This window comes from Paenibacillus montanisoli (assembly GCF_003268025.1).
In the GTDB taxonomy this organism is placed as follows: Bacteria; Bacillota; Bacilli; order Paenibacillales; family Paenibacillaceae; genus Paenibacillus_Z; species Paenibacillus_Z montanisoli.
The window spans coordinates 690,627-805,969 of sequence record NZ_QLUW01000001.1; the positions used below are offsets into that span (position 1 = coordinate 690,627).

92 protein-coding genes (2 of these 92 cut by a window edge) are annotated in these 115,343 nt (G+C 50.9%); 74 read left to right on the forward strand and 18 right to left on the reverse strand.

The annotated features are described in order from the left end of the window. The 18 genes from DL346_RS03070 to DL346_RS03155 form a co-directional block, all read left to right on the forward strand. Positions 1-184 carry the final stretch of a polysaccharide biosynthesis protein gene (locus DL346_RS03070; RefSeq protein WP_112880599.1) on the forward strand. It extends 1,697 nt beyond the left edge of the window, so the window shows 184 of its 1,881 coding nt (coding positions 1,698-1,881); the start codon falls outside the window, past its left edge; it ends in the stop codon at positions 182-184. Between the two features lie 51 nt (positions 185-235). After that, the gene (locus tag DL346_RS03075) at positions 236-1,267 is read left to right on the forward strand and encodes an NAD-dependent epimerase (protein WP_112880600.1); all 1,032 of its coding nucleotides are present in this window, start codon (positions 236-238) and stop codon (positions 1,265-1,267) included. After that, a complete protein-coding gene (locus DL346_RS03080; RefSeq protein ID WP_112880601.1) occupies positions 1,264-2,433 on the forward strand; it encodes a glycosyltransferase family 4 protein in 1,170 nt (389 codons plus the stop codon). Before DL346_RS03075 ends, DL346_RS03080 begins: the two co-directional genes overlap by 4 nt. Before the next feature lie 105 nt (positions 2,434-2,538). Next, on the forward strand, positions 2,539-3,825 hold the full coding sequence (locus tag DL346_RS03085) for an S-layer homology domain-containing protein (protein WP_112880602.1): 1,287 nt from the start codon (positions 2,539-2,541) through the stop codon (positions 3,823-3,825). Between the two features lie 27 nt (positions 3,826-3,852). Beyond that, positions 3,853-8,700, forward strand: a complete 4,848-nt coding sequence (locus tag DL346_RS03090) for an OmpL47-type beta-barrel domain-containing protein (protein ID WP_165822350.1) — start codon at positions 3,853-3,855, stop codon at positions 8,698-8,700. Positions 8,701-8,785: 85 nt separating this feature from the next. Beyond that, positions 8,786-10,414 (forward strand): hypothetical protein, encoded by a 1,629-nt coding sequence (locus DL346_RS03095; protein WP_112880604.1) that lies wholly within the window; start codon positions 8,786-8,788, stop codon positions 10,412-10,414. Between the two features lie 170 nt (positions 10,415-10,584). Next, entirely contained in the window at positions 10,585-11,334 is a 750-nt protein-coding gene (locus tag DL346_RS03100; RefSeq protein ID WP_112880605.1) for a YveK family protein, read from the forward strand. Next, entirely contained in the window at positions 11,318-11,989 is a 672-nt protein-coding gene (locus tag DL346_RS03105; protein WP_165822351.1) for a CpsD/CapB family tyrosine-protein kinase, read from the forward strand. The genes DL346_RS03100 and DL346_RS03105 overlap by 17 nt, the downstream gene beginning before the upstream one ends. 40 nt (positions 11,990-12,029) lie before the next feature. Then, complete coding sequence (gene galU, locus DL346_RS03110) at positions 12,030-12,926, forward strand: UTP--glucose-1-phosphate uridylyltransferase GalU (protein ID WP_112880607.1); 897 nt, start codon at positions 12,030-12,032, stop codon at positions 12,924-12,926. Positions 12,927-12,932: 6 nt separating this feature from the next. Continuing rightward, a complete protein-coding gene (gene tuaD / locus DL346_RS03115) occupies positions 12,933-14,273 on the forward strand; it encodes a UDP-glucose 6-dehydrogenase TuaD (protein WP_112880608.1) in 1,341 nt (446 codons plus the stop codon). A 95-nt stretch (positions 14,274-14,368) separates the two neighbouring features. Beyond that, positions 14,369-15,526 carry an O-antigen ligase family protein gene (locus DL346_RS03120; protein ID WP_112880609.1) on the forward strand — a complete coding sequence of 386 codons (1,158 nt, stop codon included), beginning with the start codon at positions 14,369-14,371 and terminating at the stop codon, positions 15,524-15,526. 9 nt (positions 15,527-15,535) lie between these two features. Beyond that, positions 15,536-17,038: a nucleoside/nucleotide kinase family protein gene (locus tag DL346_RS03125; protein WP_112880610.1), complete on the forward strand. Its 1,503-nt coding sequence runs from the start codon at positions 15,536-15,538 to the stop codon at positions 17,036-17,038. Beyond that, a complete protein-coding gene (locus DL346_RS03130; RefSeq protein WP_112880611.1) occupies positions 17,023-17,811 on the forward strand; it encodes a hypothetical protein in 789 nt (262 codons plus the stop codon). Before DL346_RS03125 ends, DL346_RS03130 begins: the two co-directional genes overlap by 16 nt. Beyond that, entirely contained in the window at positions 17,798-19,324 is a 1,527-nt protein-coding gene (locus DL346_RS03135) for a lipopolysaccharide biosynthesis protein (protein ID WP_112880612.1), read from the forward strand. The genes DL346_RS03130 and DL346_RS03135 overlap by 14 nt, the downstream gene beginning before the upstream one ends. A 56-nt stretch (positions 19,325-19,380) precedes the next feature. Beyond that, positions 19,381-20,595 carry a DegT/DnrJ/EryC1/StrS family aminotransferase gene (locus DL346_RS03140; RefSeq protein ID WP_112880613.1) on the forward strand — a complete coding sequence of 405 codons (1,215 nt, stop codon included), beginning with the start codon at positions 19,381-19,383 and terminating at the stop codon, positions 20,593-20,595. Then, the gene (locus DL346_RS03145; RefSeq protein ID WP_206098465.1) at positions 20,588-21,265 is read left to right on the forward strand and encodes a sugar transferase; all 678 of its coding nucleotides are present in this window, start codon (positions 20,588-20,590) and stop codon (positions 21,263-21,265) included. Before DL346_RS03140 ends, DL346_RS03145 begins: the two co-directional genes overlap by 8 nt. A 43-nt stretch (positions 21,266-21,308) precedes the next feature. Then, the gene (locus DL346_RS03150) at positions 21,309-21,845 is read left to right on the forward strand and encodes a VanZ family protein (RefSeq protein WP_112880614.1); all 537 of its coding nucleotides are present in this window, start codon (positions 21,309-21,311) and stop codon (positions 21,843-21,845) included. A gap of 460 nt (positions 21,846-22,305) precedes the next feature. Further along, a complete protein-coding gene (locus DL346_RS03155) occupies positions 22,306-22,890 on the forward strand; it encodes a fibronectin type III domain-containing protein (RefSeq protein ID WP_112880615.1) in 585 nt (194 codons plus the stop codon). Between the two features lie 120 nt (positions 22,891-23,010). Here the strand turns inward: DL346_RS03155 and DL346_RS03160 are convergent, their stop codons facing one another. From DL346_RS03160 to DL346_RS03170, 3 genes are all read right to left on the reverse strand, one after another. After that, the gene (locus DL346_RS03160; RefSeq protein WP_112880616.1) at positions 23,011-23,847 is read right to left on the reverse strand and encodes an ABC transporter permease; all 837 of its coding nucleotides are present in this window, start codon (positions 23,845-23,847) and stop codon (positions 23,011-23,013) included. A gap of 9 nt (positions 23,848-23,856) precedes the next feature. After that, a complete protein-coding gene (locus DL346_RS03165; RefSeq protein WP_112880617.1) occupies positions 23,857-24,633 on the reverse strand; it encodes an ABC transporter ATP-binding protein in 777 nt (258 codons plus the stop codon). A gap of 68 nt (positions 24,634-24,701) precedes the next feature. Beyond that, positions 24,702-25,706: an ABC transporter substrate-binding protein gene (locus DL346_RS03170; RefSeq protein ID WP_240633010.1), complete on the reverse strand. Its 1,005-nt coding sequence runs from the start codon at positions 25,704-25,706 to the stop codon at positions 24,702-24,704. A gap of 246 nt (positions 25,707-25,952) precedes the next feature. Here DL346_RS03170 and DL346_RS03175 point away from each other — a divergent pair, with 246 nt between their 5' ends. Both DL346_RS03175 and DL346_RS03180 read left to right on the forward strand, forming a co-directional pair. Continuing rightward, positions 25,953-26,588: a hypothetical protein gene (locus DL346_RS03175; RefSeq protein WP_133257476.1), complete on the forward strand. Its 636-nt coding sequence runs from the start codon at positions 25,953-25,955 to the stop codon at positions 26,586-26,588. A 40-nt stretch (positions 26,589-26,628) separates the two neighbouring features. Continuing rightward, entirely contained in the window at positions 26,629-26,991 is a 363-nt protein-coding gene (locus tag DL346_RS03180) for a hypothetical protein (RefSeq protein WP_133257477.1), read from the forward strand. An 88-nt stretch (positions 26,992-27,079) separates the two neighbouring features. Here DL346_RS03180 and DL346_RS03185 read toward each other — a convergent pair whose 3' ends face one another. Next, positions 27,080-27,433: a VOC family protein gene (locus tag DL346_RS03185; RefSeq protein WP_112880621.1), complete on the reverse strand. Its 354-nt coding sequence runs from the start codon at positions 27,431-27,433 to the stop codon at positions 27,080-27,082. Between the two features lie 138 nt (positions 27,434-27,571). On the opposite strand from DL346_RS03185, the gene DL346_RS03190 reads away from it, so the two are divergent. The 11 genes from DL346_RS03190 to DL346_RS03240 all read left to right on the forward strand — a co-directional run bounded on the left by DL346_RS03190 (position 27,572) and on the right by DL346_RS03240 (position 42,360). After that, positions 27,572-28,027 (forward strand): NUDIX domain-containing protein, encoded by a 456-nt coding sequence (locus tag DL346_RS03190; protein WP_112880622.1) that lies wholly within the window; start codon positions 27,572-27,574, stop codon positions 28,025-28,027. A gap of 291 nt (positions 28,028-28,318) precedes the next feature. Further along, positions 28,319-30,100 carry an MBL fold metallo-hydrolase gene (locus DL346_RS03195; RefSeq protein WP_112880623.1) on the forward strand — a complete coding sequence of 594 codons (1,782 nt, stop codon included), beginning with the start codon at positions 28,319-28,321 and terminating at the stop codon, positions 30,098-30,100. A gap of 149 nt (positions 30,101-30,249) precedes the next feature. Continuing rightward, on the forward strand, positions 30,250-31,209 hold the full coding sequence (locus tag DL346_RS03200; RefSeq protein WP_112880624.1) for an ABC transporter permease: 960 nt from the start codon (positions 30,250-30,252) through the stop codon (positions 31,207-31,209). Between the two features lie 22 nt (positions 31,210-31,231). Continuing rightward, entirely contained in the window at positions 31,232-32,119 is an 888-nt protein-coding gene (locus tag DL346_RS03205) for a carbohydrate ABC transporter permease (protein ID WP_112880625.1), read from the forward strand. A gap of 66 nt (positions 32,120-32,185) precedes the next feature. After that, on the forward strand, positions 32,186-33,784 hold the full coding sequence (locus DL346_RS03210) for an extracellular solute-binding protein (protein ID WP_112880626.1): 1,599 nt from the start codon (positions 32,186-32,188) through the stop codon (positions 33,782-33,784). A gap of 91 nt (positions 33,785-33,875) precedes the next feature. Beyond that, positions 33,876-36,797 carry a beta-galactosidase gene (locus tag DL346_RS03215; RefSeq protein WP_165822352.1) on the forward strand — a complete coding sequence of 974 codons (2,922 nt, stop codon included), beginning with the start codon at positions 33,876-33,878 and terminating at the stop codon, positions 36,795-36,797. Positions 36,798-36,819: 22 nt separating this feature from the next. Beyond that, entirely contained in the window at positions 36,820-37,791 is a 972-nt protein-coding gene (locus DL346_RS03220) for a Gfo/Idh/MocA family protein (RefSeq protein WP_112880628.1), read from the forward strand. Between the two features lie 34 nt (positions 37,792-37,825). Further along, the gene (locus tag DL346_RS03225) at positions 37,826-38,806 is read left to right on the forward strand and encodes an aldo/keto reductase (protein ID WP_112880629.1); all 981 of its coding nucleotides are present in this window, start codon (positions 37,826-37,828) and stop codon (positions 38,804-38,806) included. Positions 38,807-38,837: 31 nt separating this feature from the next. After that, the gene (locus DL346_RS03230) at positions 38,838-39,062 is read left to right on the forward strand and encodes a hypothetical protein (RefSeq protein ID WP_112880630.1); all 225 of its coding nucleotides are present in this window, start codon (positions 38,838-38,840) and stop codon (positions 39,060-39,062) included. A 125-nt stretch (positions 39,063-39,187) separates the two neighbouring features. Next, entirely contained in the window at positions 39,188-40,480 is a 1,293-nt protein-coding gene (locus DL346_RS03235) for a polysaccharide deacetylase family protein (protein WP_133257478.1), read from the forward strand. A 104-nt stretch (positions 40,481-40,584) separates the two neighbouring features. Continuing rightward, the gene (locus DL346_RS03240) at positions 40,585-42,360 is read left to right on the forward strand and encodes a sensor histidine kinase (RefSeq protein ID WP_112880632.1); all 1,776 of its coding nucleotides are present in this window, start codon (positions 40,585-40,587) and stop codon (positions 42,358-42,360) included. A gap of 107 nt (positions 42,361-42,467) precedes the next feature. On the opposite strand, the gene DL346_RS03245 is transcribed toward DL346_RS03240, so the two are convergent. Together DL346_RS03245 and DL346_RS03250 are read right to left on the reverse strand one after the other, a co-directional pair. After that, complete coding sequence (locus tag DL346_RS03245; protein ID WP_112880633.1) at positions 42,468-44,492, reverse strand: ABC transporter ATP-binding protein; 2,025 nt, start codon at positions 44,490-44,492, stop codon at positions 42,468-42,470. A gap of 61 nt (positions 44,493-44,553) precedes the next feature. Then, positions 44,554-46,305, reverse strand: coding sequence for an ABC transporter ATP-binding protein (locus tag DL346_RS03250; protein WP_112880634.1), 1,752 nt, complete (start codon positions 46,303-46,305; stop codon positions 44,554-44,556). Positions 46,306-46,892: 587 nt separating this feature from the next. Between DL346_RS03250 and DL346_RS03255 the strand changes: the two genes are divergently transcribed. Then, positions 46,893-47,243, forward strand: coding sequence for a VOC family protein (locus tag DL346_RS03255; RefSeq protein WP_112880635.1), 351 nt, complete (start codon positions 46,893-46,895; stop codon positions 47,241-47,243). Positions 47,244-47,261: 18 nt separating this feature from the next. Next, positions 47,262-48,344: a DUF4037 domain-containing protein gene (locus DL346_RS03260; protein ID WP_112880636.1), complete on the forward strand. Its 1,083-nt coding sequence runs from the start codon at positions 47,262-47,264 to the stop codon at positions 48,342-48,344. A 34-nt stretch (positions 48,345-48,378) separates the two neighbouring features. Here DL346_RS03260 and DL346_RS03265 read toward each other — a convergent pair whose 3' ends face one another. Continuing rightward, positions 48,379-51,261, reverse strand: coding sequence for a family 78 glycoside hydrolase catalytic domain (locus tag DL346_RS03265; RefSeq protein ID WP_240633011.1), 2,883 nt, complete (start codon positions 51,259-51,261; stop codon positions 48,379-48,381). A 325-nt stretch (positions 51,262-51,586) separates the two neighbouring features. On the opposite strand from DL346_RS03265, the gene DL346_RS03270 reads away from it, so the two are divergent. The 3 genes from DL346_RS03270 (at position 51,587) to DL346_RS03280 (ending at position 55,189) form a co-directional block, all read left to right on the forward strand. After that, on the forward strand, positions 51,587-52,816 hold the full coding sequence (locus DL346_RS03270; protein ID WP_112880638.1) for an MFS transporter: 1,230 nt from the start codon (positions 51,587-51,589) through the stop codon (positions 52,814-52,816). 65 nt (positions 52,817-52,881) lie between these two features. Continuing rightward, positions 52,882-54,624 (forward strand): Rieske (2Fe-2S) protein, encoded by a 1,743-nt coding sequence (locus DL346_RS03275; RefSeq protein WP_338066284.1) that lies wholly within the window; start codon positions 52,882-52,884, stop codon positions 54,622-54,624. A gap of 25 nt (positions 54,625-54,649) precedes the next feature. Next, positions 54,650-55,189 carry a cysteine hydrolase family protein gene (locus tag DL346_RS03280; RefSeq protein ID WP_240633012.1) on the forward strand — a complete coding sequence of 180 codons (540 nt, stop codon included), beginning with the start codon at positions 54,650-54,652 and terminating at the stop codon, positions 55,187-55,189. A 15-nt stretch (positions 55,190-55,204) separates the two neighbouring features. On the opposite strand, the gene DL346_RS03285 is transcribed toward DL346_RS03280, so the two are convergent. Then, positions 55,205-55,408, reverse strand: a complete 204-nt coding sequence (locus tag DL346_RS03285; protein WP_112880639.1) for a hypothetical protein — start codon at positions 55,406-55,408, stop codon at positions 55,205-55,207. A 115-nt stretch (positions 55,409-55,523) separates the two neighbouring features. Here DL346_RS03285 and DL346_RS03290 point away from each other — a divergent pair, with 115 nt between their 5' ends. Then, a complete protein-coding gene (locus DL346_RS03290; protein ID WP_112880640.1) occupies positions 55,524-57,323 on the forward strand; it encodes an ABC transporter substrate-binding protein in 1,800 nt (599 codons plus the stop codon). Positions 57,324-57,465: 142 nt separating this feature from the next. After that, complete coding sequence (locus tag DL346_RS03295; RefSeq protein ID WP_112880641.1) at positions 57,466-59,637, forward strand: transglycosylase domain-containing protein; 2,172 nt, start codon at positions 57,466-57,468, stop codon at positions 59,635-59,637. Positions 59,638-59,685: 48 nt separating this feature from the next. On the opposite strand, the gene DL346_RS03300 is transcribed toward DL346_RS03295, so the two are convergent. Next, positions 59,686-60,093 (reverse strand): cupin domain-containing protein, encoded by a 408-nt coding sequence (locus tag DL346_RS03300; RefSeq protein ID WP_112880642.1) that lies wholly within the window; start codon positions 60,091-60,093, stop codon positions 59,686-59,688. Positions 60,094-60,098: 5 nt separating this feature from the next. Next, a complete protein-coding gene (locus DL346_RS03305; protein ID WP_112880643.1) occupies positions 60,099-60,911 on the reverse strand; it encodes a class I SAM-dependent methyltransferase in 813 nt (270 codons plus the stop codon). Between the two features lie 97 nt (positions 60,912-61,008). On the opposite strand from DL346_RS03305, the gene DL346_RS03310 reads away from it, so the two are divergent. Further along, a complete protein-coding gene (locus DL346_RS03310; protein ID WP_420849533.1) occupies positions 61,009-61,542 on the forward strand; it encodes a YfiT family bacillithiol transferase in 534 nt (177 codons plus the stop codon). A gap of 23 nt (positions 61,543-61,565) precedes the next feature. Here DL346_RS03310 and yfbR read toward each other — a convergent pair whose 3' ends face one another. After that, positions 61,566-62,171: a 5'-deoxynucleotidase gene (yfbR, locus tag DL346_RS03315; protein ID WP_112880645.1), complete on the reverse strand. Its 606-nt coding sequence runs from the start codon at positions 62,169-62,171 to the stop codon at positions 61,566-61,568. 145 nt (positions 62,172-62,316) lie between these two features. Between yfbR and DL346_RS03320 the strand changes: the two genes are divergently transcribed. The 4 genes from DL346_RS03320 (at position 62,317) to DL346_RS03335 (ending at position 67,559) form a co-directional block, all read left to right on the forward strand. After that, positions 62,317-63,861, forward strand: a complete 1,545-nt coding sequence (locus tag DL346_RS03320) for a fumarate hydratase (protein ID WP_112880646.1) — start codon at positions 62,317-62,319, stop codon at positions 63,859-63,861. A 90-nt stretch (positions 63,862-63,951) separates the two neighbouring features. Continuing rightward, positions 63,952-64,869 carry a bile acid:sodium symporter family protein gene (locus tag DL346_RS03325; protein WP_112880647.1) on the forward strand — a complete coding sequence of 306 codons (918 nt, stop codon included), beginning with the start codon at positions 63,952-63,954 and terminating at the stop codon, positions 64,867-64,869. Between the two features lie 50 nt (positions 64,870-64,919). After that, a complete protein-coding gene (gene pnpS / locus DL346_RS03330) occupies positions 64,920-66,704 on the forward strand; it encodes a two-component system histidine kinase PnpS (protein WP_112880648.1) in 1,785 nt (594 codons plus the stop codon). A gap of 135 nt (positions 66,705-66,839) precedes the next feature. Continuing rightward, positions 66,840-67,559: a response regulator transcription factor gene (locus DL346_RS03335; protein WP_112880649.1), complete on the forward strand. Its 720-nt coding sequence runs from the start codon at positions 66,840-66,842 to the stop codon at positions 67,557-67,559. Positions 67,560-67,588: 29 nt separating this feature from the next. Here the strand turns inward: DL346_RS03335 and DL346_RS03340 are convergent, their stop codons facing one another. Beyond that, positions 67,589-68,815, reverse strand: a complete 1,227-nt coding sequence (locus DL346_RS03340; RefSeq protein ID WP_112881759.1) for an NAD(P)/FAD-dependent oxidoreductase — start codon at positions 68,813-68,815, stop codon at positions 67,589-67,591. A gap of 211 nt (positions 68,816-69,026) precedes the next feature. Here DL346_RS03340 and DL346_RS03345 point away from each other — a divergent pair, with 211 nt between their 5' ends. Continuing rightward, the gene (locus DL346_RS03345) at positions 69,027-69,800 is read left to right on the forward strand and encodes a sugar phosphate isomerase/epimerase family protein (RefSeq protein WP_112880650.1); all 774 of its coding nucleotides are present in this window, start codon (positions 69,027-69,029) and stop codon (positions 69,798-69,800) included. On the opposite strand, the gene DL346_RS03350 is transcribed toward DL346_RS03345, so the two are convergent. Next, positions 69,797-70,672 (reverse strand): AraC family transcriptional regulator, encoded by an 876-nt coding sequence (locus DL346_RS03350; RefSeq protein WP_112880651.1) that lies wholly within the window; start codon positions 70,670-70,672, stop codon positions 69,797-69,799. The genes DL346_RS03345 and DL346_RS03350 overlap by 4 nt on opposite strands. Before the next feature lie 174 nt (positions 70,673-70,846). On the opposite strand from DL346_RS03350, the gene DL346_RS03355 reads away from it, so the two are divergent. After that, complete coding sequence (locus DL346_RS03355) at positions 70,847-71,926, forward strand: Gfo/Idh/MocA family protein (protein WP_112880652.1); 1,080 nt, start codon at positions 70,847-70,849, stop codon at positions 71,924-71,926. A 119-nt stretch (positions 71,927-72,045) separates the two neighbouring features. Here DL346_RS03355 and DL346_RS28925 read toward each other — a convergent pair whose 3' ends face one another. Then, on the reverse strand, positions 72,046-72,198 hold the full coding sequence (locus tag DL346_RS28925; protein ID WP_165822353.1) for a DUF6254 family protein: 153 nt from the start codon (positions 72,196-72,198) through the stop codon (positions 72,046-72,048). A 412-nt stretch (positions 72,199-72,610) separates the two neighbouring features. Here DL346_RS28925 and DL346_RS03360 point away from each other — a divergent pair, with 412 nt between their 5' ends. The 21 genes from DL346_RS03360 (at position 72,611) to DL346_RS03460 (ending at position 101,718) form a co-directional block, all read left to right on the forward strand. Then, positions 72,611-74,809: an alpha-galactosidase gene (locus DL346_RS03360; protein ID WP_112880653.1), complete on the forward strand. Its 2,199-nt coding sequence runs from the start codon at positions 72,611-72,613 to the stop codon at positions 74,807-74,809. Positions 74,810-75,395: 586 nt separating this feature from the next. Then, positions 75,396-76,400 (forward strand): LacI family DNA-binding transcriptional regulator, encoded by a 1,005-nt coding sequence (locus tag DL346_RS03365; RefSeq protein ID WP_112880654.1) that lies wholly within the window; start codon positions 75,396-75,398, stop codon positions 76,398-76,400. Positions 76,401-76,493: 93 nt separating this feature from the next. Next, complete coding sequence (locus tag DL346_RS03370) at positions 76,494-78,248, forward strand: L-fucose isomerase (protein WP_112881760.1); 1,755 nt, start codon at positions 76,494-76,496, stop codon at positions 78,246-78,248. 18 nt (positions 78,249-78,266) lie between these two features. Next, on the forward strand, positions 78,267-79,931 hold the full coding sequence (locus DL346_RS03375) for a ribulokinase (RefSeq protein WP_112880655.1): 1,665 nt from the start codon (positions 78,267-78,269) through the stop codon (positions 79,929-79,931). Positions 79,932-80,011: 80 nt separating this feature from the next. Continuing rightward, positions 80,012-81,121 (forward strand): glycoside hydrolase family 172 protein, encoded by a 1,110-nt coding sequence (locus DL346_RS03380; protein ID WP_112880656.1) that lies wholly within the window; start codon positions 80,012-80,014, stop codon positions 81,119-81,121. 35 nt (positions 81,122-81,156) lie between these two features. Beyond that, positions 81,157-82,275 carry a DUF4185 domain-containing protein gene (locus tag DL346_RS03385; RefSeq protein WP_112880657.1) on the forward strand — a complete coding sequence of 373 codons (1,119 nt, stop codon included), beginning with the start codon at positions 81,157-81,159 and terminating at the stop codon, positions 82,273-82,275. Between the two features lie 92 nt (positions 82,276-82,367). Continuing rightward, on the forward strand, positions 82,368-83,804 hold the full coding sequence (locus tag DL346_RS03390) for an ABC transporter substrate-binding protein (RefSeq protein ID WP_112880658.1): 1,437 nt from the start codon (positions 82,368-82,370) through the stop codon (positions 83,802-83,804). Between the two features lie 90 nt (positions 83,805-83,894). Next, the gene (locus DL346_RS03395) at positions 83,895-84,782 is read left to right on the forward strand and encodes a carbohydrate ABC transporter permease (protein ID WP_112880659.1); all 888 of its coding nucleotides are present in this window, start codon (positions 83,895-83,897) and stop codon (positions 84,780-84,782) included. A 24-nt stretch (positions 84,783-84,806) separates the two neighbouring features. Next, complete coding sequence (locus DL346_RS03400) at positions 84,807-85,631, forward strand: carbohydrate ABC transporter permease (RefSeq protein ID WP_112880660.1); 825 nt, start codon at positions 84,807-84,809, stop codon at positions 85,629-85,631. Between the two features lie 24 nt (positions 85,632-85,655). Further along, entirely contained in the window at positions 85,656-87,896 is a 2,241-nt protein-coding gene (locus DL346_RS03405) for a DUF6259 domain-containing protein (RefSeq protein WP_112880661.1), read from the forward strand. A 240-nt stretch (positions 87,897-88,136) separates the two neighbouring features. Next, positions 88,137-89,132 carry a zinc-dependent alcohol dehydrogenase family protein gene (locus tag DL346_RS03410; protein WP_206098466.1) on the forward strand — a complete coding sequence of 332 codons (996 nt, stop codon included), beginning with the start codon at positions 88,137-88,139 and terminating at the stop codon, positions 89,130-89,132. A 103-nt stretch (positions 89,133-89,235) separates the two neighbouring features. Next, the gene (locus DL346_RS03415) at positions 89,236-90,318 is read left to right on the forward strand and encodes a glycoside hydrolase family 172 protein (protein WP_112880663.1); all 1,083 of its coding nucleotides are present in this window, start codon (positions 89,236-89,238) and stop codon (positions 90,316-90,318) included. 9 nt (positions 90,319-90,327) lie between these two features. Then, positions 90,328-91,344, forward strand: coding sequence for a LacI family DNA-binding transcriptional regulator (locus DL346_RS03420; RefSeq protein WP_112880664.1), 1,017 nt, complete (start codon positions 90,328-90,330; stop codon positions 91,342-91,344). Between the two features lie 474 nt (positions 91,345-91,818). Next, the gene (ahpC, locus tag DL346_RS03425) at positions 91,819-92,382 is read left to right on the forward strand and encodes an alkyl hydroperoxide reductase subunit C (RefSeq protein WP_112880665.1); all 564 of its coding nucleotides are present in this window, start codon (positions 91,819-91,821) and stop codon (positions 92,380-92,382) included. Positions 92,383-92,553: 171 nt separating this feature from the next. Continuing rightward, complete coding sequence (gene ahpF, locus DL346_RS03430) at positions 92,554-94,083, forward strand: alkyl hydroperoxide reductase subunit F (protein WP_112880666.1); 1,530 nt, start codon at positions 92,554-92,556, stop codon at positions 94,081-94,083. A gap of 183 nt (positions 94,084-94,266) precedes the next feature. Continuing rightward, a complete protein-coding gene (gene ahpC / locus DL346_RS03435) occupies positions 94,267-94,830 on the forward strand; it encodes an alkyl hydroperoxide reductase subunit C (protein WP_112880667.1) in 564 nt (187 codons plus the stop codon). Between the two features lie 14 nt (positions 94,831-94,844). Then, positions 94,845-96,374 carry an alkyl hydroperoxide reductase subunit F gene (gene ahpF, locus DL346_RS03440; protein ID WP_112880668.1) on the forward strand — a complete coding sequence of 510 codons (1,530 nt, stop codon included), beginning with the start codon at positions 94,845-94,847 and terminating at the stop codon, positions 96,372-96,374. A 148-nt stretch (positions 96,375-96,522) separates the two neighbouring features. Then, entirely contained in the window at positions 96,523-97,674 is a 1,152-nt protein-coding gene (locus DL346_RS03445; protein WP_112880669.1) for a type III polyketide synthase, read from the forward strand. Next, a complete protein-coding gene (locus DL346_RS03450; protein ID WP_112881761.1) occupies positions 97,667-98,401 on the forward strand; it encodes a methyltransferase domain-containing protein in 735 nt (244 codons plus the stop codon). Before DL346_RS03445 ends, DL346_RS03450 begins: the two co-directional genes overlap by 8 nt. A 5-nt stretch (positions 98,402-98,406) precedes the next feature. Further along, positions 98,407-99,546, forward strand: coding sequence for an NAD(P)/FAD-dependent oxidoreductase (locus DL346_RS03455; protein WP_112880670.1), 1,140 nt, complete (start codon positions 98,407-98,409; stop codon positions 99,544-99,546). A gap of 30 nt (positions 99,547-99,576) precedes the next feature. Beyond that, on the forward strand, positions 99,577-101,718 hold the full coding sequence (locus DL346_RS03460) for an MMPL family transporter (protein WP_112880671.1): 2,142 nt from the start codon (positions 99,577-99,579) through the stop codon (positions 101,716-101,718). A gap of 50 nt (positions 101,719-101,768) precedes the next feature. Here the strand turns inward: DL346_RS03460 and DL346_RS03465 are convergent, their stop codons facing one another. Beyond that, positions 101,769-102,161 carry a MerR family transcriptional regulator gene (locus DL346_RS03465; protein ID WP_112880672.1) on the reverse strand — a complete coding sequence of 131 codons (393 nt, stop codon included), beginning with the start codon at positions 102,159-102,161 and terminating at the stop codon, positions 101,769-101,771. Positions 102,162-102,274: 113 nt separating this feature from the next. Here DL346_RS03465 and DL346_RS03470 point away from each other — a divergent pair, with 113 nt between their 5' ends. Next, positions 102,275-103,039: an SDR family NAD(P)-dependent oxidoreductase gene (locus DL346_RS03470; protein WP_112880673.1), complete on the forward strand. Its 765-nt coding sequence runs from the start codon at positions 102,275-102,277 to the stop codon at positions 103,037-103,039. Between the two features lie 400 nt (positions 103,040-103,439). Here DL346_RS03470 and DL346_RS03480 read toward each other — a convergent pair whose 3' ends face one another. Both DL346_RS03480 and DL346_RS03485 read right to left on the reverse strand, forming a co-directional pair. After that, positions 103,440-104,075, reverse strand: a complete 636-nt coding sequence (locus DL346_RS03480) for a hypothetical protein (protein ID WP_112880675.1) — start codon at positions 104,073-104,075, stop codon at positions 103,440-103,442. A gap of 128 nt (positions 104,076-104,203) precedes the next feature. Further along, on the reverse strand, positions 104,204-104,866 hold the full coding sequence (locus tag DL346_RS03485) for a GNAT family N-acetyltransferase (RefSeq protein WP_206098467.1): 663 nt from the start codon (positions 104,864-104,866) through the stop codon (positions 104,204-104,206). A gap of 100 nt (positions 104,867-104,966) precedes the next feature. Here DL346_RS03485 and DL346_RS03490 point away from each other — a divergent pair, with 100 nt between their 5' ends. Beyond that, a complete protein-coding gene (locus DL346_RS03490) occupies positions 104,967-105,401 on the forward strand; it encodes a response regulator (RefSeq protein ID WP_165822354.1) in 435 nt (144 codons plus the stop codon). Positions 105,402-105,481: 80 nt separating this feature from the next. Here DL346_RS03490 and DL346_RS03495 read toward each other — a convergent pair whose 3' ends face one another. Beyond that, complete coding sequence (locus DL346_RS03495; protein ID WP_112880678.1) at positions 105,482-106,369, reverse strand: LysR family transcriptional regulator; 888 nt, start codon at positions 106,367-106,369, stop codon at positions 105,482-105,484. Between the two features lie 167 nt (positions 106,370-106,536). Between DL346_RS03495 and DL346_RS03500 the strand changes: the two genes are divergently transcribed. The 6 genes from DL346_RS03500 to DL346_RS03525 all read left to right on the forward strand — a co-directional run. Then, the gene (locus DL346_RS03500; protein WP_165822355.1) at positions 106,537-107,940 is read left to right on the forward strand and encodes a response regulator transcription factor; all 1,404 of its coding nucleotides are present in this window, start codon (positions 106,537-106,539) and stop codon (positions 107,938-107,940) included. Beyond that, the gene (locus DL346_RS03505; protein ID WP_112880680.1) at positions 107,937-109,721 is read left to right on the forward strand and encodes a sensor histidine kinase; all 1,785 of its coding nucleotides are present in this window, start codon (positions 107,937-107,939) and stop codon (positions 109,719-109,721) included. Before DL346_RS03500 ends, DL346_RS03505 begins: the two co-directional genes overlap by 4 nt. A gap of 142 nt (positions 109,722-109,863) precedes the next feature. Then, positions 109,864-111,585 (forward strand): extracellular solute-binding protein, encoded by a 1,722-nt coding sequence (locus DL346_RS03510; RefSeq protein WP_112880681.1) that lies wholly within the window; start codon positions 109,864-109,866, stop codon positions 111,583-111,585. 75 nt (positions 111,586-111,660) lie between these two features. Then, the gene (locus DL346_RS03515; RefSeq protein ID WP_112880682.1) at positions 111,661-112,551 is read left to right on the forward strand and encodes an ABC transporter permease; all 891 of its coding nucleotides are present in this window, start codon (positions 111,661-111,663) and stop codon (positions 112,549-112,551) included. Between the two features lie 16 nt (positions 112,552-112,567). Further along, on the forward strand, positions 112,568-113,461 hold the full coding sequence (locus DL346_RS03520; RefSeq protein ID WP_112880683.1) for a carbohydrate ABC transporter permease: 894 nt from the start codon (positions 112,568-112,570) through the stop codon (positions 113,459-113,461). Positions 113,462-113,476: 15 nt separating this feature from the next. After that, positions 113,477-115,343: the 5' portion of a DUF5054 domain-containing protein gene (locus tag DL346_RS03525; RefSeq protein ID WP_112880684.1), read on the forward strand. 227 nt of this gene lie beyond the right edge of the window; 1,867 of the gene's 2,094 nt are visible here — the first part of the coding sequence; it begins with the start codon at positions 113,477-113,479; its stop codon lies beyond the right edge, outside the window.

A 115,343-nucleotide genomic window follows, 5' to 3' on the forward strand; every position in this document is an offset into this window, starting at 1 on the left:
TTCAATGAATCGTACGGAGCTGGAGTTTGAATTGAGGCGGTTAGAGAGAGTGGTTGGAGAAGGGGATTCGGCCGTAAGAGAAATGTTGAAGCATCTGGTACCATCCTATCAGACGTCTGGAACAGTTGAAGAGCCTGCCAAGTCCGATCAAAGAAAAAGGGAATTATCGCTTGTTTCTCCTTGAGTCAGCTTGATCTATGAAGCAGCCAATACATTTATGAGGTGAAGAAGTACGATGAATATTCTAGTAACGGGATGCGCGGGGTTTATAGGATTCCATGTCGCGCAGAGGCTGTTGGAGGACGGTTATACCGTAGTCGGTGCAGACAATGTAAATGACTATTACGATATTGGATTGAAAGAAGCGAGACTCAGCAGATTAAACAGTTACGAACGATTTTACTTCCGCAGATTAGCGATTGAGAACAATTCGGATGTAATTGAGTTATTTAATGGAAATGAATTCCAATGCGTCATTCACCTTGCGGCGCAAGCGGGGGTCCGCTACAGCATTCAAAACCCGCATGCTTACATCCAATCGAACCTTGTTGCTTTTACGAATATATTGGAAGGCTGCCGTAATCATCAAATCCGGCATTTATTGTATGCCTCCTCAAGTTCGGTTTACGGAGCGAATGTCAAAATGCCGTTTTCCGCTCATGACAATGTCGATCATCCGGTTAGCTTATATGCCGCGACGAAAAAAGCAAATGAGCTGCTGGCTCATACCTATAGTCATCTATACGGTCTACCAACCACCGGCCTTCGCTTCTTCACCGTTTACGGGCCTTGGGGCAGACCGGATATGGCCTACTTCAGCTTTACCAAAAACATCATCGAGGATAAGACTATTCAGGTGTTTAATCATGGACTTATGAGAAGAGATTTCACTTATATCGACGATATCGTTGAAGGTATTGTGAGATTAATGAACTGCCCGCCGACGGAAAATCGGAGCTGGGATCGTGAATTCCCCGACCCAGCTAGCAGTTATGCGCCGTACCGCATATTTAATATCGGCAACAACCAGCCTGAGGAGTTAATGTTACTGATCAATATCATCGAGGAGCTGGTGGGCAAGAAGGCTAGGGTTGAATTTAAGCCCATGCAGCAGGGCGATGTGGTCGCGACTTATGCGGATATCCAAGACATCCAACAGCTTGTCGATTTCAAGCCGGCTACGACGCTCCGTCAAGGGTTAGAGCGATTTGTGGGCTGGTACATGAGCTATTATTCAAAACAAGGCAACGAGGTGAGAACAATATGAGCAAGGTTGCACATATATGTACCTCAAGCAGCAGCCATAAGATCTTAGTGGATAAATTAATGCTCATGAAGCAAAGAGGCTATGACATTCATCTCATCTCATCTCAAGAAGGCTATGACGAAGAGATGATGAAGCAATACACGTTAAAGTTAAAGTTTGTCCCGATGAATCGCAGCATTCGACCTTTTCAAGACCTGCGGTCTATTTATCGACTGATCAGACTGATTAAACTCGAAAGATACGATATTGTTCATACTCATACAGCTAAAGCAGGACTAATTGGCAGGATAGCCGCATGGATAACCCGAACGCCATTAATTGTCCATACGACACACGGGCTCCCCTTCTATGAGGGACAGGGAGCACTAAAGAACTGGATGTACAGGACGCTGGAAATAGTAGGATCCTTTTTTTGTGATGCGATTGCGTCTCAAAATAAAGAAGACATAGTTAAAATAAAAGATTTTGCTCCGGGCAAAAGAGTTTTCTATGAAGGAAATGGAGTCGATCTTGATCATCTGGACCGTAGGAAGGCCTCCATCACGCGCGAAGAGCTGCAAAAACTGAGATACGACTTGCAGATCGATTCTTCCAAAAAAGTACTGTTGGTCGCTGCAAGGCTTGAGCCGGTTAAGAATCACTCCTTTTTGTTGGCTGGCATCCAGCAACTGGTTCAATCCGGAAAAACGAACTTTGTATGCTTATTAGCCGGCAAAGGACCGCTCGAATCGCAAATTCGAGCTGAGATCTCGGCGTTCGGTCTAGAAGAGTATGTGAGATTAATCGGTCATCAATCAGACATATACCCCTATATTCAATTAGCGGATCTGATTTCGTTAACCTCGGAAAAGGAAGGAATCCCGCGAATCATCATGGAAGCGATGGCTTTCTCAAAGCCGGTTATTGCAAGCGATGTCCTCGGTACTCGTGAACTTGTTCAGCATATGAACACAGGCTTGCTAGTTCCATATTTGCAGGAAAAAGAGCTGGCTAATGCGTTGAAACAAGTGCTATTCAATGATGAATGGGGTAAGTTGCTGGGACAAAACGGGCGCAAGGTCATCGAGAGAGAGTTTACCGAAGAAGCCGTAACGCAGCGAATTGACCATTACTACCGTCAACTGAATGGTGGCGTTGTTGTCAAACGTCAAATTGAATTTTCATAATAAAAAGATATCCTTCAACATTCGCAGAAAAAGAGGATATGAGGCTCCTCTTTTTTTGCATGTGAGTTGTGACAAAAATTGTATTTTATACAGAGGAGGATTTGCATGAGGAAACGGTCTATGCAGAAACCGCTCAAGCTGTTCCTGGTTTTATCACTCTTTCTCTCCATAAACCTACTGAATCCACTGTTATCGTTTGCTCATGACACGTCACAAAAAGATGAAGCAACGGAAATTCAATTGTACGAGAAATGGATGGATGTGGTGGAGCATACCCTGATCGAGAACAATGTTTTGGATAGTCGGGCTCATTTCGCAAAGCACTCCCATGATCAACTAATTACAAGAATTGACTACTTGATCATGTTAATGAAAACCTTGTACTCCGATAAAGAGTTAAAAGGTCGGCTTAAAAACGTGAAATCTTGTTCTTTTTCAGATGTAAAGGATAAAGAAGCTTGCAAATATTTGGAGCTAGCTAGAACGCTGAAAATATGCAGCGGATTTCCTAACGGTTCATTCAATCCGGGAAGAAGCATTACTCGGGCCGAGATGCTGGCGTTTACCATGAAGGCGATCCCGTTTAAAGTATCGGTCGGAGGGCCGCAGCAGGAATTTCCCGACGTCGGTAAAAATCATTGGGCCTATGGCGCCGTTGCGTCGTCCGTACAGCTTAAGCTAATTGAAGGGTTCCCTGATGGGACATTCAAACCGAATCAACCGGTTAAGCAAGGCGAAGGAATGGTCGTTCTCTACGATATTCTAAAGCTAATGAAGCAAATGAAGACGCAAGATACAAGCAGTTCGAATTCCAAGCCTTCAAAGGAGCAGCCGGCAGAGGAATCTTCCGATGAATTTTTTATTGTTTGGAGTCACGAGATGGACGCCGATAGAAATGTCGTTGCGCCCGGAGATAAGGTTCCGTTGGAAATCGAGCTCGTTAATCCTACTCAGGAACCTGTTCAATTGAAATGGAGCTTCAATGGAGGCATGATTACCCAGCAAAGAGGGTTAGTATCGTTATGGACTGCGCCTATGGAAGAGGGAGAATACACGATAACGGTGAAAGCCACGCTTCCTTCGGGTGCTGTGACATCGATTACGAATCATATGGTCGTTTCCAATCTGGCTTTAGAAGAAGAATTTAAGTTTTCGGATCCCGCCAATTTCATCGGCGAAGAGCTGGATGATATTGATTCAGATGGGGATGGACTAATGGATTACGAAGAGAAATCATTGGGAACCAATCCTGAGCGTACTGATACGGACAACGATGGATTGGATGACTACTATGAGGTAATGGTATTTGGTTCAAATCCGTTAGCTGCTGACTCAAACTCAGATGGCGTGCCGGATGGGAAGGTTTGCGATTCAACTGGTTCATGCAAGTGATGTACTAACTGATATCGGGGGATGTCAATGAATCTATTTGATCAAGACTCCATAAGTGAGTCCGTTTCTGGATCGTGGTACAAAGAGAGATCTGATGTCATTCTCCGTATTGTACTGATTATCGCGTTTACGTTATTGATGATGAATGTCAATGCGACATCTGCGATGGCGGCAGGAGAGCCTACTGGACAGGTCACGATTCTCCACGATACACATATTCATGGTAGATATTATATGCCAAATACACCGGCCGAAAATATGGCAAACTTATTTGGCGTAGCCAGAAAGATCGAAAAAGACAAGCCCAATGCATTATATCTTGCAAACGGTGATGATATTGCCACCTCGGTCATATCAGACGTTTTTCAGGGTAAGCATATTATCGATGCTTTTAATGCAAGCCCAGTCGATTACGATACGTTCGGAAATCATGATTTCGATTATGGATCGAACGTTCTGAGGCAAAGAGTTTCGGAAAGCAATTTCACATGGTTAACCGCCAATATTTATGACAGAAGAACAAATGATATATTTGCCAAAGAGACGGGCAAGGTTCAAAAATACGTTATTAAAGAAGTGAACGGGATCAAGGTTGGTATAACCGGGCTGGGCATAAAAGGCTCTTTCATGGATCTCACTGAAATCGAGATTAAAGATCCAGTAACGGTGATGAAAGCTCTTATCCCTGAAATGAAACAAGCAGGTGCGGATATCATTGTAGTGACGTCTCATTTGGGCAATAAGCAAGCTAGACTTTTGGCTTCTCAGGTGGACGGTATCGCAGTACTGGTAGGCGATCATAGCGAAAGCATATTGGATACCCCCGAAGTGGTCAACAAAACGATTTTGTCATTCAGGGGATGCGAATTTGAATTTTTAGGAGAGCTGACACTGCAGGTCAGCAACGGGAAAGTAACAAGCTATCAATACGTCAGACATAGTGTTGCCGAAGAGGCGGCACAACCGGGATTCGCGCCCGATCCAGGAGTGAAGACGGTGACGGATCGTTACATCGCGCAACTGACCTCTACAATAATCGGCAGCAATTCAAACGCGTTGGAAACACGAAGCAGCATTATTCGAAAGAAAGAGACAGGTATAGGGAATTACGTGACAGATGTCATGCGTGCCTGGAGAAACAGCGATGTCGCTCTTTATTATTCAGGTGCTATCGCTACTAATAAAGTTTATAATCCGGGCAACATCAGCCAAAAGATGGTATTAGATCTTTTGCCTCAAACTCTTGAAATCGTAGAATTGCGGGTTACCGGAAAACAGCTCCTCAGCACACTGGAGAACGGCGTAAGCAAAGTAGAGAATAGCGATGTTAGATTTCCTCAGGTTAGCGGCATTAGCTTTTCCTATGATTCTGCTAAACCGTTAGGACAACGCATTGTGAAGGCAACTATTAAAGGAGTGCCAATCGATCCCACTGCAACTTATACGGTGGCGACTGCCGATTATATGGCGAGCGGGGCAATGGGATACGCAGATTTAGCTAATGCGGTGTTTGTGACTAACCCTGAAACGGGTCCATTGATCACGACGTTGGTCATGAACCAAATTGCACAAGATCATGTCATATCGCCGGAGTTGGAGGGGCGCATCATTGCCAACGATTTCGTAGCTCCGGAAACAAGGCTTAAGTTGCAAGACTCTACTCCTGCAATGCCGAACGGACTTAACGGATGGTACACCCAAGACATTGCGTTCACGCTTGTAGCCTCTGATTCGTTATCGGGTGTTGCCAAGACGGAATACCGGATAAACGGAGGGAAATGGTTCCAGGTCCTTAACGATGCTGCAGTAACGCTCTCAACAGACGGCAAGTATATCATTGATTACCGCAGCTGGGATGTTGCAGGCAACGTGGAATCGGTAAAAACGGTAAGCTATTATGTGGATAAGACGGCACCTGTGACGATTGCCACGATAAATCCGGAGTCAAACGAAGGATCATACGCTGCTGATGTAACCTTCAGCTTGACAGCCAGTGATGCGGCATCCGTAATGAAGACGGAATATCGGATCAATGACGGAGCGTGGATGGTTTACGGCGATCCATTAGTCTTTACCGAAGACGGTGCTTATACGATCGAGTATCGCAGTACGGATGAAGCCGGCAATGAGGAAATAATGCAAACAGAAAGTTTCACAATTGCCAAGGCGATTCCGGATACTGCTGCTCCCGTAACAACCGCCAATCTCAATCCGGGCTCACCGGACGTAAACAGCGGATGGTACAGGTCTGATGTGCAAATCACATTCACAGCTGCAGACGATCAGTCGGGCGTTGCGCAAACGGAATATAGAGTGAACAGTGCTAGTTGGATCCCTTACACTGGTGTATTATCGATTTCAACGAACGGACTGCATACCATCGAGTACCGCAGTAAGGATATTGTGGGAAACGTGGAAATTGTCCAATCCATAAGCCTTAAGGTGGATAAAACGGCACCGGTAACTACGATCGCATTGGATCCGGCATTAACCGGAGGAACTTATCCTACCGATGTAACGGTTAGCCTCGCGGCCAGTGACATAACATCAGGTATTGCGATGACGGAATATCGTATCAATAGCGGAGTTTGGTCCGATTATAGCGCTCCTATGCTCTTTACCGAAGATGGAGCATATACGATCGAGTATCGGAGTACCGATGCAGCCGGAAACGCGGAGTCTATAAAGACGGTTCACTTCTTTATTTCCAAATCGCAACTGGATAATACAGCCCCAAATACAACGGTTTCACTCCATCCGGTTACGCCTGATGGCGGCAGCGGATGGTATAGGTCCGATGTGAGTGTCTTATTCTCCGGTACAGATGATATGTCGGGAATAGCGGTAACGGAATACAGCATAAACGGTGGAAGCTGGTTCGCATACCATGGAGCTTTAACGATTCCATCGGACGGAACTTACATCATGGAGTACCGCAGCAAAGATATAGCAGGAAACGTGGAATCTATTCAATCCGTGAACTTCAAAGTGGATAAAACGGCGCCGGAAACGACGATCTCGATGGATCCGGTGCCGAGCGGAGGGGCTTACCTTAACGATGTTACGGTCAGCCTGGCAGCCAGCGACGCAGCATCTGGCATAGCGAAGACGGAATATCGCATTAATGAAGGAACGTGGACGGATTACAGCAATCCGCTGCTCTTCACCGAGCATGGTGCCTATACGATCGAGTATCGGAGCACCGATGCGGCCGGGAACGAGGAGTTCCTTAAAACCGTAAGCTTTTCCATTGCGAGTCCGGCTCAGGATGTTACGGCTCCAAGCACAAGTGTTGCTCTCCAGCCGGGAACGCCTGATGGTAGCAGTGGATGGTATCGGTCCGATGTGGGGATCACCCTCTCGGCAACTGACGATCAGTCGGGTGTAGCGCAAACGGAGTATCGCATCAACAACGGTAGCTGGGTTCCTTACAACGGTACGCTGACGGTCTCGACAGACGACACGTATACCATTGAGTACCGTAGCACGGACGCCGCTGGAAACGAGGAATCTGCTAAATCCGTGAACTTCAAAGTGGATAAAAGGGCGCCGGAAACGACGATTTCAATGGATCCAGTGCCGAGCGGAGGGGTTTACCTTACCAATGTAACGATCGGCTTGGCATCAAGTGACGCGGCATCTGGTATTTCGAAGATCGAGTATCGCATCGGAGACGGAGCGTGGATGGATTACAGCAATCCATTGTTTTTTACCGAAAATGCCGCGTATACCATCGAATATAGGAGCACCGATGCAGCCGGAAATGTGGAATCCGTCAAAACGGTAAGCTTCTCAATAGCCAAGCCGGTTCCGGATTATACCGCACCCGTTACAACCATTGTACTCAATCCGGTTACGCCGGGAGGCAGCAACGGATGGTACGTATCCAATGTAAGCATTACTTATTCCGCAACTGATGATCTATCGGGTGTATCACAAACGGAATATAGTATCAACGGCTTAAACTGGGTTCCTTACAGTGGCGGATTAACAATCACATCTGACGGAATGTACACGATTGAGTACCGCAGCAGGGATATTGCCGGAAACGTAGAATCATCCAAAAAAGTGAGCTTTAAGTTGGATAAAACAGCCCCTGCTACAATTATTGTGACAACCCCAAGTCAGCCAGGAGGGAAAGACGGATGGTACACAAGTAATGTTACCGTTTCCTTCTCCGCTTCAAATGATGTATCCGGAGTAGCAAGAACGGAATATCGCACGAACGGCGGGAGTTGGACCTTGGTCACTAACGGTACATTATCGATATCATCGGATGGTATAATCGAATACCGCAGCATTGATAATGCCGGAAACGTTGAAACGCCGAAGTCGATCAAAATCGATAAAACCGCCCCAAGTTCAACGTACAAATTCAACAAGCCTGTGAATGGCCTGAATGGGTGGTATACAATAAAGGTATATATTTACCTTTACCTGAAAGACAACTTGTACGGGTCAGGTGTAACACAGCTAGAGTACCGAATCAATGGCGGGAATTGGGTTGCCTATAACGCTGACGATGCAGTGCCATTGACAGCAGATGGGGTATTTAATGTAGAGTATCGCAGTATTGATGCCGCAGGAAACGTGCAACAGGTTTCAATAGGGAACGTCTATGTTGATAGAACGGCACCGATTTCTACAGCGGCTAGTCCTACAGCACCTAGCGGAGGCAAAAATCTAGTCATATCAGTAAATGAGGCAGTGTCGGGTGTTGCCAAAACTGAATATCGAGTCAATGGCGGAGCATGGATAGCGTACACTGGCGCGGTTAATTTCAACGTTCAAGGCAGCTACTTAGTTGAGTACCGCAGTACGGATAATGCGGGAAATGTGGAAGTGGCGAAAACGATAACGATCCCGATTAATTAATTGTTTTACAAGAAAGGGCGCCCGCGAAGAAGGTAAACTTCTGCAAAGGCGCCTTAATTTATGAAGGCTGGTGTCATGCGAACTGATGAAAACGATACTGAAATACCGTCATTTTATATACACATCCGTTTTACTGCTGTTCGTTATTTTAGTCGGGAAGTATCTTTTAAACGAATATAAGCCCTCAGAAATACGGGGGATATCAATCGAAGACTTCGGGGCGAAACCCATTGAAAAATCGCACGGCTTTAACAGTACGGCTGCTATTCAAAAAGCAATTCAAAGCGCGATTGAAAATCAAGTGCCGTTAGTCATTCCGAAGGGGACTTTTGAAGTTGACAGCGGAGCGCTGAAAGCGGTTATTCCTGCAGGGAAAAGCTTAGAAATCGTAGGAAAGGGCGAGAAAAGTGTAATTCGCAGAAAAAGTCGCTCCGTATTCAAGGATTCGCAAGACCTATTAGAAATTACGTCATCTCATGGTAACGTGAAACAAATCACCCTTAAGAGATTTTCCATTGACGGAAATGCCACCGGAAATCCACTCCCTGCAGGAAACGTCGATCCGTATTTATGGGAGCACAGCTCGAGTATCAGAATCCATGGGGCTCATTCCTCGTCAAGAATCAATCATGTGATCATCGAAAATTTGACATGCTATGATCCGATCGCCGATCATATTTATTTTCCCGGATATAATGATTCCTTTGTGGGTACGGTGAAAATTAAAAATATGAATGCCTATTTCCGTTCAAGAACTCGTTCAGATGTTACTGTCACCGGAGGTTTGACAAGTTTAAACGTTATGGACTCGAAGCTGACAAGGCTGGAAGTAGAACTCAATAAGCCCTCTAGCAAGCTTTTTGTGATGAAAGTATCGAATGTGAAGATTACCCAACAGCTAGATATATCCGGGGATAATATGGAGTTTTACGGGGATAAAATCACGGCAGCCCATTTTCAGTTCTGGAAAGCAAAAGGATGGATCCGGGACTCGGAACTGCATTTTAAAAAGGGCGTTACGCCAAGGGCAGATAAGTTGTACTCGTTTCGTTTCATCAACACCAAATTTATATACCCAGTTGCTAACGACGGAAAAATATATCCATTGCGATTGAACTATACATTCGATGTAGCCTTTGAGAAATGCAAGTTTTTGATTGATTCGAACGCAGGTTCGGTTTTTAAAGGGAGTGCTCTGGAAACAAGAGCAAGAACGAATCAAAAAGAAGTTCGCGTACTTAAGGTCACCGATAGTGAATTTGATAAAAGATTCAGCAAAAATATCCATCTTGACCGAAGCGGCTCTGCTATTTTAAAAAATAATGCATATAGCGGATCGGACGCAGCTATCTTCATGTCAGGCTCGCAGAAATATGCTTTAAACGTCGTAATCGATGGAGGATCATTCGAAAATATAACCGGAGTACCGTTCTCGTTTGATGCGGTTGATGGATTGAATTTGACCCTGAATAACATTGTAATACCGGCGGATCTTTCAGGTTACAAGAAAATAAAGTCCTCTTCTAATCCAAAATACGTTAAAAATAATCGTATCTTGATTGCGGAGGAACCTCCTTCAGGGGGAGGCATTCTAGGGGATATTGTAACGATTAAAGATTCTTCCGGTAATGCTTCGCAACGATGGATCGCCGTGAAATCGGACAGTGATTCCGCGGAATGGAGGCCCTATCAACGCTCCGATACGAAAACTTAATAAAACGCTTGACATGTTACAAAATGTATCTAAAATAAAGGTATATGAATGATACTTATTGTATCATTATGTAAGCCAACGGATTAAGGGGGCGACAACAGTACGACTAGCCAAGCTATTGCCCGTAACGCAGTTAATAGAAGAAGAATATATTCGTGGAGGTTATGTAAATGGACTTCAGTTTGCACAAAGTCTTCCAAATTATTAAACGAAGGTTATGGGTTGTCTTATTTGTTATCATTCTCGTCTGTGGTTTAACTGCAGCTTATACGAAGTATGAGGATAAACCCGTATATGAAGCATCCTCCAGATTGATCGTAAATAACAAAGGCGAAGTTGACATGCAGCCGCTCGAGTACAGTGAGATTAGTGCCAATATTCAGCTTATTGAAACTTACAAAGAGATTATTAAAAGTTCGAAAATTCTGGATGTGGTCGTTAAGAAGCATCCGGAGCTCAACTTAGATGTCAAGCAATTGCTGGAAAGCGTAAACGTAAGTTCTATATTCGATACGCAGGTTATGGTTATTTCTGCAAAGGATAAAGACTATGACAAGGCCAGTAAAATCGCAAATGCCGTATCTCATGAGTTTCAAACTCAGATTCCATCGATCATGAAGGTGGATAATGTGTCCATATTAGACGAGGCTGAGTCAACCATCGATATCAGAAAGATTTCAACTGACCCGGTCCTGACTTTGCTGCTTAGCTTTGTACTTTCGTTGCTTTTGGCAGCCGGATTCGTGTTCCTGCTTGAATATTTAGACGATACGTTTAGGTCGGAAGAAGACATTCAGAATGTATTGAATATTCCTCACTTAGGAACGATTACTAAGGTTAAAAAGCAGAATGTACGACCTAAGAGGTCCCAGATTGCTAAAGGAAGGCAGGTTGATTCGACATATGCTGGAGTCAACTAATAAAATCGTTACGCTGATCAACCCCGATAGTATTGTCGCTGAATCGTATAGACTACTTAGCACCAATATTCAATTCACTTCTCCTGAAATGAAAATGAAGGTTATTTTGGTTACCTCAGCATCTCCCGGAGAAGGAAAAACAACGATCGCAGCAAATCTGGCTGTCACATTTGCGCAGGATAATAAGAAGGTTCTTTTAATTGACGCGAACCTAAGGAAGCCGATGCTTCACGAGATGTTTCGCAACAGCAATGCAATCGGACTGACTACCATTTTAAATAACACGCTCAGGATTGAAAATGAGCTGCTGCATGAATGCACGAACAATCTGTTTTTGCTCCCATCCGGCCCCATTCTTGAAAATCCTTCTGCATTACTCTCGTCAGGAAATTTCGAAAAGCTGCTTGAGCAGATGAAGGAAAATTTTGACATTATCTTGATCGACTCCCCTTCCGTTCTTTCTCTGGCGGATGTACCCAAGTTAGCCGTAAAATGCGACGGCGTGTTACTCGTAATCCATTCGAAAATAGGCAAAAAAAGAATTGTAAAACAAGCAATGTCGAAGCTGCGTTTCGTTCATGCCAACGTATTTGGCACTGTCATGAATTATAAAAAACGTAATGAACAAATCAAGCACTTTTCCTACTACAGTTAGGAAAAGTGAAACCAATAACTTGAAAGGGGCGGAGGTTAATATGAGCATAAAAAAAGCAATTATTCCCGCAGCCGGACTTGGAACGCGGTTTTTGCCCGCAACTAAAGCCCAGCCGAAAGAAATGCTGCCAATCGTAGATAAGCCTACGATCCAATACATTGTGGAGGAAGCCATCGAATCCGGAATCGAGGATATTATCGTCATCAGCGGCCGCGGAAAGCGGGCGATTGAGGACCATTTTGATAAGTCGTTCGAGCTGGAAGAATCGTTAGCTAAGAAGCAGAAATACGATGAATTGGAAACCATCCAGAAGATATCAGATTTAGCGCGAATCCATTACGTGCGTCAGAAGGAACCGCTGGGATTAGGACACGCGATATGGTGCGCAAAGTCGTTTATCGGCAACGAGCCGTTTGCGGTTCTGCTCGGAGACGACATTGTTCAATCGGAAGTGCCCTGCTTAAGACAGTTGATCGAGGTTTATAACCGATACAATTCATCCGTTGTGGGTGTACAACAGGTTGATATGCAGGATGTTTCTAAATATGGAATCATCTCTCCACGAGGTAACGAGATTGAACGTAATTTGATCCAAGTGCTCTCTTTGGTCGAAAAGCCTCCCATTCATGCTGCTCCGTCTAATTACGCCATTATGGGTCGCTACATTTTACGGCCGGAAATTTTCGATATACTTGAGAATCAATCTGTAGGAGCCGGAGGCGAAATCCAGCTTACAGATGCGATCAAACAGTTGAATGACTTCCAAGCCGTCCTTGCCTATAACTTTACGGGCATTCGTTACGATGTTGGAGACAAACTCGGATATATTAAGGCGAGCATTGATTTTGCTTTGCAGAGGGACGATCTAAAAGCGGATGTATGGAATTACCTTAAACAAATATTCGAGAAAGAAACCGTCGGGGGAAGGGTCGGGTAATTCAACATGAAAAAAATTACGGTTATTGGCACTGGTTATGTAGGTCTGGTTTCCGGAACATGCTTTTCCGAAATTGGTCACCAGGTCATTTGTTGCGACATCGACCAGAACAAAATTGAACAGCTAAAGCAGATGAAGATGCCCATCTATGAGCCAGGTTTAGAAGATTTGGTAAGGAAAAATGTGCACGACGGCCGATTAACCTTCACATCTGATGTTTCAGTGGCTATTCAGCATTCTGAAATAATTTTTATTGCGGTAGGAACACCAATGTCGGAAACCGGAGAGGCAGACTTGACATACGTGAAAGCTGCCGCAAAGATGATCGGGGAAAATCTTAACGACTATAAAATCGTCGTTACTAAGAGCACTGTGCCGGTGGGAACAAGCAGAATTGTTCGACAAATCATAAGTAAACATGCTTTTACATCCGTTTCATTCGATGTGGCATCCAATCCCGAATTCTTAAGGGAGGGTTCTGCCATCAGCGATTGCATGAACATGGACAGAGCTGTAATTGGTGCCTCCAGCGATATGGCGGCAAAAATAATAGAGGAAATTCATGAACCTTTTCATACCAAAGTGTTAATTACAGATCTTGAAAGCGCAGAGATGATTAAATATGCAGCGAATGCTTTTTTAGCTACTAAAATCTCGTTCATTAATGCGATCGCGAATGTTTGTGAGCTGGTAGGCGGTGATATTGTCAAGGTAGCGGAAGGCATGGGCTTGGATAGCCGAATCGGAAACAAATTTCTTCGCGCAGGTATCGGATACGGGGGCTCGTGCTTCCCTAAGGATACGTTAGCCTTGCATCATTTAGCTAGAGTTGCAGGGTACGATTTTTCCATTATCCAATCGGTTATCGATACGAACGATAAGCAAAAAACGATTGTCATCGATAAACTGCTTAAGGCTTTAGGCGATGTGGAGGGGAATGCGATTTCGGTTCTGGGGCTTACATTTAAGCCGAATACGGATGATCTGCGATATGCGCCGTCTCTATCGATCATTCCAATTCTATTAAATAAAGGTGCGAAGGTTAAAGTGTTCGATCCTATTGCGCTGGATGGAGTCAAACGGTATTTCGGAGCCTCCGTTACCTACCATGATGATGTATACGACGCCTTGCATGACAGTGATGCTTGCCTTGTCCTAACCGAATGGGAAGAAATTGTAGGCCTGGATCTTGATAAAGCGAAGTCGATCATGAAAGAGCCGATTATTATCGACGGCAGAAACTGCTTTGATCTTGAGATAATGAACAGTCGCGGCTTTCATTATCAGTCTATCGGCAGGCCGGCCGTTGGTGAAGAGAGGATTGGCAACTTAGCAGTCACCAATTAAGCGAATAGTTAGGAATGCTTATTTTTTTAATGTTTGTGATACAAAATGTAACATACGACAGTTAAACGGAAGTTAAAAGGGGAGCAGCAAACATTATGCAATCGCTTTTGGTGCAAGAAAGGGGCTTATCCTACAACCAAAAAAAATTATTCTCCGTATTGTTAACCTGCTATCTCATTTTAAAACCGTTTTACATTTTCAATAGCGGTCTACCTCAATTTGCGGATGCTATTCTCATGGTCATGATGTTTATTTCCATGCTGAAGCTAGAGAGGGATACGCTCAGACATAATTCCTTCCTTTCTTGGGGAGTCGTATTTTTATACTACAGCGTTATCGTCAATGTGATATGGGGCATCCTGTTAGGCGGAAAGCTTGGTTTAGCAATGAATTCCATCTTTTATTTGTTTAATTTAATCGTAACGATCGTCTTCATTAATGTTTCCCTTAAGCTGGGGAAGGCAGATTTTATGAAAGTATTGTTTTATGCGACAGGATACTCGGTACTCATCCAGTGTGCGCTCATTCCGTTCTTCTTGCAGAAAAACGGGATCCGAACAACCCTCATGTTCAATAACCCGAACCAGCTCGGATACTTTGGCATCTTATCGCTGGCCATTCTCTTGGTTACCTCTCCTAAATTGAAGCTTAAACCGTTCTTTTTCTTTCTTTCGATATTGGCAAGCTTCGCGCTCATCCTCATTTCGTTATCAAAGGCTGCCATAATCAGCGGGTTGTTAACGATATTCTTGTTCTTGATCTTCAAAACGCACAATGCGGACATCAGAAAGACAAAGAAATATTTGCTGGTCTTAATTATTGTGCTGGTTACGTTAGTTTCGCTTAACGCAAAGATTATTGTTCAGAGCCAGTTTGCCCAGGACGTGGTAGCCCGTATGGATTCCATCGGCCATGATAATGACGATAATTTGGAAGGGCGCGGGTACGACCGCATATACAATTATCCATATTATGTTTTTCTGGGGGCCGGTGAAGGTCTCGTTGGGCGTTTCAATGCGCATAAAGAAATGCATTCAACGATTGGAAATATTTTATTTTCCTATGGATTTGTTGGACTTACCCTGTTCGCCGTTTTTATCTATCACGCAGTTTCGAAGCTGAAATTCGCGATGACTTATCCTTTATATACCGTTTTACTTTTTGGATTAACTCACAATGGGATCAGGCACACATACTTGTGGCTTCTGTTAGTTCTCTTATTTATAAGCAAGACCAATACTGAGGAAGAATGAGGGAGTCGCATGAATGAATTGTTAATTGTCAGAGAAGCACTTGATCTATTCGAGCAGAAGAACATCACTTACTGTCACTGGAAAAGCAATGAGCATGTGAAAGAAGGACTATGCGGGATTACGGATTTGGATATCCTTGTGGATCACAACCAAAAACAAAAGGTTTACGAGCTGTTGGTGAGCTGCGGTTATAAATTCTTCGTTGCTACATTTGGTATCAAATATCAGGGAATTGAGGATTTTATTGGCCTGGATGAATCAACCGGGAAGATCGTGCATCTTCATATGCATTATCAGATGACATTAGGCGAGAAATACCTGAAGGGCTATTGTCTCCCCTGGGATAAAGTGATTTTGGAAACCCGAAAATGGGATCCCGAAAATCGCATTTACATCTCAGATCCCAACGTTGAGTTAATTTTGCTGCTGGTTCGAGCAGCATTGAAGTGGAGCCTCAGAAATCGGGTTTCCAGTGCTCTGGGGAAAAAGTATTTCCGTGGAGATTTCAAAAGAGAGTACCTCTGGCTGCTTGAGCGCATAGAGAAGAGCAAGTTTGATTCCTATTGCCGTCAGCTCTTAGGTATGGACGAGAACCAGCTGTACTCAAAACTAGTCGGCGAGACTTTCGTCATGCACGAATTCATGAAATTTCGGCGGCTGGTGCTAAAGCGTCTCGCGCCATACAAGACCTACCGCAGGACAGCGGCAATCTTCTGGAAAAGCGTTAGAGAGCTATCTTTCACATTCTCCGTTTTTCGGAAAAAGTACCTAAAAATGGATGTTCCGGTCAGAAGGACGCTGCCAACCGGCGGGATACTTGTTGCCATGATCGGCTCCGATGGCTCGGGTAAGTCAACGGTGGTCAAAAAAGTCGTGGAGCAATTTTCGTGGAAGATCGATGCAACGCATGTTTATTTCGGAAGCGGAGGCGGCAAAAGCTCACTGCTTAGGTATCCATTAAAAGTGGCAAGAGGGTTATTTCTTAAAGCGCCGGGCAGCAAGCAAGGCGGAAATTCATCAGTTCGAACCGCAGCAAAAGCCCCTTCCACAAACAAGTCATCCTTGTTTTACCAAGCGGCGAAGTTGTTTTGGGCGTTGACGCTATGGAGGGAGAAAAAACAAAAGCTGAGGAGCGCTTGGAAGAATCGCCAATCAGGCATGGTGGTTATTACGGATCGTTATCCGCAGACACAGGTGAAGGGAATTAATGACGGGCCACTATTAAGTCAATGGTTGAATCACAGGAACAAATGGCTTCGTTCGTTTGCGTCAAAAGAATTGAAGGCATACCAATCCGCCGAAGGCCGTGCACCCGATTTGGTTATCCGATTGAATGTTACTCCGGAGATTGCAGCTTCAAGAAAGAATGATATGACGTTTGAGGAATTCACAAAAAAAATCGAAGTTGTGAGGTCTTTGGAATTCAAAACGAAAGTCGTTGAAGTAGATGCAACCAAGCCACTGAACGAAGTGCTGTTAGAGGTGAAAAAAGCGATATGGGCCCAAATTTAGCTGATCGGCCCGGTCCCGTCATCATTGAATTCTTTGGAGCGCCGGGTTCGGGTAAATCGACGTTATCTCACCGTGTGGCCGACATATTGCGGAAGTCGAACATTTCTGTTAAAGAACCCTCTTACGAGTTGGATCATCAACGAAACGCAGTGATGAGACAAAACATTAAGCTCATCAAAGCAATAAAACACGCGTTATACAGGCCTCTGTACAGCTTGTACGGCTTAGGGATCGTCGTTCGGTCAAAACAGCGGCATCCGATTGAAGCTATGAAGCTGGGCATTAACTTATTGTACATCAGTGAGTTTTACAGGGAGTGCAAGAGCAAGAGAGGGATTTATTTTTTTGACCAGGGATTTTTTCAAGCGCTTTGTTCAATCTTGTATTCGGCCCGGAATGCGTCCATTACAGATAATCATCCATTAAACCGGATCATTGGTAAATTAATTCAAAATTGCAGGTACGTATTCGTTTCGGTCAACGCCGATCAAGCTACCTTAATTTCAAGGATGGAGCACCGCGGCAGCAATAACAGCAGGCTAGAGAAGATTAACAGCAAGTCCGAGTTATATAACCAAATCGATACATTCAATCATTGCCTTGCAGAGCTGGAAAAATTGATTTCGGAGTGGTCTCGAAGCATCGAACATTCCGATACCCAGCGCCTTTCAACAATCACGATTGATAACGGAGAGGGAAGCAGCCTTATGAACAATGAGACGGTTCTATCCAGATATATTCACAACGAGGTGATGTCCCATGCGCTTAGTTGATCGGACTATCACTAGCTTGATGTGGATGTTCACCGGTACGGGTGCGCAAACCTTAATGACTGTTCTTGTCACGGCCATATTAGCCCGGCTGTTAACACCGGAGCAGTTCGGTCTCGTCTCCGCAGCATTGCTTGTCATCAGCTTCACTACGATTTTCTCACAGTCCGGTATTGGTCCGGCCTTGATTCAAAAAGGGGATTTGACTTCGTTACATGCACGAACCGCATATACCTTTTCGATCATTATGGGGGGGATTATAAGCGCTTTGATCTGGTTCCTTTCGCCTGTCATCGCGAACATGCTGAACATAGACGGAGTCACCCCGATCTTGCGAGTGCTAAGTATCTCGTTTTGTTATCAAGGATTTTCAATTGTGGCCGAAGCTTTTATGCAGAAGGAATTAAGATTCCGTGAAATTGCATTGATTCGATTGTTTTCCTACATAATCGGATACGGTGTGGTAGGAGTTACACTAGCCTACTTACATTTTGGAGCTTGGGCGCTTGTTACCGGTCATTTGCTGCAAACCTCCATTCAAGCTCTATTAAATATTATCCTGCAGCCCCATCCGAAACGTCCTAGCTTCCATACGAAATCGTTAAAGGAGCTCTTGTGGTTTGGCGGGGGGCATACGCTTGCGAGGATCGGAAATTATTTGGCGTTGTTTGGAGATAAGTTTGTTACGGCCAGGTGGCTTGGACCGGCGGCTCTGGGTTTATATGAACGGTCTTATCAATTTATGGTGATGCCTGCGGTTTTAATCGGTACGGTCCTGCAGCAGGTGCTATTTCCAGTATTATCGCAAATGGCCAACGATCATTCGAGGCTGCTCAGCACCTTTAAGAGAGGTACGTCCATTATCAGCTTGGTCACCATACCGATATCCGTTTTATCTGTTCTGCTGGCTCCGGAAATCGTTCATATTGTACTAGGTTCTAAATGGAGTGCCGCTACTTTTCCTTTTCAAATATTAGCGGTGGGCATTTATTTCAGAACGAGCTATAAAATAGCAGATTCATTTACTCGTTCGGTAGGAGCGGTATATAAAAGAGCCTGGGTACAGTGGGGCTATGCACTGTTAGTTGTGGTCGGATGCATTGGAGCGCAGGCATGGGGGATTACCGGCATTTCATTTGCCGTACTGTTCGCCTTAATTATCAATTATGTACTAATGACCAATTTAAGCTTGCGGATTTTATCTTATGGCTGGAGACCGTACATGGCGATCCACCGGAGCGGGCTTGCTGCAGGAAGCGTCACGGCAGTTGTGGGTATAGTTACTTCAACTCTGTGCCGGATGACATTTCATCTGCCCTCGATCGTTACGCTGGTCATCACATTAATGTTGGTAGGTATTGTTTGTTTACTGATGATGAGACTTTTTCCGAATCTCTTTCTGGGAGAGGAAGGTAAATGGTTAATTGACAAGCTGAAAGAGAGGTTTGGCAAAAAAGGCATTTCTCTTAAAAAAGAAAGCAAGGTAATGGGGATTATGAGCAAAGCCGGTGAGTAATGAGCATTGATTTTCTATGATTAGCATTCATTTCTATGATTAGAGGAGAGATCTAGATGAGAATTTCTTTTTCACCGCCGGATATTACACAAAAAGAAATAGATGAAGTTGTGGATACGTTAAAGTCAGGCTGGATTACTACAGGTCCAAAAACGAAATTATTTGAAAAGCAGATTGCAGAGAGCTGCCGCACTTCAAAGGCGGTGGCGATGAACTCTGCAACGGCCGCTATGGAGATGACACTTCGACTATTAGGTATTGGTGAAGGGGACGAGGTCATTACTTCTGCGTATACTTATTCAGCTTCTGCAAGTGTAATTCATCATGTCGGGGCGAAAATTATATTAGTAGATACAGAGAAAGACTCGTTCCATTTAGATTATCAGGCTGTAGTGAATGCAATTACGAACAAAACCAAAGCAATTATTCCCGTAGATATTGCCGGGGTCATGTGTAACTACGATAAAATATTCGAGGCTGTCGATTATAAAAAAGATTTGTTCAGGCCATCTAGTGAATTGCAGGAAATGATCGGACGTATTGCCGTCATAGCGGACGCTGCCCATTCTTTTGGTGCCAGCTTCAAAGGAAAAATGAGCGGAGAGGCAGCCGATTTCACATGTTTTTCTTTTCATGCGGTGAAAAACTTGACCACCGCCGAAGGCGGCGCCGTTACTTGGAGAGATATTCTAGGGGTAAATAATGATGAGATCTATACGAAGTTTATGCTCCTGACACTCCATGGCCAATCCAAGGATGCACTTGCGAAAACAAAGTTGGGCGCCTGGGAATATGATATTTTATCGCCGGCTTACAAGTGCAATATGACGGATATTATGGCTTCTTTGGGACTTGTGCAGCTTCAAAGATATCCTGAGATTCTTGAAAGAAGAAAACAAATCATAGAGATGTATAATCACGCGATGAATAGCGTCGGTATGGATGTACTGGCTCATTACACGGATGAATATGCTTCGAGCGGTCATTTATATCTAGTGCGGCTTCCCGGCAAGGATGAATCCTTCCGAAATAGAGTCATTGAACTGATGGCGGGAAAGGGTATCGCTACGAATGTGCATTACAAACCATTGCCTATGCATACAGCGTATAAAAATTTAGGGTTTAAGATCAGTGATTATCCGAATGCGTTTGATATGTACAAAAACGAGGTTACTTTGCCACTGCATTCGCTTCTGACAAATGAAGAAGTGGAGTATGTGGTAAAGGGTTTAAAGGAGAGTATTAAAGAGGTGGATGCGATTTATGTCTGAATTAACCAGTATTAGAATCGATAACCCGAAGTTACTGGCGGATATGGATCACTTATTAGAAAAGAAGAAGACACAATTATTTATTAAGAGAGTGTTTGATTTCATCGTTTCGATTATTGGCTTGATTATTTTGCTGCCGTTCTTCTTGATAATCTCGCTTATAATCAAGCTGGACTCAAAGGGGCCTGTTTTCTTCAAACAAATTCGCGTCGGTAAAGACGGTAAAGAATTCAAAATATTAAAGTTCAGAACGATGGTTCAAGACGCCGAAAAAAAAGGAATGCAGATTACGGTAGGAAAAGACATAAGAATAACAAAGTCAGGTCATGTTCTGCGAAAAACGAAAATAGACGAGCTGCCTCAATTGATTAACGTTTTAATCGGTGATATGAGCTTTGTTGGTCCGAGACCAGAAGTACCGAAGTACGTTAAATTATATGATGTAAATCAAAGAAATATATTGAAAGTCAGGCCTGGGATTACGGATTACGCTTCTATAGAGTATAAAAATGAGAGTGATATTTTAGCTCTAAGTGATGATCCTGAGACTGCTTATATCAAAACCATCATGGTAGAAAAACTTAGTTTGAATTTGAAATACCTGAGTAACATGTCCCTTTTTACCGATGCAAAGCTTATCTTTCTAACGATCTTTAAAATTATCCGCTAAGGGCAAAGAAGCCCGGCATCCGAATGGATACTTCACAAATGAGGTGAAAGAGATTAAATTCTCACGAACTATTGTTTATTTCCTTCCTTTCTTTCTCTGGGTCGCACTCATATTTCACCTCTCCTCACAACCGTATCAGAAGCAAACGATTCTACCGTTTCTTCGTCAGCATTTCAACGAGAATGCGGTGAGCAAAGCGTTGCCGGATATAACAATTCATTATCACACTTCCGTCATTCCGGCGAAGCAAAAACCCTTTCAGTTCATTGAGTTTATTTTCCGGAAATGCGCTCATCTCTTTGTATATGGCATGTTTGCCGTCACGGTATACATTGCTTTGGTTCCGTTTCGATTAAGACTATTTTTCGGGTTTGCAGCTTCCTTAGCTACGGTGACTTGCATCGCTTTGTTAGATGAGTGGAATCAGAAGTCTATACAACGAACAAGTACGATAGAAGATGTTGCCGTTGATGTCACTGGAGGAGCGATATGTTTGATTATTGGTATCGCAATATATCGGTGCTTTATTCTGCTCAATCATTTGAGAAATAGACAGAGCACAGACATTACAAAGCAATAAGCTACGAATTCATAAGGGGTGAAGGCTCAGGTGGTTACAAAGGACGAAAACTTTAGTAAAGGACTGTTCTATGGGATTATTTTAAGCATACTTTTGTGGGTCTCTATAATTGGTTGGATAGAGCTTGTATACCGAATGGTTATCTACAAATGAGGTTATTTCTGGAAAAGAAGATTTAAACAGATAAATTTGGGCATGAAAAAAACCGCTAAGCCAGAGACTTGCTCTGGATTGGCGGCTTTTTTTTTCTGGAAAATGATATTTATTGTAGCGATTATATTAATCACCATTCGGAATAATCCTAGTAGGTCATTGATGGTAGTTATTGAATCACTTACGAAAACTTTTCAGCAGCATCATTCTTCTCGACTAAAGCAAACTTTGTTTTTCATAAAGTACTACTTAAGCAATACAAAACGTATCATGACAGTAAAACAAGCCTCTAGGAGGGGATTATTCAATGAAGAAATGCTTCCTTGTATTTATGCTTATTATGGCAATTGGGATGTTGCAGACATTAAGCGTATCAGCGGCAGTCAGCGACATCATTCGGCCGACGCATCCGGTCATGAAACAAATCACAAATATCACTTCAACCAGCATGATACTAAGCTGGACGGCAGCATCTGATAATGTTGGGGTGGTTGCATATGATCTTTACAAAAGCAGTAACGGTGCAACTTACACTGACTCGGTCACTGGAGCAAAGCGGCCAGTGCCGCCGACGTTAATTGCATCACTTCCTTCTAATGTGCTCACCTATACGCTTACCGGTTTACAGCCTGACACATGGTATAACGCCTATTATGTAAAAGCGAGAGATGCAGCCGGTAATGTCGATGATTTCTATTCCTCCGTAGGGGCCAAAACGAGTAGCATGGCAGCCACCTTGATGGCCAAGTTAGAGGTGCAGTTCATCAGCGCAGACGAATTGAATGCGGAGGATGAATTTACTGAATTCGTATATTATGTTCAGTTTATCGATGGGCAGTGGGTAACGATCGATCAGTCAGCTTTCGATAAAGCAGCAAAGAAGAAAAAATAATCACGACTATAAAAAAGTTCATCATGGGCGATAGACTAAATGAGAAGAAATCAGGCTGAACCGCATAAGAGATTTGAAGCTGAGACATATTGAGGCGTTAAGAGACTGAGCGACAGCCTCTTAACGCCGGTTTCTTACGATGCGGTGCTCGATGGCGGCGACAATCTGATACATCAATGTGGCAAAGGCGGCGATAATAAACAGGCTGCTGAGAACGAGCGTGAAATTGAACACTTGAAAGCCATATATGATTAAGTAGCCCAGCCCTTCCTTGGCGACGAGAAATTCGCCGACGATAACGCCGACCCAGGCCAGCCCGACATTCACTTTCAGCGTCGACACGATGGCAGGGAAGGAAGCGGGCAGAATCACTTTCGCGAACGACTGAGTCTTGGTCGCTCCGAACACCTTGACCACCTTCACATAGTTGGCATCCACTTCGCAGAAGGCATTGTAGATGACCAGCGTCGTTATGATCACGGTGATCGATAATATCGTAGCGATAATGGACAGGACGCCGGAGCCGAGCGCAACGATAAACAGCGGGCCTAGCGCGACCTTGGGCAACGAATTAAGAACGACTAAATAGGGATCGAGAACCCGCGCCAGAAAAGGACTCCACCAAATCACGGTCGCGATCAAGAGTCCGCTTAGCGTGCCGAGAGCGAAACCGGCCGCCGTTTCCGCGACCGTCACGCCGATATGAGGCAGCAGCGAGCCGTCCATCCATTTATCGGCTAACAGCCGGATGATTTTGCTTGGATAGCTGAAAAGAAAGACGTCGATCCACTTGGCTCTGCCCGCGTATTCCCATAAGCCGAGCAAGAAAACGAGCAGAAGCGCCTGCGTCAGGTGAACAATTAGCTTTTCTTTGTTTCGCGCACGCTTGAACGCGGCGTAGATGAGCTGCGGATCGGCATGTTGACTCTCCTCGCCGCCGTTAGATTTCCTCTCCATGCTCCAGTCTCATCTCCTTTTCTCCATGGATGTGAATTCTTTGCGCACAAGCCTGAACCATTCCTGAAACCCGTCCTGCTCACGCGCGTCTATCGGCAGCGCCTCCGCCAAGTAGGGAGGGATGATGATTTCGCTGCCGATCCGTCCAGGATTCGGCTGCAGCACGATGATCCGATCGCTCATGGCGATCGCTTCGGCGATGTCGTGCGTGACGAGCAGCGACGTTTTGGAGCGGTCTTTCAGCGTTTGGAAAATCAAGTTTTCCAGTTGCAGCTTCGTATGAAAATCAAGCGAAGAGAACGGCTCATCCAGAAACAGAATATCCGGCTCCGTCGCCAGCGTTCTTGCGAGCGCGGCCCGCTGCCGCATGCCGCCCGACAGCTCGCCAGGATATTTAAGCGCCGCATGGCCGAGTCCAAGCTCATCCAGCAGATGGAGCGCATACTCCTTCGTTTCCCGCGTCAGCTTGCCCATGACCTCTAGTCCGATCGTTACATTTTCACGTATGTTCCGCCAGGGAAACAGGAAGTCCTGCTGCAGCATGTAGCCGATCTTCGACGTCGGTCCTGTCACAGGCTGCCCTTGTATGCGCACCGTTCCGCCCGTTGGGCGGATCAAGCCGGCGATGATGGAGAGCAGCGTTGTTTTACCGCAGCCGCTCGGCCCGACGAGGGAGACGAATTCTCCGTCCGCCACCGTTAGCGCGATCTGATCCAAGGCGAGCGAGGCGCCGTTCTCATTGACGTAAACATGCGTTATATTGCTGGCTTCCACGGCAGGGAGCATTCGCGTTCACTCCTTCCCTATGCCTGAAGAAGCCGCCCGAGGGCGGCTTTTTTCAAGGTCATTTCTCGTTATTTCACGTTCTTGATCGCTTCTTCCGCGAACGTATTGTTGACCAGCTTGCCGTAGTCAGCCGGAGCGTCCAGCTCGCCGGCCGATTTCATTACATCCTGCAGATTGTTCCATTCCGCCTCATCGATGATCGGATCGGTTGCGAAGGAGCCTTGGTCTTTGTACCGCTTGACGACGCCGCGGATCAGTTCGATGTCCGTATCCGGGAAGAACGGCGCGACGGCATCGGCGATCTCGTTCACGCTATGCTCCTGCACCCACTTTTGTCCTTTGTGCACGGCGTTCGTAAACTTCTGCACCGCTTCGGGATTTTGATCGATGAAGCTTTGCTTCGTCATGAATACCGTATAAGGCAGATGGCCGCTTTCCGTCCCGAACGAGGCGACGACATAGCCTTTGCCTTGCTGTTCCAGCAACGTTGCGGACGGCTCGAACAGCTGCACGTATTCGCCAGTGCCCGAAGTGAACGCCGGCACGATATTGGCGAATTCCACGTTTTGGATCAGTTCCAAATCGTTGTGCGGATCGATGCCGTGCTTTTTCAGCGTGAACTCGCCCGCCATCTGCGGCATGCCGCCTTTGCGCTGGCCAAGGAATTTGGAGCCCTTCAGCATGCTCCAATCGAAATTATCGATCTTGTTGCGGGACAGGAGGAACGTTCCGTCCGTCTGCGTCAATTGGGCGAAGTTGATGACCGGATCGTCCGAGCCTCGCAAAGTAACATAAATGGAGGTTTCCGAGCCGACCAGCGCCACATCGATGTTGTTGCTGAGCAGCGCCGTCATCGTTTTGTCCCCGCCCGGCGTCGTTGTCAGTTCCACGTCGAGACCTTCGTCTTCAAAAAAACCATTCGTAAGCGCGACATACTGCGGCGCATAGAAGATCGAGCGCGTTACCTCGCCGATCCGGATCTTCGTATCCGCCTCGTCCTTGCGGCCGCAGCCAGCCAGCAGCAGCGATAGACTGAGTGCAATGACCGAGACCCAAACTAAGCTTTTTCTCAAAAATACCCCTCCAACGATTTCCTGCCTCGCGCACGATAGCCGTGCGGAGACGGAAAAAATTAAGTATGCTCTCATGCTATGCAGGCGCCCAAAAACGGTGCTTGGACTCTGGATTGATTAAATACCGTCTGGAAGGGATTTGGAAATAGAGAGAACTCCATACATCGGGCAGGGCAATAACCCAAACCTAGACAGGTGTCCCCCACATACATTAATTCAAATTTAGTGCGAGGGGTGTGGTGGAGAGTGATTTTAAAGGGGATATTGGATGTTATTGTAAACCGCCGCGTGACCAATGAGGTACGACTTTTAGTTGAGTGCGGCGGTGCACCCTTCACGCAATTAACCGCTATTACTTCCGGGCCTGTCATCATGAGAAGAAGAAATATGAGCGCTAGAGTCAATCTAACGCAGGAAGAGGGCGGGGAATGCATCGACCACTCGATTAATGTGGGTCGCAATGTAGCAGAGCAGCTTCAGTTGAGGAATGACCGGCGCTATCGTGTGGAGTTCGATACGAATACGCGAGAGATGCGCTTCTTTCTAAAGCCGGTTACAAGAGCAAGGCTTCCCCTGAGAATCGGAACCGAAGTCGTAGAGGATCCGAATGCCCCTGAGCCTAGGATCATTACGCTTCGAAATAACCAAATTTTTGTATCCGCCATTGGCCGTGTTACCCTCGGGATTATTGGTGATACGCTTCTGCTGCAGCATGGCTTAAAGAAGAAGAGCCTCCATATCATTAACGGCACTGACATCTTCCTTGAGCCGTTTGTCCAAGTTACACCCAAGACCGCGGAACAATTGGGGTTAAGGGCAGGCAATGCCATCATGGAGTTTAATCAGAACACCTCGATTCTACGGATCAATCCGGGAAAATAGATTCTTTTCCATCACGAATATAGCTTGGATGTAATATTTTTTGACGTTTAATGAAGATACGAATGTATTAACCATAATATTAAGAAGAACTAGAACAACGGCGCCATTCGGCTTAGAAGGTGTGACCGTCACCAGAAATGACGTTTTCGCCGTCACTGGCGGAACGCATGACGCATTGAATTTGCCCTCCCAAGACAATTCCATTCTGACGGCAATAAGGGCTGGGAGAGTTAAAAAGCTGAAGCTTCGGTCATTCGCCTCAGGGGAAAATGAATTCGGCAGCGGCTTTGCAACGAGCGCCTCAACGGCAGCCTTTTTTGGCTTGATAACGGGTAACCGGTATGTGTTAAGGTTTAACCAAATCACGAGAGTGCTTGAGATTCGTAGTGTCGGCGGGAAGTAATACGAATTATAATTAATTCAGTAGGAATCTTTTTAACGTCAGGCGGCTGCCGTCAGCGAATCAACGATAGCCGCCTACTTATGAGCGGCTAGTCTGCATTCTTTAGCTCGATTCTATTGCCTTCGGGGTCGACGATCACTGCAATGGTACCCCATGAAAACTCATACACGCCTACGTCAACGTCCCTGCCACGCAGCTCGTGAACCGCGTCTTCAAAATCATACACGTCAAGCCGCAGCACAGTAGGATTCTGTGACCGCGTCTTCGGGGCAGAGGAAGAAACGCCTTGATCTTCAATCATCAAATAGCTGCCGCCGAAATCCAGGACGGTTAAATTAGCCTTCTGTTCGCGAATGCGTAAGCCCATATTGCTGACGTAAAACGCCAATGCCGTTTCATAATCCTCGGTAAATAGGATGATACCGGATTCTTTGAGCTTCATAGGGGCACCTCCGATTTGTTTTATACACTTAACATACTATATTGTATGTAATGTGGCTAGAAGGATTTTCTAATCGCGTTCATAACATCATCTGATACATATGTAAGTGAATATATGAGTGAAATAGGAGGTACGAAGATGAAGCCAATCCGCAACTCGGCTAAGGCCGTCATCATTGAAAACAACCGGCTTCTCCTAACCAAGAATAAGGATGACCAAGGCTTTTACTATCTCTTCCCCGGCGGCGGACAGGAGAAATGGGAAGTGCTGAGCGAAGCCGCAGCCAGAGAGTGCCTCGAGGAGATCGGGTGCGTGGTCGAAGTAGGCGATTTGATATCGGTCAGGGAGTACATCGGGAAGAACCACGAGTTCGCCAAATGGGATTACGCGGCGCACCAGGTCGAGTTTTATTTTGAGTGCAGGATCTTGAGCCGATCGGACGAGTTTCAAGGCTCCAATCCTGACCCCGACCAGATCGGCGTGGAATGGATCCAGATCGACCGCTTGCACGAGAAACGCATCTATCCCCGCAAGCTGGCCGAGATGATCCAGCGAGGCCAAAGTAAACCGTTTTATATTGGGGATGCGAATTGAGCTAACGAATCGTATAGCGCAAGTCTAAGCAGCCAGTCGTCGGAAATCAACCGGCGGCTGGTTATTTAGTTTCGCCTCCAAGTTGTCTTCCATATCTTAAGAGGCCAGTTCCGGCCGCCTCGCTCAGGTCGCACCTCTTTTTTGCGTCCTATTGCAACGAGTCTACGCCTGAGTCTATCATCCTTGGAACATGTAAAAAACGGTATGCAAAAGTAATGACATGTTTGTTTTAGGGCTCAAATTGATAGCGATATAATTAAGCTAGCGTCATTAGACAGGGAGGCGCGATTCATGCGTAAACTCAGGGAAAATCTATTCGTATACGAGGATACTTGCCGCGTGTATGTGATTAAACATCATGATAGGGCTGTTCTCATCGATTTCGGCAGCGGCGCGATATTGCAAGAGCTTGCTTTGATTGGCGTTCAAAGAATCGATATGGTGCTTCATACGAATCATCATCGCGATGTTTGCGGCGGCGACCATCTGCTTGATTCGGAGACTGTAATCTACGTACCGGAGAACGAGCGGTATTTATTTGAAGATACGGAACATTTTTGGGATCGATTAAGGGTGTATGTAACCACTAGAGTCGATTCGATCGAATTTACGCGTACAACAAGCGTTACAGTCCGGGGTTTGGAGGACGGCGAGTCGATTCTCTGGGAAGAATATGTCTTCCAAGCGATAAGCACGCCGGGGGATTCAAGAGGCGCGATCTCCATAGTATGGGACAATGGCGGCGAGAAAATCGTCTTCTGCGGCGATCTGATTTCAGCCCCGGGGAAGGTTCATGCTATTTTTGATTTCCAATGGGAATATTTGCCGGCTAAACTTTTTTACAAATGGATCGAATCTTTAGAAAAACTATCAAAACTAACCATCGACCTGCTTTGCCCTTCGCACGGCGAGGCAATGGATGACGGCAAAGAAGGAATCGAACTGCTGCGATCCAGGGCTTTAACGTTAGAACGAATGATGATTCCCGAACTAATCCCGTACCCTGCAGGGAATTTGTATCGCGTTCTTCCTCATTTAATCTACGTAGACAAAACGACATATTTGATCATGTCGGAAAGCGGTCACGGCATTTTGATCGATTACGGCTATGTCGATTACGAACAAATCGTGCAGTTGAAAGATAACTTTGGATTGAAGAAGATAGACGCCATCATTTTTACTCATTACCATATCGATCATATTGCAAGAGCGGCAGAAGCTCAATTTCATCCCTGGACTTCGAAAGAACTGTTCAGAGAGGTGGAAATTTGGAATCTGAATCAAGTCGCCGATATTGTAAAAAATCCGAAACGGTATAAATTGCCGGGGCTGCATCCCTCTAATACGGATTCCGACCGGATCGTTTCTTCGGGGGATCATATCCGATGGAACGAATATGATCTTTATTTTTACCACCATCCGGGCCAAACTTATTATGCCTTGGGTTTATTCGTGGAAATCGACGGTCGGAAGGTTTTGTTTACAGGTGATAATATTTGGCCGACGAAAGACGGTAAGCTGGTCACGCCCGTAATTTTCAAAGACAGTCCCGATCCGGAAGGATTCATCAGGGTTGCGCACGAGATGAAGTCGTTGAACCCGTCGATCATCGCAACCGGACACTATGGGGCAATCCCCGTTAATGAAACCATGTTGGACAGTTATATTCAATGGTCTCTTGCGCTGAAAGAAAAGCTTTATGAAATCGTTAGCCAGGATCCGCCGTTATACGGCATTGATTGTAGATGGGCGTATTTTTACCCTTACATAGCGGAAGCAGCCCCCGGAGAAGAGGTCAAGGTCTGGTTAAGAGTAAAAAACCACAGTCCGGTCGCCTCTCGCTTTAATGTTAATCTTTGCCTGCCGGAAGGAATCTCCTGTGAGAGCCATTTCCGGGAAATCGCGGCCGGACCTCATTCGAAAACGGATCTTTCCTTTACATTGGTGCTGGCGGATACAATGAAGACGGATCGAAGATATGTTGTAACGGTTGAAATCGATAGAAACGGAAAAAAATGCGGAGAAGTCGCGGAGTTTATGATTGAGGTCAAGAACAGAAGAGAGTTTTTGTAACCAGATAAATTCTATATAAGTGTATACGAAAGTAAAAAAGAGTTTATATCTGGTTGAAAACGTTATCAATATAATGAATGTAAAGAACAAACCGTGAAAATGGAGGACTACATCCGCGAGTTGAAAGCAAAGGAGGCAGCGCCTAGCGTATGACGACAGCAAATATTGAAAGAATCCAAGTTGACCAATCGATCAAGACGAGGCGAAATACTTTTGCGAGAAAAGTCCGCAATTCGAAATATTTGATTCTCTTGTTTCTCCCGGCAGGCTTGTACTATTTGCTATTCGAGTATTTGCCCATGTTCGGCATTCTGATCTCCTTCAAGCAATACAGCGTGTTTAAAGGGGTATGGGCGAGCGATTGGGTCGGGTTGAAGTACTATACGATGTTTTTTCAAAGCCCGGACTTTCTCAAGCTTCTGCGAAACACGTTTCTATTAGGGTTTTACAGTATTGTTTGGGGTTTTCCCGCACCGATCATATTGGCTCTCTTGATTAACGAAATTAGGAATTCCGCGTTTAAACGGATCGTACAGACTGTTAGCTATTTGCCTCATTTTGTATCAAATGTCATCATTGTGAGCATGATCGTCATGTTTCTTTCCCCGTCGGCCGGACTTATCAATATATTGATTCAGAAATTAGGGTTCGAACCGATCTATTTTTTGATTAACCCCGATTATTTCCGCACTATCTTCATCTCTTCAGGAATCTGGCAAGGTATCGGCTGGGGAACCATCATCTATTTGGCGGCGTTAACGACGGTCGATCCGGCTCTGTACGAGACGGCTGAAATCGACGGAGCGAGCCGATGGAAAAAAATGATCTATGTTACGCTCCCCTCCATCGTTCCCGTAATTATCATCTTGTTTATTCTGAACATCGGTTCGTTATTTGCGACAAGCTTCGAGAAGGTTTTCTTGCTTTATAACCCGCTTACTTACGAAACAGCCGATATTATCGCGACTTTCGTGTACCGAACCGGTTTAACAAAAGGCAACTTCAGCTTTGCCACCGCCATCGGCGTGTTTAACGGTATATTGAACTTTGCGCTTCTTTATATCGCGAACTTCTTGGCTCGCAAGTTCAAAGAAGTCAGCCTATGGTAACGGGGAAAGGAGATCTCGCGGAATGAAGAAGAAAATCGACGTCTTCACAATCGTCAATTCCTTGTTCATGTTGGGTCTGATGTTCATCATGCTCTATCCTTTCATTTACATGATCAACGTATCGTTAAGCAGCCAAGTATACGTGCTTAAGAATGAAGTGTTTTTTTGGCCGAAAGGCTTTACTACCCAGTGGTATAAGTTTGTATTAAGCGATCCCTCTTTGCTTAGGGGCTATAGAAACACTTTTATATATGCAACCCTGGGCACGGTTGTTGCTCTGGTTTTAACCTCAATGGGAGCTTACGCTTTGTCCAAGAAACACATGATTTTCAGAAGACAGCTTATGCTGGCTTTAATATTCACGGTCTTGTTTAGCGGAGGAATGATCCCTTCCTACCTGGTTATAAAACAACTGGGACTACTGGACACGATCTGGGCGATCGTGCTTCCAGGCGCAGTGAACACCTTCAATTTACTTGTCATGCGAACGTTCTTCGAAGGGATACCGGAAGAAATCGAAGACGCCGGGAGAATCGACGGCCTTAACGATATTCAATTATTTTTCCGTATTATCGTCCCTTTGTCCAAACCGGTATTTGCCGCAATCGGATTGTTTGTAGCCGTTGGCCTTTGGAATGATTTTTATAAGCCGATTATTTATTTGAAGAGCCAAGAACTGTTCCCGTTATCTGTGGTTTTAAGGGATTTGGTTATCGCCGGCAGCGTGCAAAGCGTGCATACCGGAAGCAATTTAGCGGCTAAAGCTTCTGGAGGGGGTGGAGGAGATGTAGTTCTCGAGTCTTTGAAATACGCAGCAATTGTCTTTGCGACGCTGCCGATCCTTATGCTTTATCCGTTCTTGCAAAAGTATTTTGTCAAGGGGGTCATGCTGGGGTCCGTGAAAGGCTAGAAAACTGCATAAGTGCTCATTGCTTGAACAATCCATTGCTTAAATCATCAATCGGGAGGATACAAAATGAAAAGACTATTTTCCTTGATATTGGTTTGTACGATGATTTTGGCTTTATTCTCAGCATGCTCCGGCAATCAATCCGCAAACGAAGAGTCTGAACAGAATCAACAGGTCGCTGAAGAGAACAATGCAGCAGAAACGGCCACTGATGAAGCAACCACCGATGAAGCAACCGCCGAAGAAGCAACGCCTGCAGAAGATACTGGCCCGGCTCCAGAACTGTCGATCATGGTTCAAAACCATCCGGCATGGCCGTTTAATGAGAAATGGTTGATTTGGGATTCTTTAGAGCAAGGTGCGAACGTCAAGCTTAAAAGGTACCCGATTCAGGGAAATTGGTGGGAAACGATTCCGCTGATCGTTGCCTCAGGCGATATGCCGGACGTATTTTGGATGGGCGGCATGTTCAAGCAATACGGCCCCGAAGGCGCGGTAATCAATTTGTTTGATCATCTCGGCGAAATGCCGAATTTCTCGAAATTCATCGAAGAGAATCCGGATGTCATTAAAAGTATGCTTGCCGCAGACGGACAATTGTACGGTGCGCCTTCTGCGAACGCATTTCCCGCACTGCAAGACTTCCATATGTACCGCGAGGACATCTTCAAGAAAAATAACATACCGGTTCCGCAAAACTACGATGAATTTTATTCCGCTCTGAAAAAGCTCAAGGAACTTTATCCGGACAGCACTCCTTGGGTATTCTGGGGATTGAATTACTTGAACAGTTTAACGCTCAATTTTGACACGTCGTTAGACTATTATTTTAATAAGAACACCAATTCGGTTGCATACGGTCCTATCGATGACAGCTTTAAAGAAATGCTTGTATTTTTGAATAAGCTGTACAAAGAGAAGCTGATTTCACAAGAGTTTCTGACGATGGACGGCAAGATGATCGACGATTTGATCACGAGCGGCAAAGCCTTCGTCTACAACGGCTATATTAATAACATGGACACGTACAATACGAATGTTCGGCAGACAAATCCGGAGTTCACGCTGGCTCATATGGCGCCGCCAAAAGGTCCTAACGGCACGCAGGTTCACAGCGAAGGGTATTACTTTTACGGAGAAGGCCTTTCCGTCAGCAGCAATTCCAAAAATAAAGACGCCGCGATTAAATTCATTGACTGGCTGTACGGCGATGAGGGAAAAACGGCCGCAAGCTGGGGAATCGAAGGGAAAACCTTTAATGTCGTAGACGGTAAAAAACAATTCGTTAAAGAGATTTCCGACTTGAAAACCGCTACAGCGGAATACGGGTTAAAGAGTCCGGGAACCTATACTGATTTTGATAATGATATGAACGTAGCTCTCTTGTCCGCCGAAGCGAAAACAGCCGTTGAAGAAGGCATGAAATACGTAGCGCCCCAGACGTTGCCTCTTTCGTATACTCCGGAAGAAACAGAGGTGCGCAGCATTAAAGGCGAAGCCATCTATAAGTACATGGAAGAAAATATTACCAAATTTATATTAGGCCAAAAACCGCTGAGCGAGTGGGACAGCTATGTCGAAGGAATCAAGAAGCTGGGACTGGACGAAATGATCAAGATCGAAACCGATGCATACAACAGAACACAGAGCCTTCAGTTGCCGTAACGATTAAGCAGCGCTTCGCCCCGGGAATCCTCTAGTCAAGAAAGGGGATTCCCCATTTTTTTTCATGCGAAATGAGGAGGTCTTGCCAATTATGGCTAGTCTTTTGCTTGATGATTTTACGTTGAAGGATAGAGAAGGCTGGGAAGGCAGGATCGAGGGAGGACAAGGACGTTTTCCCGACGGAAGGGCGTCAGCCGCCATTCGCGGACGAATCGTTACGGAGCAGCTACCGCAAAATTGGAGCGGATACGGCTCGCTTCAATTCACGCTGCACAATCCATGGGATCGAGCGGTTGTGGGCGGAATCGAGCTATTCGACGGCTTGTCGCTCGAAAGTCCGGAGCTTGAATTCGGCGATTACGTGGAACGGCCCAAGTCTTTGTTGATCGGCGAAGGGATCACGCATGTGGTCATTCGGATCGATCCGATCCAGACAACTCAAGGAACCCGGATTCTGGACTTGGGGCAAGTGGTCAGAGTTGCGATCCGTGTCCCGGAGCCAGGGGAGGGGGAACAGCCTATCTCGATCGCGTCGCTGCGTTTAAGTCCGGAGCATGAAGAAATCGACGGGATTGCCTATGCCCGCCCGGGGGATTCCGTGCTCGTGATGCGCCATTTGGACATCAGCTGTTTTACCTATGAACCAGAAAATTACCGGGAACCGGAAGATGTTGTTCGTTTATATAGAGAATTGACTTTGGAGAAGGAGAAGCTGCAGGATGTTATCGACACTGCGGAAATCAACGGCAAACAGACGCTGTATGCGCGCGTAGCGCTGGTGACTGCCGATATTGCTTTAAAATCGCGGCCTAATCTGGCTTGGCACTTCTCTCCCCGAGCCAAGCGCTCCAATTTGTCAGGAGCGCTGTCTCTTGCGCGGGAGGAACGGTACAATCTCGAACGGCTTCTTTCTTCGTTCCGGCATGAAGACGATGAGGACGATTCCAATCTTCCTATTCCATTGGTCAAGCCGATTCCGGATTTCAAATCGCTTAAGATCGAAGGCAAGGCTTTTGTGGATACATCCGGCAAGCCCGCCTTAGTATGCGCGATGAGTTATCACAACGAGGGAACGCTGCTGCAATTTTTCTCTCCCGAACGGCATAAGCTTGAAATCTATGCCGTCGGCGGCGGTTCCAGGTATGACATCGAATGGTCCCCGGTGTACGAAGCGTTCCATAACTATCCCGGTACGGAACGGGTCGGCTGGCGCGGATGGTGCGGCCATCTCATCAAGGACCAATGGGCGATGGGAGGACGCAAGGAAAATGTGGTCATTTGTCTTGAAAATCAACATATTCTTGAGGCCATTGACAGCTACAATCGGATACATGCCGACGACTGGCGCAACGATCCTTCTTTAATGTATGTCATTTTGGGATACGAGCTTTCTTATATGTGTTATTGCGAGGATTCTTTGCGGCGTTTCCGCGAGTGGCTTTCGAACCGTCACGGGAACATCGGTGCTTTGAATGACAAATGGGGAACCGAATATAAGGATTTCAACGAAGCGGAACCTCCTCGAACAGTCGTATTCGGCCCGGAGCCGGATGCCAACCGGGCGGCGTGGTTCGATTGGGCGGATTGGAATACGCGCCGCTTCACCGATCACTTGCACTGGTCCCGCGATTCCGTGCGCAAACTGCATCCGGTCATTCCGATCTGCGCCGGCGGCACTCACAGCATGATAAGTCCGCTCAACAGCACTACCGGTATAGACGAGGAAATGATCATTAATGAAGTGGACGATGTCATTCTCCATGAAGGCAATGACATTTTAAGCATCGACTTACTGCACGCCCTGTCCGAGAAGCCGAAGCCTATCGTCGATCCGGAGCATGGCGGACGCTGTTCAAGATGGCTGCTTAATTATTTTCACGGCAAGAGCACTCTCTCGATGTTTTGGTGGCCGAAGCAGCCGTCGAGGCAGTTTCCGAACAGTACGCTCAATGCGCCAATGCACGGCAACATGGATATTGAGTTCGTCGCCGAACATTTGCGCACCGCGCTCGACGTAAGGCGTTTGAACGAGGAGATCGCGGCCTTCTGGGACATTCCGAAGGAGACGGCAATTCTATACTCGAAAACGAACATGCTGCAGGTACCGCCAGAGCTGATGAACGCCAAATCGACTCCTTTCCTGACCGCGCTGCGTGAAGCTTATGACGCCGCGCGCTGTCTTGACGCAGGAATTACGTTTATCAGTGAAAAACAGCTGCTCGCCGGCAAGACGGACCGATTTAAAAGCATTATACTCCCTGCCGTAAAGCATTTGCCGGAAGCCGTCTTCGAGGCGCTGGACCGATTCGTCCGCAGTGGAGGACACATCCTTGTTTTACCTGAATCTCTGGTTCGAGACGAGTATAACCGCCCGGCGGACTACTTGAAGCGGTGGGGGATTTCCGTGAGTAAAGTGGAACTGCCGGAAATCAAAGGTTTTGGAGAATTTGTGCAAAGATACGATCAGAATTTGGAACGCAACGTGCAATACGGTACAGCCCGGAAAATCACTGCCGCAAAGTTCCATCCGACAATGACGCCTTGGTCATTCAGGATGTCCGGAGTCTTCCAGGAACTAAGCATCTCGGGCGGAGAGGCGATTGCCGAAGGTCCGTCATCCGAACCGATGCTCGTTCGGGTTCCGATCGGGTCCGGAGTTGTCTGGTATGCGGCCGGCATGCCTGAGAAAGATTCGTTAGCGGAGCTGGTTGACCGCTTTTTCACGGAATCCGGTATCGACCGTCCGCTCAAGGTTACAGATGAAGACGGCCGGCGCGTGTCCGGTTTGGAGGCGCGGCTCGTTAGACGGCGCCATGACGATCTCGTCTACCTCGTTAATGAGAGCGGACGGACGGTGGATTACCGCATTCAGACGGACCGCGCGATACATGAGATTCGGGAGTTGCGTTCCCTGAAGTACTATAAGGAAGCGGCAGGACAAATCAAAGACGGTCAGACGCTGCTGTTCTCGCTCCGGGAAGATCCATCCGTGCGGTTTCAGAAGAAGAAGTGAAAACGGGCAGGGGGTTGAAAAAATGGGATACCGTGTAGCGGTGCTCGGTGCCGGCAATATATCGACGGCGCATTTGAAAGCGGCGAAGAGGCTCGAACATCTCGATCTTGTCGCCGTTGCCGATGTAATGGAGGAGAGGGTCAATCGCGCGGCTCGGGAGTTCGGAATAACGCCATACCTCGATTACAAGGAAATGATCGACAAGGAAAAGCCGGATATCGCGATCATCGCGCTGCCTCCTTATATGCATAAGGAAGCCTCTGTTTACTGCTCGGGCAAAGGCTGCCATTTGCTGCTGGAAAAGCCGATGGCCTTGAATGTCGAAGAATGCGAGGAAATTATCCGGGCAGCCGACGATAATAACGTCACATTGATGGTCGGCCACACGGTCCACTATGAAGCTGCCAACAGGCTGGTTAAGCAGTTAATCGATCAAGGCTCATACGGAGAGCTTGTCATGATCAACGATACTAGGCGTTCCGATTATTTCAAGGATCGGTTGGACTGGTTTTTCAATAAAGAAACGTCAGGCGGCGGCATTTTGATGAATCTCGGCTCTCACTCCATTGACAAGATTCAGTGGTACACCGGCAGTAGAGTGGCGAAAGTGAAGTCGAAAATCGATTTTAACGCGCCAAAGGGAGATATCGAAGGAGCCGGCGTCGTGTTTCTGGAAACGGAAAGCGGAATTCCCGCAACGATCGTGCAATCCGGCTATAGCAGCGGAGTTCCGTGCAACGTAACGGAATTTGTTTTTACGAAGGGGATGATTCAATTAACTTGGGAAGTCTGGGTAAGCGAGAGTAATGAATATACGAAAGTTCCGGTAGACGCCGGAGAGGATCCTTTCGTGCTGCAGTTGATCGATTTGACGGACGCAATGGAAGGAAGGAAACCGGTGGAATGCTCGGGAGCTTACGCCAAAAGCATTATTTCCGTCATTGAAGGTGTATATGAATCTCACTATTCCGGGAAAGAAGCGTCCGTAACATAAAGCCATTTTCTAGTTTTATAAGGAGGCATGGTACATGGATTATTCCTATTTAGGACGTTCCGGATTGAAAGTGAGCAAGCTTTGTTTAGGCACGATGATTTTCGGCATCGATGCCGATGAGAAGGAAGCTTTTCGTATAATGGATGCCGCATTGGATGCGGGATTGAACTTTTTCGATACCTCCAATACATACGGCGGCAATGGAAATCGCGGAAGAACGGAAGAGATTATCGGCCGTTGGTTCGCGCAAGGGGGCGGCCGCAGGGAGAAGGTCGTGTTGGCGACGAAGGTATACGGCCCAATGGACGATCCGTATGACGGTCCGAACAGCCCGGCAGGATTATCTTCCTATAAGGTTCGCAGGCATCTGGAGGGCTCGCTTCGCCGGCTTCAAACCGATCATATTGAACTCTATCAGATGCATCACGTAGACCGGAATGTATCATGGGATGAATTATGGGAAGCATTCCAGATTTACGTTTTTCAGGGGAAAATCGGATACGTAGGTTCCAGCAATTTTGCAGCCCGGGATCTGGTCAAGGCACAATACGAAGCGAAAGCCCGCAACATCCTGGGGCTGGTTTCGGAGCAGCATAGATACAGTCTGCTTTGCAGGCTTCCGGAGTTGGAGGTTCTCCCTGCCGCGCTGGAGCACGGACTCGGCGTCATCGCATGGAGTCCGTTGGACGGCGGACTTCTGGGCGGCAACGCTTTGAATCCGGTTGCTGGCTCAAGAACGTCCAATAACCAAGAGTTGGTCCAGAAGCATCGGGGTCAGCTGGAGCTATTCGCCAAATTATGCAGAGAACTCGGAGAAAGCGAAGCGAACGTTGCATTGGCTTGGACGTTGGCGCATCCGGCTATGACGGCGCCGATTATAGGTCCCCGTACTTTAGAGCAACTCCAGAATGCGCTGCGTGCCGTAGAGATCAAGCTGGATGAAGCCGCATTGAAGAGACTGGACGAGATTTTTCCGGGACCCGGCGGAGAAGCGCCCAAAGCCTATGCTTGGTAGAGGCGAATAATCCTCAAGAAATCCTCAAGTAATGTGGATTAATGACGAGTTTGAAGCTGGCAGGTATGACCTGAACTGGCTCGGTAATTATGACGAATACGGGCTGAATGCGATATTTATTGAAAACTACTGGAATACGGGTTCGCCGAAGGTCCAATCGCGATATTTCGATAATTTGGTCATCAGCACGGAACGAATCGGCTTGGCCGGTGCCGCGAAGCCTGGCATCGGCAAGGCTCTGGGGCACGGCAAATAAAAAAAGAGGGAGGTTTTCCTGAGGGGAAACCTCCTTTTTTAAAAGGGGAATGAACGATGGCGAACATTAAAGTATTATTATGGTTCGATGTTGAAGATTACATTACGCCGGAGTCCGAAGATGCTTTGCTGGAGCTCTTGATCTTATGCGATGAAAAACAAATCAAAGGAATCTTCAAAATGGTCGGAGAGAAAGCGAGAGTGTTAGCGGAACACGGCCGCACGGATATTCTGGAGAAGCTTAAAAACCATGAAGTCGGATACCATACCGATTTTCACAGCGTCCATCCTACCGTTAGCGAATATCTGGAGCGCAAGGGCTTTAGAGAAGGTGCCGAACAATTTCACGATAATGAGTTTAACGGCTTTCAAGATGTGGCGAGCATAACCGGCATGCCGATCAAGTGTTACGGTCAGCCGGGCTTCTCGTGGGCGCCGCAAGCTTTTCCCGCGCTATTAGGGTGGGGCATTCCGGTATATTTGGATACAGGTCGGCAGATAACGCTGCATGCTAAGCCATACTGGTACGGGGGAATGCTCAATTTTATGGACCTGCCCGGCTTAATGAGGATGGAGCTTATGGAGGGAGGTTTGGAAGAGGCGAAGCGCCAATTTGATGATATCTATGAGAAATTGTCTGCACAATCAATAGGCTTTGTAAGCATCGTTTACCATCCGAACGAATTTTCTACTACGGAATTTTGGGATCTGATCAATTTTGGCGAAGGCAAAAATACACCGCGGAATGAATGGCGTCCTGCTCCTTTGAGACCTTTCGGCATGATGGAACGGTACATCCGGATGCTGGGGCAATTTATTGACTACACCCTTTCAAAAGAAAATGTCGAATATATCACATCGGCGCAAACCTTGGAGCTGGAGAAGTCCAGGAAAGATGAGCTTGCTCCTGAGCATGTCCGGACCTTGGCTGCCAATACGGGCAAAGATCTTTACTTCCAACTATTTAGCGGCTACTCTCTCTCGGTTTCCGATCTGCATTCTATTTTTGTCAGCTATTTGCTTGGAAAGCCTCTGGTGCCTGAGCTCATCTACGGTCCGGAAACCGCTGCCGAAAGCGATATCGTTACTGCCGTGAAAGTGGCCGATCTTAAAGCGGCCATCTCGGTTCCATATCCGAAAGTGCGGGGTTCTTATCACCTCCCCGATCATTTCCATATTGGCGAAGCTAAAATCAATCCGGTGGACGTAACTTGCACTTTAGCCAAAGTGATTAGGGAAGGTTTAAAAGATGAAGACGAAGTGACCGTCGTTCGAGGCTCTCTTCGCACCCAAATTCATGCGAATGAAGATGATTTCTGGGGAAATGGGTGGGAGATTTTCCCCAGGGATTTTAGAGTGCCGAATATCGTCCGGATGTCGAAGCTGCAAACGTGGACTTTAAAACCTGCCATATTTTGAATGATGAGGAACAGCCCCCGATGCGGTAAGGCCGTTTCTGCATTTCCGCAAAATATCAGCCGTGTTATAGTAGTGTTACCAGATTCCATGGCGGGGGAAACTAAATGATGAGAGTGCCGCTTCTGCAGATCATGAATCGAAAAATCAAAAACTTCAACATATACACCAAACTGGTCATTACTTTGTTTCTTATCGTAATCCCGCTTTACGGAATCAGTTTCTTCGTCAATGAATTTGGAGCAGCCAGAAATAAAGAGGAGATTGCGAAATCGTTAGAAAATACCGTTCATGCCAATAACAAAATGCTGGAGATGGAGTTCCACAAAATAAATCCGATCTTGAATAAAACAACTATTGATATCGCACTTCTGTATATTAAACAATCGCCGGATTCAACCGCAGCAGAACAAACCAGATTCATGATGGATTTGATGAAATATTTGGACCAATTACGAACTTCCAGCACGTTTATTGAAGGAACAAAGGCTTTTTTGCCGGCGATCAGCAAAACGATTTCGACAAGCTCAGTTTTATCCACAGTCGACGTTAAAGAAATGAATGCCATGCGGCAAAAGCAAGGCAACGGACCTTTTATATTTTGGGAAAACCGGCTATTTTTAAGCAAATCCTATATCAATGAATTCGAGTCGCGCGGCCCTGCCGGATTATTCCTGCTGGAAACCGAAATCAGTCAACACCAATTCCAAGTTATGCTGAGTAATATGATGAGCTATAAACAGGGTGGGGCCGTCTTATTGAGCGGAAGCGGAAGCTGGGCAATCGAAAGCCGCAATAATCCCGTCGTATTGTCGGGAATCAAAGATTTTATTCTGAATTCACCCGTTAGAGCTTCGGCTGCCGATTCCGCATATGTAACGATCGAAGGCCAATCCTATTTTGTCGCGTACGAAAGATCGCCGGTGCTTGACACGACTCTTATGGTATATATCCCTAATGATTTGATATTGGGGCCTCTCAAAATTTACAAAGTGCTTTTTTGGACGATGTCTCTCCTCTCGTTGTTTATTATTATCACTTTCTCTTATTGGATTTTCAGGATCATTCATCAGCCGCTGAAAACGCTTGTAGAGTCATTTCGCAAGGTTGAGAGAGGACACCTGAATTTTTCCATTCAGCATGCGAATAATGACGAGTTCGGATATTTATATAACAGGTTTAATTATATGGTAAATAATCTCAATGTGCTGATCAACGAGATTTACGAGCAAAAAATAAGAAATCAGCGTTCCGAATTGAAACGATTGCAATCGCAAATTAACCCTCACTTTTTGTATAACAATTTTTTTATCCTGTATCGATTGATAAATAGTCACGATATAGAAAAAGCTGCGGAGTTCACCCAATATTTGGGCCGCTATTTTCAATTCATCACGCGGGACGCTTCGAACGATATCAAGCTGGAGCTTGAATATCAGCATGCCAAAACCTATGTCGAGATTCAAACCATCTGTTATTCGAAGCGTGTCGAGGTTGAATTCGAACCGTTGCCTGATCCGTACAAAGATAACTCGTGTCTGAGATTGATTTTTCAGCCGGTAATCGAAAACAGTTATAAATACGCTTTCGAGAATAAAGTTTCCAAAGGGAAATTAACCGTCCGGTTCGTATCCGAGAACGAGTATCTTTCCTTTATCGTCGAGGATAACGGAGAAGCGTTAACCGATGAAGATATTTATCGTTTAAACGTAAAACTATCCTCTTCGGATAACGAAATTGAGGAATGCACCGGGTTAATCAACGTTCATCGCCGGGTTCAATTGAAGTACGGAACGGAGTGCGGGGTTTTCCTCTCGAGGAGCGAGATCGGTGGACTGAAAGTAGAAGTAAAACTGAAGGTGCTGAGGTATGAACTTGCTTAAGCTTAGAGACAATCTGTTCGGTTCGTACATAGCGTGACCATGCCAGCGAGAACGCTGGCACGCTTCACGAAAAAAAGGAGAGCCACTAGTTGGCTCTCCATTTCCTATTAAGCGCCGATGCTGACGGCCGCTCCCTGCTGCAGCTGATACATGGCGAAGTATTTGCCGCCATGCGCCATCAGCTCGTCGTGATTGCCGCGTTCGACGATGCGTCCGCGGTCGAGGACAAGAATTCGGTCGGCCGCGCGGATCGTCGACAGCCGGTGGGCGATGACAAACGTTGTACGTCCGCGTTTCAGCACATCGAGTGCCTGCTGGATGATCGCTTCGGTCTCCGTATCGATGCTTGCGGTCGCTTCGTCCAGGATCAGGATCGCCGGATCGAACGCCAGCGCCCGCGCGAAGGAGATCAGCTGCCGCTGGCCGGCGGACAGCGTGCTTCCTTTCTCGATGACCGGCTCATCGAGCCCATGCGGCAGCTGCATGAACATGTCGTAAGCGCCGACGTCGCGGAGCGCTTGCTCGACCTTTTCCCGCGTAATCGCAGGATCGTCCAAGCTGATGTTCGAGGCGATCGTGCCGGTGAAGAGGAACGGCTCCTGCAGCACGATACCCATATGCTGACGCAGCTGCTGCTTCGACATTTCGCGAACGTCGGTGCCGTCAACCGTGATCACGCCGCGGTCAATGTCATAGAAGCGGAAAAGCAGGTTCAGGATCGAGCTTTTGCCCGAACCGGTATGGCCTACAAGCGCTACCGTTTCGCCTTGCTTCGCGCTAAAGGTGATGTTCTTCAGCACGTCTTCGCCTTCTTTGTAGCCGAACGAGACGCTTTCGAACGAAACATTGCCTTTGTAACGCGCCATCCGCTGCTCCGAAACCGGTACGCCCGGCTCGTCGAGAAGCGCGAACACGCGCTCTGCCGATACCCGTGCCACTTCCAGATTGGACAGCTGGTTCACCATCCCGACGATCGGCGTCATCATCCGGTTCATGTAGTCGATGAAGGCGTACAGGACGCCGACCGATACCGCCGTACCGAACCAGCCGCCCGCGAACATCCAGATGACGGTTAGAAAGATCACGTTCCGGAAAATGCCAAGCAAATTGTGGCTCGTAGCCGAGTTCAGGTGGAGCAGCTTGTTCTGGTACTTGAAATACTCGTCGTTCATGACGCTGAACTCCGCCATCGTTTCTTTTTGTCTGCGGAACACTTGGATGATCGGCATGCCTTGGATCGACTCGTTGATCATGCCGTTGATGTCGCTCAGCCGCGAGCGGATGACATGATTGTAACTGGATGCGTACTTGCGGTAAATGACGATCCAGATGTACAGGATCGGCAGCAGCGGCAATGCAATCAGCGCTAGCCTTACATCGAGCAGGAATAAGGCGCCCATAATTGCGGTCATATAGATGATGCCGGAGAAGAAGTTCGCCAAGACGGATACATACAGCTCGCGAATCGCTTCCGTATCGTTGGTGACCCGGGCGACGACCTTGCCTGCCGGGAGATTATCGAAATACTGTACCGGCAGCTCTTGAATGTGCCGGAACACGTCGTTGCGCATTTTGCGCACGATCCGGTTCGCCGACACTTGAAGCAGTATTTTCTGTCCGTATGCGAGCCCCGCCCCGATCAGCAGCATGCCGACATAGCCGGCCGCAAGGGTGATCATGCTCTTTAATTCCGGTTGGTAGAAGCGGTAGATTTCATCCCGGCTCAGCAGTGCGGCGGGAAACTGCTGTTTGCCGCCTTCCTCCGTAGTGATTGTTAGCTGGCCATCATTGAACTTGCGCACACTCTTGTCAGGCACACCGGCCGCATCGACAAAATAATACGTAAGCCCTGTCTGAAGCACGCGCACCTCGCGTCCCTTCGTTTCGCCTTCCTCCCAGTGATCGGCCCGTTTATAGAAGCTTCCTTTATAAGCTACGTCATAACGCCCGTCCTGCTTGCTCTCGTACCACGGTTTCTCGATACCCATAATATTCGTGTCAATCATTCGCTTGGCGAGGAACGGCCCGACCAGCTCCGCGGAGATGGCGAGCGCCAGCAGCAGAAGCGCCAGCAGGATCGGCCGTTTGTAATGCCATGCATATTGAAACAATCGTTTTCCGTTATTGCCCATTGTAGGTGTCACCTTCGTTTCTTTATCTCTCTATTGACTCTCGTAAAGGCAGCGCTGCTTTTTATTCTTCCGCCAAGGAAGCAAGCTGCTGCCGGTCGTATTGCTCCTTGTACCAGCCGTTGTTCAGAAGAAGCTGCTCATGCGTGCCTTCCTCCGCGATTCGTCCCTCGTCCAGCACGATGATCCAATCCGCATGCTGCACGGCCGACAGCCGGTGCGTCGTAATGAGCGTTGTCTTGCCAGCACGTTCTCTGCGAAGCCCTTCCAAAATTTCAGTTTCCGTCTTGGCGTCCACCGCCGAAAGGGCGTCGTCCAGCATTAAAATTTCGGGGTTCGCGATCACCGCTCTCGCAATGCTGACCCGCTGCTTCTGTCCGCCGGAGAGCGCAACGCCTTTCTCCCCCACGAGCGTTTCCAGCCCATCCGGCAAGAACGTGACATCCTTGCGGAAGGCGGCCAATTCCAGCGCCTTGTCTAGCATAACTTCATCCATCGTACCGCCTGTAGTGCCGTAAGCGATATTCTCGCGAATCGTCTTGCTGAACAGAATCGGCTGCTGCGGCACATAGCCGATCCAGCTGCGGATCTGGTCGAGCTCAATGTCCGTAATCGGGACACCGCCGGCAGTCAAGCTGCCTTGGCCCATCGGATATTCCCGCAGCAGCTGCCGGAGCAGGGTCGTTTTGCCGCTGCCCGTTCTGCCGACGATGCCGAGCGTTTGGCCTCGCTTCAGCTTGAAGGAGATATCGACCAAGTTGTCGATCGACGATGACGGGTAGCGGAAGGTGAGCCGCTCGGTTTCGACTGACTCCGGCACGGGCACCTTCACGGGCGACTCCGCGTCCTTCACGTTCGGCTTAATCCCCAGCGTCTCATTAATCCGGTCCAAAGATGCGTTGCCGCGCTGCATGATATTGATGAGTTCGCCGATGGCGAACATCGGCCAGATCAGCATCCCGAGGAACATGTTGAACGATACCATCTCGCCAAGGGAGATTTCGCCGCGGAACACGAGCAGTCCGCCGTAGCAGAGACCGATCAAGTAGCTGATGCCGACGAGGATTTTGAGTGCCGGCTCGAACAGGGCGTCGATCTTGGCGACGTCGATGTTTTTGCGGAATACCTCGTCGGTCATGTCGCTGAACCGCTTCCGGTCCGCCTCTTCCTGAACGAACGCGCGGATCACGCGAACGCCTGAAACGGATTCCAGCACCTGATCGTTCAAGTTGCCGAAGGCGTCCTGCTGCACCGTGAAACGTTCATGTATTTTCTTGCCGAAGTGCTGCATGACCAGCGCGAGAACCGGCAGCGGCAGCATCGCGGCAAGCGTCAGCTTCCAGCTGATCATGCCCGCCATGACGAAGAGAATCGTCGTCATGAACAGGGTGGAGTCGATCAGCGTCAGAATGCCGAAGCCCGCCGTCGTAGATACCGCGCCGATATCGTTGGTCGCCCGGGCCATCAGGTCGCCGGTGCGGTTGCGCTCATAGAAGGTAGGCGTCATCTTGAGCAAATGCCGCATAATGCGCGATCGGAGCGTACGCTCCAGCAAGAAGGAGGAACCGAACAGCAGCGACCACCATACGCACGTAATGAGATAGATGACGACCGTGAGGCCTGCCCAGAAGAGCAGCAGCTCCGTCAACTTTTGCGAGGTCATGGCGCCTTGCCCGATGGTGTCGACGGCGTAGCCGATCAGCTTCGGCGGAATAACCTCGAGAATGCCGCAGATCGTGAGCAGCACGATCGCAACGGTGTACCGTTTCCATTGCATTTTGAAAAACCAGCTTAATTTACGCAATACATCAAACACGTTGATCAACTACCTTTCCAGCATGTGAACAAAAAAAGAGGCCTACCGCCGTAAGCGATACGCCTCATCCCGCATGTGCCGGCGAGCAGCTTAAGAGCTGCCGCAGCCGGCCGGGTGATAATAAAAAAGGCGCACGATTACGTCACCGCAACCATGCACCTACTTACGTCTTCAAGCGCGAATCCGCGATTCCGCTTGCTTAACGCCCGTTTGCGCGAGGGTTACGTCCATTGAGATTGCTTGCTTTGCCGATATGGTCGAATACATTAGCTTTATTCAGGTTCAGCATGTCCGTAACCCTCCTTTCCGTTCATCAAAGTATATGAGCCACTTTAACATCAGCCCCCAAACATTGTCAACGGGGCATTTAATAAAGTTTCGGTTTATAACAAAAAAACCTCAGCATGTTATGCTTGTTTTCATGGATGACCAACAGTAGGGGAGCATGCGCCGATGACCTGTCTTGGATGCCAATTAGCCAATCGGCTGATCGATTCGAATCTCGTATACAACACCGCTTCACAAACGAACGTACGTTTGGTAAACTGAGAAAGTGGTACCATTTTCCAAGAAGGAAGGGCGATGTGATGGGAAGAGTGATTGGTTTCGAGCTAAGCAGCCAAGAGCCGGAGAAAGCAGCCGCATTCTACGCGAATGTGTTTGGCTGGCAGGCGGCTGAACCGCGCTGGGATTATTGGGCGGTAACAACCGGCTCCCCGGAGAAGCCGGGCATTGACGGCGGGATCGGCAAAGGCCCGTTCGATCATCCGCACGGCACGCGCATTCAGATCGAAGTGGAAGCGATTGACGAAGCGATTGCTAAGGCGAGGGACAATGGGGCCGTGATCGTCCGGGACAAAATGGAGTTCGACGATTTCTACCTGGCCTATCTCGTCGACCCGGTTGGACTTGGAATTGGACTGATTCAGAAAAAATAAAGAGACGGTGGGTCATGGATGAAGGGAATAGAATTAAGCCGACGGTTCCATCATGAATGGATTGAGCCGCTAATCGATCATAACTACCCAGCCTTGAACTATTCGGCAGCCCTCATCGGGCCAGGCAGCGAGGTTTTGGGATACGACACGGAATTGTCGCAGGATCACGATTGGGGTCCGAGGGTGCAGCTTTTCCTGCAAGAGACAGACGGAAAGTTATCTGATGAGCTGCGCGCACTCGTGACCGGGCGGCTGCCGCAAACGTACTGCGGTTTTCCGGTGGATGCCCAGACGACGGTTGTTACAACCTTGGAACAGTATATATGGAATTGTCTGGCCTACGACTTGAAGGAGCCGCTAGATGCGGTCGATTGGCTCACGTTCCCTTCGCAGACGCTGCTGGAACTGACGAAGGGCGAAGTGTTCCGCGACGATCGAGGGCAGCTGGCCGAGCTTCGGGATCGGCTGCATTACTATCCTCAGGATGTCTGGTTTTATTTGCTTGCATCCGCGTGGCAGCGGATTGGACAAGAGGAGCATCTGATGCTTCGCGCCGGTCATGCCGGCGACGAGCTGGGCTCGGCCGTTATTGCGTCTCGGCTCGTTCGGGACGTTATGAATCTGTGTTTCCTTATGGAACGCCAATATGCGCCATATCCGAAATGGTTCGGAACGGCTTTCCGCGAGCTCAAATGCGCGGAACTGCTGGAGAAGGACTTGTGGCAGGTCCAAACGGCGACAGCGTGGAAGGCGCGGGAACAAGCGCTGAATAAGGTATACGGGCACTTGGCTCGCAAGCACAACGAGCTCGGCTTAACGGAGCCGGTTAAGGATGAGGCAAGCAGCTTCTTTACCCGCCCGTTCCTCGTCATGAACGGCGAAGACATCGGCGGGCGTTTGGAGCGGCAGATCCAAAACCCCACGCTGCGATGGTTGTTCGCCCATCGGTTGATCGGAAATATCGATCAGATCACGGACAATACGGATTTCCGGATGCTTAATACCTGGAAGGATGAAGCGGAGAACGCCGCAAGGCAAACCTTGAAGAAGCTCTACTTATTCGGTGCGAGGGTGAAAGACGAGACGGATAGCTTAAAATAAAAGCCTGGCGAGTAACCGCCAGGCCTTCTGTATCCTATCCCAGTAAAACCTTCTCGACTTCAAGTTCGTAGCCATCCGGCGCCGATATCTCTAATTCTAGGGTAGAAGGCGCGACTACGCGAAGCTGCATCGTTTTCGACGACTCATTGACCTTCCAAGAGACGTCGATGCGGCCGCTGCCCGGAAGCGGTACGGTACCGCGCGCCCATTCAAGGCCGACAGGCTTCGGCGCTACGGCAACCTTCGTCCAGCCCGGCGTCAGCCCGCGCACCCCAAGCACCTCGGAGCCGAGGAAGTACACCGGACCGGCAGACCATGCGTGGCAATGGCTGCGCGTGAGCATTTTGGCATTGATCGTAATATTGCTGGACGGGTAGACTTCCCATACCGAAGTGGCGCCTTGATCGACCATGACGCCGTATTGCTGCAGAATATCTGCGGCCAGCGTATCCTGCATTCCCAGCTTCACTAGCGCTTCATGGTAGAAGAAGGACATGAACGGGCTGCCGATCTGGACGAAATCGGCAGGCGGCTCGACAATGTAGCGCTGCAGCACCTGTGCGCGCTCCTCCGTCGGAATTCCGCATAGGCAAGCCACGACTTGCGTCTGCATGCTAAGCGTCGACGATGGACGTCCGTCAGCATGGATACAGTCGAGGTACGCTTGGCGGCTTTCATCCCACAGCCCGTCATTGATGGCATTGCGAAGCGGTGCGGCACGTTCCGCGAACGCTTCGCCAATCGCATGCTCCCCGGCAGCATCGGCGAGCTGAGCGGCATCGCGAAGCGCTTTGACCAGGAACATGTTCTGCGGCGCTACGACGCCGTCGCCCGGCTGCTCGAACGGAGCCCAGTCGAGCAAATTCCAGCCTCGCATATTCAGCAGGCCGCGGTTATCGAGCTTCTGCAAGTAATGCTCCAGCGTAAACCGGACATGCGGCCACATCTCGTTGGCAAACGACCCATTGCCCGTAAATTGGTAGTGCTCGAGACAAGCCGATACCCAGAAGAACGTCCAATTCGGGATGACGCTGCTCCAGCCGCTAGGTACCTGATCGCCGAAGAGCGGCGATTGGAAGGCGGAGCCCGGTACGAGGCGCAGACACCGCTCTACGATTTCGGCCGATCCGAACGCATAGTAGTTGATAAGCGAAGCATTGCGGGCATCGCCGACCCAATACGTCTGCTCGAAGGCCGGGCAATCGACGAACGTATCCTCCATGCACAGGCGCGTCGTATCCCGGCTGATCCGCCAAATTTCATTCAGCTTGGCATTGCTCGAGTGGAAGGTGCCGACATTGGCAACCGGATAGCTGCTCTGCAGCAGCTTGATGTCATAGAGCTTAACAGGTCTGCTTGCGCCCCGAACCGTGAGCGCGAGATAACGAAAGCCGCGCCGCACGACCGAAACATAGGACTGCCAGCCTTCCCGGCACGTGTAACGGAACGTATTATCGAGCTCGAACGTGTACTGCCGCCAGCCGTCGCGCATGTACTCGAAGCCGTAGCCGTCAATGATCGTGCCTTCCGCGGCTTCGATTGTAAACGCGAGATAACCGGACAATTCCCGGCCAAAATCAATCAAAATCTCCGTATCGAGCTCAGCATGCACCGGGATGACGCCGGCATCGGCGCCTGCCACGACGGCATGCTGCAATTGAGCCGGAACCGGCTGCGGCTTGTCGACGATACGCCATGCTGTCTGGCTGTATACGTCGGAGAAGTGAACAAGCTGCTCCGGGATTGGTTTCACCCATTCCGCATACTCGCTCAGCTGATCGGCCGTGTCGATTTGCTTGATCGCCTCGTAGAGAGGCTGCTCCACCGCAAGCGATACCGCTGGCTGATGATCGATATGCTCGGCCGAGTCGAATGGCCCGATAATGGCGAAAGGTACTGCATTCGCCGGCTCCGCGCTGTCCGCAATCGGCGAGCGAAGCTCGAACGGCGCATCGCAGCTGATGCCGAGGTGGTAACCGTGGCCATGCGAGCCGCCGGTCAAATCAATGAGCAGAAGATGCTCGCCAGCAGTCAATTGCAGCTCCAGGAACGCATTCGGCTTTTCGCCCGAAAGGTCCCCGTCCGCATACCACTTGCCGCCGATTCGGACTCGAAACGGAATTCTGCCGTCATCGACTGATCCGATCGTAAAGGTACAAGGCTCGGACAGCGTGAGCACCGACGCCATCATGGCTACAAAGGTAATCGGATTCGCATGGTTGACGCTATCCGGTACAAGCATGGTCCTCACGTCGAAGACGGCGCTCCACGGCACCGGCCTGACGAACGACAGCTCTTCTACGCGGGCAGGGTAAACCGGCTCTTCCGTCAGATACGGAATGGACCGCGGCACGAGGCTTGTCCACGGCGCCATGCCAGCGCTGCCGATGGCCGTAGCCTGCTCCCAAGCGGAATCGTCAAACGAAGCTTCCGTCCAAGCGTCGCTCCAGCTTCTCGCGTCGTAACGCTCCGTAAACGGAAGCTGGCAGGAGATCCGAGAGGACGAAGCATCGTAAGCAAGATGCACCGAAGTCTTCCAAGAAGCATCGGTTCGCTCAATCACGGCTCCGCTTCCTGTCTCCAGCTGAAGCAGCAGGCCGCCTCGCTCTCTTAAAGATTGAAAGGTTGCGATGCCGGCGTGCACGACCAATACGGCAATCGTGTTCGCGGCGCCATTCTGCAGCAAATGGCCGATATCATATTCGTCGTAAGCGAGCTCGAACGGCCACGAACGGACCGGACCGCGCCCGACCTGCGTACCGTTCACATAGAGCACATAACGGGTATCCGCCGTCAGCTTTACCTTTGCTTCGCGGTTGCCGTCTATTTGCCGATAATCGAAGGTTTTACGGAAGCAGCGCCACGCATTGCGCGGACTCTCTTCGCCGCTGTCCCAGATCCAGGATGCTTGCCACATGGTTAAGTGCCTCCTCAATAACTTATTCATCCTCCTCATTGTAAACGATTGCTTGAACCTAGGAAGGGTTCGATCCGGACATCTATATAGGGCATTTCGGACATTTGCCTCGTGCGTTATTTCCTTCCATCATAGTCAAGCGAAGCTTGACCGCCGGAATCGTCATGACAGGGGCAAAAAGCCCGATTATCCCGTGTATTCGGGGCGAAATTCGAGCAGAGCGGGTTATTTGGCGATAGAATGGGCCGTTAAGCGCTTACCTGGCTAACCCGCTATGATACAATGACTGCAATTGGATGGCTTGGTCGGAGGAGGACCCGTACAGATGAAGGCAACTTTGGGATTAAGATGGAATGCGATGAAAGGCAATCCGGTTCCAAAAGAAAGACAGCTCGGCAGAGAGGCCATCATTGCGCTCATCATTCATGGCTGCTTTCAATTCGGCGCTTCGATGTCGGGGCTTTTTTTGAACTTGTATTTATGGCGGCTCACGCATGATTTGGCCGTAAACGGATTTTACAATATGATCGTATTCATCTTTACGCCGGTTGCTTTCGCGCTTGGCGGCTGGATCACGAAACGCAAGGACCGTATGGTCACGTATCGGCTCGGCATTCTCATGATCGCTTTATTTTACTTGATGGTCGTCATCGCGCAGGAAAATGTCGCGGCATGGTATTTCCTGTTCGGTATTTTTCATGGGTTGGCTGCCGGCCTCTATTGGACCGGGTATCTGGTTCTCATGTACGATGTGTCGACGGAAAACAACCGAGTCCGCTTCTTGGCGATCAATATGGTCGTCTTTAACTTGGCGGGGCTGCTCGGACCGGCGCTGGCCGGGTTTATCATTCAGTTTAACGAAGGGTTAAGAGGCTATATCATCACCTTTCTTCTCGCGTTCATCATGTTTCTCGTGGCATCGGTCATCAGCTTCCGGATCCCTCTCGAGAAATCGCATCACCGCGCCTATCATCTGAACCTCGTCGGCATCGTGATGAAGAAGAACTCGCAATGGGTCGGCGGCCTGCTGGCGTTCTTCGTGCTGGGGCTGTTTCAAGGCATTATGCTGTTTCTGCCGAACATTCTGCTCTATCAAACGGTTGGCAGGGAGGACTATGTCGGCTATTTGGGCGTCTTATTCTCTGCGCTTACCGTGGCAACAGGCTACGTCATTTCACGCAAAGCCAAAAAGGAGCAGGTGCGCAAGCATGTGCTGTTCTCGACGAGCGGCATCCTGCTAGGGGCGGCTTTCTTGCTGTATGACGTAACGGCTTGGACGGTCGTTTTCTACATGGTCGCGTTCTCGATCTGCAACCCTCTGGCTGTCAACACGCTCACGTCGTATTACTACCGGTTAATCGGCAAGCTGCCGCTGAAAGGACAGCTGAAGGTAGAATCGGTAGTAATGCGCGAGGTGTTCCTAAATACGGGACGCGTGCTGTCGATTACGCTGCTGCTCTTCATGTCGAAGGATTTGGAATCGATTTGGCTTCCAATTATCGTGGCTGGAACGGCCGCGATGCAATATTTAATGTTCTGGCTGATGAAGGACTAGAGGGCGCAGCTAGCGAAGAAGTGGAGAGCATGAATCATCATCAAATTGGCCAACGGAGGATGAACATGAATCGAACCGCAGAGTGGATCAAGGCAGGCAGTATCCAGGAACTGAAGGAAAAAGGCTCGGCCGTCATCAAAGGCGGAATAGCCGTATTTTCGCATGAGGAAGGCATCTTTGCCGTCGATAACCGCTGTCCGCATCTTGGATTTCCGCTGCATATGGGCAGCTTGTGCGACGGTATCCTAACCTGTCACTGGCATCATGCCCGGTTTGACGTTTGCAGCGGCGGGACGCTCGACCCATGGGCGGACGACGTGCCGTCCTATGAGGTGAGGATCGAGGACGAGATCGTCTGGGTCAATCCCCAGCCGCGTACGGCCAACCATATTCAGAAGTATAAAGACCGGCTGATGGAAGGCTTGGAGCAAAATATTAGCATCGTCATCGCGAAAGCCGTTGTCGGTCTAGTTGAAGCGAATGTGCCCGAAGCGGAAATCGCGGCCGTCGGCATTGATTTCGGGACCCGCAGCAGCAGCGGCTGGAATGCGGGACTGACCATTCTCACGGCAATGGTCGGCATCATACCGAAGCTGGACAAGACGGGCCGGATTCTGGCGCTCTATCAGGGCTTGGTTCATGTGGCGCGCGGCAGCTCTGGCCGCGGCATTCATTATTTGCTCGGTCCTCTGCCGTCGGCGGATGTCTCGTTCGACAGGCTGGCCGGCTGGTACCGTAACTGCATCGAGGTTCGGGATACCCAAGGGGCCGAGAAGCTTCTGATTACGGCCATCGACAAGGGGATGACCCCTGAGCAGCTGGCCGATATGATGCTCGTGGCCGCTACGGATCATTTCTATCTGGATGGCGGGCATGTGTTCGATTTTCATAATAAAGCGTTTGAAGCGCTTGCGCTCGTCGGGCCTGATCGGGCGAAGCAAGTGCTGACCTCGCTCCTGCATATGATGGGCAATCCGTCTCGAAGCGAGGAGCAGCATCATTGGCAGGCGCCGATCAATTTGGTGGAGCCGGTTCAAGAGGCCGTGCAAGCGCTCGCTAATGCGAATGTAAAAGCCGTACCTGGTTTGAGCATCGATGAAAATGAAGTGCTGCAGCAGCTCTTAAGCGAGGAACCGCTCGAAACGGTAACGCTGCTGAAAGAGTTGCTGCTGGCGGGGGCATCGCCGGCCCGGCTTGCACAGCTGGTCGCGCTGGCAGCCGCCGAGCGGATCGTTCGCTTCCATACGCAAAACGATCACCGCGATTGGGTTGCGGTGCTCCACACCTTCACCTACTCGCATGCGCTTCACGTCCGGCTCCAGAAATCCGAGGAACCGTTGCAGAACCGTGCGATCTTCCACGGTGCGATGAGCGTATATCTCGATCGGTTCTTGAATGTTCCGGCAGCGAAGCGGCCGAAGGAAGCTTCCGTCGCAGCGGACAGCGCGATCGGGACGGAGCAGCTGCTGCAGCTGCTGGACCAGCGGCAGCAGGTCGACCGGGCGGCGCAGCTCGTCTACGATTACACGCAGCGAGGCAGGGCAATCGAGCCGCTGCTTAATACGCTAGGCCATGCGCTGCTGCGTGAGGATGCGGAGTTCCATACGTTCCAGATGGTGGAGGCGGCGTTCGCCGAGTACGATCAGTGGTGCGTCCGCGAGGATGAATTTGCGCTGCGTGCTCAGGAGACGATTCTCTTGGCTTGTACGAGATACTTGGCTGCTCATGCCCCGACGGCGCGAGAGCTCCCGCATACCGCCCATATCGCTTGGCGGCTCCATAGAGGGGAACGATTATTTGAAGAATAAGGCTTAGCGAAACGGAGATGAAAACGTGGCGAATCAAGCGGATTCAAATACGGCCTTGCTCATCATTGACGTGCAGACAGCCATGTTCAATGAGGAGAACCCGGTCTATGCGCATGAAGAACTGCTGACGCGAATCGGCGGCTTGCTTGCGAAGGCAAGAGCGAGCGGCGTTCCGGTTATCTATGTCCAGCATAATGAAGGAGCCGGCGAAGAGCTGGAAACGGGCTCGCCCGCATGGGAGATTCACGCTGCGATTGCGCCGGAGGAAGGCGAACCGCGGATTCAGAAGCATAAGCCGGATTCATTCGAGGATACGGATTTGCAGAGCGAATTGGCGGCGAGAGGTATCGGCAAGCTGGTCATCGCTGGCCTTCAAACGGACATGTGCGTGAATGCGACCGCAACGCGGGCGGCCGAGCTGGGGTATGCGATAACCGTGGCCGGAGACGCCCACAGCACATGGGCACAGGGGGGCCGGAGCGCGGCTGAAATTATCGAAGCGCATAATGCGCGGTTTTCCTCTTTTGCGCGAATCCAGAATTCGACGGCCATTTCATTCGAATAGAAAAAAAGCGGCTTGTCACTTCACGGAAGTGACGAGCCGCCATAATTTCAACCACTTGCTCATGTAGCCCCATTTCCCTCGCACCTGCTTCTTGGCCTCTGCCTCAGCGGCGCTCTCCGCTTCCTCAAGCAACCGTCCTCTGCATAAATTGCGCTTCAATTGGGCTTGCTCGTATTGATAGAGCTTCTCTGTCGTATACGTATTTGTGTGTTGGAACATCGTGTATTCCTCCTCTCTGGTATAGCTCAATTATGCGCTCGCTAAAAGGGGATAAAAAGTGTAGAATCTTAATTAATCACTTCCCCTTTTAATCGGGCAAAGGAGGAATTACGGTATGCAGACAGCCGCAGCAGAACGCTATTTGGATTTGTACAGCCGCTTCGCGGATGGGATGGCGGTTCAAACGCCTGTCGAAGTCTCGCTTGAGGAGCTTGCGCAAACGCTCTTTTGCACGACTCGGAACGTCAAACTCGTTCTTCGCAAAATGGAAGAAGAGGGTTGGGTCCGGTGGCAGCCGGGACGCGGGCGAGGGAACCGTTCGCAGCTTGTATTCCAGCTGGAGCGGGATACGATGCTGCTTGAGCTGGCGCAGCGGATGGCGCAGCGCGGGGAATATAAACCGGCCTTCGAGCTCATCCATACGCATGGGAAGGGATCGCCGGTGAAGGACCGCTTCTCCGAATGGCTTGAGCTTCATTTCGGCTACCGGACCGAGCTGCTGGACGGCAAGCGCCACGTCGATACGCTGCGGCTCCCCGTGCAAACCCCGATCACGACGCTCGATCCGGCCGATGTGTACTATGCGTTCGACGCGCATATGGTCCGCCAGTTATTCGATTCGCTCGTTCAGTACGATACGTCGGCGGGACGGATGATTCCGGGGCTTGCGCATGCGTGGGAGTGCAATAAGGAAGCGACGGTATGGCAGTTCCATCTTCGAAAAGGCGTCTATTTTCATCATGGCCACGAGATGACGGCCGATGACGTCATCTTCTCCTTGGAGCGGCTGCGTACGGGAAAGGCACACAGCTGGCTGCTGCGAAATGTCGTCGCGATCGAGACGGTCGGGACACGGACGATCCGCATCGAGCTCGCCAAGACGAACCGGATTTTTCACCGTTTCATGAGCTCGTCGATGGCGTCGGTTCTGCCCCGCGAATTGGTTGAGCACGACGAGGAGGCGTATTGGAAGAGCCCGTCCGGTACCGGGCCTTTCATGGCAGGCGAATGGAACGAGGACCGGTTCGTGCTGTCCGTGAATAAGAACTACTATAACGGCAGGGCGCATTTGGACGGCGTGGTGATCGCGTTCATGCCGCCTGAGCTTGGCGCTTCCTCCCGCAAATGCTGGGAGAAGCTGATATTGGATCATGATTTGCTGGACGCGAATCCGGATGAGGAATTGTGCACGTTCGAGATGCTGTGCAAAGGCTGTACCTTGCTGACGTGGAACATGAGCAAGCAAGGACCGCAGCAATCGGCCTTGTTCCGGAAGGCGATCGACCTGCTGATCGACCGGCACAGCATGATCCGGGAGTTAGGCGGTGACCGCATGTATGCGGCGCGCAGCTTTCGTCCCGACGACAATACCCCGCTGCGCAACATCCGCCATGACCCGGCGATGGCCAAAGCGCTTCTGCGTGAGGCCGGTTACGATGGCACGCCGATTACGCTGTATACGGGCAGCTTTAACCTGCGCGACGCGCAATGGATCGCGGATCGCTGCGGCGAGTACGGCATTCCTATCCTGGTGGAGCAGATTGATAACTATAAGAAGCGGGATCTGATTGACAAAGCGGATACCATTTTGTACGGCATCGTATTTGCGCAGGATGAGGTGTGCGAGATCGAATCCTATGAGCAGCACGGCAGCTTCCTAAAGGAGCATCTCCATCCGGATTTTCGGGCATGGGCCCGGGATCGGATCGATTTGGCCGTGGCGTCAAAGACGTCGGAAGAACGCCGGCTCATTCTCGGTGAAATCGAGGAGCGGCTGCGCGAAGAAGCGCATGTCGTGTTTCTGCTGCACAAGAAGACCAATGCCTCCTACCATCCCGGCATTAAGGGGATTACGATGTCGCCGCTGGGGTGGATCGATTTCAAGGATGTTTGGGTACAGAGCCATACGGGATAGAGCATACGGAACCGGGAATGAGGCATAGCCTCGCTCGGTTCCGTTTTTTTCTTGTTCGCCTTACCTACCAAATTCCGAATCGCTCTACGAACTATCTAACTATGACAAAAGCATCAGCTAGGCAGAGCTTGGAGGTACAAGAATGGGTACGAGCACGGGAACGAAAACGGTGAATAAAAGAAAGAAACGCGAAGCGTGGAAGATCATCAGTCTGGCGGTCGTTTCGGCAGCGGCTCTGCTGGTGGCGGTCGGCTGGACCGGATTCAGCATCCTGATAGCCAAGCAGGACATCTCCCTCTTAGAGAAACCGCTGCCTGCTCCAACGATTATCTATGATCAGCAAGAGAAAGAAGCGAGCAAAATTGCCTCGAATACGTTCGAGCCCGTCACGTTTGACAGGCTGCCGAAGCATCTGATCGATGCGGTGGTTGCGGTAGAGGATAAGCGGTTCTTCGAGCATGACGGGACGGATGCGTGGGGCATCGGGCGCGCGCTGCTTACCAACCTCACGAGCGGCAAGACCGTCCAAGGCGCCAGCACGATTACGCAGCAGCTCGCCAAAAACGTCTTTTTAACCCACGATCGCACATGGACGCGCAAATGGAATGAGGCGCTGCTCGCTAAGAAGATCGAGGAATCTTACGATAAACAGCAAATTATAACGATGTATCTGAATCAAATCTATTTCGGAGAAGGCGCTTGGGGAATCAAGCGGGCGGCGCAAACGTATTTTGGCAAGCAGGTCCAGGAATTGACGGTCTCGGAGTCGGCCCTGCTGGCGGGCATCATTCGAGCGCCTTCCGCGCTTTCGCCATTCAAGCATCCGGAGAAGGCCAAGGAACGCCGCAGTACGGCGCTTCAGTTGATGAAGGAGCAAGGCAAAATAAGCCCGGAGAAGTACGAGGCCGCCATGCTTGAACCGCTGCGGGTGCGCAAAAGCAAGGCGAGCCATGACGGTGGAATCAAATATCCCTATTACGTGGATCAGATCGTTCGCGAAGCCTCGGAGTTGTACGGGTTGACCGAAAACGAAGTACTGCATGGCGGGCTGCGCATTTACACGGCGCTCGATCCCCGCATGCAGGAAGCAGCCGAGCGCGTATACGCGAACGAGACGTTGTTTCCTGAGAGCAAGCCGGATCAGCTCATTCAAAGCGGCGCTGTCTTGGTCGATCCGCGGGACGGCGGCATAAAGGCGGTCATCGGCGGGAGGGGCAAACAGCCTTTCCGCGGGTTTAACCGCGCCGTTCAGCTGAAGCGGCAGCCGGGATCGACCATGAAGCCTATAGCGGTGTACACGCCGGCTTTTGAGAAAGGGTATAGCCCGTCCGATACGCTCTGGGATGTGCCGACCGACTTCGGAGGCTATGAGCCGAAAAATGCCGGAGGCGGCTATCACGGCGAGGTTACGATCTACGACTCGATCGTAAATTCCTATAATATTCCGGCTGTTCAACTGCTTAATGACATCGGCATTGACGCCGGTATGGAAGCTTCGGCAAGGTTCGGCATCGAGCTCACGGATGCGGACCGCACGCTTGGACTGGCGCTGGGCGGCCTGCAGGAAGGCGTATCGCCGCTGGATATGGCGGAAGCCTACGGCGTTTTCGCGAACGACGGCGTCCGTATGCCGGCGCATTCCATTCTGCGCATCGAATCCGCAGACGGGATCGTTTTGGCGGAGGCGGCAGAAGCCGAGGAAAACGCCTTGCAAACAACGGATGCTTCAATAGCCAGCACGATGACCGAAATGCTGGAAGGCGTTGTGCGCGAAGGGACAGGGGAAGCGGCGGCGCTCCCGGATCGTCCGGTGGCCGGCAAATCAGGAACGACGGAAGTGACCGGCGGCAACAAAGACAATTGGTTCGTCGGGTATACGCCACAGCTGGTGGGCGCTGTCTGGCTGGGCTACGACCATACGGATGCGACCCATTATTTGACGACGTCGTCGAAGGCTGCGGCTGCCGTCTTCCATGAACTGATGGGCGAAGCGCTCAAGGGCGAGCCGGTCATGGCTTTCCCAGGTGCACCCGGCTATACGAAGAAAAAGAAAGATCGTGATGAAGAAGATTGGCAAACGCAGGAGAATTCGCAGGAGTCCGACAAAGAAGAGAAGGAGCGCGAGAAAGAAGAAAGAAAGCGTGAGAAAGAGCGCGAGAAGCAAGAGGATAAAGCGGACCGCGGGCACGGGAAAGGAAAAGATAAAGAGAAAGGGAAGGGCAAGCGGGACGAGGACGAAGACAACGATGGGGATGAATTTGAAGATGAATTAGAAGATTGGGTCGGAGACTTGATGCTCTCCCCAATGCCATAGCAGCGAAAAAGCCTGTCGAGTTTGAACTCGGCAGGCTTTTATCATCTCTTACGGATGAACGCCATCCAGCTCCGGAAGCAGCGTAACGCTCTCCTGCTCGTTAGGGTCAGTCCTCGCGATGACCGCCGTGCAGGGCTCCGTCTTGGAAGGATTATAGGGCAGATGCGGAACGCCCGCTGGGATATAGAGAAAATCGCCGGTTTCGACCTCCACATGCTCCTCCAGTCGTTCCCCATACCACATGGCCGCATGGCCTGAAAGCACATAGATGGACGATTCATGGCTCTCATGCAGATGGGCCTTCGCCCGGCCGCCGGGCGGAATGGTCAGCAGGTGCATGCATAGAGCGGAGGACCCTGCAGTTTGGGCCGAGATGGCTTCTTTGTAGTCGAACCCTTGCTTGCCGGAGTAGGACCCGGAAGCTTTGATTTTAACGCAGGTTGGCTTGGCGTTCATCGCGCTCACCCTCTTTTTCGTCCGATATAAAGCAAATGCGAAGCGGTGCCGAGCAGGTAAGGATCGGCTGCCGACTCGTAAATATAATCTAGCACCCGCTCTTCTTCGCCGCGCTCGCGCCAGTAGGACCATTGCTCCTCCGTCAGCCGGCCTCCGTTGCCGGTCGAAGACACGAGATTCACCGTCTCACAGCCGCAGCGCTCGAAGAACGGGGTCACGTCTTTAATGTCGAAGAAGTACGCCCCGGTGAAGCGGCCCGGATCCGCGTGGTCGAACAAGCCGGTGCGGCTAAAATCCTCGATGGCTTCCATGTTGTCCAGCGGCCGCCACTGCGAAGGGAACATCAGCGCCGTGAGCGTCTTTCGAACGCGCGGCATGACGGCAACAAATACATTACCGCCGGGCTTGGTAACGCGCAGCAGCTCCGTGACTGCTTTGACACGCTCTTCTTCGGTTTGCAAATGATAGAGAGGTCCTAGCATTAGCGCTGCGTCGAATCCGTTATCGGCCAGGCCGTACAAGTCCATTGCGTTGCGGACCAGAAAGTCGTCGAAACGGTCTTCCAGCCCAAGCTCGTCTGCTTTAGCCCGCGCGATGTCAACCAGCTTCGGCGTCAGATCCGCAAGCGTGACGCGGTACCCGTTCCCCGCCAGCTTCATGGCGTATTTCCCCGGACCCGCGCCATTGTCCAGCACGGCTGCGCCTGCAGACGGCAAATACTTTGTTATGTAATGCCAGTTCACTTTAAACTCCAAGGGCTCGCGGTCAAGCCGCCCCCATTCGTCAAAGCCGGAATAATAGTCGATGATCGTTCCCATACCGGTCACCCCCTTCTTTTTACGATAATGAACGCACCGCCCGCGATATTCCTGCTATAATGAGAAAAATTGCTAGGGAGGCTGAAATACAATGACTATGGACTTGTATAAGCATAGATTTCCGATTGGCGAGTTTGAGTGGGAAGGCGAGATTTCGGAAGGCCAGCGGGCTGCATGGATCGAAGATATCAACGCGCTGCCGGCATTGCTGCGGTCCGCTGTCAGCGGCCTGTCCGAGGAGCAGCTGGACACGCCTTATCGCGATGGCGGCTGGACGGTGCGCCAAGTGGTGCATCATATCGCGGACAGCCATATGAACAGCTTCATCCGTTTCAAGCTGTCGCTGACGGAGGACAATCCGACGATCAGGCCTTATTACGAAGACCGCTGGGCGGAGCTAGCGGACACGAAGTCGGCGCCGATTGAGTTGTCTCTGTCGTTGATTGAAGCGCTGCATGAGCGGTGGTCGAGGCTGCTTGGAAGCCTGTCTGAAAAGGATTACTGCCGGACTTTCTTCCATCCGGAGTCCAAGCGAACCTTCCGCCTGGACTATAACCTCGGCGTCTACGCCTGGCACGGAAAACACCACCTGGCGCATATTACGGAGCTGGCGAAGCGTCTGGGATGGTAGCGGTCAAAGTTCGAAACCGGGCGTTATGCCTCTTTCTCCGACAGTTCATCGAGCGTCTTGCTGAAGCTCGGCGCCATGTAGGCAAGGAACCAATCAACCTCGGGCATGCGCAGGTCTGCGAGTTTCTGCTCGGTTTGGCCCTTGGCTACGGCAAATTCGCGGTTGCCGGACGATAGCTCGGACAAGCACTTCATGTAGGCGTCAAGCAGGTCGGCAGCTTTCACCATCTTGAGCAGCTCCTGCTGTTCGGCATCTAGCGTGCCGCCTCCGATGATAAGCGGCTCATATGCTGCCTGCAGCGGCTCCGGCACCATGCCGAGCAGCCGCTCGGCGGCAAGCGCCTCGATCTCGCGGAAATTCGCGAGCATCTTCGGGTTGTGATGCTTAACCGGCGTCGGTATATCGCCGGTGAATACCTCGGTAGCGTCGTGGAACAACGCCATCGTCACGGCTTTGTCGGCATTCAGCGAACGGGCGAACAGCTGGTTGCCGATCTCGCACAGCATATGGGCGAGCAGGGCGACATGATAGGAATGCTCGGCGACATTTTCGCGGGTCGTATTGCGCATGAGGCTCCATCTCTCAATATAGCGAAGCCGGTACATATAAGCGATAAAAGGACTGTCCATATGGCATAATACTCCTTCTGCTGCTAGAAATAGGAGAGCGTACCGCGGCTCGAAAGCGGTATGCCCGCCATGAACGGATATGGTATGATATAGATTATATAGGGAAAGACGATATGCGAACAGAGAAAGGAGCCATTTTGGCATCATGCAGCATTTTGAACAAAGCGTTTATAACCTGATTGTTGAAACCTCGACGAATCTGCCGGGCGATGTCCGCAAAGTCATTCAAGCGGCACAGGAGGCGGAGGACCGCGCTACTCGCGCCGGCCTATCACTATCAACTATAGCAACGAACATTGAGATGGCGGAGTGCAATGTCTCTCCGATCTGCCAAGATACAGGCATGCCGACATTTATCGTGCACACGCCGGTCGGCGCCAACCAAATCGTCATGAAGCAGCAAATCCGCAGCGCCATTGCGCGCGCGACGAAAGACGGCAAGCTGCGCACGAACTCCGTAGACTCGCTTACGGGGGCAAATACAGGGGACAATCTGGGACCGGGTACGCCGGTTATCCATTTTGAGCAGTGGGAGAAGGACGAAATCGATGTTCGTCTCATTCTGAAGGGCGGCGGCTGCGAGAACAAGAACGTTCAGTACAGCCTGCCGATGGAAATTCCCGGCCTCGGCAAAGCAGGCCGCGATCTTGACGGCATCCGCAAGTGCATCATGCATGCGGTTTACCAAGCGCAAGGTCAAGGCTGCAGTGCCGGGTTTATCGGCGTGGGCATCGGCGGCGACCGGACGACGGGCTACGAGCTGGCAAAACAGCAGCTGTTCCGTCATACCGACGACACGAATGAGATTCAGGAGCTTGCGCAGCTTGAGGACTATGTCATGGAGAATGCCAATAAGCTTGGCATCGGCACGATGGGCTTCGGCGGACAAGTCACGCTGCTCGGCTGTAAAGTCGGCGTCATGAACCGTTTGCCTGCGAGCTTCTTCGTATCCGTCGCGTATAACTGTTGGGCGTACCGCCGTCAAGGCGTGCTACTGAACGCAGAGTCCGGCGAAATCAAATCCTGGATCTATCCGAACGGTTCCGATACGCCGATGAAATCGAAGGCTGCCGATGAAGCGGCCGAGGCGGTAACGGAAAATGCGGCTCGCCGCGAGGTTGTGCTGAATACGCCGCTTACGGAAGAAGACGTGCGCAGCTTGAAGGTGGGCGATATCGTCATCATTAACGGCGAAATGCACACAGGCCGCGATGCGATTCACCATCACCTGATGGACCATGACGCACCGATCGATTTGAACGGCTCCGTGATTTACCACTGCGGACCGGTCATGCTGAAGGATGAGAACGGCTGGCAGGTTAAAGCGGCTGGCCCGACAACAAGCATACGCGAGGAGCCTTACCAAGGCGATATCATGAAGAAGTTCGGCATCCGCGCCGTCATCGGCAAAGGCGGTATGGGACCGAAGACGCTGGCTGCTCTCCAAGAGCATGGAGCGGTTTACTTGAACGCCATCGGCGGCGCTGCGCAGTATTACGCGGAGTGCTTCAAGAACGTCAACGGCGTCGACTTTATGGAATTCGGCATTCCGGAGGCGATGTGGCATCTCCAAACCGAAGGCTTCGCGGCCGTCGTGACGATGGATTCCCACGGCAACAGCCTGCACGCGGACGTGGACAAAGATTCCTTTGCTAAGCTTGCCCAATTCAAGGAGCCGGTATTTAAATAATTTTTCGACCTAGCCTTGAAATAGAGAAAAAATGAGGGATGCGTTACGCGCAGCTTCGGACTCGCCTTCAATCGAAGGTATGAACAATGGATGTTTCTTATTATCCCCGGATCATTAGTCCTGGGATTCTTTTTTTCTGCGCATTTGCAGCGGTTTGTCCATGCGGTTCCTTATTTCTTCGCTTTCGTCACGCTGACGATGGCGATCGGCTGCGGGCTGCAGCAGCTTCGCGCCGTCATCAACCGCCCGGGCGTCATGCTGTGGACCTTCGTGCTTGCGCACGTGCTGTCTCCGCTTATCGCATACGGGCTTGGCTGTCTGCTGTTCGGAGCGGACTCGCCTTATGTGATCGGACTCGTGCTTTTTACGATTATTCCGCTTGGGGTATCAACGGTGCTATGGGTCGGCATGTCGGCCGGCAGCGTTCCGCTCATGATGGCGATGGTCGTCATCGATTCCGCGCTCAGTCCGTTCGTCGTGCCGACGGGCATCCATTTGCTCTTCCGCACCGACGTGGAGACGGATACGGTCGCGATGATAGGCGACTTGCTTCTCATCATCGTAGCGCCGACCATCGTAGGCGTCGCCCTGCACGAGTGGTCCAAGGGCCGCATCCAGCGGGCCGTTCAGCCCATCGCGGCGCCACTGTCCAAGCTATGCTTCACGGCGGTCGTCATGCTGAACGCCGCCGCGATCGCGCCTCAGGCGGAAGCGCTGCGCGGCGATTTGTTGAAGGTGGTGCCGGCGGCGGTGGCAATCGTCGGCCTATGCTATGCCGCCGGTTTCTTCGGCACCCTGCATTACCGCAATCGCGAGGTGCTCATCACGGTTTCCTATGCAACCGGCATGCGTAACATCTCCCTTGGCGTCGTGCTTGCGATGGGCTACTTCAGCCCGCTCACCGCTGTCCCGGTCGTGCTTTCCATTCTCATTCAACAGCCGCTGGCTACGCTGCACCACTACGTTTTACAAAAACTTAAAAAACGCAGCGCTAGCGTGGGCGGCTGAGAACAGGGTACGATGAGTAATGGAGCAAACCGGCATGGAGGTAGGACGAGATGAACAGCTTTCGAATGCGGCTGACGTTGATTCTGATCGGCATGATCGGACTCGCGGTTTTGGCGGCAGGTTTATTTATGGGAAAGACTTACCGCGACAACCATCTCGAAGCGCTGCAGGACAACATGGTGCGCGAGATGAACATCATTCTGGATCAAATGCAGTGGCGTACGGGAGAGCCGGCAGATCTTTATGCGTATTACACCGGTAAAGCAAAGCGGCTTAAGGATATTACGGACACGCGGCTTACATTCATTCGCGGCGACGGCGTCGTGCTTGGCGATTCGGACCATGATCCGCAAACGATGGACAACCATTCGAAGCGGCAGGAAGTCGTCGAAGCGAAGAAAGACGGGATAGGACGGACTACGCGCTACAGCGACACGCTTAAGCAAAATTTGCTTTACGTCGCGATGGCGGTGGATCCTGCCCATCCGGAGTCGTCGGATATTATCCGGATGGCGCTCAGTTTGGAAAAGGTTGACGAAAGCGTGAAGCGAATTTGGCTGGCGCTCATCGTAGGGCTGCTTATTCTGTTCATTGCCGCAGCGCTGATCAGTTACCGGATCGCATTTGGCTTAACGCAGCCGCTTGAGCAGATTACCCGCGTCGCCAAACGGATCAAGAGCCTCGATTACCGTGCCCGCGTACAGGTAAAGCGCACGGACGAGATCGGCGAGCTGGGGCTTGCCATTAACGCGATGGCGGATTCGCTGCATGTGCAGATGACGCGCATCCATCAGAATGAAAGACAGCTGGCGAGCGTGCTGGACAATATGATCAGCGGCGTGGTCATGATCAATGCGGAAGGCAACATTGTGCTGCTGAACCGGCGGGCAGAAGAGGTGCTCGGCTTCTCCGCGCACGAACTGGTCGGCCACCGCTATACGGTGGCGAAGCAGCAGTCCGAGCTGGCGCACATCATTCAGGAAGCGTTCGAACGCAAGGAGCACCTGCGCGAGGAGATGACCTTCTATTATCCCGAGGAACGGCTGCTTGATCTCAATTTGGTTCCGATCTTCGAGGACGACAATTCCTTCGGCGGCGTGCTGTTGATCTTGGAGGATGTGACGGCGATCCGAAGATTGGAGCGGATGCGCAGCGAATTCGTCGCCAACGTTTCGCATGAGCTGAAGACGCCGATTACCGCCGTTAAGGGCTTTGCCGAAACGCTGCTCGGCGGCGCGGTGGACGATCCCGAGCTCTCGCGTTCTTTCCTGCAGATTATCTTTGACGAGAGCGATCGGCTCAACCGGCTGATCGGCGACATCCTCGAATTGTCGAAGATCGAGTCGCGCCGCGTACCGCTGCAGTTCTCTCCGGTGGAGCTGTCGTCGTTCGTCCAAAAGACGGTCGAGCTGATGCGGGCGGAAGCATTGCAGAAACAGATTCGGCTGTCTGCGAAGGTGGAGCCGGATATTTACGTTGAGGCGGATGAGGACCGTCTTCGCCAGATTGTGATGAATTTGCTCTCAAACGGCATAAACTATACGCCAGAAGGCGGTTCGGTTTCGATCGTCGTAGAGCCGGTCGGCGGCGAGAATTATGAGTCCGTCCGCATTCATATTACCGATACGGGGATCGGCATCCCGAAAAAGGATTTGCCTCGTATCTTTGAACGGTTCTACCGCGTCGACAAAGCGAGATCCCGCAGCTCGGGCGGCACGGGGCTCGGACTGTCCATCGTAAAGCACCTGGTGGAGCTGCATAAAGGAACGATTACGGTCGACAGCCTCGTTGGCAGCGGATCGACGTTTACCATTGAGCTGCCCGTCCTCCAATAGTCGCATGACAAACGGGAGGGGGCAAATGGGGTTTACCCCTTCCGCCTAACAATGCTATCATGGGGAAGGAACGTAGAATGAGTTACCATGCCGTCCGAATCACAATGACGGCATGTGTGGAAGCAGGGGGTCAACATGTCACAGAAAGTGTTGGTCATTGAAGATGAGCCGACGTTAGCCCGGTTGTTGTCGTACAACCTGACGCAGGAAGGCTATGACACAACGGTCATCGATCATGGTGCGGAGGGCTTGCAGGTCGCTTTGCAGCGCGCATTTGATCTTATTATTCTTGATATCATGCTGCCAGGCATGAACGGCTTCGAAATTTTGTCACGCTTGCGCCAGAATGGCAGCCGGACGCCTGTTATCGTGCTGACCGCGCGCAATGCGGAGGAAGAAGTCGTTCAAGGGCTTAAACGAGGCGCAGACGATTATATGACGAAGCCTTTCGGCGTCGCCGAGCTGCTTGCGCGCGTATCGGCCGTTCTTCGCAGAACGAGCCAAGACGACGCCAAGCTGGTCGAGGCGCCGGACAAGGTCATTACCGCGGGCGATCTTTCGATCTATCCGGACCGATATGAAGTTGTGTTGAACGGCGAAACGGTGCCGCTTCGCCCGAAGGAATTCGAGGTGCTGCTCTATCTGGTGCAGCGTCCGGGCGTAGTGGTGACCCGCGACGACTTGATGAATGTCGTGTGGGGCTTCGATTATTTCGGCGGGCAGCGTACGGTAGACGTGCATGTCAGCTCGCTGCGCAAGAAGCTGGAGCTCGGCCAGCAATCGGTCGAAATCGAATCCATTCGCGGCGTCGGCTATAAGCTGGTTATGCCAAAAAAGCTCGGTTCACCTAAGTAAGGTGACCGAGCTTTTTTCGCCTTCGCCTATTATTTCAAAAGCGATTTCAGTTTAACGTCCGCGCTGGCGAGCCGGGCCGGATCGATCACGGCGCGGCGCTCGATCAGCATCTCCGCGATCCGGATGTCCTTCGCGATGCCGCTGCCGATACCGCTGGCTGCCGCGATCGTTCCGTCTTCCGCGAGATGGAAGAAGAAGTGCACGCCGCTGCCGGTTTCGCGCTTAATCTTCGCGCTGCTGCCGAAATCAACGAGGCCGGCCACCTGCAGCGACTCCTCGTACTGGTCGGACCAGAACCATGGTACGGCTACGTAAGCTTCGTCCGCGCCCAGCATGTTGCCCGCGGCATGAATGCCTTGATCTTGCGCGTTGCGCCACGATTCAAGGCGGATCCGCTTGCCGCCGTACAGCGCGTGCGGGAACGAGCAGCAGTCGCCGGCCGCATAGATGTCCGGGTCGCTAGTCGCGAGCTTCTCGTCGACGCGGATGCCGTTCTCGATCTCCAGGCCGCAGCCTTCCGCGAGCGAAATTTCCGGTACCGCGCCGATGCCGATAATGAGAGCGTCGCAGCGGATCGCCGTGCCGTCAGCCAATTCAATGTGATGCGTGCCGTTATCGCTTGTAATGCGGCTGATCGCCGTGCCGATCTTGAACGTCACGCCTGCCTCGCGGTGCCTTGCTTCCACAACCTCGGCAATTTCCTCCGGAACGCCGCGCGATAGAATGCGCGGTCCCACTTCGATCAGCGTTACTTCGCAGCCGCGCTCGCGGGCGCTGGACGCTACTTCGAGACCGATAAAGCCGCCGCCGATAATGGCAATATGCTTTTCCGGCGCCAGATGCGCACGAATCGCAAGCGCATCCGCGTGCGTGCGGAGATAAAGCGCGCCGGACGTATCCGAGCCTTCCATGACTAGCTTGCGCGGGCTTGCGCCTGTCGCGAGCAGCAGCTTATCGTAGGAGAGCTCTCTGCCGTCTGTCAACAGGACTTGATGAGCGGCTCTGTCGATACGCTCGACGGAGCTTCCCGACAGCAGCTGAATGTTCAGCTCCTCCAATTTCTTGCTATCCAGAATAGGAGTCGGCTCCTCATCCTCCAGCAGAACCCCCTTCGATAGAGGCGGGCGCTCGTAAGGTGTCCGGCTCTCTTTGCCGATCATTGTAATGCTGCCTTCGTAGCCTTGATTGCGCAGCTCCAGTGCCGCGTTGGCGCCGGCCTCGCCCGCGCCGATAATAACCATGCCGTGCTTTGTCATCGTTTGTTCCATGCTCCCTTGCTTCATAGATGTTGAATCAGAATGGTAAAGGCTCATTATGAGCCAGTCAGGTTTGTTCGATTTTCGCATATTGGAGCCGAATTGGCTAGACCGCTGGTATTAAGGAATTAGTCTACGCTTTTCTTCCGTTTTCTCTGCATGAATAAAATGGTAGAATTGCCATAGAACAAGATGGAGGTGTCGATCGACGATGGTTGCTTATGGTTGGTGCAGAGGGATCGAGGACGCGCAGCAGCTTCATGCATACGGGCTTGATTACATCGAGTGTCCTCTGTCCGCCCTGCAGCTGGAAAACGAAACACAGCATCAGAAGCTGCTGCCGGCATATTTGGAAAGCCCGCTGCCGGTATATGCGTTTAATGTATTTTTCCCGGGGGACTTAAAGGTTGTCGGTCCGGACGCGGACCCGGAGCGGATTCGGCGTTACTTGCACCGGGCTGCGAAGACGATGAATCGGATTGGAGCGAAGATAGCGGTGCTTGGCAGCGGGAGAGCCCGCGCCATACCCGAAGGCTGGGAATGGAATCGGGCGGAGGATCAGCTATTGCTCGTGCTGAGCTGGATTTCGGAGGAATTTACCGGCAGCGGCGTGACGCTTGCGATAGAGCCGCTGAACAAGAAGGAAACCAATCTGATAGGCTCCGTTGCGGAAGCCGTCCGGTTTGCCAAGCAGATTAACCATAGCACGATCCGCGTGCTAGCCGATTTCTATCATATGGACGAAGAGGGAGAAGCGTTGAATACGCTGACGGCCCACAAGGATTGGCTCGCCCATATTCATATCGCGGACACCGGCCGCTTGTCCCCGGGAACCGGGCAGTACCCGTATGCCGAATTTGCCGCACAGCTTCAAGCAGCCGGTTACAAGGGGGGCATATCCGCAGAGTGCACCGCCGATGATCCGGGCGCTCAAATCCCGGCCGGTTTTGCATTCATGCGGCAAGCCTTCAGGCAGCTGGGCTAAGCTTCGGCGCGGTTCCACTCCAGCATCTTCTTCTGGAACTGCTTAGGCGAGCAATCGTTATATTTCTTGAACATTTTATAGAAATGCGCCATGTTCGGCATGCCGATCCGGTCACCGACCTCGGAGACGCTTAGATCCTTCGTAAGCAGAATACGCTCAGCCCACTTGATCTTCCTATAATTGACGTATTCGGTGAAAGACATGCCGATCGCCTTCTTGAAGAACTTCACGAAGTAGTAGTAGCTCATATTCGCCAGTTTCGATACCTCTTCCACCTGAATGCGGTCGGTTAAATGCGCTTCCACATAGTCGATTACGCTTCTGAGCCTCGCCCGGTCGAAATCCTCGCGATCGGCCAGCACCTTCTTCGAATCGTTGCGGATAAGCAGCAGCAGCAGCTTCTTGATATACATGCTGACGGCAAGCTCGTAGCCGCTCTGCTTATCCGTCACTTCATGCAGAATGCTGCGGATGCATTCTGCGGCTTCGACCCGGGTAGCTTCGTTCTCTTGAAAAATATAATTGGCGCGGCTGAGCGGTTTTTTCGTTTCGGAGAAAAATCGCATATACGGCATGGAGCTCTGATCGATGAACTGCTCCAGGTCAAACTGCAGGACGATATAGTTCAGCGGGCTGCTCAAGCTGCGGTCGCGGTGCAGCTGCCTTGCGCCGATGAGCGCGATGTCGCCAGTTCTTAGTTTTACGCATTCATCTTCGATATTGACATCCAGTTCGCCGGTCAAGACAAGCAGCAATTCAATTTCCCGATGGTAATGCCAATTAATAAACAGGTCGTTATTCCGCTGGGATTGGAACACTTTGATCGACAACAGCGGGTTCTCGTACACAACCTTCTCATTATAAAATTCCACGATACCATCCCTTCGATGCCAAAATCACATAAAAGCAGACCTATATAGATCCTATATTTTTTCGAGCTCGTTCGACTATACTGTTCGTAGTGTGTTTCTCTCTATCAATCTATGAAAGTAAACGCATACTACTAAATTATATCATTTCAACGCTCATGGAGGTAGAAATTAAAAATGTCAAAAGTACGTGTAGGTATTATTGGCTGCGGCGGTATCGCCAATGGTAAACATCTCCCAAGCTTGGCTCAAGTCAAAGAAGCGGAAATCGTAGCGTTCTGCGACATTATCGTTGAGAAGGCTGAAGAAGCAAAAGCGAAATATGGCACAGAAGAAGCGAAAGTATACAGTGACTATAAAGAACTGCTGAAAGACGCGACAATCGAAGTTATTCACGTATGTACGCCAAACGATTCCCACGCCGTGATCTCCATCGACGCGATGGAAGCCGGCAAGCACGTGCTTTGCGAGAAGCCAATGGCTAAAACGGCTGCCGACGCTCGCAAAATGCTTGAAGTTTCCAAGCGTACAGGCAAAAAACTCAGCATCGGCTACAATAACCGTTACCGTGCTGACAGCCGTTACCTGAGAGAGGCTTGCGCGGCTGGCGAGCTTGGCGAGATCTATTTTGCGAAAGCGCATGCAATCCGCCGCCGTGCGGTTCCGACATGGGGCGTATTCTTGGACGAAGAAAAACAAGGCGGCGGTCCGCTTATCGATATCGGTACGCACGCGCTTGACCTTGTATTGTGGATGATGGACAACTACAAGCCGAAGGTTGTTCTGGGCCGCGCTTATCACAAGCTGTCCCAAAACGAGAACGCTGCGAACGCTTGGGGTCCATGGGATCCTGCGAAATTCACGGTAGAGGATTCCGCATTCGCGATGATTACGATGGAGAACGGCGCAACCGTTATCCTCGAATCCAGCTGGGCTCTGAACTCCCTTGAAGTCGATGAGGCGAAAGTTTCCCTCAGCGGTACGAAAGCGGGCGCGGACATGAAAGACGGTCTTCGCTTCAACGGCGAGCACAACAGCCGCCTGTACGTAAACAAAGTAGAACTGAACAGCGGCGGCGTTGCTTTCTACGAAGGCGCGAGCGAAACTGCAGAGGTTCTTGAAGCAAAAATGTGGATCGATGCCGTTATCAACGACAAAGAGACATTCGTTAAACCGGAGCAAGCGCTCGTGGTTTCCGAAATTCTTGAGGCGATCTACGAGTCTTCCCGTACGGGCAAGGCAATTTACTTCGATTAAGAGATGTATGAAAGAAGCCGGGGATGGTTCAGCCATTTCCCGGCTTCTTTGCTTTCTCTCCATACAGAAAGCCGTCGTTACCGCCGGGAGAGCGGTATCGACGGCTTTTCCTGCCAGGACTAGTCGCCGTTAGTGCGGGCGTTCGTGTAGCCGGCTACGCCGGAGGTACCTTCGTCAGAGAGCTCGGCCAACGACTTGACCTCGCCATGCGGCTTCTGATTCTGCTTTCGGGTCTTCCATGCGCTTTCGCGGCGGTTCTTCGAAGACGTCATTGATGGATGGCTCCTTTACGCAGGTGGATTCGGAATGCTTGTTACTCGTTTATCCTGCGCGAATCGACCGATTCTTATAACATTTATTGCTTCGTTATTGGCTGCGACGACCAGCAGCGGAGCGCTGAAGAACAAGAACTGACTTGCACATAGCATTAGCAATGCCATAGGCGTGAATACTAAGCGCGTAAACGCGGATATGGCCGCGAGAGGGTTAAGTGCGCCGTATGAAGAACTCAAGCGGGCTGATCAGTTTGAAGCTGCAGATTGTTTTTTGGTCCCGACAATTACGACTGTTCAGTGGCATAAAGGTGAAGTTACTACAGTACTTTTAATCTGATTTTCGGCTGGAATGATTTCATATTGGCCTATATACTGATTACAGATTACTAGATCATAGTAGGAGGCCATTATGCCAATCTATTTCGATGAGGCCAAACAGCAATTTCATCTGCAAACGAGCGCGTCCAGTTATATTATTGAACTAGCCAAAGGGATGTATCCATCGCATATCTACTGGGGGCCAAAGCTGGCTTCGTTCGCCAGCCGTCTGCAGAGCGTAGCGAGATGCTCGTTTCACCCGAACTTCATCGCGGGAGATGAATCGTTCTCCTTCGATACGCTGCCGCAGGAATTTCCGTCGTATGGCACCGGCGATTATCGGGAGCCCGTATTCGAGGCGCAGTTTGCGAATGGGAGCACGGTAACGGATTTACGCTATAGCGGCCATACAATTACAGAGGGAAAGCCGAAGCTGAATGGACTGCCTGCGACCTATGTGGAGCAGCCGGAGGAAGCCGATACGCTGGAACTGCGGTTAGTGGATGAGCCAACCGGTCTGAGCGTCGTCCTGCTTTATTCGGTATACAACAAGTTGGATGGGGTTGTACGTTCGGCTCGATTCGAGAACAATGGCAGCTCCAACATCACCTTGAATCGGGCACTGAGCGCAAGCGTCGATTTCCCGCGTGCGGATTTCGACATGCTGCAGCTGTCCGGGGCTTGGACGCGCGAGCGCCATATTTTCAAGCGCCCGCTAGTACCCGGAATCAACCGGATCGACAGCAAGCGGGGATCGAGCAGCCATCAGCAAAATCCGTTCCTTGCCCTGATGACCCGAGGCGCAACCGAAGAAACGGGCGAGGTCTATGGCTTCAGTCTCGTGTACAGCGGCAGCTTTCTCGCTCAAGCGGAAGCGGACCAGTTCGGCACCTCGCGGGTAAGCATTGGCATTCAGCCAATGGATTTCAGTTGGCTGCTCGAACCGGGCGAAGATTTCCAAACGCCGGAGGCGGTGATGGTTCGCTCAAGTGAAGGGCTTGGCGGCTTATCGCGCACGTATCACCGGTTATACCGGACGAGGCTATGCCGTGGAGCATTCCGTGACGAGGCACGACCGATTCTGGTCAACAATTGGGAAGCGACTTACTTCAACTTCAATGCCGACAAAATAGTGGAAATCGCGAAGGCCGGCAATGAACTTGGCATCGAGCTTTTCGTGCTGGATGACGGCTGGTTCGGCAAGCGCAATAGCGACAATTGCTCGCTTGGAGATTGGGTCGTCGACCGCGTCAAGCTTCCTGAGGGGCTTGGCAAGCTGGGAGATGCCATTACTTCCGGCGGCATGCAGTTCGGTTTATGGTTCGAGCCTGAGATGGTATCGCCGGACAGCGACCTGTATCGCAAGCATCCGGACTGGTGCCTTCATGTGCCTGGCCGTAGCCGGACGCAAGCACGGCAGCAGCTGATACTGGATCTTTCGCGATCGGACGTCTGCGATTATATAGTGGAATCGGTTAGCGCGGTGCTGGATTCTGCGCCGATTACCTATGTGAAGTGGGATATGAACCGCAATATGACTGAAATCGGTTCGGAGCTTCTGCCTGCGGAACGTCAGCGGGAGACGGCCCACCGTTACATGCTCGGTCTCTATAATGTGATGGAACGGATTACTTCGCGCTTTCCGCATATTTTATTTGAGAGCTGCTCCGGCGGGGGCGGAAGGTTCGATCCAGGCATGCTGCATTACATGCCGCAGACATGGACAAGCGATGATACGGATTCGGTGGAGCGGCTCAAAATTCAATACGGCACGTCGATCGTCTATCCGGCAAGCGCCATGGGCGCGCATGTATCGGCCGTACCGAATCACCAGGTGCATCGGATCACGCCTTTCGAAACGCGCGGCCATGTCGCCATGTCCGGCAATTTCGGCTACGAGCTCGATCTGACGAAGCTCGCCGAAGCGGAAAAGTCGGAGGTCAGCCACCAGGTAAAGCAGTATAAAGCACTGCGCCACTTGATTCAATTCGGCGACTTTTATCGTCTCTTGAGCCCGTTTGAAGGAAATAGCACGGCGTGGATGTTCGTGTCGGAGGATAAGAAGGAGGCGTTCGCCGCTTATTTTCGGGTGTTGGGGGTACCGAACGGCCCGGTGAGCAGGCTGCAATTCAGAGGGCTCGATCCTGCCAAGCTCTATCGTTTGGAACAAGACGGCCAGTTGTATGGCGGAGATGAGCTCATGCATTACGGTCTGTCGATCCCCAATCTGATTGGAGACTTTAAAAGCGTATTGTTCGTATTGCGGGAGGCATCCAGCGCCGTTGATTGAAGATGGAGGGCTATACTTCGAACCGCCTTTTTTGAGGGTGGTCAGATGTTAGGCTTGTCGACTTTTATGTGGTTAGCGTGTGCGCGCCGAGCATGAGAGAGCGCCTGCAAATTTCTAACGGTTGCTCCAGTGCTTTTTTGCAAAATAATAGCCTTTCTTGAACTCTAACGGTCGCCAGAGGCGTTTTTTGGCCCAAATCGGAAGAATTCGCTGCCCCAATCGCCAAATAGCGTTGCTGAGAACCGTTAGCCTTTCAAAAGGGCATTTGAGGCTAAATAGCGTGCATGGCAACCGTTAGCGTATGAGCGCGGAAGCATAATGCAATTTCGATTCTCGAAGTCATTCAAGATGTGAATGATTCCTCGTTAGAAATCGACAATCAAGCTTGATGTCAGTCAACCATCCGGACTCGCGATTGAATCGACAGTTTGACCCGCCCTAGTTGAGGGCGGTTTTTTTTTATAAACCCGTTGACGGAAAGGATCTCCATCGATTAAGATATCCATGTAATCGTTTACGTAAACGATTACACAACAAACACAACATGAAATTATGCAATTGGTATTGCAACTTGAGGTGAGCGGTTTTGTCCAAAGCAACGATCAAGCAAGTGGCTTCTGCAGCGGAGGTATCGACGGCGACGGTTTCCCGAGTGCTGAATGACAGCGGTTTCGTGAGCGAAGAAGTGAAGAACCGGGTGCTGGAAGCAGTCAAGCGGTTGAATTATCAGCCGAGCGCTATCGCCAGAAGTCTTAAACAGGACAAAACGTTTACGATCGGCGTTATCGTGCCTGACATTTCAAACCCTTATTTTATGGGGATTTCGAGAGGCATTGAAGACGTGGTCGGCCCGGAAGGGTTTCAGCTTACGTTCTGCAGCTCCGATGAGAATCCGAAGAAAGAAAGCCAGCTGCTCCAGCTTATGCAAGAGAAGCGGGTCGACGCGGTTGTACTAGCGACATCCGGCGATAACGATCCGATCTTGGAAAGGCTCTCGGGCTCCGGCATTCCGATCGTCCTGATCGACCGGAAGCTAAAGTCGTTGGAAACGGGAAGCAAGCTGGATCAGGTAACGGAAGACAATATTGACGGCGCGAGCCGACTGACGAGAAAGCTCCTTGAAGCCGGACACGTCAGAATCGGCGTAGTTAACGGTCCGAGCCGGGTAAGCACCGGACGCGAACGTTACGCTGGCGTGCTGAAGGCCATGAAGGAATTCGGGCTGGAGCCGAATCCGCTCGTATTTAACGGCGATTTCTCCGTCGATGACGGCATTCGGGCGGTTCGAAAGTTTTTAGCGGCGGACCCGAAACCGACAGCCATTATTTCGCTGAACAACCGCATGAGTTTAGGCGTGCTTCTCGAAATCGTGCGGAGCGGGCTCAAAATTCCCGACGATATCGCGGTTGCCTCATTCGGTGAGGTTGAAGCGGGGGCTTTGCTTAAAAATCCCGGCTTATATTATATTGATCAGCGTCCGTATGAAATGGGACAGAAGGCAGGAGAAATTCTGCTAAGCCGCATCCGCAAAGATGAACCGCAAAGCGAGCCTCTGTACGAAGTGTTCCATAACGAGATCAACCAATTATGATTATAAAGGCCGCCCTGATGCGGCCTCATAACCCAGGAGGATGAGAATGTGACGAACCAATCAAACCTGACATGGAATCGATTGCAGAGCAGTATGCCGAAAATCGGAATTCGTCCGATTATCGATGGCCGCAGAGGCGGTATCCGGGAGTCTCTGGAAGAGGTTACGATGGAAATGGCGCGCAGCGCCGCTGCGTTCCTGAGCGAGAACTTGCGTCACAGCAACGGCGAGCCGGTTGAGTGCGTCATCGCCGATACTTGTATCGGCGGCGTGGCGGAAGCCGCGCAAGCGGAAGAGAAGTTTTCCCGGGAAAACGTCGGCCTGACAATCTCGGTAACGCCGTCCTGGTGTTATCCGACGGAAACGATGGATACGCATCCTACCCGCCCGAAAGCGATTTGGGGCTTCAACGGTACGGAGCGTCCTGGCGCGGTTTACCTGGCAGCCGTACTCGGCGCGCATAATCAGAAGGGATTGCCGGCATTCTCGATCTACGGGCATGACGTTCAGGATATCGGCGATACCGAGATCACGCCGGACGTCCAGGAGAAGCTGCTGCAGTTCGCGAAGGCGGGCCTTGCGGTTGCGACGATGAACGGCAAGTCCTATCTTTCGATGGGCTCCGTGTCGATGGGGATCGCGGGCTGTATCGTTGACGAAACGTTCTTCCAGCGCTATCTCGGCATTCGCAACGAATATGTGGATATGACGGAGTTCGTCCGCCGGATGGAGCTTGAAATTTACGACAAAGAAGAGTTCGAGATCGCGCTCAAATGGGTGAAGGAAAACTGCAATCCTGGCGCGGATGTGAACCCTGAACATTTGAAGCGCACGGATGAGCAGAAGGAGAACGACTGGAAGACGGTCGTCAAAATGACGCTGATCGCCCGCGATTTGATGGTCGGCAATCCGAAGCTCGCAGAGATCGGATACGGCGAGGAAGCGCTCGGCCGCAACGCCATCGCGGCTGGTTTCCAAGGACAGCGCGCGTGGACGGACTTCTTCCCGAACGGCGACTTCATGGAAGCGATCTTGACCTCCTCGTTCGATTGGAACGGAATCCGCGAGCCGTACATGGTCGCTACGGAGAACGATACGCTGAACGGCATTACGATGCTCTTCGGCCATCTGCTTACGGACGCAGCGCAAATTTTCGCGGATGTTCGTACGTATTGGAGCCCTGACGCGGTGAAGCGCGTAACGGGCCGCGAGCTTGAAGGAAAAGCCGCGAACGGCGTCATTCATCTTATTAACTCGGGACCGGCGGCGCTGGACGCAACCGGACGCCAAACAAGAGACGGCGAGCCGGTCATGAAGCCGTTCTGGGAAATTACGCAGGATGAGGTTCAGGCTTGCCTGGAAGCGACGCAATGGTGTCCGGCGGTCGATTTCTTCCGCGGCGGCGGCTTCTCGACGGACTTCACGACCCGCGAAGGCATGCCGGTAACGATGGCAAGAATCAACCTGATCGCAGGCGTAGGACCGGTTCTGCAAATTGCGGAAGGCTACACGGTCGAGCTGCCTGACGAGATCCACGACAAGCTGGATCAGCGCAGCAATCCGACTTGGCCGACGACTTGGTTCGTGCCGAACTTGACCGGCGAAGGACTCTTTAAAGACGTTTATACCGTGATGAATAACTGGGGATCCAACCACGCGGCAGTGAGCTACGGCCATGTCGGCGGCGATCTGATTACGCTGGCTTCCATGCTTCGTATTCCGGTCTGCATGCACAACGTTCCGGAAGACCGGGTATTCCGTCCGAGCTACTGGACGGCTCTCGGCGGAATTGAGCCGGTCGGCGCGGACTATCGCGCTTGCGCGGCGCTTGGGCCTCTATACAAGTAAGAAACGGAGGCTATTCGGATGGAAAAGCGATATGCCATCGGTGTCGATTACGGCACTGAATCGGGGCGGGCGCTTCTCGTCGACATTGCGACAGGCGAAGAGGTAGCGACTCACGTCACGCCTTATCCGCACGGCGTCATCGACGAGACGCTCCCGGGCACGGGCCGGAAGCTCGAGCATGACTGGGCGCTTCAGCATCCGGAAGATTACTTGGAGGTGCTGCGGCGGTCGATACCGGAGGTGCTGCGCGCCTCCGGCGTAAGCCCGGAGCGGGTCATCGGCATCGGGATCGATTTTACCGCTTGCACGATGATGCCGCTCGATGCGGCCGGAACGCCGCTCTGCCTAGTAGGGAATTGGAAAGACAATCCGCACAGCTGGGTGAAGCTGTGGAAGCATCACGCCGCGCAGGAGGAAGCGAATCTTATTAACGCGAAGGCCGGCGAGCGGGGAGAATTATTTCTCGCGCGTTACGGTGGGAGGCTGTCCTCCGAATGGATGCTTCCGAAAGCGCTGCAAATTCTGAATGAGGCGCCGGACATCTACGCGGAAGCCGATTGCTTCATGGAAGCGGCGGATTGGGTGATCATGCAAATGACGGGCAGCTTCGTACGGAGCAGCTGTACCGCCGGATACAAAGGAACATGGCATAAACGGGACGGATTTCCGTCCGATGCGTTTCTCGCATCGCTTGATGAAAGGTTCAAAGATTTCGCCACGGAGAAGCTCCGCGGTCCGATCCTGCCGCTGGGCGCGAAAGCCGGCGAGCTGAACGAGCAAATGGCCGCGCTGACCGGGCTTGAACCGGGAACGGCCGTCGCTGTCGGCAATGTCGACGCGCATGCGATGGTTCCCGCCGTCGGCGTCGTGACGCCCGGCAAGCTTGTTCTCGCGATGGGCACGTCAACATGCCATCTGCTCCTGAGCGACAAGGAAGTGCATGCGGAAGGGATCGCAGGCGTGGTGGAGGACGGCATCGTGGCCGGGTATTACGGTTATGAGGCCGGACAGTCGGCGGTCGGCGATATTTTCGCCTGGTACGTGAACGAGTCGGTACCGGCTTATGTGCAGCAGCATGCCAAGGAAGAAGGCATCGGCGTGCATGAATGGCTGGAGCGCCGCGCAGCCCAGCAAAAGCCGGGCGAAAGCGGACTGCTTGCGCTCGATTGGTGGAACGGCAACCGTTCCGTCTTGATGGACTCGGATTTGACGGGCGTTATGGTCGGCATGACGCTTCAGACGAAGCCCGAAGAGATCTACCGTGCGCTGCTGGAAGCGACCGCGTTCGGAACGCGAAAAATTATCGAAGCGTTTCAAGACGGCGGCGTGCAGGTCGATGAGCTCTATGCCTGCGGCGGACTGCCGCAGCGCAATCGGCTGCTGATGCAAATCTACGCGGACGTAACCGGCAGAGAGATCCGAATAGCGGATTCGACGCAGACGGCGGCGCTCGGCGCGGCAATGTTCGGCGCGGTAGCGGCAGGAGTGGAAGCCGGCGGCTATGACAGCGTGGCGGATGCGGCGAAAAATATGGCCCGCGTCAGGGAGGAATCCTTCAAGCCGATGGCGAAGAATGTAGAGACCTATAATGCGCTGTACGAGGAATACGTGAAGCTCCATGATTATTTCGGCCGCGGCGGGAACGACATCATGAAGCGTTTGAAAGCGCTTAAATCCGGGTAATGAAGATGTGCGGAAGCACATTTTCATTTCGCAAATCTGCAATCGATTCCATAATATCCAATTATAAGGGAGCTTTCGACATGGACGTACATCAAAGTTTACTTTCTCTCAGCCAAGCCAGACCCGGCAAACGCAAGCGCGAATCCAGCTACGACCGCTCCGGCGGCAACAAAGATTTCTTCACGATTAAACCCGGCGACAAGACCGATATTTGCCACATTAAAGGTGCCGGAGCCATTACGCACATCTGGATGACCATGGCGCCTGACGCGCCGATGGAGGAAGCTTTTCTGCCCCGCAAAATCGTCATCCGCATGTTTTGGGACGGCGAAACGGAGCCAAGCGTGGAAGCGCCGATCGGCGATTTCTTCGGGATGGGTCACGGCATTACCCGGAACTATACGTCGGCAGCGCTTATGATGAGCCCTGAAGATGGCAAAGCGTTCAACAGCTTTTTCCGTATGCCATATGCAATCGATGCCAGAATTCAGATCGAGAGCGAAGCGGAGCATCCGATCAAATTTTATTTCTACGTCGATTACGAAGCGTACGACAAGCTGCCGGATAACGAGCTCCGGTTCCATGCGCAGTGGAATCGCGAGAATCCGACGGACGGCATCCCGGACGCCGGCGTCGACAATGCCTACTTCGAGTTCGGCGGCAAGAACACGACCGGCGACGGCAATTATGTCATCCTGGAGGCCGAAGGCACAGGACATTACATCGGCTGCAACTTCAACGTGCATAACCTGCGCGATACGAGCGAGTGGAATTGGTACGGCGAAGGCGACGACATGATCTTCATCGACGGCGAGCCTTGGCCGCCTACGCTGCACGGAACCGGCATGGAGGACTATTTCAATACCGCATGGTGCCCGCAGCAGGAAGTGTGCACGCCTTATCACGGCATTATTTTAGGCGGCGGTCCCAACTGGAGCGGTAAAATTTCGACCTACCGGTACCATATTCTCGACCCGATCATGTTCGACAAGAGCATTAAAGTGACGATCGAGCACGGCCACAATAATCACCGCAGCGACGACGTGTCGTCGACGGCATACTGGTACCAGCAGGAGCCGCATCGTCCGTTCAAGGCGCTGCCGAAAGTAGATCGGCGGCTGCCGCTGCCGGACACGAAACCGTTTAACCCGGATAGCCTGGCCAAAATATTCGGTCACTCCAATCCATAATGACCGGACATCCGCGAGAGAGGAGGAACACGAGCATGAGACCTGTACTCCTCTTGGCTGCGGCCGCCCTCCTCTTGGCGATGGCGGGCTGCACGTCCGGGGATAAGTCAGACCCGATGCTGAGCTCGGAAGGGAAGCCGTTCATTTTGAAAGGGGTGACGGATCTTCAGCAAGTTTCGCAGTTGACAGGGGCGGAATCGCCGAACAAGACGGACCGTTTCGCCGTTTACGGAACGGATCTCGGTTCGATGTTTAACGATGGGGACAAAACGTATTTCGTATTCGGCGATACGTTCGGCGAACGCGCACCGGATCAGATTGGCGGAGGCGGCAGCTTCTGGCGCTCCAACACGATCGGGTATACGACGGACGACGATCCGTCCGACGGCATTAAGCTGGACGGCATGATTGCGGACGATATCGGGCTTGCTGCCGAGCTGCTGCCTTCCGCGAAGGTCGATTACGACGAAATGACCAAAATCCCGACGCACGGGCTGTCCGCGAACGGCGCGATGTACCTGTACTACATGTCGGTCAACCATTGGGGAGATCCCGGCAAATGGGATGCCAACTATTCCAGCGTGGCGAAGTCGACCGACGGCGGCCAGCATTGGACGCTGCTCGATCAGCTGAAATGGCCCGGGGACAGCAACTTCATCCAGGTCAGCCCATATAAAGTGAAAGCGGAAGACGGCAAGACGGACATTTACTTCTGGTGCATTCCGTCCGGGCGCTTCGGCGGCGTTCAGCTGATGAAGGTCGGCGAAGCCGATATTGAGAAAGCGGGGGCTTACCGATACTACGCCGGCGATGATAAAGAAGGGACACCGATATGGAGCGAGGATCGGTCCAAAGCGAAGACCGTCGTCGACGATACGGTCGGCGAGCTGTCGGTCGTATGGAACCCGTATCTTGAGAGATGGCTGATGACCTATCTCAAAGAAGGGCAAGGCGTGGTCATCCGCGAAGGGCTTGCGCCATGGGGACCGTGGGGCGAAGCGATCGATCTCGTGAAGGCATCCGACCAGCCGGGGCTGTACGGCCCGTTCATGAACGATCGGTATACCGCCGATGGCGGCAAAACGATTTACTTTACGCTTTCGCTGTGGGATCCGTATAATGTGTTTTGGTTCAGGGCTTCTTTACAAAAATGAAAGCGGATTCAACGAAGGCTTTTCCATCCGGTTTAAGCGCGGCACAGCGTTTAAATATAGCATGTCCACAAATAAAAGGGAGGCTTTTACACATGCAACCAACTCAGGGGAAAATCAGATTCAGTACGGCACTTCTATCCGTTATGATCGTATCCTCAATGGCTCTGACAGCATGCGGCAGCGGTAACGACAGCTCGAATAACACCTCCAACACCACGACAAACGCAAGCGGCAATACCGGCAACAGCACGGACGCAGCGAACGACGGCAACACCGGCACGGCGGCGCCTGCCGAGAAAGTCACGGTCGAGTTCTGGGCGAACAAATTCGAAGCGACGACGGATGCCTGGTTTAAAAAATGGGTCGATGCGTTCAACAAATCGCAGGATCAAATCGAAGTGAAGCTTCAGATCGTTCCGGGCGACGCATGGGCTCAGAAGCTGAAGGCCGCTCAAGCCGCGGACAAAGCGCCCGACTTCTACACGATGAACTACGGCGGTATCGCGAACGCTGCCAAACTCGCGCAAATTCAGCCGCTGAACGACTTGATCGAAGGGGCTAAATTCGACGATCTCTATGATAACATCAAAGATTTCGTATCGGTCGGCGATAAGTACTACGCTTACCCGATGCTGGTTGAGCCATCGGCCGTCCTTTACTACCGCAAGGACCTTTACGAAGCGGCGGGCCTCGATCCGGAGAAGCCGCCTACTACTTGGGATGAGCTGATCGAGAACGGCAAGAAGCTGACGAAAGACGGCATCTTCGGCTTGGCTACCGGCCAAACGGCGCCGGATCTCGGCTGGTCCTCGTGGGGCTTGCAGTCCGGCGCAGCCGGTCACCTGGCATTGACGGACGACTGGTCCAAAGCGGATATCATGAACGATGGCTATAGAGCCGTTGTCAACTTCTATGCGGATGCGTTCAAATCGGGCATCATGCCGAAGCAAGCGCTTTCCGGTTATCCGGATATCGCGCCGTTCGGTCAAGGCAAGGTCGCGCAGGCCATCAACGGCTCATGGGCGATCGGCCAACTCCGCAACGACTTCAAGAACATGCTGGATAAAGTCGGCGTAGCGCCAATGCCTTCGCAAAACGGCGATGCTTCGACAACGACGGCAACGCTTGGCGGCTGGACGCTCGTCGTCGACGGCAAATCGAAGCATCCGAAAGAAGCGTCGGCCTTCATCAGCTACCTGCTCGGCGGAGAAACCGATGTCATGATCGACTTCTTCAAAACAAGCCAATTCTCCAAATTCTCGCCGCGTAAATCGGTAGACGAAGCGATGAAATCCGACCCGGCTGCATCGCAAGATCCATGGCGCGCGCTGATTGCCGAGAAGGTCATCCCATTCTCCAAAGCGGAGCCAATCTATCCATGGGATGTCAGCATCGCCGTATCGACGGCAATCGAGTCCGCCATGAAAGGTACCGATCCGGAGAAGGCGCTGCAAAAAGCGGAGAAAGACATCAACGACTTTATCGCGAAATCGAAGCTGGCGGGCACGAATCCGAAGGCGGCACAGTAATCTTCAGCAAAATCAGTTGATTCAACGTCCGGGGGCAGGAGGACCGCCCCCGGTCATTTCCCATATCGAGGAAGCGGCGGTGAGCGGCTTATGTTTAAAAAAAATTACAGACAAGACAACGGGGTGGCCTATCTCCTTCTGGCCCCGATCGTCATCCTGCTGACGATATTCGTCGTCATCCCATTTTTCTATTCCTTGAAGGTCAGCTTCTACAATTGGAGCTTTTACCAGCCTTCCGTGTTTGTCGGGTTTGACAATTTCAAATTTGTGCTGGAAGACGATCTATTCTTGAATTCCGTATGGGTCGGCATCAAGTTCACGCTCATGGTCGTTCCGGCGTCCATGGTCGTTTCGTTCTTGTTTGCAAACGTGATCAAGGGCATGAGAAAAGGCAGCGCAAGCATTGTAAAAACATCCATCTACATTCCGACGATTATTTCGGGGATCGTGGCTTCTGTTATTTTCGTGTTTATCTACGACTACATGGGGGGCTTGGCGAACTATGTGCTGAGCTGGTTCGGTTCCGAGCCGCGCGCATGGCTGGCCGATGTCAAAACAGCTTTGCCCAGCATCGCCGTTCCCGCGATCTGGCTCGGCTTTGGCCTAACGACGCTCATTATGCTCGCAGGGCTGCATGACATCCCGGAAAGCTATTACGAGGCCGCCGATCTTGAAGGCGCGGGGACATGGCAGAAAATGTGGTATATTACGGTACCGCTGATGAAAAACATCGTCCTGTTCTTGACCGTTACCGGCTTTACAGGGGCAATCTCGCAATACGAGCTGTCTCTGGTCATGACGGGCGGCGGTCCGCTCGATACGACGACGACGCCGAATTTGTACATTCTGAATCACTTCCGCAATGACGTGATGGTCGGCAACTCCATTGCCGCGTCGCTGCTGCTGTTCGTCGTGCTGGGCAGCATTTCGGCCATCATTTTCAAGGTGCTGAATTCCGAGAAAGCAATAGACGGTTAACCAACCAAGAGGGGAGGATCGGACATGAAAGCCAAATTAACGATTCAAAAAACAGCGCTTACCGCCATAGCCGCGTTTTTCACCCTTCTCGCCCTGTTTCCGCTGGCATGGGTGATGATCGCCGGGTTCAAGGAGAAGACCGAGGTGCTCTCCACGCCGTTTCGCTTTTTCCCGAAGCAGTGGCTCGTCACGAACTATGTGGACATTTTGAAAGATGCGGCTTTCCAGAAAGCGATGCTGACGACCTTCGGCGGTGCCGTCTTGTTTGCCGTTCTCAGTCTGCTCGTCAACGCTTCCGCCGCGTATGTGTTCGCGAGGCTGGAATTCCGTTTTAAAACGGTCATGTGGCTCTATGTCATCATTACGATGTTCGTTCCGGGCATGGCGATTCTGCTGACATCCTTTATCGTGGTGAACAAGCTGGGGATGCTCGATACGTTTGCAGTGCTCGTCCTCCCTGGCGTCGCATCCGCGGGGGCGATGTTTTTCATCCGGCAATTTTATCTCAATATCCCGCTTGCGCTGGAGGAAGCAGCCTTGATCGACGGAGCGGGAAGAATCCGGATTTTCACGAGCGTGTTTCTTCCGATGTCTTATCCCGTGTTCGTCATTGTCGGGATCGGCTCGTATCTCGGCTATTGGAACTCCTTCGTTTGGCCGACCATGACGATTACGAATCCGGACCTGTACCAAATCATGCAGTATTTGGCGACGTTCCGTTCCGAGCGCTCCACGGAGATGGGCATGCTGATGGCCGGCTCCGCGCTGTCCGCGCTTCCGACGATCGTGCTGTTCCTGATTTTCCAGAAGTACATCATTTCAGGCATCAAAATATCCGGTTTGAAGTAGTTCCACGTTAGGAGGGTCTAAGTCATGATCGTGCTTGAAAATAAACGAATCCGGCTCGAACTGAGCGAGGAGACCGGAGCGGTTTGCGCCCTGCGCGATGCGTTTGCCGGCATTGATTATATAACCGGCTCGGCGGGCTGCGATGCGTTCCGGCTGGAGACCGACGACGGTTTCAGCGGCGCATTCGCGTCGTTCAGCTATTCGTTGGAGCCATCCGAGCCAGGCGGCAAGCGGGCTCATCTCGTATGGCAGACGGGGAACGCCATCACCGTTAGCGCAGAAATCTGGCTTGCCGCAGGAGAAGGCGGGCTCCAGTTCCGTTGCTCGGCGGACAACGGATCCCCGGTCAGACTGCTCAGCTTGGAGTATCCGGTTCTGCCCGATTTTGGGACGATCACCGATGAGGGACTGGACGATTATGTCGCGCATTCGTTCGCAACCGGCGTGAAGGTGCGAAACCCGTTGAAGCATTTCGAGACTGGCGGCAAAGGGCTGCGTTTTATGCCTTATCCGGAGAGCTTTTCGGGTGCTTCCATGCAATTTTTCACGTATTACGGCTTGAACCGGTGCGGCATTTATTTTGCCGCGGTTGATGGAGACGGGCATCCGAAGTGGTTGAACTTCTACAAAAATGACAACGGGTTGCTTGAAGCTTCGTTTATTCACGGCTGTCAGGATATGGGGCCGGGAAAAGGGGTTTATCCGCCGTATGCGATTGTGGTCGAGCCGACGGAAGGCCGCGATTGGTACGAGGCGGCGGACCGGTACAGGGGCTGGGCCGAGAAGCAGAAATGGTGCGCCAAAGGCCCGTTGGCCGAGCGACCGGAGACAGCGGCCTATGAATGGCTGTACAAGGATATGGGCGTGGCGACGTTCGGCATCAATGCGGGATCGGACCGGACGGCTTGGCTGAAGGCGTATCACGAAACGATCGGCACGGGGATGTTTCACGTACTCGGGCCGGATTGGACGAATGCGCCGCAAACGTTCTACAAAGGGTTTCCAGGCGGGTTCGACGATTGGTTCCCGACACGATTTAATGAAGCGAACCTAGCGTACATCAAGGAGGCCGGCGATAAATTCGCGCCATTCGAATTCGACTATTTGTATCATTTTGAAGGCGCGGACGGCGATCTCGGCCGTGCGGCTGCCCAGAAGTTTCCCGACCTGAAAAAAAGCATCGACGGCTACAAGTTTCCGTTCCTATGCCCGGCCCATCCGTATGCGCATGATTTTCATGTGCGCCGCGATGCGGAGCTTCAGCGGGTGAACGACGTCGATGCCATCTACTATGACATTTCGGCCAATAACATCCTCAAAATTTGCATGGACGATTCGCACGGTCATCCGGTCGGTGCCGGCCGCCTGATCGAAGAAGCCTACCGCCAAAATTACGCCGATACCAAAATCGCGATGGCGTCCGCTGCCGGACGTTACGTGCCGATGGGAACGGAAATGATGAACGAAACGATGCTTGGCCTGATCGATTACTATCAGGCGCGGGCAGGCGGACAGCCCGCGGCGCCGCTTGAGCTGTGGCCGATCAGAGAACTGTTGAAGTCCGGCGATGCGGAGCTTATCCCGATGTTTGCCTACGTTTATCAGGAATACGGCGCGGTTCGCATGGACGGCTGGGGGAAGCTGGTAGAGGAAATCGGTCAATTGTACTTTTTCACGGTAGCCCGGACGTATTTGTGGGGCGGCCTGTACGAGCTGAATTACGAGTATAGCCCGATGGAAGCGCTGAATGGCGGATTGGAAAATGCGCCGGAGGAGCACTACTACCCGTTCGAAGCCCGCGGTTATGCGTTCTCCGAGCGGCGTGCCGCTTACTTGGGCGCTTATGCGAAGCTGCGCGTGGGCGCTGCCAACAAGTATTGGGCTTACGGCCGGATGCTGCGGCCGCTTGAATTCGAAACCTCACGAATCCGCATGGATTGGTTCCATTATAATCACGGCAAGGAAACGCCGGAGTACAACAATGCCGGCGAGCTTGAGGTCGATGCGGTCATCCATTCCGCATGGACGTACAAAGGCGAGAGCACCGGCTTGTTTTTCGCGAATGTCAGCGAGCAGGCGCAGAAGGTCAAAACGAAGCTGGCCACGTATTTGCCCGGCGCGGACCGCGTTCAAGGAAGCGTTACCGTACGATTGTTTGGAGCAGGGGAGCATGCGGAACAGCTCGACATCGCCGCAGCTAGTTCAGGGGAGCTCGAGTTTGATATTCCGGCCAGATGCGCCGCTATGATTGAGCTTACGGTTTAAAGTGCCAGGTGCGCTTGATGATCGTGCTGCGCTCCGTCCCGACAATTTCGATGATCGCTCCCGTTGTACTTCGTACAAAAGTCGCTCTCATTCGAAATGTCGGTGCTGCGCTCCGTGATCAAAAAAGCTTAGTGGCAAAACCTTCGCTGGCAGCGGGGGCTGAATTGCTTCGTTTGACTCAGCTAAGAGAAGTGAAAAGACAAAGCCGGATTTTCAACATGCGGGGAAGAGGTGTTAGTAATGAAAGCGTTAGTGATGGAGCAGCCGCGCGTAGCGGTCATTAAAGAGGTACCATATCCGGCGCCGAAGCCGGGTGAGGTTGTGATCGAGGTGGTTCGGACCGGCATTTGCGGCACGGACTTTCACATCTTCGAAGGAGAGTTTCTTTCTCCGTATCCGTTGATTCCGGGGCATGAGTTTTCCGGCGTCATCCATGAGCTGGGCGAAGGCGTAGATGGATTTGCGGTTGGCGAGCGCGTAACGGCCGATCCGTCCCTGTTCTGCGGAAAATGCCGCTACTGCCTGACGAACCGCGGCAATCAGTGCGAGAATTGGGGCGCGCTTGGCAACACGGTGAACGGCAGCATGGCGGAGTACGTGGCTGTGCCTGTCCGAAACGTGGTCAAAATTCCGGACGGCATGTCGTTCGAGACGGCCGCCTTCGTGGAGCCGATGGCTTGCGTCGTGCACGCCATGAACCGGCTGCAGCTGAAGGCGGGACAGTCCGTGCTGCTCTTCGGTGCAGGCGCGATGGGGCTGCAATTGGTTCAATCGCTGTCGCGGCTTGGCGCTTCCGGCGTGACCGTCGTGGATGTATCGACCCGGAAGCTGGAAATGGCTCTTGCACTCGGTGCAACCGAAGCGGTGCTTGCGAACGAACAGGCGCGGCTGGCCGGCCGGCGCTTCGATGTGGTGGTCGATGCGACAGGCATTCCGTCCGTCATCGAACGCGCCTTCGCCTACCTTGGCAAAACGGCGACTTATCTGCAATTCGGGGTTACGCCGAAGGATGCTTCCATTCAGATTAATCCATTTGATCTCTATCATAAGGATTGGACGATTTTGGGTTCCATGGCAATCAATTATACGTTTCTGAACGCCTTCGACTGGGTGAAGGAAGGCCGCATCGCGCTGGAGCCGCTTGTCTCCAAAGTGATCACGCTCGAAGAAACGCCTGCATTTCTCGCCCAGCCGAAAGATCCGGAGCTGCTCAAGGTGCAAATCAAAATTCGTTAGCGGTGACGGGGAGTTAGGAGGCAGGAGAAAGAGAGACGTTTTACCTCCGCCCGCGGAACTGGAAGTTTACTATAACTAATCATGGATAAAGGATGATCGAACAATGCAGCCATTTAACGGACTGGATATGGGTATAGGCAATTTGATGCGTTTATCGAATGCGGTAACAAGATCGATTAGCCCGGAAAACTTCACTGGCGAGAAGGGCAATGGCGCGATGGCGACGGAAGGAACCGGCGCTGCCTGCGCGCGCGACCTCGGTATCGGCTGGAAGGTATCGCCTTCCGTGGAAATCGAGCCGGGCGTGGAATTTACGATGGGTGAAATTCAGGGGCCTGGCGCCATTCAACATATTTGGCTGACCTGCTTCCCGGGCCAGTGGCGGAACATGATTTTCCGTCTCTATTGGGACGGCGAGGAATCGCCTTCGGTCGAGGTGCCGGTTTGCGATTTCTTCTGCAACGGCTGGCAGGAACGGGCGGACGTGAACTCGCTCCCGATCGCGGTCAACCCGGCGGGCGGCTTTAACAGCTATTGGGTCATGCCCTTCCGCAAAACGGCGAGAGTCACGATGGAGAACAAAAACAACGACAAAGCGGTGCTGTACTATCAAATCGACTACACGCTTACGGACGTTCCGGACGACGCGGCTTATTTTCACGCCCAATGGCGCCGCAGCAATCCGGTTGCCTATAAGGACGTGCATACGATTCTTGACGGCGTAAAGGGCAATGGCCACTACGTAGGCACATATCTGGCTTGGCAGGTCAACAACACGGGCTGGTGGGGAGAAGGCGAAATCAAGTTCTACATGGACGGCGACAGCGAGTTTCCGACGATTTGCGGTACGGGGACGGAGGATTATTTTGGCGGCGCCTGGAACTGGGAGCAGCCGCAAGGCACGTATAGAACGTACTCGACGGCATACCTCGGCATGCATCAGGCGATCAAGCCGGACGGATTGTACCGGAGCCAGCAGCGCTTCGGCATGTACCGCTGGCATGTGATGGATCCGATCCGGTTCAAAGACGATCTGAAAGTCACGATCCAAGATCTCGGATGGCGCTCGGGACGCAGATATTTGCCGCAGCAAAGCGATATTGCTTCAACCGCTTACTGGTATCAGGCCGAACCGCATGCACCGTTTCCGAAGCTGCCGGGCAACGATGAGCGGGAAGTCATCTAATCGACCGCCATGGATAACAATACCATCTACCATATTGCAGAGCGGGTCGGCGTTTCACCCTCTACCGTATCCAGAGCGCTGTCCGGTAGAGGCTATTGCGGTCAAAAAACGAAAAGCCGCATTCTCGCGGCGGCGAAGGAAATGAACTACGCGCCCGTCAGCGCGGCACAGATACTGAAAATGCGGCAGACGAAAAAGATTATTTTCGCCGTTCCCGATATTTGCAATCCCTTCTACTTCGATATGATCAACGGCATCAATCAAGTGCTGGAGGAGCACGGCTACCTGATGATTCTCTTCTATACCAAGCATAGCTTAAAGGAAGAGCTGAAGGCGATTCAAAACTTGAAGGAGAAGGTGGCCGACGGCATGATAATGGTCTCCTTCAACTTCAACGAAGAGAATATCGAAGCGATCAACGCCGTGCAGGCGCCGGTCGTGCTGACGAACAAATACGTATCTCCCGAGGGAGAGGACCGGTTTGATTACGTGTATACCGACACCTATCACGGCATCAAGCTCGGGACGGAGCATTTAATCGCGCAGGGGATTGAGCGGATCGGCTACATCGGCGGCAACAGCAGCGAGCAGACCGGTTACCAGCGGCTGTGCGGCTTTCGCGACGCGATGGAGAAGGCGGGGCTGCCGGTGCTTTACGATTACGTGGCGGAATCGGACTATACGGAGAACGGCGGCTACACGACGGCCAAGTTTTGGCTGCAGCGTTCCGAGCTTCCCCAAGCTATCGTGGCCGCGAACGATTTGCTTGCGATCGGCGTTATGAAGGCATGCGAGGAAGCGGCGCTGCGCATTCCGGAGGATATCGCGATCGTCGGCATGGACAATCTGGACATCGCTTCCCGCGTCCATCCGAAGCTGACCTCGGTATCGCTCGTCCAGGAGGAAATCGGCAGAAGGTCGGCGCAGGTGCTGATGGACAGGCTTCAGGGCATTCCGCGGGAAGAGGGCGAAATCAAGCTGATGCCAAGGCTCGTCGTGCGGCATTCCAGCATAAGGCCGGGATGAATGGATTGGCAGCGGCTTGGTTAAGGGCAAGGCAGGTTGACGGCGTCAGCTGGGCCGGGTCAGCACGGACAGGCGGGCTTGTAGGCGGCAGACTCTCGACTAACACAGGCCCGTAGGAGCAAAGAGCAGTTGCCGTGCAACTGCTCTTTGTTTCAGTTCGGTGCATAGCGGAGGCGAAATCATGCAATGGTTCTAACGGACATTTATGCCGTTAGGGACCGCAAGTCTATGGAATCCGGGGAGCGGCGACAGGATTCAAGGCCATCCGCTTCGCATCGGAGCAGCATGGAAAGAGAAGTGCAAAATCCCCATCCATAAATGAATGGGTCTAAGACAATGAAATTTGCATAATGACAGGGAATATTGAAAATAATTATCAATTGGGTGACGAAAAAGTCTTGACAAAACACGGGCTGAAAATTAATATCAGTTTAGAATTATTTTAAACAAACGCTCTCTAGGAGGAATATAACTATGTCCCTAATCGGTAAAGAGGTTCTGCCTTTCAAAGCGCAAGCTTACCAAGGCGGCAAATTCATCGAAGTAACGGAAGAAAATTTCAAAGGCCAATGGAGCGTTGTATGCTTCTACCCAGCTGACTTCACGTTCGTTTGCCCAACTGAGCTTGGCGACCTGCAAGACCAATACGCAACATTGAAATCGCTTGGCGTAGAAGTTTACTCGGTATCGACAGATACTCACTTCACGCACAAAGCATGGCACGACAGCTCGGAAACGATCGGCAAAATCGAGTACATCATGATCGGCGACCCTACGCATACCATCTCCCGCAACTTCGACGTGTTGATCGAAGAGGCAGGTCTTGCTGACCGCGGTACGTTCATCATCGATCCGGACGGCGTTGTTCAATCCGTTGAAATCAGCGCTGGCGGCATCGGCCGCGATGCAAGCACGCTCATCAATAAAATCAAAGCAGCACAATATGTCCGCAACAATCCAGGCGAAGTTTGCCCTGCGAAATGGCAAGAAGGCGGCGCGACGCTTAAACCAAGCTTGGATCTTGTCGGCAAGATCTAAGATACGATTTAAATTTTTTTCTGCCGCTTTGCATCCTATGGGTGCAGGCGGTTTTTTAATAATTTAATTGAAAATGATTATCATTTGGAAATCAAAGATGGATTGACAAAATTGTAGTTGAAAACTAATATCAGATTATAATAATTTTAAATAACTGGGAGGGGACGAGAAATGGTATTAGATCCGGAGATTAAGGCACAATTAAATCAATACTTAGGCTTGATGGAAGGCGACGTGCTGATTAAAGTCAGTGCAGGCGACGATCAAGTATCGAAAGAGATGCTTGAGCTGATGGACGAACTTGTCGGCATGACTTCCCGAATCGAGGTCGAGAAAGCGGACTTGCCGAGAACGCCAAGCTTTAGCGTGAACCGCCCAGGCGAAGAAACGGGCATTGCGTTCGCCGGCGTTCCGCTCGGCCATGAATTTACGTCTCTGGTTCTCGCATTGCTGCAAGTCAGCGGCAGAGCCCCTAAAGTCGAGCAGGACGTTATCGATCAGATCAAGAGCATCAGCGGCGAATACCGCTTTGAGTCGTACATCAGCCTAAGCTGCCATAACTGCCCGGACGTCGTGCAGGCGCTGAATCTGATGAGCGTCCTTAATCCCGGCATTTCGCATACGATGATAGATGGCGCGGCATTCAAGGCAGAAGCCGAGAGCAAGAACGTGATGGCTGTTCCATCGGTGTACTTGAACGGCGAGTTTTTCGGCGGCGGCCGCATGACGATCGACGAAATTCTGTCCAAAATCGGCACGAAGCGCGATGACTCCGAGCTGTTCAACAAAGAGGCTTATGACGTGCTTGTTGTCGGCGGTGGTCCTGCAGGCGCAAGCGCGGCTATTTACGCCGCGCGCAAAGGGATCCGCACAGGCATCGTGGCGGAACGCTTCGGCGGTCAGGTGATGGATACGGTCGGCATCGAGAATTTCATCAGCATGAAATACACGGAAGGTCCGAAGCTCGCGGCCAGTCTCGAAGAGCATGTGAAAGAATACAACGTCGACGTGATGAAGCTGCAACGGGCTAAAAGCATAGAGAAGAAGGATCTCATTGAAGTCGAGCTCGAGAACGGCGCCGTGCTGAAGAGCAAGACCGTTATTTTGTCCACGGGCGCACGTTGGCGCAATATCGGCGTTCCGGGCGAAGCGGAGTTCAAGAACAAAGGCGTAGCTTATTGCCCGCATTGCGACGGTCCGTTGTTTGCAGGCAAGCGCGTAGCTGTCATCGGCGGAGGCAACTCCGGCATCGAGGCGGCGATTGATCTCGCAGGCATTACCAGCCATGTGACGGTTCTGGAGTTTTTACCGGAATTGAAAGCGGACTCCGTGCTTCAAGACCGTTTGTTCAGCCTTCCGAATGTAACGGTGTACAAGAACGTTCAGACGAAGGAAATTACCGGTACGGACAAAGTAAACGGCATTACCTACATTGAACGCGATACCGGTGCGGAGAAGCATGTGGAGCTTGAGGGCGTGTTCGTTCAGATCGGCCTTGTCCCTAATACCGATTGGCTTGTCGATGGCATTGAGCGTACGCGTTTCGGCGAAATTGTCGTGAACAGCCACGGAGCAACCAGCTTGCCGGGCGTTTTTGCCGCGGGCGATTGCACGAACAGTCCGTATAAGCAAATCATAATTTCGATGGGTTCGGGCGCAACCGCAGCATTGGGTGCCTTTGATTATCTCATTCGTCATTAATCGCGGCTTATTTTTACTTCGGGCCGCCTTGCATCCTGATGGATGCGGGCGGCTTTTTAATTGCCGGCCAGTGAGAATCATAATCAATTGGGAATCAAAAAAGGTTGACAAAACACTTAATGAGAATTAATATCAATTTATAATAATTCTAAATAAACTTATTCTTTAGGAGGAATACACATCATGTCACTCATCGGAAAAGAAGTCCAACCCTTCAAAGCGCAAGCTTACCAAAACGGCAATTTCATCGAAGTAACGGAAGCGAACTTCAAAGGCCAATGGAGCGTCGTATGCTTCTACCCGGCCGACTTCACGTTCGTCTGCCCTACGGAGCTCGGCGATCTGCAAGATCAATACGAAACGTTGAAATCGCTTGGCGTTGAAGTCTACTCCGTGTCGACAGATACTCACTTTACGCACAAAGCGTGGCACGACCATTCGGAAACGATCGGCAAAATCGAGTACATCATGATCGGCGACCCTTCGCACACGATCTCCCGCAACTTCGACGTGTTGATCGAGGAAGAGGGCTTGGCTGACCGCGGAACGTTCATCATCGATCCGGATGGCGTCGTTCAAACCGTCGAAATCACTGCAGGCGGCATCGGCCGCGATGCAAGCACGCTCGTGAACAAGATCAAAGCAGCTCAATATGTCCGCAACAATCCGGGCGAGGTTTGCCCTGCGAAATGGCAAGAAGGCGGCTCAACGCTTAAACCGAGTCTGGATCTAGTTGGCAAGATCTAAGGAGTGAGGTAGAAATGGTATTAGATGCGGAAATAAAAGCGCAATTGAATCAATACCTGGGCTTGATGGAGGGCGACGTACAGATAAAAGTCAGCGCCGGCGATGATCAAGTATCGAAAGAGATGCTTGGGCTGATGGACGCGCTTGCCGGCATGTCTTCCCGGATCAAGGTTGAGAAAGCGGACTTGCCGAGAACGCCAAGCTTTAGCGTGAACCGCTCGGGAGAAGACACGGGCATCGTGTTCGCCGGCGTTCCGCTCGGGCACGAATTTACGTCCTTGGTGCTCGCGCTGCTGCAAGTGAGCGGACGAGCCCCCAAAGTCGAGCGGGACGTCATCGATCGGATCAAGAGCATCAAAGGCGAATACCGCTTTGAGACGTACATCAGCTTGAGCTGCCACAATTGCCCGGACGTCGTGCAGGCGCTGAATCTGATGAGCGTTCTTAATCCCGGCATTTCGCATACGATGATCGACGGCGCGGCGTTCAAAGCGGAAGTGGAGAGCAACAACATCATGGCTGTGCCTTCCGTGTTCCTGAACGGCGAATTTTTCGGAGGCGGCCGGATGACGATCGACGAGATTTTGTCCAAAATGGGATCGGCGCGCGATGATTCGGCGCTGTTCAACAAAGAGCCTTACGACGTTCTTGTGGTCGGCGGCGGGCCTGCGGGCGCGAGCGCAGCCATCTATGCGGCGCGAAAAGGCATCCGCACGGGCATCGTAGCGGATCGCTTTGGCGGACAGGTGGTCGATACCCTTGCCATTGAGAACTTCATCGGCATGAAGCATACGGAAGGTCCGAAGCTTGCGGCGAGCCTCGAAGAGCATGTGAAAGAGTACGACGTCGACATCATGAAGCTTCAGCGCGCTGTACGTTTGGAGAAGAACGACCTCATTGAAGTCGAGCTTGAGAACGGCGCCGTGCTGAAGAGCAAGACCGTTATTCTCTCCACGGGCGCCCGCTGGCGCAATATCGGCGTTCCGGGCGAAGAGGAGTTCAAGAATAAAGGCGTGGCGTATTGCCCGCACTGCGACGGTCCGTTGTACGCCGGCAAGCGCGTTGCCGTTGTCGGCGGCGGCAACTCCGGCGTCGAAGCGGCGATCGATCTCGCGGGCATTGCCAGCCATGTCACCATTTTGGCGTCCTCAACGGAATTGAAGGCGGACGCTGTGCTGCAAGATCGTCTCCTTAGCCTGCCGAACGTAACGGTACTAAGAAACGTTCTGACGAAAGAAATTACCGGAACGGATAAAGTGAACGGCATTGCCTACATCGAACGCGAAACGGGAACCGAGAAGCATGTCGAGCTGGAGGGCGTGTTCGTTCAGATCGGACTTGTTCCCAATACCGAATGGCTTGACGATCACATTGAACGGACGAGCTCAGGCGAAATTGTCGTGGACAAGCGCGGAGCAACGAGCATGCCAGGCGTATTTGCCGGCGGCGATTGCACGGACAGTCCGTACAATCAAATCATTATTTCGATGGGTTCAGGGGCAACCGCGGCGTTAAGTGCCTTTGATTACCTCATCCGTCATTAATCGACCTAAAACAGCTCCTCAACCCGGGAGCTGTTTTTTTTATGAATTCAGAGTTTCCTTCATAACGATCAAAGCCTATGAATACACATGTGTAAAGATTGATGCATGTCCGATTACTATTGGATTGCGCGAGGGGATGAAGCTGGGAATGAAACAAGCAGAAGCTGCCATAGCGATTCTAGGAATAGGCACGTCCGTGCCGGATTATCGTCTTGATCAAGCTGATACTTCGCAGCGTCTAACTCAAGCATTAAGCGAGCTGCCCGACTCGGCTCGCTGGGTGAAGAGACTATTCAAGCAATGCGGGGTCGAGACCCGTTATACCTGCGAACCGAACCTGCTGGAATCCGCCGATAACTGCCGTTATTTTTCGCAGCGATCCGATCATTCCGTTCCTTCAACCGCCGAACGAATGGAAACGTACAAGAGAGAATCCGTTCCGCTCGGACTGAAAGCTGCGAGAAAAGCATTAGCGGACGGAAAAGTGGAACCGTCAACTATTACTCATCTCATTACGGTGAGCTGCACGGGACAGTTCCTCCCAGGTTTGGATGCAGCATTGGTCCAACAGCTGGGATTAGCTGTCACCGTCAATCGGATTCCGCTAAACTTTCTAGGATGCGCTGCCGGATTAAAGGCCGTGTGCTTATCTAGGCAAATTGTAGCCAGTGATTCCTCCGCCAAAGTCCTGATTGTTTGCGTTGAACTATGCACGCTTCACATTCAGCCCTCCAGTGAACGAGAGGCTTTGTTCGGCGCTTCTTTTTTTGGCGACGGGGCTTCATCTTGCGTCGTAGGCGCTGCAGAATCGAACCTTCACGGCCTATTTCAATTAGGAAACGATCATTCCATCCTCCTGCCGGACTCTGCGGAAGAGATGGTGTGGGAGGTCGGCAATTACGGCTTTGATCTTTATCTTTCGACGAACATACCTAAACTGATCGGCCGCTTTATTCCCGAACAAATCGAGCATTTGATCCGTGGAGGTCACAAGCCCGAATTATGGGCAATCCATCCCGGAGGCAAGGGAATCATTGACACGCTGGAAGACCTGTACGGACTAACGCAAGAACAGACCCTGCCCAGCCGCACCGTTTTGCGCAATTATGGGAACATGTCCTCGGCAACCATTTTATTCGTGCTCCACGAGATGAGGCAGGGGCTCATAAGCCGTGGATCCGGACCGACAGCAGGCATAGCCCTTGCATTCGGCCCAGGCCTTACCTGCGAGATGATTCAAATCGCTTATCGCCCTCCAGTCACGCTTGAAGAACAGCTTTTAAATGAAGCCCATGCTTAGGGGCTTCAGACAGAGAGCTGTAGAGCATGAACTGATGGATGACTTCTCGACAGGGGGACCGGAGCTAAGGGAAGCCTTGCGGCATCTTCGAGTCCTCAACCGGATCTTCGGTGCAGCCGCGCCTACGCTCTACGGCGTACAGCGTATGTGGACGGAAGCAGGAAAGCCGAATCGCTTCTCCATCTTGGATATCGGGTCAGGGTCCGGTGACGTGAATCGGCACATCCTGCGGTGGGCGGATAAGAACCGGATTGATATGAAAATTATCTTAGCAGACATTACGGAAGAAGCTTGCGATGAGGCCAGGCTGTTCTATCGGAATGAACCGCGAGTACGTGTGATGCGGCATGATTTGTACGAGCTGCCGGAAGGCTGCGCGGATGTCGTTACAGGGACGCAGTTTGTCCATCATTTTGCCGCCGATGAGCTTTCAAAGGTTGTTGCATGCATGCTCAAGGCTTCCCGATTCGGTGTAGTGATCAATGACATCCATAGGCATTGGATTCCATGGGCCGCAGTCTGGCTTACGGCGCGAATCATCTCTAAAAACCGGTATATCGTTAATGATGGACCTCTGTCCGTGGCTAAAGGCTTCCGTTCGGAGGATTGGATCCATCTAAGGAGTGCGTTGGGCATTTCGAGGATGGTATATGCCTGGAGACCGCTGTTTCGGTATGTTGTCGTCGTCTGGAAAAGCTCAAGTCTACATTCGGAACCTCGGAGTTGAATGGAATGAATCACATCCAGGATGTGGCGGTTCTAGGAGCAGGAGTCGCCGGCAGCAGTTTGGCTAAGACGTTGGCGGATCGAGGCTTTGATACCGTATTGATCGATCGCAGCCGCTTCCCGCGCCATAAGGTTTGCGGAGAATTCCTTTCCCCCGAATCCCAAAGCACGTTGAATGCGCTGGGCTTACGGGACGCAGTCGAATCGCTGCAGCCTAGCATGATTCATCGGACACGCCTTAGCTTCAGCGCAGGGAATGCTTTGGATATTCCATTGCCCGGTGCGGCCATGGGGGTTAGCCGGTATTTGCTGGATTCCGCTTTGCATCGTGCGGCGGTAAACTCAGGGGTACTTTTGCAGACCGCAGCAACGGTAACATCCGTCCAGCCTAGTGCAAAAGGGTATTCGGTTACAACGAAACAGGGAGAGGAAAGTAAAACCTATCAAGTCCGGGCCGTTATCGCTGCGTGGGGCGCTAATTGTCGTTCAGGCCTTCCTGGTCATCGTCCGCATGATAACACCGCGGATACGCATATAGGCGTGAAATCCCATTTTCGCGGGATCGATATGGAGCCCGTCGTCGAGCTCTATTTTTTTGAAGGCGGATATTTAGGCATTTCACCGATTGAAGGCGGACTCGTCAATGTTGCGGCATTGTTGAAACGGAAAGCTTTCCCGGACACCGAAAAATCGATCTTGGGACTGATTCAGGCCGCTTGCAGCCGGAATCCGAAGCTAGACCATAAATTGAAAAATGCCGTTCCGGTTCCGGGCACTCAAGCGGCCGTTGCCCCCGTTCAATTGAATCGAAAGCCGGTAGCATGGGACATCGTCCCGCACATAGGAGACGCCGCCGTCATGATCCCGCCGCTTTGCGGTGATGGAATGTCGATGGCGCTGCGTTCGGCCCTATTGTGCGCCCCTCTTGCGGAACAATATTTGCGCGGCGCGATTTCGCTTGCCGGGTGGCAGTCTGAATACTCGCATTCTATACAAAGGGAATTCAAAAGCCCCTTGATGTGGGGGCGCCGTCTTCAATGGCTGTTCGGCGTACCGGCCTTGCCCCGAATGATCTTGAGCGCCGCGCATCTTGTGCCGGGACTGGCATTCGGATTGGTTAAAGCGACAAGGTTAAAAGAACGTTAGGCGTGAAATCGGCCATAAAGGAGCAAGGCCATGGGATTTCAAAAGCTTGCCGCAATCGCATATCGATATCCGATCGCAATCATCCTGTTTTGGACCTTGTTCCTGGTCATTTTTGGCTATTATGCGCCTAAGCTGTCAACGGTAGTAAAGGGTCACGGCTTACAGCCAAACGGAGCCTATGTTCAGGTGGAGCGCCTGTTGTCTACCGAGTTTCACATCCCCGAGGATCCTGCTATTCTTGTGTTTGAAAAGAAAGAGAACGTATCGCGCCAACAATTTCAACTTTTTATTCAGCAAACGTTGGTTCTGCTGCGGGGAGTCGACGGTCTAAGCGAGATGGTTTCGCCGCTGGAAAGGGAAGGAATGCTCAAAGGGAATTTCGCCTTTGCGCTGCTTGCCTTTCATAACGGCCCTCATGAAATGAAGCAGGTGATCGGTGACATTCAAAGGCGCCTGCCCGATAATCGTCATATCTCGGTGAAAATGACCGGGAAATCCGTCGTTCAAGCCGATGTGAACTCGGCAAGCCGACAAGATTTGATAAAGGCTGAACGAATTGGCATTCCGGTTGCGTTCATCATCCTTTGGATCGCTTTCGGCGGCATCTTGGCAGCTCTTATTCCTATCGTAATTGGAATGTTCGCGGTTACCGGAACGATGGGAATCATGTCTTTGCTCGGGACGAAAATCGAGTTGTCCAACTTTGTGCTGAATGTCATACCCATGGTGGGACTGGCTCTAAGCATTGATTTTGCTTTATTGCTGGTCAGCCGGTTTCGAGACGAGCTGAAGAAGGAGTCGGCAGCGGAAGCATTGACGACGACAATGAAGACAGCCGGAAGAGCGGTCTTTTTCTCGGCGGTTTGTATCTTATTAGGCTTAGTGGGGATTTTATTTATTCCGCTTCCTATGTTTTCAACCATCGCAATCGGAGCGATGACGGTACTGGCGGTTTCGGTCTTGTTAACGTTAACCTTCGTTCCCGCTTTATTAACGATCTTATGGCCTGCCCTGCAATCCGGAAGCAAACCTTCGCATACCGATGGAAGAAAAACCTGGTATCGAATTTCCCTCTTTATCATGAAAAGGCCTGTCCGAATGGCGCTGCTGGCTTCCTTTATGTTGATGAGCTTGCTGCTGCCTTTAAACCATATGAAAGTTGCCATTCCGGATGCCTCATCCTTGCCGCAAAACTATGCTTCCCGTATGGCTTTCGAGGTTTACCAAACCCATTTCGATTCACGAAAAAATTCGAATGTATATGTGATCGCCCAAGGAGCAGGATCGGAATTAACGGAAGCGGATTGGATAAACGCCTACGCGCTCGTTCAAAAATGGGCGATCGATCCGTACGTTCAAAAGGTGGATTCGGTGTTCTCGAGCTTGCGAATGCCGCCCGAACAGGTATACCTCTCCGTTCAAAACCCGTTGATTAAATCGAAATATGAGCCTGTCATTCAACAATTTGTCAACGATAACAAAATGTTTATCCAGGTTACATTGAAGGGCGAACCATCTTCCGGGCCTGTAAGGAGTTGGCTCAGGCTGCAGGAGCTGGAAGGAGAGTCTTCAGATCTGCGATATCGGTTAGGAGGAGAAGGGAAGTACCAGCAGGAGGTCTTTGATGCTATCTTTCACAACATAAAGTTCGTGTTTCTATTTATCGTGGCCTCTAACTTCATCGTGTTGTTCTTCGCTTTTCGGTCCATCCTCATCCCGCTTAAAACAATTGCAATGAATCTGCTCAGCCTAGGGGCGTCATTCGGCATTCTGGTATGGATCTTTAGAGAAGGACGCTTAGGAATGGAACCGGACAACATCGCCATCATGATCCCCGTATTTATCTTCGGTCTGGCATTTGGCATCAGTATGGATTACGGCGTATTCCTGGTGTCGCGAATTTTCGAAGCCTACCAGCAGACGCAAGATAATCGCCAAGCGGTGTTGGAAGGGCTGACCTCGATCAGCAGAATCATTAACTCTGCAGCCGCCATCATGATTGCGGTAACTCTGCCTTTTGCTTTCGGAGAAGTTGTCGGGGTCAAACAACTCGGGATCGGCATCGCAGCAGCGATATTTATCGATGCAACCGTCATAAGGATGGTTTTGGTTCCAGCTTTAATGAGAATGTTCGGCAAGTGGAACTGGTGGGCGCCAGGTTGGTCAAAATAATGCGCAGGATCCGCAGCGTCGCCTGCATCTTGATGGATGCGGGCGGCTTTTTATTTGCGCTTGAGCCGCTCTTCCATAAGCGGAATGTTCGCCGGGTCGTTATAAAACCCGATTTTGTCGTCGATCAGCTTCAAATTCTCTTGCAGCTTCTCCATTTGGCGCACGACCTCCATCCGGTGCTCCATCAACATCCGCTTGCGCTCTTCAATCGTCTCTGTACCTTTCAGCGCCCGCTCGCTATAAGACTTGATCTCCTTTATCGGCATGCCGGTATCCTTTAAGCAGCAAATTAAGGCAATCCAATTCAAATCGTCTTCCGTAAACGTGCGATTGCCCGATGGGGTCCGCTCGACAAATGGAAGGAGCCCTTCTTTATCGTAATAACGCAGCGTATGCGCGGTGAGTCCGAATTTGCGAGCGACCTCGTTAATGGTGTAGTTCATTTTTCCAGCCTCCGGTGCTTGACTTAGAGTTAACTCGAAGCGATATGCTCACTTTAAACCTCAACGATCGATCCGGTCAAGAGGCCATTTGAAATGACAAAGGAGATTTTACGATGGATCATCGAGTGAAAATCGCTCTTGTTACAGGCGGCAGCCGCGGGCTTGGCAAGAATTCTGCATTGGCGTTGGCACGTAAAGGAATTGGCGTAGTGATAACGTATCATACGCAGCAATCTCATGCGGATGAGGTCATACGCGAGATTGAGCAGCATGGAGGCACAGCCGCTGCGCTGCAGCTTGACACAAGCCTCGTTTCGTCATTCGACGCGTTCGTTTCGTCCCTCGGCGATGTATTGAAAACCAAATGGAACCGCGACAGCTTCGATTACTTAATCAATAATGCGGGCATTGGCAAAAATGCTCCTTTCCCGAGCACGACGGAGGAGCAGTTCGACAGTTTGATGAACATCCATTTCAAAGGCGTTTACTTCTTAACTCAGCAGCTGCTGCCGCTGCTGGCCGACAACGGGGGGATCGTTAACGTGTCCACCGGCTTGACGCACTTTGCTATGGAGGGTTACAGCGCATACGCTTCGATGAAGGGAGCGGTCGAGGTATTGACGCGTTACTGGGCGAAGGAGCTCGGCAAACGGGGAATCCGGGTGAATGCAGTGGCTCCAGGAGCGATCGCAACCGACTTCGGAGGCGGAACGCTCCGCGATAACCCGCAAGTGAATGCTCATATCGCTTCGATTACCGCGCTTGGGCGCACCGGCGAACCTGGCGATATCGGCGGCGTAATCGCTTCGTTATGTACGCATGAAATGGGCTGGGTCAACGCGCAGCGCATCGAAGCATCAGGGGGGATGGTCCTATAATTGGCGGCTATCTAGGCTTTGCCGTAGGGCATACCGATTTTGATAAAGCAGCTTGTACAATAAAATAGACCGGTTTGGGGATTCAATGAAAGCTCTTCTTTGCGTACGTATTCATCAGGCGAGATTTTCGCCAAGCAGGCGTTCACGATGTATTCGCTGATCTCACAGGGTGGTTTTCTGCACACCTTACATCTGAGTTCTTGCATGGATGACCTTCCTCCCCCAGATCTGATAGCTATCCACTATCGTACCAGACGAGCAGGGTTTTTATTCGGATGATTGGCATCGTCGAATACCTCTTTACATCTGCGTGAAAATTTGCTTGATGCATGAAGAAAACAGCGGGCCCTTCGAGGTCCGCTGTTTTCTCATTCGGCTTTAATCAGCTAGCGTAGAGATACTATTGATTATAGCCGCGGTATTGTTGGGAGGTTTGGGCGTTTGAATAGCCGCCGAAATGCTCGACCACCGGCTGCGAAGATTGCGCAATGTGCGAAAATGCTTGCTGCGGCTGTTGGCTATGCTGCGAACTCTGAGCTTGATAGCCGCCAAAGTGGGAAACGACCGGCTGGGAAAAACTCATTGCGGATGGCTGGTGCCACTGCTGCTGCGTATTTTGAGCTTGATAGCCGCCGTAATGGGAAATGACCGGCTGCGATGCCTGGTAGGAGCTGTTGCCTGCAAATGAGCTCATTGAGGAGGCTTGCTGCGGCTGATGGCTCCATTGCGAATTTTGAGCTTGGTAGCCGCCATAATGGGAAATGACCGGCTGCTGCCATGCGTTTGTATAGGAGGACGATTGCTGCGGTTGCTGGCTCTGCTGCGTATGTTGAGCTTGCATGCCGCCAAAGTGGGAAATGACCGGCTGCTGCCAAGCGTTTGTATAGGAGGAAGATTGCTGCGGCTGATGGCTCCATTGCGAATTTTGTGCTTGGTAGCCGCCGAAATGGGAAAGGACCGGCTGCGATGCGTTTGCATTGAATTGGCTGCTTCCTTGCATGCCGCTGTTGTAACCTTGCTGGCCGAATTGATTCATGTTGTTGAGATTCCTCCTAATAAAAGTTCATGGATTTAGCCAAGGAGTTCGTGCTTTTGCCCCTTAAAGCCTACATTATTGTTGGAAGGCTGCTGCGTTTTTATAACTGGTGGGATTTGGAGATATAGCTAAAACTGATTAATGGGCGAAGAGCTTACCGCATCTAAAAAATGCTTCGGCGCTTCGATGATTTGCAGCCTGGCAAAGGCTTCTCTCGGCATACAGGCTTCTAGAATCGGCAATGACGCTTTCAAGTCATTCGTTCTGCTTCCTATAATCGGATCCGACAAGAGAGCAAACCCAAAGTCGGCGTACAGCTTTACCGCACGAAAACTGCCCGGTTGCGTATGCAGATAAATGGGGTAATCTTCATCGGTTAGCTGCAGCATGACAACCGAAAGCAGCGCCCGGCCTAGTCCTCTGCCTTCGTACGGCTTCCTCACCTTATACCAATGCAGCGTATTGATTTGGTTATACGCTTTCCAAATAAAGCACGTTCCTACCGGAGAATCGTCGTCATCCTTGCAAACAAAAATACATTTCTCATAAAACAAGTCTCCTTGATCGGCGTAAACATCATGAAAGAAATCCGTCATAAAGGCATGGTAGTTCTTAGCTGTGTCGGGATCGTCAAAATGGATCGCCTTCCAGATATGTAATTCATCCTTGCGGCAGGTTCTAACATGAAATCCCGGCGGCATGCCGCGGACCGCAGCTGGATTCATCGATTTGCACATCATAAATAAATTCAAATCGGGGATGTCCAATTCTCCACGTCCTCTTCTTATCATGGCATTGACTCTATATGTTATAACGATTTATGTATTATACAGAATGACTCCCCGCTACTATAATGAGGTCAACTCTGTGATAGAATGCGGGTGCAAAAGCATGGACAGCGTGTTTCGAAACGTTCAGATTTTACTGGTTGAAGCGAATATATGCAATCAAGCGATGATCCGATCCATCCTTACGGAGAGGGGAATAGCGGTAGATACAGCGAGCAATGGAACCGATGCTCTCGTGATGGCGGGGTATAAACGATATGATGCCATTTTGATGGATCTCCACCTGCCCGGAATGGAAGGGTTTATGACCGCCCGGAAAATACGGAAGCTGGAGACAGGGATTAAGACGCCGATTATCGCGATGTCGGAAGTGGTCATGAACGAATTTGTGGAGCTGGCAGATCAATACGGAATGAACGGCTGTGTGTTCAAACCGATTGAACTTGCTGAACTGTTCTTTACGCTGGAGCTATACATTGTGGACTCAGGATTAAGCGGCTCACGGTTTCATCTAACAGACGGAGTGCATGAACTTTAAATCGGCCGTACCGGAAAAGGTATGCAAGGCGGCAGAGCCATGAGGCTCTGCCGCCTTTTCTCGTTTGCAACGAGCAATCTTTAGTTCTCGAATTTAGCGAAGTAATCGATCACAAATTCCCGAAACATCTGCGCGGCGTAAGATAAGTAATGTTTTTCGGACCAAGCGAGGCTTAGCGTCAGATTCCCCCCGAGATCTTGAATGCTAACGGTATTCTTCGATAAATCCATTCTGGATCGCCAAGCTAAATCCGGGGCGAGCGAGACGCCATGCCCTTTCTTGATCAGCAGCAGCACCGCATCCACCTCGTCGACTTCAATCGTCGTTCGGGGTGTGAACCCGGCCGCTTTCATGCATAAGTCATCTGTCAATTGCCGGAACCAAAACCCTGTCCGCAACCCGATAAAGGATTCATTCTGCAGTTCGCTTATCTCGACGCTTTCCCGACCGGCTAAAGGATGGGACTCCGGTACGAGCAGATGGATCTCTTCCGTGCGCAGCGGCATGCAAACGATATCAGAGCCTTCGATCTCCGCAAACGTTAGGCACATATCGATTTCGCCATGTTCCAGCGACTGTTTCATGACGGACATTGGCTCGACCACTTGGCGAAAATGCACGTCCGGATAATGCTCCAGAAAAGCGCCAAGCATTTCCGGCAGCAGGTTCGTCAGCGAGACCGCAAGCGTGATGATCCCCTTATCCAAGCCAGCCATATCTTGTATTTCCCGTTGCGCTTCCTCAAGCTCTTGGAACATGTGCTCAACGCGCTTAAGCAGGACTTGTCCGTACGCGTTAAGGCGAATATTGCGTCCTTGCCGATCGAATAACGGCACACCAATGCTTTCTTCCAGCCTGGCGATCGACTTGCTGAGCGACGGCTGGGCGATATTCAATTCCTGCGCCGCTTTCGTAATTTGTTCCAGCTTCGCGGCCGTTCTAAAGTATTGCAGTTGCAGCAGCTCCAAGGAGCGGCGACCTCCATTCGAATATATAGCTTTAGTGCCATACATTATAACGTTACATGTATTATACTTTATTATACGTCATTACTATAATGAAACCGACAAGGAATGTCGAAATAGGTGAAACACCGCGAATAGGGCATTCAACCTGCCAAAAGGAGGACGTTCCGATGATAAGAGCGCTCGTTGTAGACGATGAGAAGCTTGCCAGAAAAGGCTTTATTGCTATGGTCCCATGGGAGCAATTTCAAATCGACATCATCGGTGAGGCAGCTAACGGGAAAATTGCGCTTGAATTCATGCAGCAGCATGAGGTTGATCTCCTATTTGTTGATTTGACCATGCCGATCATGAGCGGCCTGGAGCTGATGAAAGCGGTTGGAGAAAGATTTCCGTCTGCGAGGATGGTTGTTCTTACTTGTCATCAAGACTTCGATTACATTCAGGAAGCGCTGCGATTGGGCGCGGTAGATTATATTGTAAAAACGCAGTTGGATACGGAGAACTTCGAAGAAATATTCACGCGGATCGTCAACCGGTATCACAACGAGAAAGTGCACGTATCAAGCGCAGCTCGTACATTGCATCAGAAGGCCGTTCATTATTCGCTGCTCGTCGACGTATCCGCTTGCGCCGGACAGTCGAACGCCTTCCCCCGAGAGCTGAATAAAACGGAGCATGTATTCGAGATTGTCGGGGGCACCTGGCTTTTTCGTATGGAGTCCGGTCATGTTTTTGACAGCGACATCCGGCCTTTTATTGCAAACCACGAAAACTGGATATGGGCAGATATCGAGCAAATCAATGAAGAATCGGTTACCGAGATATGCAGAGCGGTTTGCGCAATAGCTCCGAAGCAGATCTATTATGGCTTTCAGCCCGGGCAAAAAATCGGATTGCTGACGCTGCTTACGCTGGGATCTGCTGACCAAGAGCATACTGCTGCATGGGCGGAGTTGGAGGCCAAATGGTCGGAGATGAACTGGATTTACGAAGACCGCGTCTATCATTCGATGATCGGCGAGCTGGCAGAGCTTAGACCGCATCGCGATACGATCATGAAACTGATCGAAGAGCATCTTGTTTATTGGTTCTCCTTCATAGAGGGGGGAGAACTGAATGATTTGCTGGAGCGTAAGAGCAACCTATACTTCTGGTATCAAACCACGGCGTGGCTCGAAGCGTTTCGCAGAGCCGTTCATAAGAAGACGCAGCAGTATCCTTATTCCTCCGACAATATCATCGTCGTCATGAAAGCGGTTCGGCTTATTCATGAATCGGACGACTATGATTTTAACCGGGACGAATTGGCCGCGAAGCTATTAATAAGCGGCAGCTATTTCAGCCGGTGCTTTAAAGATATCGTGGGAATCGCCTACAGCGAGTATAGTAAAGGCTTGCGTTTGAAGAAAGCGGTTCTCCTGGTCGAGTCTACGAATCTGCCGATATACGTCATTGCTGAAAAAACGGGCTTTCAAGACGAGAAGTATTTCAGCCGGGTCTTCTTCAAACAATTCGGCCGCAATCCGCAGGAGCACAGGAAACAATTCGGCCTCAGAAGCGGGAGGGTATGATGGTCGCGTTCATTCCGAAGCAAAGGAAAGCCCATTCGCTAAAAAATAGGCTCATCCTGATTCTGCTGCTCAGCGCATTGATCCCGTTAGCGCTGCTGGGCTGGGTATCGTACAGATCAATTGAAGAAATTACGACCAAGAAAATTGAAAGCGGTTTATTTAATTCTTTAAACCAGGGCAGCTACAACCTGCAAAGCACGCTCAATAACATGGATTATGCTTCCCTGCAGCTTACGAATGAAGGCAGCGTCGGACAGAAATTAACGGACTATTTAACGACGGGCAGCGTCTATCAGCAAATGGAGCTGAGTCAGGATATTCAGCAAAACTTGAACCTGGTTAACTTTACGAACCCCAATCTCGGAGTCATGTTTTATTATTTTCCGAAGAAAAGCGAGGTCAGGTTTGAAAACTTAGCGGTAGAACCCGGCTTCAGCTTCAATAAGCTGCCCCATCTCGCAGAAGGGAAAGCCGTCACCTTCTACGGGCCTCACGAGACGCTTTACAGGTATGGGACGAAGAAGGTGGTCTTCTCTTTGGTAAGGCCAGTGTACTTGACGGCAGAGGACCAAGTGTATCTGTACGTGGAAACGAACAACAAACTGTTCGAGCAAATTATGGACAAGCAGCAATACGGCATGAAAGCCGCGAATGTATTGATCAACGACCAAGGCGGAATCGTTTACAGCGATCTTCCGGATAAGTTCAAGCTTGGGAAGACATATGCGATATCCCGTAAGGACGATACGTTTAAAGAAAAGCAGGGCGATTACTATCTGTTCGGCAAGCATAATGAGCAGGGCTGGACGTTAATGGTCGTCATTGCCAAACAGGATTTTGAAAAAGAATTCAATACGTGGCTGCTTAAATATATCTTGATCGGATCCGGAAGCTTGTCCATCAGCCTGCTGTTTGCTTATGTGCTGTGGAGAACGGTTTACCGCCCATTAAAGAAGGTTGGCCATGACATACAGTTGTTGTCATCAAGCAAATTCGACTCCCCCGTATCCTATACCAACGTGAAAGAGTTCGACATTGTCATGCAAAAATCGTATCAGATGAGAACCCGAATCCAAGATCTGATTACTGAAATCGAACAAAGGGAAAACAACAAGCGAAAGCTGGAAGTGGAGAAGCTGCTCTACCAAATTAATCCCCATTTCATCCATAACACGTTAAATACGATTCAATGGCTCGCCCGAATGAAGGGCCAAACGGAGATCGATCAGCTCGTTTCCGTATTTGCCCGCATTCTTCATTACAATCTTGGGAAAAAAGGCGAGATCGTCGCGCTGAAGGAAGAGCTGGAAGCTTTGCGGGATTATATCGCGCTGCAGCGCGTCAGGTACGATTGCGAGTTTCAAGTGGTTACCGACATCGACGATGGACTGCATCATACGGATGTTCCCCGGTTCATCCTGCAGCCCATTATCGAGAACGCGCTTTATCACGGCTTGAGCGAGGAGAACGGCAAAATCACGCTCCATATTCATAAGGTCAGGGATCATTATTTGAGCATTAAAGTGGAGGATAACGGCGAAGGCATGACGGAGGACGAAATCGCCAAAGTCATGCTGGAAGAGAAGAATCCGCTGCGAGAATCGGGGCTTGGGATCGGACTCGATTACGTTAAACGCGTCCTTCATGCGCATTATGGCGACGATTGCCGGTTCACGATCGAGAGCAGGATCGGGGAAGGAACGGTCGTTATGCTGATGATCCCTCTCCATGTAACCGAGGCAGCGGGCAGCAAGAGGTATGAATATGGTTACAGCGGGTGAGAAAATGGATTTTATAGAGAAGAGTAAAGCCAATCCGGAACGATATTCGCACCACGATGAGCAGGCTTCCCTCTCAGCATTTGTCCTTTCGCAGGTAAGATAGAGACGTAGTCCACCAAACAATCATCTAGGGGGAAGAAGGATGAAGGAGAAAAAGGGCAAATGGGCAGCGCTTAGTCTAGTTTCGCTCATGCTTTTGGTAAGCGCTTGCGGAGGCAACAACGGCAATATCGCTAGCAACACAACGGCTGACACGACCACCAACACGTCAACGAATACAACTACGTCTTCGGATGAACCGGCTGCGTCGAATACCTCGTCCGATGCGGCTAAGCCGGATCCATTCGGTAAATTCGATCAGCCGATCTCACTCAAAATTTCCAAATTAATAAACTCGAAAAATATTACTTTTCCAAACGGGGATACAGTTGAAAACAATGAGTTCACACGTTATGTCGAACAGAAATTAAACGTTAAGGTGACGCATGCTTGGCAGGTGGAAACTCCCGAGGCGTATGATCAGAAGATGGGTGTATCCATGGCGAGCCGCGATCTGCCGGATGCCTTCATTGTAAACGAATCGCAGCTCAAGCAGCTGGTAGCGGCAGATCTCATTGAAGATTTGACAGATGTTTATAAAGACAACATCAGTCCGCTTATTAAAGGGTACTATGATTCCTATGGCGATCGCGTTCTGGGAAGAGCGACGTTTGACGGTAAATTGATGGCGCTTCCAAATACAAATATCGGTCAGCAATACAATATTATGTGGATTCGCCAGGACTGGCTCGATAAATACGGCCTTCAAGTGCCTAAAACACTAGATGAGCTGAATCAAGTAGCCAAAACGTTCATTGATAATGATGCTGACGGTCACGGCAAGCATGATACGCTTGGCATTACCGGCGTTCCGTCCCTAGCCGGCTGGAATAATTTTGGCGGATTTGATCCGATCTTCAGTACGTTCCATGCAACCAAGGGTCAATGGCAGAAGGACGCTTCAGGAAATCTCGTATACAGCTCGACATTGCCGGAGATGAAAGCAGCTTTGGGCAAGTTGCGCGACATGTATGCACAAGGCATTATCGACAAGCAGTTCGCCATCCGCAAGGATCCTGCTGAGGTCGTGGCTAACAACCAAGTCGGCATCGTCTTCGGACCATGGTGGATATCCTATTGGCCGCTGAATGATTCGGTTAAGAATGATCCGAAAGCGGAGTGGAAGCCTTATATCGCTCCTCTCGATGCGGACGGTAAGTTCAATACCGTTGACCAAGATCCGACCGGCAGTTTCCTTGTCGTAAGGAAAGGTTACGAGCATCCGGATGCTGTCGTCCGTGTACTGAATGTAGAATATAACGGAATTAGAAAAATTGATCCTGATGCGCTGAATATTTACAAAGATCATCAAGAGATTGTACAAAAATGGGAATTGTGGCCATATACGCTGCAAGTCGGCCCAGAGACAACGGTATATGACACGCATGCGCAGGCTCAAGCAGCCGTCGATGCCAAAGACGATTCATCGTTAGATACCGAGCTTAAAAGCTGGTATGCGGATTACTTCAAGAATCAAGCTGATCCTAAGAAAGACTTGGCCGCTTGGGCTAATGCAACCGCTAGATTTGAAGGTGCTGCATTGATGAATGACGATCACGTTGTCATTACGCGGAATCAATTCTGGGGTAAAACAAAGACGATGGCTACGAAGTGGTCGATACTGGAGAAGCTCGAGAACGAAACGTTCCTTAAAATTATTATGGGCGAACAACCGCTGGACAGCTTCGATACGTTCGTAGACCAATGGAATAGCCTTGGAGGAAAACAAATTCTCAAGGAGATTGCTGAGGAAACAAACAAATAGCATGATGGGAAAGCGCCAACTCTGATAAGCTGGCGCTTTCCTTATATCACTACTTAAATGATGGGTGGAACACTAATGATATCGAAAAAATGGCTACTCAACTATCACTTGATGCTGCTTCCGGGGATTTTGCTTCTTATTGTATTCAGCACGATTCCGATTTTTGGTGTCGTTATCGCCTTTCAAAACTTTATTCCGGGAATTCCGATCTTCAAGCAAGACTGGGCGGGGCTTGATAATTTCAAATTTATGTTTCAGCTTCCGGACAGCAGACGCGTGTTTGTCAATACAATTGTTATCGCTTCCATGAAGATTGTCCTTGGCATGATCATCCCCGTCACCTTTGCATTATTGCTGAACGAAATTCGCGTGCGTTCCTTTAAACGGCTGGTTCAAACCATCGTTTATTTGCCGCACTTCATGTCCTGGGTTATTTTATCCGGCATATTGATTGCGATGCTATCCATAGACGGAATTGTAAACCAGATCATAGGCTTGTTTCACGTCGATCCCATTATGTTTTTGGCCAGCAATCAGTATTTTCGCCATATTATCGTATGGAGCGATGTGCTGAAAGAGTTTGGTTTCAGCGCCATTGTTTATTTGGCTGCACTTGCGGGAATTAATCCCTCGCTCTATGAAGCGGCTGAGATCGACGGAGCCTCGAGGACCCGCAAGTTGTTCCATGTGACGATTCCCGGCATTATGCCTACGATTGTGTTGTTATCGACGCTTAGCCTCGGTAATATTCTGAACGCCGGATTCGATCAAGTATTTAACCTCTACAATCCGCTCGTATACTCGACTGGCGATATTGTGGATACGTACGTCTATCGCATCGGCTTAGTGGAAGCGCAATACGGATTGGCTACCTCTGTCGGACTGCTGAAGTCCGTGATTGCCATTATATTAATTGCCGTCTCTAATAAATTAGCCGACAAATTTGCAAACTATCGCATCTTCTAGAGAAAGGGGTCTAGGCATGGTTCTTTCAAAATCTTGGGGCACCCGCGGTGCAGATATCGTTATCTTTGCTCTCTTAGCCATTGTGGCTTGCATATCTTTATTCCCTCTCTGGTACACGATTGCGCTTTCTTTCAGTGATAAAGCGGCGGTAAATGCCGGTAGGGTATTTGCTTGGCCTGTTGGCTTCAATCTATCTTCTTATAAAATCATACTGGAGGACCATAAATTTTTTGCAGCCTTTCTTATTTCGGTGAAAAGAGTGCTGCTTGGCGGAGCGATTAACTTCGTATTGACCGTCATTATGGCTTACCCGTTAGCTAGAGATAACAAAATGTTCCCGGGAAGAAAGTTTTACGTGTGGTATCTGGTGTTCAGCATGCTCTTCTCCGGCGGCCTCATCCCGCTCTATATGACGATTACGGAACTACATTTGCAAAATACGATTTGGTCGCTCGTTTTGCCTGGCGCAGTCCCGATTTTCAATGTCATTCTCATCATGAATTTTTTCCGGAATTTGCCCAAAGAGCTCGAGGAAGCGGCAGTCGTTGACGGTGCCGGACCTTGGTATACGCTAATCCGCATTTTTATTCCGGTCTCGATGCCTGCTTTGGCGACAGTTACGTTGTTCAGTATTGTCGGTCATTGGAACTCATTCTTCGACGGATTGATCTATATGAATAAGCCGGAAAACTATCCGCTTCAGACCTATATACAACAGCTAGTCGTTCGGATTGATCCAGCGCTAATGCAAACGCTGACGACGGAGCAATTAATAGAATTGTCGAAGGCGTCAGACAAGACGCTGAACTCAGCCAAGCTGATCGTGGCGATGATTCCGCTGCTGCTCATTTATCCGTTTTTGCAAAAATATTTCGTTCACGGCATCGTACTTGGTTCGGTGAAAGAATAGAGGGAGAGGCAGACAGTGAAAAAAATCCATGTTATTTTCAAGACCCATTTGGATATCGGATTTACCGATTATGCGCATAAAGTCAGTGAACAATATTTCCAGTCCTTTATTCCCGAAGCGATCAAGCTGGCGAAGCAGCTGCGGCTGGAAAACGGACGGGAGCAATTCGTATGGACGACAGGTTCCTGGCTCATTCATGAATATCTCAAGCAGGCTTCGGAGGAAGCGCGCAGTGAGATGGAAGAGGCCATTGCTCAAGGAAGCATCGTATGGCATGGGCTGCCGTTTACGACGCATACCGAGCTACTGGATCCGCTGCTGTTCGAGTATGGCTTATCGATCGCGCAGCGACTGAATGCAAGATACGGTAAGCATACGATTGCAGCCAAAATGACCGATGTGCCCGGCCATACGATCGGCATGGTTTCGCATATGGCCAAGTATGGCATCCATTATTTGCACCTGGGGGTCAATCCGGCCTCGAAAGCTCCGAGCGTACCCGACATTTTCATATGGAGAGGGAAGGACGGCTCCGAGCTTATCGTCAATTATGCGGGAACTTATGGCAACTTGACCGCAGTCGCAGGTTGCGATGAGGCGATGTACTTCGCGCATACGGGCGATAATGCAGGTCCGCCATCAGCAGAGGAGATCAAACTGGAATTCGCCAGACTTGCCGAGCAATATCCGGAGGCCGACATTGAGGCGTCTACGATGAATGCGTTTGCCGAGAAATTGCTGACGATCAAAGACCGTCTACCCGTGATTACGGAGGAAATCGGAGACTCGTGGATACACGGGGCGGCTTCGGACCCGCTCAAAATTTCGCAATACCGAGAGCTGCTGCGGTTGCGCGACAAATGGCTGCAGGAAGGCAGGCTGGATCCCGCTAGCCCGGAATATGCCGGCTTCTGCGATCAGCTGATCTTGATTCCCGAGCATACCTGGGGGATGGACGAGAAAAAATATTTAACGGATTTCAAGAACTACTCTGTCCGGGATTTTCATTCCGCAAGAGAGGCCGATCTTGTTGCCAATGATGCGGTGCCGGCTAAATACAGCTACCTTGGCTATTTTTCATTGGATTCTAACCTGTCTTCGGAATTGCAGGGCAAGTCCGGTGCGAAAACCTTTTCGAGATTCGAGCGGTCCTGGCAGGAGCAACGGGATTACTTGAGCCGGGCCATGGCATCGTTATCTAAGGATAAGCAGGATGAAGCGCTTCAATCGATCGCCAGCCTGACTCCGAGCGGAGCTGTGATGCAGTCCGAACGGGAGCTCCGCGTGCGCCGCAAGTACAATTTGGGGTGCTTCCTCGTCGAGTTCGATCAAGATGGTTCGATTTGCGGGCTAACCGATCGGGACGGAAAGGTTTGGGCGGATGAGAGGCATCGTTTAGGAACCTATGAATATGAAACGCTTGGTCTTGATCACTATAACGCGTGGTTCCTAGACTATGTCGAGAAGTGGGAGCAAACGCACAGCTGGGCGGATGCGGACTTCGGTAAACCAGGCATGGAATTTGCGGAGCCGCGACCAGCGCACCTTCGTTTCTCGCCACGGCTTAATCGTATCGCGGCTCGATCGGAGGAGGACTACGACCTTGTGCAGCTGCGGCTCGAAATGGAAGAAGAATGCGTGACAGTGCATGGTGCTCCGCGAGAGGTCCATATCCAATATAAATTTTACAAAGAACAGAAGAAGATCGAGACCGAATTAAGCTGGTTTGATAAACAGGCCTACCGGCTGCCGGAAGCGTCCTGGTTCTCGTTAAACCTTAAAGTGGACAACGCCAATCAATGGAAGCTCGACAAAATGGGAGCGCTCGTATCGCCGCTCGATGTCGTGAAAAATGGAAACAGAAGCATGCATGCCGTAAATA

What these genes read in the sequence shown, in the direction of transcription:
- ahpF (WP_112880666.1), top strand. Translation starts at nt 92,554, where the DNA reads ATGGTATTAGATCCGGAGATTAAGGCACAATTAAATCAATACTTAGGC.
- yfbR (WP_112880645.1), bottom strand. Translation starts at nt 62,171, where the DNA reads ATGGACAGTCCTTTTATCGCTTATATGTACCGGCTTCGCTATATTGAG.
- DL346_RS03165 (WP_112880617.1), bottom strand. Translation starts at nt 24,633, where the DNA reads ATGCTCCCTGCCGTGGAAGCCAGCAATATAACGCATGTTTACGTCAAT.
- DL346_RS03450 (WP_112881761.1), top strand. Translation starts at nt 97,667, where the DNA reads ATGCTTAGGGGCTTCAGACAGAGAGCTGTAGAGCATGAACTGATGGAT.
- DL346_RS03415 (WP_112880663.1), top strand. Translation starts at nt 89,236, where the DNA reads ATGCAGCCATTTAACGGACTGGATATGGGTATAGGCAATTTGATGCGT.
- DL346_RS03480 (WP_112880675.1), bottom strand. Translation starts at nt 104,075, where the DNA reads ATGAATCAATTCGGCCAGCAAGGTTACAACAGCGGCATGCAAGGAAGC.
- DL346_RS03215 (WP_165822352.1), top strand. Translation starts at nt 33,876, where the DNA reads ATGGCTAGTCTTTTGCTTGATGATTTTACGTTGAAGGATAGAGAAGGC.
- DL346_RS03130 (WP_112880611.1), top strand. Translation starts at nt 17,023, where the DNA reads ATGGGCCCAAATTTAGCTGATCGGCCCGGTCCCGTCATCATTGAATTC.
- DL346_RS03075 (WP_112880600.1), top strand. Translation starts at nt 236, where the DNA reads ATGAATATTCTAGTAACGGGATGCGCGGGGTTTATAGGATTCCATGTC.
- DL346_RS03100 (WP_112880605.1), top strand. Translation starts at nt 10,585, where the DNA reads ATGGACTTCAGTTTGCACAAAGTCTTCCAAATTATTAAACGAAGGTTA.
- DL346_RS03085 (WP_112880602.1), top strand. Translation starts at nt 2,539, where the DNA reads ATGAGGAAACGGTCTATGCAGAAACCGCTCAAGCTGTTCCTGGTTTTA.
- DL346_RS03345 (WP_112880650.1), top strand. Translation starts at nt 69,027, where the DNA reads ATGGTTGCTTATGGTTGGTGCAGAGGGATCGAGGACGCGCAGCAGCTT.
- DL346_RS03140 (WP_112880613.1), top strand. Translation starts at nt 19,381, where the DNA reads ATGAGAATTTCTTTTTCACCGCCGGATATTACACAAAAAGAAATAGAT.
- DL346_RS03395 (WP_112880659.1), top strand. Translation starts at nt 83,895, where the DNA reads ATGTTTAAAAAAAATTACAGACAAGACAACGGGGTGGCCTATCTCCTT.
- DL346_RS03225 (WP_112880629.1), top strand. Translation starts at nt 37,826, where the DNA reads ATGGATTATTCCTATTTAGGACGTTCCGGATTGAAAGTGAGCAAGCTT.
- DL346_RS03245 (WP_112880633.1), bottom strand. Translation starts at nt 44,492, where the DNA reads ATGGGCAATAACGGAAAACGATTGTTTCAATATGCATGGCATTACAAA.
- galU (WP_112880607.1), top strand. Translation starts at nt 12,030, where the DNA reads ATGAGCATAAAAAAAGCAATTATTCCCGCAGCCGGACTTGGAACGCGG.
- DL346_RS03155 (WP_112880615.1), top strand. Translation starts at nt 22,306, where the DNA reads ATGAAGAAATGCTTCCTTGTATTTATGCTTATTATGGCAATTGGGATG.
- DL346_RS03285 (WP_112880639.1), bottom strand. Translation starts at nt 55,408, where the DNA reads ATGTTCCAACACACAAATACGTATACGACAGAGAAGCTCTATCAATAC.
- ahpF (WP_112880668.1), top strand. Translation starts at nt 94,845, where the DNA reads ATGGTATTAGATGCGGAAATAAAAGCGCAATTGAATCAATACCTGGGC.
- DL346_RS03195 (WP_112880623.1), top strand. Translation starts at nt 28,319, where the DNA reads ATGCGTAAACTCAGGGAAAATCTATTCGTATACGAGGATACTTGCCGC.
- DL346_RS03270 (WP_112880638.1), top strand. Translation starts at nt 51,587, where the DNA reads ATGAAGGCAACTTTGGGATTAAGATGGAATGCGATGAAAGGCAATCCG.
- DL346_RS03120 (WP_112880609.1), top strand. Translation starts at nt 14,369, where the DNA reads ATGCAATCGCTTTTGGTGCAAGAAAGGGGCTTATCCTACAACCAAAAA.
- DL346_RS03095 (WP_112880604.1), top strand. Translation starts at nt 8,786, where the DNA reads ATGAAAACGATACTGAAATACCGTCATTTTATATACACATCCGTTTTA.
- DL346_RS03485 (WP_206098467.1), bottom strand. Translation starts at nt 104,866, where the DNA reads ATGATAAGAAGAGGACGTGGAGAATTGGACATCCCCGATTTGAATTTA.
- DL346_RS03355 (WP_112880652.1), top strand. Translation starts at nt 70,847, where the DNA reads ATGTCAAAAGTACGTGTAGGTATTATTGGCTGCGGCGGTATCGCCAAT.
- DL346_RS03470 (WP_112880673.1), top strand. Translation starts at nt 102,275, where the DNA reads ATGGATCATCGAGTGAAAATCGCTCTTGTTACAGGCGGCAGCCGCGGG.
- ahpC (WP_112880667.1), top strand. Translation starts at nt 94,267, where the DNA reads ATGTCACTCATCGGAAAAGAAGTCCAACCCTTCAAAGCGCAAGCTTAC.
- DL346_RS03145 (WP_206098465.1), top strand. Translation starts at nt 20,588, where the DNA reads ATGTCTGAATTAACCAGTATTAGAATCGATAACCCGAAGTTACTGGCG.
- DL346_RS03105 (WP_165822351.1), top strand. Translation starts at nt 11,318, where the DNA reads ATGCTGGAGTCAACTAATAAAATCGTTACGCTGATCAACCCCGATAGT.
- DL346_RS03160 (WP_112880616.1), bottom strand. Translation starts at nt 23,847, where the DNA reads ATGGAGAGGAAATCTAACGGCGGCGAGGAGAGTCAACATGCCGATCCG.
- DL346_RS03370 (WP_112881760.1), top strand. Translation starts at nt 76,494, where the DNA reads ATGCCGAAAATCGGAATTCGTCCGATTATCGATGGCCGCAGAGGCGGT.
- DL346_RS03300 (WP_112880642.1), bottom strand. Translation starts at nt 60,093, where the DNA reads ATGAACGCCAAGCCAACCTGCGTTAAAATCAAAGCTTCCGGGTCCTAC.
- DL346_RS03405 (WP_112880661.1), top strand. Translation starts at nt 85,656, where the DNA reads ATGATCGTGCTTGAAAATAAACGAATCCGGCTCGAACTGAGCGAGGAG.
- DL346_RS03265 (WP_240633011.1), bottom strand. Translation starts at nt 51,261, where the DNA reads ATGTGGCAAGCATCCTGGATCTGGGACAGCGGCGAAGAGAGTCCGCGC.
- DL346_RS03500 (WP_165822355.1), top strand. Translation starts at nt 106,537, where the DNA reads ATGATAAGAGCGCTCGTTGTAGACGATGAGAAGCTTGCCAGAAAAGGC.
- DL346_RS03320 (WP_112880646.1), top strand. Translation starts at nt 62,317, where the DNA reads ATGCAGCATTTTGAACAAAGCGTTTATAACCTGATTGTTGAAACCTCG.
- DL346_RS28925 (WP_165822353.1), bottom strand. Translation starts at nt 72,198, where the DNA reads ATGACGTCTTCGAAGAACCGCCGCGAAAGCGCATGGAAGACCCGAAAG.
- DL346_RS03445 (WP_112880669.1), top strand. Translation starts at nt 96,523, where the DNA reads ATGAAACAAGCAGAAGCTGCCATAGCGATTCTAGGAATAGGCACGTCC.
- DL346_RS03340 (WP_112881759.1), bottom strand. Translation starts at nt 68,815, where the DNA reads ATGACAAAGCACGGCATGGTTATTATCGGCGCGGGCGAGGCCGGCGCC.
- DL346_RS03465 (WP_112880672.1), bottom strand. Translation starts at nt 102,161, where the DNA reads ATGAACTACACCATTAACGAGGTCGCTCGCAAATTCGGACTCACCGCG.
- DL346_RS03380 (WP_112880656.1), top strand. Translation starts at nt 80,012, where the DNA reads ATGGACGTACATCAAAGTTTACTTTCTCTCAGCCAAGCCAGACCCGGC.
- DL346_RS03510 (WP_112880681.1), top strand. Translation starts at nt 109,864, where the DNA reads ATGAAGGAGAAAAAGGGCAAATGGGCAGCGCTTAGTCTAGTTTCGCTC.
- DL346_RS03200 (WP_112880624.1), top strand. Translation starts at nt 30,250, where the DNA reads ATGACGACAGCAAATATTGAAAGAATCCAAGTTGACCAATCGATCAAG.
- DL346_RS03080 (WP_112880601.1), top strand. Translation starts at nt 1,264, where the DNA reads ATGAGCAAGGTTGCACATATATGTACCTCAAGCAGCAGCCATAAGATC.
- DL346_RS03410 (WP_206098466.1), top strand. Translation starts at nt 88,137, where the DNA reads ATGAAAGCGTTAGTGATGGAGCAGCCGCGCGTAGCGGTCATTAAAGAG.
- DL346_RS03325 (WP_112880647.1), top strand. Translation starts at nt 63,952, where the DNA reads ATGTTTCTTATTATCCCCGGATCATTAGTCCTGGGATTCTTTTTTTCT.
- DL346_RS03205 (WP_112880625.1), top strand. Translation starts at nt 31,232, where the DNA reads ATGAAGAAGAAAATCGACGTCTTCACAATCGTCAATTCCTTGTTCATG.
- DL346_RS03295 (WP_112880641.1), top strand. Translation starts at nt 57,466, where the DNA reads ATGGGTACGAGCACGGGAACGAAAACGGTGAATAAAAGAAAGAAACGC.
- DL346_RS03490 (WP_165822354.1), top strand. Translation starts at nt 104,967, where the DNA reads ATGGACAGCGTGTTTCGAAACGTTCAGATTTTACTGGTTGAAGCGAAT.
- DL346_RS03090 (WP_165822350.1), top strand. Translation starts at nt 3,853, where the DNA reads ATGAATCTATTTGATCAAGACTCCATAAGTGAGTCCGTTTCTGGATCG.
- DL346_RS03135 (WP_112880612.1), top strand. Translation starts at nt 17,798, where the DNA reads ATGCGCTTAGTTGATCGGACTATCACTAGCTTGATGTGGATGTTCACC.
- DL346_RS03455 (WP_112880670.1), top strand. Translation starts at nt 98,407, where the DNA reads ATGAATCACATCCAGGATGTGGCGGTTCTAGGAGCAGGAGTCGCCGGC.
- DL346_RS03310 (WP_420849533.1), top strand. Translation starts at nt 61,009, where the DNA reads ATGGACTTGTATAAGCATAGATTTCCGATTGGCGAGTTTGAGTGGGAA.
- DL346_RS03360 (WP_112880653.1), top strand. Translation starts at nt 72,611, where the DNA reads ATGCCAATCTATTTCGATGAGGCCAAACAGCAATTTCATCTGCAAACG.
- DL346_RS03185 (WP_112880621.1), bottom strand. Translation starts at nt 27,433, where the DNA reads ATGAAGCTCAAAGAATCCGGTATCATCCTATTTACCGAGGATTATGAA.
- pnpS (WP_112880648.1), top strand. Translation starts at nt 64,920, where the DNA reads ATGAACAGCTTTCGAATGCGGCTGACGTTGATTCTGATCGGCATGATC.
- DL346_RS03220 (WP_112880628.1), top strand. Translation starts at nt 36,820, where the DNA reads ATGGGATACCGTGTAGCGGTGCTCGGTGCCGGCAATATATCGACGGCG.
- DL346_RS03505 (WP_112880680.1), top strand. Translation starts at nt 107,937, where the DNA reads ATGATGGTCGCGTTCATTCCGAAGCAAAGGAAAGCCCATTCGCTAAAA.
- tuaD (WP_112880608.1), top strand. Translation starts at nt 12,933, where the DNA reads ATGAAAAAAATTACGGTTATTGGCACTGGTTATGTAGGTCTGGTTTCC.
- DL346_RS03275 (WP_338066284.1), top strand. Translation starts at nt 52,882, where the DNA reads ATGAATCGAACCGCAGAGTGGATCAAGGCAGGCAGTATCCAGGAACTG.
- DL346_RS03515 (WP_112880682.1), top strand. Translation starts at nt 111,661, where the DNA reads ATGATATCGAAAAAATGGCTACTCAACTATCACTTGATGCTGCTTCCG.
- DL346_RS03375 (WP_112880655.1), top strand. Translation starts at nt 78,267, where the DNA reads ATGGAAAAGCGATATGCCATCGGTGTCGATTACGGCACTGAATCGGGG.
- DL346_RS03305 (WP_112880643.1), bottom strand. Translation starts at nt 60,911, where the DNA reads ATGGGAACGATCATCGACTATTATTCCGGCTTTGACGAATGGGGGCGG.
- DL346_RS03420 (WP_112880664.1), top strand. Translation starts at nt 90,328, where the DNA reads ATGGATAACAATACCATCTACCATATTGCAGAGCGGGTCGGCGTTTCA.
- ahpC (WP_112880665.1), top strand. Translation starts at nt 91,819, where the DNA reads ATGTCCCTAATCGGTAAAGAGGTTCTGCCTTTCAAAGCGCAAGCTTAC.
- DL346_RS03125 (WP_112880610.1), top strand. Translation starts at nt 15,536, where the DNA reads ATGAATGAATTGTTAATTGTCAGAGAAGCACTTGATCTATTCGAGCAG.
- DL346_RS03255 (WP_112880635.1), top strand. Translation starts at nt 46,893, where the DNA reads ATGGGAAGAGTGATTGGTTTCGAGCTAAGCAGCCAAGAGCCGGAGAAA.
- DL346_RS03335 (WP_112880649.1), top strand. Translation starts at nt 66,840, where the DNA reads ATGTCACAGAAAGTGTTGGTCATTGAAGATGAGCCGACGTTAGCCCGG.
- DL346_RS03260 (WP_112880636.1), top strand. Translation starts at nt 47,262, where the DNA reads ATGAAGGGAATAGAATTAAGCCGACGGTTCCATCATGAATGGATTGAG.
- DL346_RS03390 (WP_112880658.1), top strand. Translation starts at nt 82,368, where the DNA reads ATGCAACCAACTCAGGGGAAAATCAGATTCAGTACGGCACTTCTATCC.
- DL346_RS03290 (WP_112880640.1), top strand. Translation starts at nt 55,524, where the DNA reads ATGCAGACAGCCGCAGCAGAACGCTATTTGGATTTGTACAGCCGCTTC.
- DL346_RS03385 (WP_112880657.1), top strand. Translation starts at nt 81,157, where the DNA reads ATGAGACCTGTACTCCTCTTGGCTGCGGCCGCCCTCCTCTTGGCGATG.
- DL346_RS03400 (WP_112880660.1), top strand. Translation starts at nt 84,807, where the DNA reads ATGAAAGCCAAATTAACGATTCAAAAAACAGCGCTTACCGCCATAGCC.
- DL346_RS03460 (WP_112880671.1), top strand. Translation starts at nt 99,577, where the DNA reads ATGGGATTTCAAAAGCTTGCCGCAATCGCATATCGATATCCGATCGCA.
- DL346_RS03240 (WP_112880632.1), top strand. Translation starts at nt 40,585, where the DNA reads ATGATGAGAGTGCCGCTTCTGCAGATCATGAATCGAAAAATCAAAAAC.
- DL346_RS03520 (WP_112880683.1), top strand. Translation starts at nt 112,568, where the DNA reads ATGGTTCTTTCAAAATCTTGGGGCACCCGCGGTGCAGATATCGTTATC.
- DL346_RS03230 (WP_112880630.1), top strand. Translation starts at nt 38,838, where the DNA reads ATGTGGATTAATGACGAGTTTGAAGCTGGCAGGTATGACCTGAACTGG.
- DL346_RS03210 (WP_112880626.1), top strand. Translation starts at nt 32,186, where the DNA reads ATGAAAAGACTATTTTCCTTGATATTGGTTTGTACGATGATTTTGGCT.
- DL346_RS03190 (WP_112880622.1), top strand. Translation starts at nt 27,572, where the DNA reads ATGAAGCCAATCCGCAACTCGGCTAAGGCCGTCATCATTGAAAACAAC.